General features: G+C 72.3%; 84 protein-coding genes and 4 pseudogenes (2 of these 88 cut by a window edge). 49 read left to right on the top strand and 39 right to left on the bottom strand.

Annotated features, from left to right (window positions below; all coding sequences use genetic code 11):
• The 4 genes in view from iolD to iolC are tightly spaced (at most 9 nt apart) and all read right to left on the bottom strand, a layout consistent with a single transcriptional unit that may run on beyond the window.
• A protein-coding gene (iolD, locus tag DJ476_RS23385; RefSeq protein WP_112491476.1) for a 3D-(3,5/4)-trihydroxycyclohexane-1,2-dione acylhydrolase (decyclizing) crosses the window boundary here: on the bottom strand, nucleotides 1-1,040 show its 5' end (the start). Its footprint begins 1,063 nt before the window's first position; the window shows 1,040 of its 2,103 coding nt (coding positions 1-1,040); its start codon is at nucleotides 1,038-1,040; the stop codon falls past the left edge of the window.
• Nucleotides 1,037-2,074, bottom strand: coding sequence for a 5-deoxy-glucuronate isomerase (iolB, locus tag DJ476_RS23380; RefSeq protein ID WP_318294775.1), 1,038 nt, complete (start codon nucleotides 2,072-2,074; stop codon nucleotides 1,037-1,039). Before iolB ends, iolD begins: the two co-directional genes overlap by 4 nt.
• A gap of 9 nt (nucleotides 2,075-2,083) precedes the next feature.
• Nucleotides 2,084-3,091 carry a Cgl0159 family (beta/alpha)8-fold protein gene (locus DJ476_RS23375; RefSeq protein ID WP_112491475.1) on the bottom strand — a complete coding sequence of 336 codons (1,008 nt, stop codon included), beginning with the start codon at nucleotides 3,089-3,091 and terminating at the stop codon, nucleotides 2,084-2,086.
• Nucleotides 3,088-4,245, bottom strand: a complete 1,158-nt coding sequence (gene iolC, locus DJ476_RS23370) for a 5-dehydro-2-deoxygluconokinase (protein ID WP_112491474.1) — start codon at nucleotides 4,243-4,245, stop codon at nucleotides 3,088-3,090. The genes DJ476_RS23375 and iolC overlap by 4 nt, the downstream gene beginning before the upstream one ends.
• A 166-nt stretch (nucleotides 4,246-4,411) precedes the next feature.
• Between iolC and DJ476_RS23365 the strand changes: the two genes are divergently transcribed.
• Complete coding sequence (locus tag DJ476_RS23365; RefSeq protein WP_103418048.1) at nucleotides 4,412-5,344, top strand: sugar phosphate isomerase/epimerase family protein; 933 nt, start codon at nucleotides 4,412-4,414, stop codon at nucleotides 5,342-5,344.
• A 31-nt stretch (nucleotides 5,345-5,375) separates the two neighbouring features.
• Here DJ476_RS23365 and DJ476_RS23360 read toward each other — a convergent pair whose 3' ends face one another.
• Nucleotides 5,376-5,912, bottom strand: a complete 537-nt coding sequence (locus DJ476_RS23360; RefSeq protein ID WP_181006505.1) for a DinB family protein — start codon at nucleotides 5,910-5,912, stop codon at nucleotides 5,376-5,378.
• Nucleotides 5,913-6,130: 218 nt separating this feature from the next.
• Here DJ476_RS23360 and DJ476_RS23355 point away from each other — a divergent pair, with 218 nt between their 5' ends.
• A complete protein-coding gene (locus DJ476_RS23355; protein WP_010064909.1) occupies nucleotides 6,131-6,322 on the top strand; it encodes a helix-turn-helix transcriptional regulator in 192 nt (63 codons plus the stop codon).
• 19 nt (nucleotides 6,323-6,341) lie between these two features.
• Here the strand turns inward: DJ476_RS23355 and DJ476_RS23350 are convergent, their stop codons facing one another.
• A complete protein-coding gene (locus DJ476_RS23350) occupies nucleotides 6,342-7,103 on the bottom strand; it encodes a class I SAM-dependent methyltransferase (RefSeq protein ID WP_112491472.1) in 762 nt (253 codons plus the stop codon).
• A gap of 248 nt (nucleotides 7,104-7,351) precedes the next feature.
• Complete coding sequence (locus tag DJ476_RS23345) at nucleotides 7,352-9,796, bottom strand: MMPL family transporter (RefSeq protein WP_112491471.1); 2,445 nt, start codon at nucleotides 9,794-9,796, stop codon at nucleotides 7,352-7,354.
• 157 nt (nucleotides 9,797-9,953) lie between these two features.
• Between DJ476_RS23345 and DJ476_RS23340 the strand changes: the two genes are divergently transcribed.
• The 3 genes from DJ476_RS23340 to DJ476_RS23330 all read left to right on the top strand — a co-directional run bounded on the left by DJ476_RS23340 (nucleotide 9,954) and on the right by DJ476_RS23330 (nucleotide 13,729).
• Nucleotides 9,954-10,691, top strand: coding sequence for a TetR family transcriptional regulator (locus tag DJ476_RS23340; RefSeq protein WP_112491469.1), 738 nt, complete (start codon nucleotides 9,954-9,956; stop codon nucleotides 10,689-10,691).
• A gap of 146 nt (nucleotides 10,692-10,837) precedes the next feature.
• Entirely contained in the window at nucleotides 10,838-11,170 is a 333-nt protein-coding gene (locus DJ476_RS23335; protein WP_112491467.1) for a heavy-metal-associated domain-containing protein, read from the top strand.
• 168 nt (nucleotides 11,171-11,338) lie between these two features.
• A complete protein-coding gene (locus tag DJ476_RS23330; RefSeq protein WP_112491465.1) occupies nucleotides 11,339-13,729 on the top strand; it encodes a heavy metal translocating P-type ATPase in 2,391 nt (796 codons plus the stop codon).
• A 678-nt stretch (nucleotides 13,730-14,407) separates the two neighbouring features.
• Here DJ476_RS23330 and DJ476_RS23325 read toward each other — a convergent pair.
• Entirely contained in the window at nucleotides 14,408-15,697 is a 1,290-nt protein-coding gene (locus tag DJ476_RS23325) for a citrate synthase (protein WP_018488933.1), read from the bottom strand.
• Between the two features lie 214 nt (nucleotides 15,698-15,911).
• Nucleotides 15,912-18,137: an SF1B family DNA helicase RecD2 gene (gene recD2 / locus DJ476_RS23320; protein ID WP_112491464.1), complete on the bottom strand. Its 2,226-nt coding sequence runs from the start codon at nucleotides 18,135-18,137 to the stop codon at nucleotides 15,912-15,914.
• Nucleotides 18,138-18,264: 127 nt separating this feature from the next.
• On the opposite strand from recD2, the gene DJ476_RS23315 reads away from it, so the two are divergent.
• The gene (locus DJ476_RS23315; protein WP_103421715.1) at nucleotides 18,265-18,771 is read left to right on the top strand and encodes a DUF6584 family protein; all 507 of its coding nucleotides are present in this window, start codon (nucleotides 18,265-18,267) and stop codon (nucleotides 18,769-18,771) included.
• Here DJ476_RS23315 and DJ476_RS23310 read toward each other — a convergent pair.
• The gene (locus DJ476_RS23310; protein ID WP_103421716.1) at nucleotides 18,744-19,091 is read right to left on the bottom strand and encodes a hypothetical protein; all 348 of its coding nucleotides are present in this window, start codon (nucleotides 19,089-19,091) and stop codon (nucleotides 18,744-18,746) included. The two genes, DJ476_RS23315 and DJ476_RS23310, sit on opposite strands and share 28 nt — an antisense overlap.
• 237 nt (nucleotides 19,092-19,328) lie before the next feature.
• Between DJ476_RS23310 and DJ476_RS23305 the strand changes: the two genes are divergently transcribed.
• From DJ476_RS23305 to DJ476_RS23295, 3 genes are all read left to right on the top strand, one after another.
• The gene (locus DJ476_RS23305; RefSeq protein WP_018488929.1) at nucleotides 19,329-20,165 is read left to right on the top strand and encodes a helix-turn-helix domain-containing protein; all 837 of its coding nucleotides are present in this window, start codon (nucleotides 19,329-19,331) and stop codon (nucleotides 20,163-20,165) included.
• Nucleotides 20,140-20,361: a DUF397 domain-containing protein gene (locus tag DJ476_RS23300; RefSeq protein ID WP_103421717.1), complete on the top strand. Its 222-nt coding sequence runs from the start codon at nucleotides 20,140-20,142 to the stop codon at nucleotides 20,359-20,361. Before DJ476_RS23305 ends, DJ476_RS23300 begins: the two co-directional genes overlap by 26 nt.
• 113 nt (nucleotides 20,362-20,474) lie before the next feature.
• Nucleotides 20,475-21,191 carry a bleomycin resistance protein gene (locus DJ476_RS23295; RefSeq protein WP_103421732.1) on the top strand — a complete coding sequence of 239 codons (717 nt, stop codon included), beginning with the start codon at nucleotides 20,475-20,477 and terminating at the stop codon, nucleotides 21,189-21,191.
• A gap of 654 nt (nucleotides 21,192-21,845) precedes the next feature.
• Here the strand turns inward: DJ476_RS23295 and DJ476_RS34620 are convergent.
• The 3 genes from DJ476_RS34620 to DJ476_RS23285 all read right to left on the bottom strand — a co-directional run bounded on the left by DJ476_RS34620 (nucleotide 21,846) and on the right by DJ476_RS23285 (nucleotide 23,588).
• On the bottom strand, nucleotides 21,846-22,007 hold the full coding sequence (locus DJ476_RS34620) for a hypothetical protein (protein WP_162638558.1): 162 nt from the start codon (nucleotides 22,005-22,007) through the stop codon (nucleotides 21,846-21,848).
• A complete protein-coding gene (locus DJ476_RS34615) occupies nucleotides 22,004-22,153 on the bottom strand; it encodes a hypothetical protein (RefSeq protein WP_162638778.1) in 150 nt (49 codons plus the stop codon). Before DJ476_RS34615 ends, DJ476_RS34620 begins: the two co-directional genes overlap by 4 nt.
• A 253-nt stretch (nucleotides 22,154-22,406) precedes the next feature.
• The gene (locus tag DJ476_RS23285; protein ID WP_112491462.1) at nucleotides 22,407-23,588 is read right to left on the bottom strand and encodes a helix-turn-helix domain-containing protein; all 1,182 of its coding nucleotides are present in this window, start codon (nucleotides 23,586-23,588) and stop codon (nucleotides 22,407-22,409) included.
• A gap of 106 nt (nucleotides 23,589-23,694) precedes the next feature.
• On the opposite strand from DJ476_RS23285, the gene DJ476_RS23280 reads away from it, so the two are divergent.
• Entirely contained in the window at nucleotides 23,695-24,252 is a 558-nt protein-coding gene (locus DJ476_RS23280; protein ID WP_112491461.1) for a flavoprotein, read from the top strand.
• Between the two features lie 62 nt (nucleotides 24,253-24,314).
• On the opposite strand, the gene DJ476_RS23275 is transcribed toward DJ476_RS23280, so the two are convergent.
• Both DJ476_RS23275 and DJ476_RS35745 read right to left on the bottom strand, forming a co-directional pair.
• Nucleotides 24,315-24,950 (bottom strand): hypothetical protein, encoded by a 636-nt coding sequence (locus DJ476_RS23275; protein ID WP_241565800.1) that lies wholly within the window; start codon nucleotides 24,948-24,950, stop codon nucleotides 24,315-24,317.
• A gap of 131 nt (nucleotides 24,951-25,081) precedes the next feature.
• On the bottom strand, nucleotides 25,082-25,435 hold the full coding sequence (locus tag DJ476_RS35745; protein WP_318294774.1) for a hypothetical protein: 354 nt from the start codon (nucleotides 25,433-25,435) through the stop codon (nucleotides 25,082-25,084).
• Nucleotides 25,436-26,171: 736 nt separating this feature from the next.
• Between DJ476_RS35745 and DJ476_RS23265 the strand changes: the two genes are divergently transcribed.
• Complete coding sequence (locus DJ476_RS23265; protein ID WP_112491459.1) at nucleotides 26,172-26,759, top strand: DUF4352 domain-containing protein; 588 nt, start codon at nucleotides 26,172-26,174, stop codon at nucleotides 26,757-26,759.
• A 129-nt stretch (nucleotides 26,760-26,888) separates the two neighbouring features.
• Here DJ476_RS23265 and DJ476_RS23260 read toward each other — a convergent pair whose 3' ends face one another.
• Nucleotides 26,889-29,225, bottom strand: a complete 2,337-nt coding sequence (locus DJ476_RS23260) for an MMPL family transporter (RefSeq protein ID WP_208853524.1) — start codon at nucleotides 29,223-29,225, stop codon at nucleotides 26,889-26,891.
• 182 nt (nucleotides 29,226-29,407) lie between these two features.
• Here DJ476_RS23260 and DJ476_RS23255 point away from each other — a divergent pair, with 182 nt between their 5' ends.
• Entirely contained in the window at nucleotides 29,408-30,304 is an 897-nt protein-coding gene (locus tag DJ476_RS23255) for an AfsR/SARP family transcriptional regulator (protein WP_162638776.1), read from the top strand.
• A 281-nt stretch (nucleotides 30,305-30,585) separates the two neighbouring features.
• Here DJ476_RS23255 and DJ476_RS23250 read toward each other — a convergent pair whose 3' ends face one another.
• Genes DJ476_RS23250 through DJ476_RS23240 form a run of 3 tightly spaced genes read right to left on the bottom strand, consistent with a single transcriptional unit; the run spans nucleotide 30,586 to nucleotide 33,748 of the window.
• Nucleotides 30,586-31,449 (bottom strand): sugar phosphate isomerase/epimerase family protein, encoded by an 864-nt coding sequence (locus tag DJ476_RS23250; RefSeq protein WP_112491456.1) that lies wholly within the window; start codon nucleotides 31,447-31,449, stop codon nucleotides 30,586-30,588.
• Nucleotides 31,446-32,600 carry a dihydrodipicolinate synthase family protein gene (locus tag DJ476_RS23245; protein ID WP_112491455.1) on the bottom strand — a complete coding sequence of 385 codons (1,155 nt, stop codon included), beginning with the start codon at nucleotides 32,598-32,600 and terminating at the stop codon, nucleotides 31,446-31,448. The genes DJ476_RS23250 and DJ476_RS23245 overlap by 4 nt, the downstream gene beginning before the upstream one ends.
• A complete protein-coding gene (locus DJ476_RS23240; protein WP_112491454.1) occupies nucleotides 32,597-33,748 on the bottom strand; it encodes a Gfo/Idh/MocA family protein in 1,152 nt (383 codons plus the stop codon). Before DJ476_RS23240 ends, DJ476_RS23245 begins: the two co-directional genes overlap by 4 nt.
• Before the next feature lie 110 nt (nucleotides 33,749-33,858).
• Between DJ476_RS23240 and DJ476_RS23235 the strand changes: the two genes are divergently transcribed.
• From DJ476_RS23235 to DJ476_RS23215, 5 genes are all read left to right on the top strand, one after another.
• Nucleotides 33,859-34,935: a LacI family DNA-binding transcriptional regulator gene (locus DJ476_RS23235; protein ID WP_070204221.1), complete on the top strand. Its 1,077-nt coding sequence runs from the start codon at nucleotides 33,859-33,861 to the stop codon at nucleotides 34,933-34,935.
• A 252-nt stretch (nucleotides 34,936-35,187) separates the two neighbouring features.
• The gene (locus DJ476_RS23230; RefSeq protein ID WP_112491452.1) at nucleotides 35,188-38,304 is read left to right on the top strand and encodes a type 2 lanthipeptide synthetase LanM family protein; all 3,117 of its coding nucleotides are present in this window, start codon (nucleotides 35,188-35,190) and stop codon (nucleotides 38,302-38,304) included.
• 137 nt (nucleotides 38,305-38,441) lie between these two features.
• On the top strand, nucleotides 38,442-38,636 hold the full coding sequence (locus DJ476_RS23225; RefSeq protein WP_112491451.1) for a hypothetical protein: 195 nt from the start codon (nucleotides 38,442-38,444) through the stop codon (nucleotides 38,634-38,636).
• A gap of 70 nt (nucleotides 38,637-38,706) precedes the next feature.
• Nucleotides 38,707-41,628 (top strand): helix-turn-helix transcriptional regulator, encoded by a 2,922-nt coding sequence (locus tag DJ476_RS23220; protein ID WP_112491449.1) that lies wholly within the window; start codon nucleotides 38,707-38,709, stop codon nucleotides 41,626-41,628.
• Between the two features lie 177 nt (nucleotides 41,629-41,805).
• The gene (locus DJ476_RS23215) at nucleotides 41,806-43,743 is read left to right on the top strand and encodes a BTAD domain-containing putative transcriptional regulator (RefSeq protein WP_112491448.1); all 1,938 of its coding nucleotides are present in this window, start codon (nucleotides 41,806-41,808) and stop codon (nucleotides 43,741-43,743) included.
• Nucleotides 43,744-43,976: 233 nt separating this feature from the next.
• On the opposite strand, the pseudogene lanKC reads toward DJ476_RS23215, so the two are convergent.
• The 3 genes and pseudogenes from lanKC to DJ476_RS34970 all read right to left on the bottom strand — a co-directional run bounded on the left by lanKC (nucleotide 43,977) and on the right by DJ476_RS34970 (nucleotide 48,451).
• Nucleotides 43,977-46,633 (bottom strand): annotated as a pseudogene (gene lanKC, locus DJ476_RS23205) (class III lanthionine synthetase LanKC).
• 11 nt (nucleotides 46,634-46,644) lie between these two features.
• Nucleotides 46,645-47,967, bottom strand: a complete 1,323-nt coding sequence (locus DJ476_RS23200) for an MFS transporter (protein ID WP_112491446.1) — start codon at nucleotides 47,965-47,967, stop codon at nucleotides 46,645-46,647.
• 322 nt (nucleotides 47,968-48,289) lie between these two features.
• Nucleotides 48,290-48,451, bottom strand: coding sequence for a hypothetical protein (locus DJ476_RS34970; RefSeq protein ID WP_164877906.1), 162 nt, complete (start codon nucleotides 48,449-48,451; stop codon nucleotides 48,290-48,292).
• A gap of 306 nt (nucleotides 48,452-48,757) precedes the next feature.
• Between DJ476_RS34970 and DJ476_RS23195 the strand changes: the two genes are divergently transcribed.
• From DJ476_RS23195 to DJ476_RS23150, 11 genes are all read left to right on the top strand, one after another.
• Entirely contained in the window at nucleotides 48,758-49,963 is a 1,206-nt protein-coding gene (locus DJ476_RS23195; protein ID WP_241565567.1) for a radical SAM protein, read from the top strand.
• Between the two features lie 11 nt (nucleotides 49,964-49,974).
• The gene (locus DJ476_RS23190) at nucleotides 49,975-50,688 is read left to right on the top strand and encodes an iron-containing redox enzyme family protein (protein ID WP_112492597.1); all 714 of its coding nucleotides are present in this window, start codon (nucleotides 49,975-49,977) and stop codon (nucleotides 50,686-50,688) included.
• Nucleotides 50,685-50,936, top strand: coding sequence for an aroma-sacti cluster domain-containing protein (locus tag DJ476_RS23185; RefSeq protein WP_241565566.1), 252 nt, complete (start codon nucleotides 50,685-50,687; stop codon nucleotides 50,934-50,936). The genes DJ476_RS23190 and DJ476_RS23185 overlap by 4 nt, the downstream gene beginning before the upstream one ends.
• Nucleotides 50,937-51,121: 185 nt before the next feature.
• Nucleotides 51,122-54,466 carry an adenylate/guanylate cyclase domain-containing protein gene (locus DJ476_RS23180; RefSeq protein ID WP_318294773.1) on the top strand — a complete coding sequence of 1,115 codons (3,345 nt, stop codon included), beginning with the start codon at nucleotides 51,122-51,124 and terminating at the stop codon, nucleotides 54,464-54,466.
• A 4-nt stretch (nucleotides 54,467-54,470) separates the two neighbouring features.
• Entirely contained in the window at nucleotides 54,471-55,394 is a 924-nt protein-coding gene (locus DJ476_RS23175) for a S8 family peptidase (protein ID WP_112491444.1), read from the top strand.
• Entirely contained in the window at nucleotides 55,378-55,995 is a 618-nt protein-coding gene (locus tag DJ476_RS23170) for a GAF domain-containing protein (RefSeq protein ID WP_103418296.1), read from the top strand. The genes DJ476_RS23175 and DJ476_RS23170 overlap by 17 nt, the downstream gene beginning before the upstream one ends.
• 74 nt (nucleotides 55,996-56,069) lie before the next feature.
• Nucleotides 56,070-56,858, top strand: a complete 789-nt coding sequence (locus DJ476_RS23165) for a sugar phosphate isomerase/epimerase family protein (protein WP_103418295.1) — start codon at nucleotides 56,070-56,072, stop codon at nucleotides 56,856-56,858.
• A gap of 120 nt (nucleotides 56,859-56,978) precedes the next feature.
• Entirely contained in the window at nucleotides 56,979-61,346 is a 4,368-nt protein-coding gene (locus DJ476_RS23160; RefSeq protein WP_112491443.1) for a LamG-like jellyroll fold domain-containing protein, read from the top strand.
• Between the two features lie 126 nt (nucleotides 61,347-61,472).
• The gene (locus DJ476_RS35740) at nucleotides 61,473-61,952 is read left to right on the top strand and encodes a hypothetical protein (RefSeq protein WP_318294772.1); all 480 of its coding nucleotides are present in this window, start codon (nucleotides 61,473-61,475) and stop codon (nucleotides 61,950-61,952) included.
• Entirely contained in the window at nucleotides 61,949-68,383 is a 6,435-nt protein-coding gene (locus DJ476_RS23155; RefSeq protein WP_318294771.1) for a polymorphic toxin-type HINT domain-containing protein, read from the top strand. The genes DJ476_RS35740 and DJ476_RS23155 overlap by 4 nt, the downstream gene beginning before the upstream one ends.
• A gap of 13 nt (nucleotides 68,384-68,396) precedes the next feature.
• On the top strand, nucleotides 68,397-68,726 hold the full coding sequence (locus tag DJ476_RS23150) for a hypothetical protein (RefSeq protein ID WP_112491442.1): 330 nt from the start codon (nucleotides 68,397-68,399) through the stop codon (nucleotides 68,724-68,726).
• A gap of 106 nt (nucleotides 68,727-68,832) precedes the next feature.
• Here the strand turns inward: DJ476_RS23150 and DJ476_RS23145 are convergent, their stop codons facing one another.
• The 6 genes and pseudogenes from DJ476_RS23145 to DJ476_RS23115 all read right to left on the bottom strand — a co-directional run bounded on the left by DJ476_RS23145 (nucleotide 68,833) and on the right by DJ476_RS23115 (nucleotide 76,426).
• A complete protein-coding gene (locus DJ476_RS23145; protein ID WP_112491441.1) occupies nucleotides 68,833-70,101 on the bottom strand; it encodes a tyrosine-type recombinase/integrase in 1,269 nt (422 codons plus the stop codon).
• Nucleotides 70,098-70,283: a helix-turn-helix domain-containing protein gene (locus tag DJ476_RS23140; RefSeq protein ID WP_112491439.1), complete on the bottom strand. Its 186-nt coding sequence runs from the start codon at nucleotides 70,281-70,283 to the stop codon at nucleotides 70,098-70,100. Before DJ476_RS23140 ends, DJ476_RS23145 begins: the two co-directional genes overlap by 4 nt.
• Nucleotides 70,276-71,565, bottom strand: a pseudogene (locus tag DJ476_RS35170) (replication initiator). Before DJ476_RS35170 ends, DJ476_RS23140 begins: the two are co-directional and overlap by 8 nt.
• A gap of 704 nt (nucleotides 71,566-72,269) precedes the next feature.
• Entirely contained in the window at nucleotides 72,270-73,343 is a 1,074-nt protein-coding gene (locus DJ476_RS23125; protein ID WP_318294770.1) for an EamA family transporter, read from the bottom strand.
• Between the two features lie 59 nt (nucleotides 73,344-73,402).
• The gene (locus tag DJ476_RS23120) at nucleotides 73,403-74,737 is read right to left on the bottom strand and encodes a 4-hydroxy-3-methylbut-2-enyl diphosphate reductase (protein WP_112491436.1); all 1,335 of its coding nucleotides are present in this window, start codon (nucleotides 74,735-74,737) and stop codon (nucleotides 73,403-73,405) included.
• 216 nt (nucleotides 74,738-74,953) lie between these two features.
• Nucleotides 74,954-76,426 (bottom strand): hypothetical protein, encoded by a 1,473-nt coding sequence (locus tag DJ476_RS23115; protein ID WP_112491435.1) that lies wholly within the window; start codon nucleotides 76,424-76,426, stop codon nucleotides 74,954-74,956.
• A 246-nt stretch (nucleotides 76,427-76,672) separates the two neighbouring features.
• Between DJ476_RS23115 and DJ476_RS23110 the strand changes: the two genes are divergently transcribed.
• The 8 genes from DJ476_RS23110 to DJ476_RS23075 all read left to right on the top strand — a co-directional run bounded on the left by DJ476_RS23110 (nucleotide 76,673) and on the right by DJ476_RS23075 (nucleotide 86,370).
• On the top strand, nucleotides 76,673-77,791 hold the full coding sequence (locus DJ476_RS23110; protein ID WP_112491433.1) for an acyltransferase domain-containing protein: 1,119 nt from the start codon (nucleotides 76,673-76,675) through the stop codon (nucleotides 77,789-77,791).
• A 94-nt stretch (nucleotides 77,792-77,885) separates the two neighbouring features.
• Nucleotides 77,886-79,739 carry an acyl-CoA dehydrogenase family protein gene (locus DJ476_RS23105; protein ID WP_112491432.1) on the top strand — a complete coding sequence of 618 codons (1,854 nt, stop codon included), beginning with the start codon at nucleotides 77,886-77,888 and terminating at the stop codon, nucleotides 79,737-79,739.
• The gene (locus DJ476_RS23100; protein ID WP_112491431.1) at nucleotides 79,736-80,815 is read left to right on the top strand and encodes a 3-oxoacyl-ACP synthase III family protein; all 1,080 of its coding nucleotides are present in this window, start codon (nucleotides 79,736-79,738) and stop codon (nucleotides 80,813-80,815) included. Before DJ476_RS23105 ends, DJ476_RS23100 begins: the two co-directional genes overlap by 4 nt.
• Nucleotides 80,812-81,657 (top strand): SDR family NAD(P)-dependent oxidoreductase, encoded by an 846-nt coding sequence (locus DJ476_RS23095; RefSeq protein WP_070201267.1) that lies wholly within the window; start codon nucleotides 80,812-80,814, stop codon nucleotides 81,655-81,657. The genes DJ476_RS23100 and DJ476_RS23095 overlap by 4 nt, the downstream gene beginning before the upstream one ends.
• 2 nt (nucleotides 81,658-81,659) lie before the next feature.
• Nucleotides 81,660-82,841 carry a beta-ketoacyl-ACP synthase III gene (locus DJ476_RS23090; protein WP_112491429.1) on the top strand — a complete coding sequence of 394 codons (1,182 nt, stop codon included), beginning with the start codon at nucleotides 81,660-81,662 and terminating at the stop codon, nucleotides 82,839-82,841.
• A 10-nt stretch (nucleotides 82,842-82,851) separates the two neighbouring features.
• Nucleotides 82,852-83,145, top strand: coding sequence for a phosphopantetheine-binding protein (locus tag DJ476_RS23085; protein ID WP_103418288.1), 294 nt, complete (start codon nucleotides 82,852-82,854; stop codon nucleotides 83,143-83,145).
• Nucleotides 83,142-84,374, top strand: coding sequence for a beta-ketoacyl-[acyl-carrier-protein] synthase family protein (locus DJ476_RS23080; RefSeq protein WP_112491428.1), 1,233 nt, complete (start codon nucleotides 83,142-83,144; stop codon nucleotides 84,372-84,374). Before DJ476_RS23085 ends, DJ476_RS23080 begins: the two co-directional genes overlap by 4 nt.
• A 133-nt stretch (nucleotides 84,375-84,507) precedes the next feature.
• Nucleotides 84,508-86,370, top strand: coding sequence for a glycoside hydrolase family 3 protein (locus DJ476_RS23075; protein ID WP_112491426.1), 1,863 nt, complete (start codon nucleotides 84,508-84,510; stop codon nucleotides 86,368-86,370).
• Between the two features lie 97 nt (nucleotides 86,371-86,467).
• On the opposite strand, the gene DJ476_RS23070 is transcribed toward DJ476_RS23075, so the two are convergent.
• The 3 genes from DJ476_RS23070 to DJ476_RS23060 all read right to left on the bottom strand — a co-directional run bounded on the left by DJ476_RS23070 (nucleotide 86,468) and on the right by DJ476_RS23060 (nucleotide 92,438).
• Entirely contained in the window at nucleotides 86,468-87,955 is a 1,488-nt protein-coding gene (locus DJ476_RS23070) for a S28 family serine protease (protein WP_112491425.1), read from the bottom strand.
• A gap of 124 nt (nucleotides 87,956-88,079) precedes the next feature.
• The gene (locus DJ476_RS23065) at nucleotides 88,080-88,448 is read right to left on the bottom strand and encodes a hypothetical protein (protein WP_070201273.1); all 369 of its coding nucleotides are present in this window, start codon (nucleotides 88,446-88,448) and stop codon (nucleotides 88,080-88,082) included.
• A 258-nt stretch (nucleotides 88,449-88,706) separates the two neighbouring features.
• Nucleotides 88,707-92,438 carry an ABC transporter ATP-binding protein gene (locus DJ476_RS23060; protein WP_112491424.1) on the bottom strand — a complete coding sequence of 1,244 codons (3,732 nt, stop codon included), beginning with the start codon at nucleotides 92,436-92,438 and terminating at the stop codon, nucleotides 88,707-88,709.
• Nucleotides 92,439-92,680: 242 nt separating this feature from the next.
• Between DJ476_RS23060 and DJ476_RS23055 the strand changes: the two are divergent.
• Nucleotides 92,681-92,998: pseudogene (locus DJ476_RS23055) on the top strand (type II toxin-antitoxin system RelE/ParE family toxin); the annotation flags it as partial.
• A 30-nt stretch (nucleotides 92,999-93,028) separates the two neighbouring features.
• Nucleotides 93,029-93,487 carry a helix-turn-helix domain-containing protein gene (locus tag DJ476_RS23050; RefSeq protein WP_112492596.1) on the top strand — a complete coding sequence of 153 codons (459 nt, stop codon included), beginning with the start codon at nucleotides 93,029-93,031 and terminating at the stop codon, nucleotides 93,485-93,487.
• A gap of 45 nt (nucleotides 93,488-93,532) precedes the next feature.
• On the opposite strand, the gene DJ476_RS23045 is transcribed toward DJ476_RS23050, so the two are convergent.
• Both DJ476_RS23045 and speB read right to left on the bottom strand, forming a co-directional pair.
• Nucleotides 93,533-95,215 carry a thiamine pyrophosphate-binding protein gene (locus DJ476_RS23045; protein WP_112491423.1) on the bottom strand — a complete coding sequence of 561 codons (1,683 nt, stop codon included), beginning with the start codon at nucleotides 95,213-95,215 and terminating at the stop codon, nucleotides 93,533-93,535.
• Nucleotides 95,212-96,201, bottom strand: coding sequence for an agmatinase (gene speB, locus DJ476_RS23040; protein WP_103418282.1), 990 nt, complete (start codon nucleotides 96,199-96,201; stop codon nucleotides 95,212-95,214). The genes DJ476_RS23045 and speB overlap by 4 nt, the downstream gene beginning before the upstream one ends.
• A gap of 133 nt (nucleotides 96,202-96,334) precedes the next feature.
• Here speB and DJ476_RS35735 point away from each other — a divergent pair, with 133 nt between their 5' ends.
• On the top strand, nucleotides 96,335-97,996 hold the full coding sequence (locus DJ476_RS35735) for a PucR family transcriptional regulator (protein ID WP_318294769.1): 1,662 nt from the start codon (nucleotides 96,335-96,337) through the stop codon (nucleotides 97,994-97,996).
• 103 nt (nucleotides 97,997-98,099) lie between these two features.
• On the opposite strand, the gene DJ476_RS23025 is transcribed toward DJ476_RS35735, so the two are convergent.
• From DJ476_RS23025 to DJ476_RS23015, 3 genes are all read right to left on the bottom strand, one after another.
• Nucleotides 98,100-99,995 carry a PhoX family protein gene (locus tag DJ476_RS23025; RefSeq protein ID WP_112491422.1) on the bottom strand — a complete coding sequence of 632 codons (1,896 nt, stop codon included), beginning with the start codon at nucleotides 99,993-99,995 and terminating at the stop codon, nucleotides 98,100-98,102.
• Nucleotides 99,995-102,088 (bottom strand): peptidoglycan recognition protein family protein, encoded by a 2,094-nt coding sequence (locus DJ476_RS23020; protein ID WP_208853523.1) that lies wholly within the window; start codon nucleotides 102,086-102,088, stop codon nucleotides 99,995-99,997. The genes DJ476_RS23025 and DJ476_RS23020 overlap by 1 nt, the downstream gene beginning before the upstream one ends.
• A 143-nt stretch (nucleotides 102,089-102,231) precedes the next feature.
• Complete coding sequence (locus DJ476_RS23015) at nucleotides 102,232-102,624, bottom strand: hypothetical protein (RefSeq protein WP_103418280.1); 393 nt, start codon at nucleotides 102,622-102,624, stop codon at nucleotides 102,232-102,234.
• Between DJ476_RS23015 and DJ476_RS35730 the strand changes: the two are divergent.
• Both DJ476_RS35730 and DJ476_RS36095 read left to right on the top strand, forming a co-directional pair.
• Nucleotides 102,584-103,351 (top strand): annotated as a pseudogene (locus DJ476_RS35730) (peptidoglycan-binding domain-containing protein); the annotation flags it as partial. The gene DJ476_RS23015 and the pseudogene DJ476_RS35730 sit on opposite strands and share 41 nt — an antisense overlap.
• Nucleotides 103,337-103,993: a peptidoglycan-binding domain-containing protein gene (locus DJ476_RS36095; RefSeq protein ID WP_382233003.1), complete on the top strand. Its 657-nt coding sequence runs from the start codon at nucleotides 103,337-103,339 to the stop codon at nucleotides 103,991-103,993. The pseudogene DJ476_RS35730 and the gene DJ476_RS36095, both read left to right, overlap by 15 nt.
• A gap of 114 nt (nucleotides 103,994-104,107) precedes the next feature.
• Here the strand turns inward: DJ476_RS36095 and DJ476_RS23005 are convergent, their stop codons facing one another.
• Entirely contained in the window at nucleotides 104,108-105,223 is a 1,116-nt protein-coding gene (locus DJ476_RS23005; protein ID WP_112491420.1) for a helix-turn-helix domain-containing protein, read from the bottom strand.
• 306 nt (nucleotides 105,224-105,529) lie between these two features.
• On the opposite strand from DJ476_RS23005, the gene DJ476_RS23000 reads away from it, so the two are divergent.
• Together DJ476_RS23000 and DJ476_RS22995 are read left to right on the top strand one after the other, a co-directional pair.
• Nucleotides 105,530-105,853: a hypothetical protein gene (locus DJ476_RS23000; protein ID WP_112491419.1), complete on the top strand. Its 324-nt coding sequence runs from the start codon at nucleotides 105,530-105,532 to the stop codon at nucleotides 105,851-105,853.
• Nucleotides 105,850-106,347: a hypothetical protein gene (locus tag DJ476_RS22995; RefSeq protein ID WP_112491418.1), complete on the top strand. Its 498-nt coding sequence runs from the start codon at nucleotides 105,850-105,852 to the stop codon at nucleotides 106,345-106,347. Before DJ476_RS23000 ends, DJ476_RS22995 begins: the two co-directional genes overlap by 4 nt.
• A 120-nt stretch (nucleotides 106,348-106,467) precedes the next feature.
• Here the strand turns inward: DJ476_RS22995 and DJ476_RS22990 are convergent, their stop codons facing one another.
• Nucleotides 106,468-106,821 (bottom strand): PRC-barrel domain-containing protein, encoded by a 354-nt coding sequence (locus DJ476_RS22990; RefSeq protein WP_019764054.1) that lies wholly within the window; start codon nucleotides 106,819-106,821, stop codon nucleotides 106,468-106,470.
• A 295-nt stretch (nucleotides 106,822-107,116) separates the two neighbouring features.
• On the opposite strand from DJ476_RS22990, the gene DJ476_RS22985 reads away from it, so the two are divergent.
• The 4 genes from DJ476_RS22985 to DJ476_RS22970 all read left to right on the top strand — a co-directional run bounded on the left by DJ476_RS22985 (nucleotide 107,117) and on the right by DJ476_RS22970 (nucleotide 110,945).
• A complete protein-coding gene (locus DJ476_RS22985) occupies nucleotides 107,117-107,641 on the top strand; it encodes a MarR family winged helix-turn-helix transcriptional regulator (protein WP_167480399.1) in 525 nt (174 codons plus the stop codon).
• 192 nt (nucleotides 107,642-107,833) lie between these two features.
• A complete protein-coding gene (locus tag DJ476_RS22980) occupies nucleotides 107,834-108,991 on the top strand; it encodes an acyl-CoA dehydrogenase family protein (RefSeq protein ID WP_103418274.1) in 1,158 nt (385 codons plus the stop codon).
• A 40-nt stretch (nucleotides 108,992-109,031) separates the two neighbouring features.
• Nucleotides 109,032-109,907: an acyl-CoA thioesterase gene (locus DJ476_RS22975; RefSeq protein ID WP_103418273.1), complete on the top strand. Its 876-nt coding sequence runs from the start codon at nucleotides 109,032-109,034 to the stop codon at nucleotides 109,905-109,907.
• Between the two features lie 63 nt (nucleotides 109,908-109,970).
• A complete protein-coding gene (locus DJ476_RS22970; protein ID WP_181006524.1) occupies nucleotides 109,971-110,945 on the top strand; it encodes a cation diffusion facilitator family transporter in 975 nt (324 codons plus the stop codon).
• Between the two features lie 17 nt (nucleotides 110,946-110,962).
• Here DJ476_RS22970 and DJ476_RS22965 read toward each other — a convergent pair whose 3' ends face one another.
• A complete protein-coding gene (locus tag DJ476_RS22965; RefSeq protein ID WP_103418271.1) occupies nucleotides 110,963-111,784 on the bottom strand; it encodes a phosphatase in 822 nt (273 codons plus the stop codon).
• A gap of 340 nt (nucleotides 111,785-112,124) precedes the next feature.
• Here DJ476_RS22965 and DJ476_RS22960 point away from each other — a divergent pair, with 340 nt between their 5' ends.
• On the top strand, nucleotides 112,125-113,870 hold the full coding sequence (locus DJ476_RS22960; protein WP_112491416.1) for a glycosyltransferase family 2 protein: 1,746 nt from the start codon (nucleotides 112,125-112,127) through the stop codon (nucleotides 113,868-113,870).
• A 39-nt stretch (nucleotides 113,871-113,909) separates the two neighbouring features.
• Nucleotides 113,910-115,343: the 5' portion of an acyltransferase family protein gene (locus DJ476_RS22955; RefSeq protein ID WP_112491415.1), read on the top strand. It continues 1,560 nt past the right edge of the window; 1,434 of the gene's 2,994 nt are visible here — the first part of the coding sequence; the start codon lies at nucleotides 113,910-113,912; the stop codon falls past the right edge of the window.

The following is a 115,343-nucleotide window of genomic DNA, read 5'->3' as shown; positions in this document are numbered from 1 at the left end:
TCCGCCGGGTGGTCGTGGCGCAGGGACCCCTTGCCCGCCTGGGTGGAGGCGACCGGGATGCGGGTGGCGGCGGTGAACGCGGCGAGGGTCTCCTCGGCCCCGCTGTGGCGGACCCCGCCGCCCGCGACGATCAGGGGGCGGCGGGCGGAGCGCACCGCCCGTACCGCCGCTTCCAGTTCGGTCGCGTCGGGCGCCGGCCTGCGGACCGGCCAGACCCGCTCCGCGAAGAACTCCTCCGGCCAGTCGTACGCCTCCGCCTGCACGTCCTGCGGCAGCGCCAGCGTCACCGCGCCGGTCTCGGCGGGGTCGGCCAGGACCCGCATCGCCTGGAGGGCCGCCGGAATCAGCGCCTCCGGGCGGGTGACCCGGTCGAAGTAGCGCGAGACGGGGCGCAGGCAGTCGTTGACCGACACATCACCCGCGTACGGCACTTCGAGCTGTTGCAGTACGGGGTCGGCGGGCCGGGTCGCGAAGGTGTCGCCGGGGAGGAGCAGGACGGGGAGGTGGTTGATCGTGGCGAGGGCGGCGCCGGTGACGAGGTTGGTGGCGCCCGGGCCGATGGAGGTGGTCACCGCGTGGGCGGAGAGCCGGCCGGACTGCCGGGCGTAACCCACGGCCGCGTGCACCATGGCCTGTTCGTTACGGCCCTGGAGGTACGGCATCCGGGGCGCGGTCCGGCCGCCGGTGCCGTTCCTGTTCCCGTCGCTGTTGCCGTTGGCGTTCCAGTCGCTGTGGCTGTGGGCGTTCCCGTCGCTGTGGGCGTTGGTGTTGCCGTAGGCGTTGGCGTCCCCGTTGCCGTGGCCGTTGCCCGCCTCCACGAGCGCCTGGCCGATGCCCCCGACGTTGCCGTGGCCGAAGATGCCCCACGTGGCGCTGATCAGGCGGTGGCGGCGGCCGTCACGCTCGGTGTACTGCCGGGCGAGGAAGGCGACCAGGGCCTGAGCGGTGGTCAGGCGGCGGGTGGAGCGCGTGCGCGTGGTGCTCGCGGGACTCGTCGGGGTCTCGGCACTCGTCGGGGTCTCGGGGCTTGTCGGGGTCAACCTGTTACCTCCGGGCCGGGCGACGGATGCGCCGTGTCCGGGCGGGCCGTCTGCGGATGCGCCGTGTACAGCGGCAGTCTGGCGTCGACCGGTTCGTGTCGCCAGGTGTCGCGGATCCATCCGTGGTCCGGATGGTCGCGGATCAGCCAGGCCCGCTCCTCCCCCGGCCCCGCCATGACGTTCAGGTAGTACAGCGTGCGGCCGGGCGGGGCGATGGACGGGCCGTGCCAGCCGTCGGGGATGAGGACCGCGTCGCCGTCGGCCACCTCGGCGAGGACATCCGTACCGCCCTCGTGCGACGGGGAGACCCGGTGGTAGCCGAGGCCGCCGCCCTCCACCTCGAAGTAGTAGATCTCCTCCAGCTCGCACTCCTCGCCCGGGACGTGCTCGTCGTGCTTGTGGGGCGGGTAGGAGGACCAGTTGCCGCCGGGCGTGAGGACTTCCACGGCGATCAGGCGGTCGCACACGAAGGTGTCGGCGGCCGCGAAGTTGTTGACCTGGCGCGAGCAGGTGCCGCTGCCGCGCAGTTCGACGGGTACCTCCGGCGCGGGGCCGTAGCGAGCGGGGAGTCGTCGCTCGCACTTCGCTCCTGCCAGGGCGAAGCGGCCTCCTGCGCCGGAGGAGATCTGCGCTCGGTCGTCGCGCGGCACGTAGGCGAAATCACTCACCCCGCTGAACACGCTTTCCCGGCCCAGCAGTTCAAAGGTGCCACCTGCCGTATGCACCGTACAGCCACCGGTCAACGGCAGGACGATCCACTCGCAATCCCCGGTGACGAGCGTATGAACTCCGCCCGGCTCAAGCTCCAGAATGCGGAGACTGGACCGATCCCATCCGGCCATTTTCGGGTCGATGTCCAGGACATAGGGCCCGCGCGCGGCACTGCCGGAGGGCAGATGATGCCGCCCGGCACGGCGCTCCGGGTACGGGTCCTGGTCGTGGTTCTCGTGCTCCTGCTGGTCCTGGTGCTCGTGTTGTTCCTGCTGCTCGTGCTGGTCCTGGTGCTGGTGGTCCTCGTGGTGATGCGTGCCCATGCCCACTCCCTACCCGTCCCGGCCCGGCTGCAGCAGCGACACGGCGGTGTCGACGGCCCCGGCCACGTCCCCGTCGACCGGGTAGAGCAGCGAGCGCCCCACGACCAGCCCCCGCACGGTCGGCAGCCTCAGCGCCTCGCGCCACTTCTTGTACGCCCCGTCCAGGTCGTCGCCCACCTCACCGCCGAGCAGCACGGCGGGGAGCGTGGAGGTCTCCATGACCCGGGCCATGTCGTCCGGTTCCTCCGTGACAGGGACCTTGAGCCAGGTGTACGCGGAGGTTCCGCCCAGGCCCGACGCGATGGCGATGGAGGTGGCGACGGCGGCGGCGTCCAGCTCGTTGCGGAGGCGGCCGTCGACGCGTCGGCAGAGGAACGGCTCGACGAAGACGGGCAGCCGCAGCGCGGCCATCGCGTCGATGGTGCGGGCGGCGGCGTGCAGGGTGTCGAGCGAGCCGGGGTCCTCGTGGTCGATCCGGAGCAGCAGCTTCCCCGCGTCGAACCCGTGGCGGACCAGGTCCTCGGGGCGGTGCCCGGTGAACCGGTCGTCCAGCTCGAAGGCTGCGCCCGCGAGCCCGCCCCGGTTCATGGAGCCCATGACGACCTTGTCCTCCAGCGCGCCGAGGAGGAGCAGGTCCTCCAGGACGTCGGCGGAGGCGAGGACCCCGTCGACCCCGGGGCGGGAGAGGGCGAGGCAGAGCCGCTGGAGCAGCTCGAACCGGTTGGCCATGGCGAGCGCCCGGTCCCCGACGGCGAGGGCGCCGCGCGCGGGGTGGTCGGCAGCGATGATCATCAGCCGGCCGGGGTGGTCGGTTGCGCTGCCGGTGGTTCTGCGGCCGGGAGCGGTCCCGCTGCCGGTGCCGGTGCCGGTGTTGTGGTCGGGGGCAGAGGCGTCGGCCGTACGGAGCAGAGATCGCCGCTTCCGTCGCGCGGCGGCTTCGGCCACCGCCTCGGGGTGCTCGGCGCGGAGCCGGACGAGATCGTGGACGGAGGGCACGACGGGCGTGGCGGGGCTCATGAGGCCGCCCCGGAGGGCCTGGAGACCGAGCCGTCCGCGCCCGCCCCGAAGGGCCCAGTCTCGGAGGACCCGGTCTCGGAGGACCCGGTCGTGGACGGCCCAATCGCGGATGGCCCTGTCGCGGACGACCCGGCCGGGCGGTCCGCCGGTACGGCCCCCTCCTCGAGCGCCCGTTCCACCTCGTCCGGGAAGGGCATCGCGGAGGAGCAGGCGAGGCGGGAGGCGACGATGGCCCCGGCGGCGTTGGCGTACCGCATGATCCGGTCGAGGTCCCACCCGGCCAGCAGCCCGTGGCAGAGCGCGCCGCCGAACGCGTCCCCGGCGCCGAGCCCGTTGACGACCTCCACCGGCAGCGGCGGGACCTCGGCGGTGGAGCCGTCGCGGTGGGCGGCGAGGACGCCCTTCGGCCCCTGCTTGACGACGGCCAGCTCCACCCCGGCCGCGAGCAGGGCGCGTGCGGCGGCGTGCGGTTCGCGCTCGCCGGTCGCGATCTCGCACTCGTCGATGTTGCCGACGGCGACGGTGGCGTGGGCGATGGCTTCCCGGTAGCGGGCGCGCGCCACCGAGCCGTGGTCCCCGCCGTCCCAGAACATGGGCCGCCAGTCCAGGTCGAACACGGTGGCGGAGACGCTGGTGTCAGCGACCGTGTCCGTACGGGGCTCCCCGGCCCGGTCCTCGCTGCGGGCCCGGAGCGCTGCCAGCGTCGCGGCCCTGCTGGGCTCGGCGCTCAGTCCCGTACCGGTCATCCAGAAGATCCGGGCCGCGCGCACCGCGTCCAGGTCGAGTTCCGACGGGTGGATCTCCAGGTCGGGCGCCTTGGGCTGCCGGTAGAAGTAGAGGGGGAAGTCGTCCGGCGGGAAGACCTCGCAGAAGGTGACCGGCGTCGGGTACTCCTCGACCGGCGTCACCCACCGGTCGTCCACCCCGAAGCCCCGCAGCTCCTGGTGGAGGTAGTCCCCGAAGGCGTCCCGGCCCGTCCGGGTGATCACCGCCGTCCGCCGCCCCAGCCGGGCCGCCGCCACCGCGACGTTCGTCGGGGAGCCGCCGAGGAACTTGCCGAACGTCTCGACCCGGGCGAGCGGCACCCCGATGTCCAGGGGGTAGAGGTCGACCCCGATCCGCCCCATGGTGACCACGTCGTACGGCTCAGGCATCGTGCATCCCTTCGGCCTCCGTTCCGCCCCTCGGTCCGCCTCCGTGCGCCCCCGCCGGCCGGCTGGTCCCAGGTCTAGTCCCCGCCCGGGAACCCTGTCAACATTTTGTCCGGACATTCGGACGAACTCTTGACACTCATCCGTACGGCCCGCGACGCTGGCCGATATGACCCCCTCCGCACCCTCTTCGGCCCGCATCCGTATCGGCTCGGCACCCGACTCGTGGGGTGTGTGGTTTCCCGACGACCCGCGGCAGGTGCCCTGGCAGCGCTTCCTCGACGAGGTGGCGGAGGCCGGGTACGAGTGGATCGAGCTGGGGCCGTACGGCTATCTGCCCACCGACCCGGCCCGGCTGGCGGACGAGACCCGCAGCCGCGGGCTGACCGTCTCCGCAGGGACCGTCTTCACCGGATTGCACCACGGGCCCGACGTCTGGGACCGGACCTGGGCGCATGTCGCGGACATCGCCGAACTGACCCGGGCCATGGGCGCCGAACACCTCGTCGTCATCCCCTCCTTCTGGCGCGACGACAAGACGGGCGAGGTCCTGGAGGACCGCACGCTCACCCCCGCGCAGTGGCGGGATCTGACGGTCCAGACGGAGCGGCTCGGCCGGGAGGTCAGGGAGCGCTACGGGCTCCGCATCGTCGTCCACCCGCACGCGGACACCCACATCGACAGCGAGGAGAACGTGACCCGCTTCCTCGACGCCACCGATCCCTCCCTCGTCTCGCTCTGCCTGGACACCGGGCACTACGCCTACTGCGGCGGCGACAGCGTCAAGCTCATCGAGACGTACGGGGAGCGCCTCGGCTACCTCCACCTCAAGCAGGTCGACCCCGAGATCCTGGCGGCGGTGGTGGCGGACGAGGTCCCGTTCGGCCCGGCCGTGGCGCGGGGCGTGATGTGCGAACCGCCCGGTGGCGTGCCCGCTCTGGAGCCGGTCCTGGCGGCGGCGCGCGCCCTGGACGTCGACCTGTTCGCGATCGTGGAGCAGGACATGTACCCGTGCGACCCGGACAAGCCGCTCCCGATCGCACGCCGCACCCGCGCGTTCCTCCGCTCCTGCGGAACCCCCGGCCCCGGCACGGCCGTCTGACGCCACCGCCCCGCCGGGCCCTCGTACGTCCTCAGACCCCTGTGCGCCCATCGATACGCTCCCGGATCAGATCGGCGTGTCCGCAGTGGCGCGCGTACTCACCGATCATGTGCGTGTAGATCCACCGCAGCGTCACCTCCCCGCCCATGAACGGGCTCGTCTCGTCGAGCCCCCGGCCCGCGCAGTTCTCCCGCCCTCGCCGGATCTCGTCCTCCCACACCGCCACCGCACCGTCGTACGTGGCGTCCTCGGCCAGCTCGAACCCCCCGTCGTGCCCTTCGCCTCCGCCTCCTCCCCCGCTCCCGCCCCCGTCGGCAGGGGCGAACAGCCGCGGAACGTCCTCCTGCGCGAGGACCCGCCGGAACCAGTTCCGCTCCACAGCCGCGGCGTGCTGAACTAGCCCCAGCAACGTCATCCCCGAGGGCGCCGCGGACGCCTCCCGGAGCCGCTCCTCGGGCAGCCCCGCGCACTTCTGGGCCAGGGTGGCGCGGTAGAAGTCGAGCCAGCTCTCCAGCGTGGTGCGCTCGTCGGCCATCAGCGGCGGCATCGCGCGTTCGGACGTACTCATGGTCACCATCGTGGCACCCGGGTCTGACAACGCCCGTGAACCAGTCGGCCATTCGCCCCTTCTGTCACAACAGTCACTGTTTCGCGACACATATCTCCGTTACGCGGGTTTTCCGTCACAGGCGTACAACAGCCCCACCCCGCCTCCCGTCGGAGTTCGTTCAACCGAGCACAGGCTTGAGTGATCACCGAACAGAGCAGCGCAGAGAGGTGTCACGGATGACGGACAGAACACTCTGGTCCTACAAGGACATTGCCGCCCACATCCAGGTCCAGCCGGACACCGTCCGCTCCTATCGCAAACACGGCCTCCTCCCCCCGCCCGACCAGGTGAAGAACGGAAAGCCCTACTGGTACGGAGACACCGTCCGGGCCTGGGTCGCCTCCCGCCCCCGCAACCGCGGCCGTTGACCGTTACCCCTTTCTCTCCTCACCTCCCTTTGCTCACCTCTTTGCGGAACAGCGCCGTCCAGAGGAAGGGCTCACCGAAGAGCGGCGACTCGGGTGTCTCGTCGCGCATCCGGCGCAGCTCGATCTCCGTCAGGCCCGGGGGCGAGAAGATGCGGCGCAACTCCTCGGGGGTGTAGGCGAGTCCGCCGCCCAGGCCCCCCTGTCGGTAGAACTCCACGTCCGGCAGCTCGGAGCCCATTCCGCCCTTCCCCGCGGCGAAGCAGGTGAGCGCGAAGTGGCCGCCGGGGGCGAGGCAGCGGTCCAGGAGGGCGAGGTAGCTGATACGCCGGTGGGGCGGCAGGTGATGGAAACACCCGGAGTCGTAGATCAGGTCGTACGGGCCCGCCGCCTCCGCCCCCTCCGCCGTCAGGTCGAAGGCGTCACCGAGGTGGAACCGGGCCTCGACCTCCGACGCCCCGACGCGCTCCTCGGCCCAGGCGATCGCCGCCGGGGAGAGGTCGATGCCGTCGACGTCGAAGCCGAGCGCGGCCAGCCGGTGGGCGTTGCGCCCGGGGCCGCAGCCCAGGTCGAGCACGCGACCCGGCCCGATCAGCCCCCGGTCGACGTACGAGACGAGGTTCTCGTCCGGCTTGTCGACGAAGAAGGGCACCGGCTTCGAGCGGTCCTCGTAGAAGCCGTCCCACCAGGAGGCGGCCTCGGCGGTCCAGCGGTGCGCCTCGGGTGCGAACAGGTCGTCCAGAAGCGTCATCACATCGTCCGGCGTGCGGATGTCGCGGCCCATCAGGTCCCCTTTCTCCATGCACCGATTTTAGCAATCGGAGGGAAGAAAGCCCAGGTCACAGCAGGTGCGACGAGGGCTCAGGGGGTGGCTGGGAGGCACGTGGCCGGGTAACCGGCCCCGCCCCCTGCCCCCGGGCCGCCACCCGCTCCACGCGGCCCCCACGGCCCGCCAGAAGGCCTTCCACGGACGACCCGAGCCCCCCTTTCCGAACGGGTTCGCGGGCCGGCCCTGGAGCGGTCGTCGGGCGCCTACGCCCCTGTGGTGACCTTCTCCCCCTCCCGGGCCGCCCCGGGTATCTCCCCTGTCCCGCCATCGGCCGTGGGCTTCTCCGGGTCGCCGGAACCGCCCTTCGCGCCGGAGGCGGCCGGTGCCGACTCCCCTTCGCTGAGGCCGAACCTCTGGTGGAAGGCGCGCAGGGGCCTGGGCGCCCACCAGGTGGCGTGGCCTGTCAGCTTCATGACTGCCGGGACCAGCAGGCTGCGGACCACCATGGCGTCCATCAGGACGGCCAGGGCGATCCCGAGCCCCAGCATCTTGGTGTTGGTGACCCGCGAGGTGCCGATGGCGACCATCACGACCGCCAGGATCACGGCGGCCGCGGTGATCAGGCCGCCGGTGCGGGACAGCCCGAAGGTGACCGAGCGCTCGTGGTCGCCGGTGCGGTCGTACTCCTCCTTGATGCGGGAGAGCAGGAAGACCCCGTAGTCCATGGAGAGGCCGAAGGCCACGCAGAACATCAGGACGGGCAGGGTCGTCTCGATGTCCCCCGTACTGGTGAAGGCGAGGACCCCGGAGAGGTTCCCGTCCTGGAAGACCCAGACCACCGCGCCGAACATCGCCGTCAGGCTGAGGGCGTTGAGCACGACCGCCTGGATCGGGATGAGCACGCTGCCGGTGAGCAGGAAGACCAGGAGCAGCGTCACCACGACGATGATGCCGATCGCCCAGGGCAGCCGGTCCGCGATGGCGTCCTTGGAGTCGACGAGGACGGCCGCCGTGCCGGTCACCGAGGTGTCGAGGGAGCCGGAGCCGGTGGGGAGTGCGCGCAGGTCCCGTACGAGCTGCTGGGTCTCCTGTCCGACCGCCTCACCCTTCGGCAGCACGCTGAAGTAGGCGACCGCATCCCCCGTGACCGGGCCGTCGACGCGCTGCACGCCCGGGACCTTCTCGACCCGCTCCTTGAGGGCCGCGTACGCGGCGGGCGTCCCCTCGCCCTCGACCAGCAGTTCCAGGCCGCCGCCCGGGCTGCCGGGGAAGCCGTCCCTGATGTGCTCCTGGACCACCCGGGACTCGGCCCCGGCGGGGAGCTGGCGGTCGTCCGCCGTACCGAACTTCACGCCGAGGAAGGGCAGTCCGAGGAGGACGAGCCCCACCGTCGTGACGATGGCGAAGACGGGGGCCCTGCGCATCACCAGCCGGGCGAAGCGCGCCCACCCCTTGCCGGACTCCTCGGCGGCGACCGCCGCGCCGGACCCGCTCCTCCGCCCCCGGCGCAGCAGGCGGCGCAGGTCGAGTGCGTTGACCCGGTGGCCCAGCAGCATGAACGCGGCGGGCAGCAGGATGAGTGCGGCGGCGGCCGCCAGCAGGACCACGGCGATCCCGGCGTAGGCGAAGGACCGCAGGAAGTACTGCGGGAAGACGAGCATCGCGGAAAGGGACACGGCCACGGTCAGCGCCGAGAAGAGCACCGTGCGGCCGGCCGTGCGCAGTGTGGTGCCGACCGCCGTCCGGGTGTCGGCCCCGGCGTCCAGCTCCTCGCGGAAGCGGCGGACGATGAACAGGGCGTAGTCGATGGCCAGTCCGAGGCCGAGGGCCGTGGTGAGGTTCATGGCGAAGACCGAGACGTCGGTGAACTCGGTCAGACCGCGCAGCACGGCGTTGGTGCCGAGGATGGCGACGATGCCGACAAGGAGCGGCAGCAGGGCGGCTACCGCGCTGCCGAAGACCATGACCAGCAGGACGAGCGTGACCGGCAGGGCGATCAGCTCGGCCCGCAGCAGGTCCTCCTGGATGATCGTCTGCATCTCGTGCTGGACGGCGACGGGCCCGCCGACCGAGACCGTCACCGGCCCGCTCTCCCCGGCGAAGTCGGGCGCGATCCGTTCGAGCGTCTCGCCCGCCTCCGTCTCGTCGCCGCCTATCCGGGCCGCGATGAGCGCTTCGCGGCCGTCCTCGGCGCGCAGGGCGGGGGCCTTGGTCTGCCAGTACGAGGTGACCCCCGATATGCCCGGCTCCCCGGCGAGCCGCTCGGTGATCCTGCCGGCCTCCGCGGCCACCGCCGGATCGTCGACGGAGGCGGTGCCGCTGTCCACCAGCAGGAGCAGATTGGGCTGCGAGGCGGGGAACTCCCGCTCCAGCGCCTCGGTCGCGTACGACGACTCGGCGTCGGGGGCCTGCCAGCCACCGCTGCCCATCCGGTCGGCCACCCCGCTCCCGGCGAACACGGCCAGGGCGGTGATCACCAGGGCGGCCAGCAGGGAGAGCCGGGGCCTGGCGGTGACGAACCGGGTCCAGCCCCCGACGGGCCGCGCACCGGCCGGGCCGGACGGACCGGGGCGGCCGGACGAGCTGGATGTGCCGGACGAGCTGGAGGCGCCCGGCGAGCTGGAGGCGCTGGATGAACCGGAGGGGCCGGACGGGCCAGGCGGGCCGGACGGCCGGGCCGACCCGGGTGGACCGTTGACTTCGGACATGGTGCGGTGTCCCCTTCACCGAGACCCGGCGGCGCAGGGCAGCATGGGTCAGTCGTTGCCACTTACACTGGCAAACACGAGTGATCGCTCGCGTTTCACAAGAATGCGAGCGAGTACTCGCGTTTGTCAAACGCATCACGAAAGCTGGGGATTTGCCGTGCCGGAGGCCAGAGCCAAGAAGGGCGCCGCAGGGGACGGCGCAGCCAGGAAACCCGCGGCCGACGAGGCGGGCGGCACCGCGGGGACCGCCCGCCCGCGCCGCCGCCAGGCCCGCGGCGAAGCCCGTATCGCCCAGCTCCTCCAGGCGGCGGCCAGCGTCTTCTGCACCAGCGGTTACACCGCGTCCAGCACCAACGCCATCGCCCGCGAGGCCGGCGTCTCGCCGGGCACGCTGTACCAGTTCTTCCCCAACAAGGAGGCCATCGCCGTCGAGCTGGGCGACCAGTTGCTCGCCCGCTGGCGCGACACCTACGGAGCGGCCTTCACCCCGAGCCACATCGAGCTGCCGCTCGACCGGATGCTCGACGCCGTGCTCGACCCGCTGATCGCGTTCAACTGCGAGAACCCGGCGTTCTTCGTGCTGATGCACGGCTCGGAGATCCCCGGCCGGATCACCGAGGAGCACGACACCCTGCACGTCACGATGCTGGGCCAGGTCGAAGGAATCCTCGCGGGCTATCTCCCGACCGTCCCGGCGGCCCAGGTCCACCGGGTCGCCGACATGACGTTCATGGTGTTCAAGGCCGGGCTCGACCTGATCCTGGCGCACGAGGGCGAGGAGCGGGACGCGTACATCCAGGAGCTGAAGACGGCCATGTACCGCTACCTGGACCCCCTGATCGGCGACGACTCACCCCACATGACCCCGCACGCCCGAGAGGGCCGCACCCCCTAGAGCGCCGGGCGACACCACTCGGAGCCCCGGCCGGCGCGCCCATCTCTGCTCAATACCCCCTAGGGGTATAGTATGGAGTGAGCGAGGCGCCCCGGGCACCCCTGTGGCCCCCCGCGCCACACTCGTACGCCGAAGAGGAGAACGCCATGACCGCCGAGACCGAGCCCACCACCCAGTCCACCGGCTCCTGCTGCTCGCCCACCGGCGCCTGCCACGGCGGGGGCGCCGCCGACGCGCAGGACGTACAGATCGAGCCGACGGAGTCGGTCACCGCGGTCTACGAGGTCAAGGGCATGACCTGCGGCCACTGCGAAGGGGCCGTGTCGGAGGAGATCTCCTCGCTCGGCGGGGTGACGTCCGTCGAGGCCGTCGCCGCCACCGGCCGCGTCACCGTCTCCTCCAAGGCCCCGCTGGCCGAGGACGCCGTACGGGCCGCCGTCGACGAGGCCGGTTACGAACTCGTCGGCCGGGCCGCCTGAGCGCCGCCCGCACCACCTCCCGCCTCGGGCCGGCCCCACCAGCAGATACTGGTGAGGTACGGCCCGATGTGCGTCACCGGGTCACCGGTCACCGGTCACGACCCGCGGGCCGCAACCGGTGACCGGCCCGCGTACCACCGCACCACCGCACCACCCAGGAGTTCGGACATGGCCAGCACAGCAGCAGCCGAGACCCCGGCCGCGAACGCCTCCGAGGCCGAACTGATGATCGGCGGGATGACGTGCGCCTCGTGCGCGGCCCGCGTCGAGAAGAAGCTCAACCGGATGGACGGCGTCACCGCCACGGTGAACTACGCGACCGAGAAGGCCCGCGTCACCTTCGCCGAGGGGCTGGAGCTGTCGGACCTCGTCGCGACGGTCGAGAAGACCGGCTACACGGCCCGCCCGATCGCACCCCCGAAGCGCCCCGTCGCGCCTCCGAAGCGGGAGAAACCAGAGCCGGAGCAGGAGCAGGCGGAGGAGCCCGCATCGGCCGACGTACGAGCGAAGGCAGAGGAGGCAGAGGAGGCTGAACCGACCGCCGCGACAGAAGCTGCCGATTCCGCGGAGGCGGAACAGGCCGCCTCCCTCGCCACGCTCCGGCAGCGGTTCGTCGTCTCCGCCGTCCTCAGCGCCCCCGTCGTCCTGCTCGCGATGGTCCCGGCCCTCCAGTTCGACAACTGGCAGTGGCTCTCCCTGACCCTCGCCGCGCCCGCCGTCGTCTGGGGCGGCCTGCCCTTCCACCGCGCCACCTGGACCAACCTGCGGCACGGCGCGGCCACCATGGACACGCTCGTCTCGATGGGCACCCTCGCCGCCTTCGGCTGGTCGCTGTGGGCGCTGTTCCTGGGGGACGCGGGGATGCCGGGCATGCGCCACGGCTTCGACCTCACCGTCTCGCGCGCCGACGCGAGTGCCACGATCTATCTGGAGGTCGCGGCCGGGGTCATCACCTTCATCCTGCTGGGCCGCTATCTGGAGGCGCGGGCGAAGCGGAAGGCGGGTGCCGCGCTGCGGGCGCTGCTGCACCTGGGCGCCAAGGACGTCGCCGTACTCAGGAACGACGGTACGGAAGTACGCGTTCCGGCCGACCGGCTCGCCGTCGGGGACCGGTTCGTGGTCCGGCCCGGGGAGAAGATCGCCACCGACGGCACGGTCATCGAGGGCACTTCTGCTGTGGACGCCTCGATGCTGACGGGTGAGTCCGTGCCGGTGGAGGTCGCCGCCGGAGACACCGTGACCGGCGCGACGATCAACGCCGGCGGCCGCCTCGTCGTCGAAGCCACCCGCATCGGCTCCGACACCCAACTCGCCCGCATGGCCCGCCTGGTGGAGGATGCACAGAACGGCAAAGCCGCAGCCCAACGCCTCGCCGACCGCATCTCCGCCGTCTTCGTCCCCATCGTCATCGCGCTGGCGCTGGGCACCCTCGGCTTCTGGCTCGGCAGCGGCGCCGGACTCACCGCCGCCTTCACCGCAGCCGTCGCCGTCCTCATCATCGCCTGCCCCTGCGCCCTGGGGCTGGCCACCCCGACCGCCCTCATGGTCGGCACCGGACGCGGCGCCCAGCTCGGCATCCTCATCAAGGGCCCCGAAGTCCTCGAAACCACCCGCCGCGTCGACACCATCGTCCTCGACAAAACCGGCACCGTCACCACCGGCAAGATGACCCTGCTCGACATCCACACCGCCGAGGGGACCGACGAGAACGACGTCCTGCGACTGGCCGGAGCCATCGAGCACTCCTCCGAACACCCCATCGCCCAGGCCGTCGCAGCAGGAGCCGTCGAGAGGCTGGGCGGGGCCGCCCTCCCCACCCCGGAAAGCTTCACCAACGTCCCCGGACTCGGCGTCCAAGGCGTCGTCGACGGGCATGCCGTCCTCGTCGGACGCCCCCGCCTCCTCACCGGCGCGGGCATCTCCCTCCCCCCGGAGCTGGCCGCCGCCCTCACTGAGGCCGAGGAGCACGGACGTACGGCGGTGGCCGTCGGCTGGGACGGGGCGGCGCGGGGCGTGCTCGCGGTGGCCGACGCCGTCAAGGACGGCAGTGCGGCCGCCGTGGCCGAGCTACGGGCCCTGGGGCTGCGGCCCGTCCTCCTGACCGGCGACAACCGGGCGGTGGCCGATGCCGTGGCCCGTGAGGTGGGCATCGAGGAGGTCCACGCCGAGGTGCTTCCCGAGGAGAAGGTGGCCGTGGTCAAGCGCCTCCAGGCGGAGGGCCGGAGCGTCGCCATGGCCGGCGACGGGGTCAACGACGCGGCGGCTCTGGCCACGGCAGACCTGGGGCTGGCGATGGGTACCGGGACGGATGCGGCGATCGAGGCGAGCGACCTCACGCTGATTCGTGGAGATCTCAAGGTGACTGCTGACGCAATCCGCCTTTCCAGGCGTACTCTTTCCACCATCAGGGGCAACCTCTTCTGGGCCTTCGGGTACAACGTCGCGGCTCTGCCCCTGGCTGCAAGTGGCCTGCTCAACCCTATGATCGCGGGAGCCGCCATGGCGTTTTCGTCCGTGTTCGTCGTCACGAACAGCCTCCGGTTGCGTGCCTTCACGTAACTTCCACAAAGAGATTTAGATCACACCGGCTTCAGGGTAACCATCCGGTGGGTTCATGAGTCTTAGAGTGCGATGCCAAGGATGTCTTGGGGGACGTCCGAGTGGGAGTGTCTTGGGGGACGCTCCCGTGGCAAGCGTTGAGCCGGGGCACGTGCACCGGGGAGCTTTGAGCGGCCCTCCCGTGCGTACGTACCCCGGCAGACCGCAGCACAACAACGGGAGCTTCGGCTCCCCGCAGAGACGCCCGGCCGGATCCCGTGGGGGGAATCCGCTCCGGGATATGGGAAGCGCCCTGACCGTCGACCCGTGGGGGGATCGGCGGCGGGGCGTTTCTCGCGTTCAGGCCCGCCTGAGCCGCCCACGGCCGCCGGGCAGGCCCCAGTTGGTCCCGCGGGCGCTACAGACGCCCATGGCCCCCTGGTGGCCCTACAGGCGCCCCGTAAGCCGTATCTGTAGCCGTAAGCCCCGCCCTGCCGACACCCCCAAGAAGAGCCCCAGAACGCCGAATCGCCCCGGACACCGCGCTCTGTGCGAAGCGCGGTACGCGGGGCGAAGGCAGTCGGCCGAAGAGGCCGGGCACGACAGGGTGGTGCGGAAACCCGGCAGTGCGGTGATGCGGTGGTGCAGGTCGTACGCGTACGGGTCGTACGCGTACGCGTAACGGGTACGGGACCCGGCTCAGCGGCCCTCGACCGGGACGAAGTCGCGGAGGACCTCACCCGTGTAGATCTGGCGCGGGCGGCCGATGCGCGAACCCGGCTCCTTGATCATCTCGTGCCACTGGGCGATCCAGCCCGGGAGGCGGCCGAGCGCGAAGAGCACGGTGAACATCTCGGTCGGGAAGCCCATGGCCCGGTAGATCAGACCGGTGTAGAAGTCCACGTTGGGGTAGAGGTTGCGCGAGACGAAGTACTCGTCGGAGAGCGCGTGCTCCTCCAGCTTGAGCGCGATGTCGAGCAGCTCGTCGGACTTGCCGAGCGCGGACAGCACGTCGTGGGCGGCGGCCTTGATGATCTTGGCGCGCGGGTCGAAGGACTTGTACACCCGGTGGCCGAAGCCCATCAGGCGGACGCCGTCCTCCTTGTTCTTCACCTTGCGGATGAAGGAGTCGACATCGCCGCCGTTGGCCTGGATGCCTTCCAGCATCTCCAGCACCGACTGGTTGGCGCCACCGTGCAGCGGGCCCCAGAGGGCCGAGATGCCGGCGGAGATCGAGGCGAACATGTTCGCCTGCGAGGAGCCGACCAGGCGCACGGTGGAGGTCGAACAGTTCTGCTCGTGGTCCGCGTGCAGGATGAGCAGCTTGTCCAGCGCCGAGACGACGACCGGGTCCAGCTCGTACTCCTGGGCGGGGACCGAGAAGGTCATGCGCAGGAAGTTCTCGACGTACCCGAGGTCGTTGCGCGGGTAGACGAAGGGGTGGCCGATCGACTTCTTGTACGCGTACGCCGCGATCGTCGGCAGCTTCGCCAGCAGCCGGATCGTGGAGAGGTGGCGCTGCTTCTCGTCGAACGGGTTGTGGCTGTCCTGGTAGAACGTGGACAGCGCGCTGACGACCGAGGACAGCATGGCCATCGGGTGGGCGTCGCGCGGGAAGCCGTCGAAGAACCGCTTGACGTCCTCGTGCAGCAGCGTGTGCTGGGTGATCTCGTTCTTGAAGTCCGCCAGCTCGTCGACCTTGGGGAGGTCGCCGTTGATCAGCGTGTACGCGACCTCGAGGAACGACGAGCGCTCGGCGAGCTGCTCGATCGGGTATCCGCGGTAGCGCAGAATGCCCTGCTCACCGTCGAGGTACGTGATGGCGGATTTATAGGCGGCGGTGTTGCCGTATCCGCTGTCCAGCGTGACCAGGCCCGTATTGGCCCGGAGCTTCCCGATGTCGAAGCCCTTGTCGCCGACGGTGCTGTCGATCACCGGGTAGGTGTACTCGTCATCGCCGTACCGCAGTACTACAGAGTTGTCGCTCACGTCATCCCTCACCGACGTAGTGCCTCTTCTTCGAGGTGCCCTGACTGTCTCCACCCTCCCCCATTCGGCTCAGGAGAGTGCACTCGGGGTCGTCCATTGGACCTACTGACGGCACTGAGTGCCGCCAACTTACTCATCCTGCCCCCTTGACTGCGGTTCCGGAAGACCTCCGTGATGTTTGCCACCGATTTGATCGATCATTTTTGTGCAGAGGTCACGCGAAGTCTTCTCCCGAGCCGCCACGGAGCCGGAAATCCAGTGCCGTACAGCGTCTGCCTGCGGAAACCGTGCGGACGGCCTGACCGATCGCCTTACGGGACCCGACCAGCACCACGAGCTTCTTCGCGCGGGTCACGGCGGTGTAGAGGAGGTTGCGCTGGAGCATCATCCAGGCACTGTTGGTGACGGGGATGACGACCGCCGGGTACTCGCTGCCCTGGGAGCGGTGGATGGTCATGGCGTAGGCGTGGGCCAGCTCGTCCAGCTCGTCGAAGTCGTAGGGGATCTCCTCGTCCTCGTCGGTGCGGACGGTGAGCCGCTGTTCGTCCAGGTCGAGGCCGGTGACGACGCCGACCGTGCCGTTGAAGACGCCGTTCTCGCCCTTGTCGTAGTTGTTACGGATCTGGGTGACCTTGTCGCCGACCCGGAAGACTCGGCCGCCGAACCGCTTCTCGGGGAGGTCGGGGCGGCCGGGGGTGATGGACTGCTGGAGCAGCCCGTTCAGCTCGCCCGCGCCCGCCGGCCCCCGGTGCATCGGGGCGAGGACCTGCACGTCACGGCGCGGGTCGAGGCCGAACTTGGCCGGAATACGGCGGGCCGCCACGTCCACCGCCAGCTTGCCCGCGTCCGCCGTCTCGTCCTCCACGAAGAGGAAGAAGTCGTTCAGCCCCTGGGTGAGGGGCGGCTGTCCGGCGTTGATGCGGTGGGCGTTGGTCACGACGCCCGACTGCTGGGCCTGCCGGAAGATCCGGGTCAGCCGGACGGCGGGCACCGGGCTGCCCTCCGCGAGCAGATCGCTCAGCACCTCCCCGGCCCCGACCGAGGGCAGCTGGTCGACATCGCCCACGAGGAGGAGGTGGGCACCGGGTGCCACCGCCTTCACGAGCTTGTTGGCGAGGAGCAGATCGAGCATGGAGGCCTCGTCGACGACGACCAGATCGGCGTCGAGCGGCCGGTCCCGGTCGTACGCCGCGTCCCCGCCCGGCTTCAGCTCCAGCAGCCGGTGCACGGTGGACGCCTCGGCTCCGGTCAGCTCGGAGAGGCGTTTGGCTGCGCGCCCGGTGGGAGCGGCGAGCACCACCTTGGCCTTCTTCGCCCGGGCCAGCTCGACGATGGACCGGACGGTGAAGGACTTCCCGCAGCCGGGCCCGCCGGTCAGGACGGCCACCTTCCGGCTGAGCGCGAGCCGTACGGCCTCCTCCTGTTCGGGCGCGAGATCGGCTCCCGTACGGGTGGCGAGCCAGGCCAGCGCCTTCTCCCAGTCCACGTCCTGGAAGGCGGGCATCCGGTCCTCATCGGTCCGCAGCAGCCGCCGCACCTGCCCGGCGAGGGACAGCTCGGCCCGGTGGAAGGGCACGAGGTAGACAGCGGTGATCGGCTCACCCCCCTCCGGCGACGGCACCTTCTCCCGTACGACACCCTCCGGATCGGCGGCCAGCTCGGCCAGGCACTCGATGACCAGCCCGGTGTCGACCTGGAGGAGCTTGACCCCGTCCGCGATGAGCCGCTCCTCCGGGAGGAAGCAGTGCCCCTGGTCGGAGGACTGGGAGAGGGCGTACTGCAGACCGGCCTTGACCCGCTCGGGGCTGTCGTGCGGGATGCCGACCGCCTGGGCGATCTTGTCGGCGGTGAGGAAGCCGATGCCCCAGACGTCGGCGGCCAGCCGGTAGGGCTGGTTCCTCACGACGGAGATCGAGGCGTCCTCGTACTTCTTGTAGATGCGCACGGCGATGGAGGTGGAGACGCCGACGCCCTGGAGGAAGACCATGACCTCCTTGATGGCCTTCTGCTCCTCCCAGGCCGCCGCGATCATCTTCGTGCGCTTGGGGCCGAGGCCGGGGACCTCGACGAGCCGCTTCGGTGCGTTCTCGATGATGTCGAGGGTGTCAACGCCGAAATGGGTGGTGATCCGGTCGGCCATGACCGGCCCGATGCCCTTGATCAGCCCGGAGCCGAGATAGCGGCGGATGCCCTGGATCGTGGCGGGCAGGACGGTGGTGTAGTTCTCGACGGTGAACTGCTTGCCGTACTGGGAGTGCGAGCCCCAACGGCCCTCCATCCGCAGCGACTCACCGACCTGCGCCCCGAGCAGCGCACCGACCACCGTGAGCAGATCCCCGGCCCCGCGCCCGGTGTCGACGCGGGCGACCGTGTACCCGTTCTCCTCGTTGGCGTACGTGATCCTCTCCAGGACCCCTTCGACGACGGCCATGTTGGACATGACCCGACGCTACCGCCCGCCACTGACAACGCGGTTCGCGGCCCGGCCCCGGGGGTGGGACGGGGAACGGCCGACCTGGTCGACAACTCACTCGTACACGCCCCTCCCCCGCCCCCATGATGAGCGCATGGCACTGAACGACACCCTGGCCCGCGTGGACGCGGACCTCGCCTCCGGACGCATACCGGTGGCGAGGCAGCGCCTGCGCGGACTGGTCTCCTCCTACCCGCACGAACCGGCACCCCGGCGCCGCCTGGCCGAGGTCTACCGCCTGTACGGGGACCCGGCGGAGGCGGGCCGGTGGATGTACCTGGAGGAGGACCGCTCCCCGGAGGAGACGGCGGCCTTCGAGGAGCGGTACGCGAACGCCGTACGCCGGATGCGCGCGGTCGCCTGGCGCGGCCCGGAGTCGGCGGCTCCGACACCGTTCGCCGCTCGTCAACTGGCCGCCGTACGGGAGGCCGCCTCGGACACCCTCGGGCGCCCGGTGACGTGGGAAAGCCTGGCGAAGGTGAAGGGGGACATCGGGGAGAGCAGCCGGCTGTCGGACGTCCTGACGGCCGGCGGGTGCCTGCTCTTCGCGATCGTGTTCCTGGGCATCTGGATCTACGGGCTGGTGTCGCTGTTCAGGTGAGGCCGCGCTTCCGCAAGCGCGGCCTCCAACCGGGACCCCCGACTCTCCGCGATCCGCTGGACCTGCTCCAGGGACTCGCTCAGCCGGCTGGCGAGGAAGTGGAGTTGCGGCGCGGTGGCATCGGTCCCGGCCAGGAGCCCTTCGGCGTGCCCGAGCAGCTCGTACGCCATGTCGAGCTGGATCTCCTCCACCTCGTCGGCCCTCCGCGCCACGTACCCGGTGCCGCTCCCGACGAGATAGCAGGGCCTCCCACCCGTACCCGTCCACGGCAACAACCGCGCGGGGGCGCTGGCGCTGCTCTGCCCACCCATGACCCTCATGCGCGGACCTCGCTTCCGGGTGTGGAGCACGGACTCGGGGAGGGCGGCAACGGGGTGGAGGGCGAGGCGACGGGGTGGTTCATGGGGGCCTTCTCTCTTGCTTCGAGCGTGCTTCGAGGGCGAATGGGCGCCGCTTCTTTCCGTAGCGAACCCATCACAGAGTGGGGTCGGGAGTGGCTACGCTTCCAGGGGGTCGGGCATGACAGAACGCCGGTCAGATCGAGGAGTTGGGCGCGCATGAAGGCGGACGGAAGGCCGCGTACGGCACGGGAGAAGTACGGCGAGGAGCTGAAGCTGCGCCGCATGGCGGCCGGATTGACGCAGGAGGCACTGGCGAGGGAGGTGGTCTGTTCACCGACGCTCATCAGCCACTACGAGGCGGGGCGGCGGCTGCCAAGCCCGGATGACGCGCGGCGGATCGACCAGGCGCTGGGGACGGACGGGTTCTTCGAGCGGTGGCTGGAGGACTTGGACCCGGCGTTCGCCCACTACTTCGGTGTGGTGGCGGAGCTGGAGCAGGAAGTCACGGAGATCCGTCACTACGGCGGTTCGCTCATCCCGGGCCTTCTGCAGACCAAGGCGTACTCACGAGCCGTGTTCGAGGCATACCGCCCGAATTACTGCGCGGAGGAGCTTGACGAGCTCGTTGTCAGCCGCGCCAAACGGGCCATGCTGCTCGAAAAGCCTTCAGCGCCCGTAACTTGGATCCTCCTCGACGAGGCGGCACTCAGGCGTCGAGTCGGGGGGCCACAGGTGATGGCCGAGCAGCTGCACAAGGTAGCGGACATGGCCGATGCCGGTCGCGTACGACTGCATGTGCTGCCCCTCGCATCCGGAGCACATGCACTCCTGGAGGGCATGCTCTATCTGTTGACCTTCGCCGACGCCGCCCCGCTGGCATACATCGAAGGGCTTCACAACGGGCGCTTGGTGGACGATCCAGCGCTGGTTGACGCCTGCCACACCTCCTACACTCTCGCCCTGAGTGACGCGGCCTCGCGGCAAAAGTCGGTGGCGCTCGTCAGAAGCATCGCGGAGGAGCACGAACATGCACATCACCGAGCCCACCACTGACGTCGCGGCCCTGACCGGATGGCGCAAGTCCAGCTACAGCGGTGGGGCCAACGGCGATTGCCTGGAGGTCGCGGACGGCCACGCCTCCGTCCCCGTACGCGACAGCAAGACGCCCACCGGCCCCACGCTGACCTTCTCGCCCCAGGGGTGGTCCGGGTTCGTCATGGCCGTCAAGCGCGGCGAACTCTCCGCCTGACCTTCCGCCTTACCTACGACGACTGCCCAGCGGCCCCGTCACGGTCATCGACCTGACGGGGCCCTTGTCATACCCCATTGCCCACGTAATCAAATTTGACTACCTTCAAGGCCATGACCGAGAAGACCATCCCTCTGCTGCCCTGCCGCACGGAACTGCTCCAGTCCGTGGTCGACTTCTACGCGGCCCTGGGCTTCGAGACAACGCACTTGCAGAAGAGCCCGTACGCGTACGCGGTGGTCGAGCGCGGGGCCGTCGAGATCCAGCTGTACGGCCTCAAGGACTACGACCCCAGCACCTCGCACGCCAGCTGCTACGTGCTCACGGAGGACGTGGACGGCCTGTACGCCGCGTTCCGGTCGGGCCTGAAGACGACGTATGGGCGCGTTCCCACGCGCGGGCTGCCGCGTATCGGCCCGCTGAAGGACATGTCATACGGGGCACGGCAGTTCCTGGCGACCGACCCGACGGGCAACACGATCCGGGTCGGCCAGACGATCGACGACGACAGCCCGGAGGGCCCGGCCGACGCGGCACCGAAGGACGTCTTCGCCCGCGCCTTGCACATGGCGGACCTCTTCGCTGACTCGAAGCAGGACTTCCCGGGGGCCGCCAGGATCATCGACCGGGTACTGGACCTGAAGGAGGAACAGCCGACTCAGGTGCAGCGGTTGCAACTGCTGGTGCTGCGTGGAGACCTCGCGCAACGGCTGGGAGACGCGGAGGGGGCTCGGGGGTGGCTGGAGACGGCGGAAGCGGTTCAACTCACCGCCGAGGAGAAGGCCTTGGCCCGCGATGCGCTGGCTCGGCTGGAGGAGCTGCGGGGGTGATGGAGCAACCGGTCGGCCGATGGGGGCTACCCCTCCAGGCTCGGCGGGGACGCCCCCTCACGACTCTCCGCCGAATCACCCGCCACGTGGACGGCTCTCGAACCAACTGCGCCCGGCCGTCCCCCTCTGTGATCATGTAGAGGTGAGTACGCAACCTAAGGGTCAAGGACTGGCAAAGTCCCTATAAACCAGCAGGTCAGGAAGTGGGGCCCTGCGCGAGCGGGGGTGTTCCGGCCTCACCCCTGCGTTTCCATTGGAACGGCTGTGGCCCCGCGCGAGCAGGGGTGTTCCGAACATCGCCGGCAGCTACGACGGTCATCGGGGCCACCCCGGAGGTGCCCCGGTGCGGGGGTGGGCACGCATGATGCTGCCTCCGTTCTCACGGATGGGCGGTGCCCCGCCCGGCCGCGGTCCTTGCACGGGTTGCGCGGCCGGGCGGGAGTCTGCAAGAGGCGGCCCCGGGCCCGCCGTGCCACGGGGCCGGGGGTCAGGAGACCGCGTACGGACGGGGCGGGCCGCCCCGTCGGCGCTCCCTGTCCGTGCATGCCGCGCAGAGGAACTCCCAGACCGCCCCCGTGAACCGGGCCGCGACGGCTGGGGGCCGACGGCAGAACTGGCAGGCAGGATCAGAGTCCGGCACGTCCAGCATGATGATCACTGGCGTTCCTGCGGGTACGACACCGGAAGCGCACGGGCGATCTCGCAGCCGCCGCGGTGGACGACGGCCGTGCCACCGCCGCCGGATGCCCCGTCGATCAGGAAGCGCTCGGCCTGCTCGGGCGTGATGGGCTGGTCGCAGCGGTCGCACCTCATCATCGGCGGGCCTCCCGCCAGGCCCGCCCCAGCCGGACAGCCGTCGGGCAGGCGGCTCCCGCCCGGCAGGCCGCGCAGGTGGTGGTGTGCCCTATCCACGCCCGGTACGCCACGTCGTCGGTCTGCTCCGCCCTGGTCGTCGTCTTCACGGGCGGCGTCCCTTCCAGCAGGTGTTGCAGCAGCGGGGGAACCAGCGGACGGCGGACCCGAACGCAACGAGCGAACGGGGTCCGAGGTCCCGGGCGGCGACGATGCTGAGCGGGGCCGCGCACCACACGCAGTTCGCCCCACGCTGCTGCTCCGCAGAAAGCTCAGCAGAGTTGGGTAAGACTCTCTGAACCAGGGGCATGCACCCAGGGTGAGGCGATCCGCTGCCCGCAACGCTCACAGATTTGTGAGTGCTTACTGCCCGACCCAGGCAGCCATGTACGCCAGTCCTTCAGGGGGTCGGCGCATCGTGTGGACGAGGCCGGAGATCGCGTCACGAGTCCCGGGCAGATACCGGGTCTGTTCCGGCGCTACGCGCCGAGCCTCGCCGAGATGCTGGAGGGATGCGGCTGTATGCCCGGTCTCCATCTCCACTACCGCTCGGTCCACCAGATACCGAGCGCGGCGGGAGGTCAGAGTGTCCGACCGGAGCCGAATCGCCCGAGCCTGTACCAGGGCGTCGTCCCACTGCCGCATCCGGATACGGGCACCGAGGGCGTGGATGGCAATGTTCGTGCGCCCGAAGGACAGCCAGTGGACGTCCCCGGCCTCGCCGCCCACTTGGTCGGCCAGTCCCTGGGCCGCGGCGAGGTGTCCGGCCACCGCCTCGCGATCGCCAGCGCGTGCCGCTACCGCCACGGCCCCGAGGTGGAGCTGCCCCGTGACAACGAGGGCCTCGCGGGTCCTCTCGTCAGCCAGGAGGAAGTGCCCTGCCTCGATCAGCCGAGTACCTAGCTCGTGTGTCTCCTGGCGGACCAGGGCCCGCTTGTAGTGCCGGACGGCGGCCAGGCACGGATCCGAAGCCCGCTCGGCAGCCCACCCCATGCGGTCCAGCGCTACGCCCGCCAGATCGCTGTACCTCACCTTCAGGGCGACGTCGTGCGCAGTGCGGTAGACGGAGGCGAGCGCCCGCCAGGCGTCGGTGCTGGGCCGGGTCTGTACCTCGTGAGTGAGGCCGGTGATCAGGTCCGGCAGTATCCCTGCCGCAGCGCGTAGCCGGGTCGCACGCACCTGCCTGCATGCGGTGTCAGCACCCGCGATCAGCCGGGCCAGCGGCGGCCGGTCCTGCACAGGGGCGGGAGACAAGTCGTAGAGGTCCAGGGCGTGGCGGATCGGCTGCACCATGGCAGCCAAACGCTGGCGCTGGGCAGTGGTCACAGTCTCGGGCTCGGTCAGCAGACTGATGTCGATATGGAGAGCTGCCGCCACTGCGGCGACGAAGCCCGCCGAGGCCTCCCGTGCCCCGCACTCCACCTGGTTGAGGAGGCTGTACGAGTAGGGGAGCCGCTGGGCAAGCTGCCGTTGCGTGAGATGAGCCAGCCGACGCTGCTCCCGAATCCGGGCGCCAACGCCATTGGATTTGTTTGGTGTTGGCATACTGGACTCCGTTCCTGACTCGCTATCCGGAACGCTACCCACGTGGTGACCGCGCCGCCTCGTTCCCTCCGGGATCGGTGCGGCGCACGTGTGGTGCCATAGGGCGATGACGACACGAACTCTGTACCTGTTCTGCGCCGCGGCCCCTCCGATCCAGTACGTGGCAAAGGCCATCGGGCAAGCTCAGGAACGTGGCTGGTCCGTGTGCCTCGGGTTCACACCGACCGCAGCCCAGTGGATGCAGGAGCAGCTCACCGGCCTGGAAGAGCTGACCGGGTACCCGGTGAGGTCTGCGTACCGGGTACCGGGCGAGGCGAACCCGTGGCCGAGGGCTGATGTGATGGCCTTCGCGCCGATCACCGCCAACTCACTGAATGCATGGGCGCTGGGACTTACCCCCTCATGGCCGGTCGGGGCCGTCGTCGAGGCGATGGGCGCGGCCGTCCCTGTAGTGGCCATGCCGTGTGTGAACCAGTCTCTGGCAGCGCATCCGCAGATCGACCGATCGGTCGCGGTACTGCGCGAGGCAGGCGTCGCGGTGCTCTACGGCGAGGGCGGGTGGATGCCGAACGCGCCGGGCCAGGGCCGCCCTGACGCGTACCCCTGGGGGCTCGTTCTCGATCGAGTAGATCGAGCCGAAGCCGAGCGCCGGAGCGGTAGCTGACACCCATAGGCGGTCCCCGTGCGAGCGGGGGCTTCCTGAATCAACAGCGGTACGGGTAAACGTCAGCAGCTCTCTTCGAACTTGACCGCAGTGAACTCGACCGGCTGCCCATTCAGAGCGACCCCGGGGGAAGGCGACTGGGTGCACACCCGCCAGTTGCTCTCCATGAGTACCTTCCGGTCCTGGGCCGCGTCCTTGACGGTGATCGACGTACTGGAGTCGAGTGCCTTGCGGGCGACCTTCACGGACTTCCCGACGAAGTTCGGCATCTTTCCACCGACCACCTCAGGGTCTTTCGCATCACCGGCCGGGCACTCCTCCTCCAGCTTCACGGTGCCGAAGTCCAGCACCGTGTCCGTGGAGATGACCTTGCCCGCCGCCATGTTCTGCGAGCAGACCTTCCAGTTCCGGTCGAAGGCCTGCATACGGCCACGACCGGCACTGTCGTGGGACCTCAGCGCGTAGAACCCCTCCTTCTGCGCAGCGTCCTGTGCGGACTGGAGTCCCATGCCGACGAAGTCGGGAACCGCCTTCGTCTCGACCGGCTCCTTCTCCTTGGCCGGCGCGGACGTGGGAGATTCACCGGAGGGGGTGGCGGCGGATGACTCGGGCTTCGCGTCGGTGCCCGCAGGGTCGCAACCGACAAGAGCTATGGCGGCGATACAGGCGAGCGCGGCGGTGAGTGTGCGGCTGTTCAACTCGTCCCCCTTGGGCGGTTCGTGAAAGCCGACCGTAGCCACCCGAGCACACCTCAGGAAGCCGGAATGTTCCGGCGGTGACGGAGTTGTGACCCATGACGGCGGGCTGAGGATGCCTTCCCGAGACGCCGTCAATGAGCAGGCCACGACAAGTCGAGCACTGCCCACACCCGGCGACCGTCCTCAGCCGTATCCATCCCACACGAGGCGGCGCCCAACCCGGCAAGTTCCAGGAGCGCCCCGCCATCCACGACCGGGCGCATCGGCCGGTGGGACAAGGCAACGATGAGCGCCTGTTGCCCTTGGTCCGCGAGCTGCACGGAAACCTGGCGTCCGCCGTCCGCGGCAGCCATGCGCACGAGCAGTTCCGTCAGATCCGTCGCGCGCCGATCCCTTTCACGGTGGCCCCACTCATGCAGTTGGAGGACCACGTGGTCCGAGGCCAATTTGGGCGCCCAGGAGGAGGATTCCAGAAGCCAGTTCACCGATCGCCTGTGGTGAACCAGCATCCGGGGGCCCGCCGTACCGACCCGTCCTGTCTCCGGGCGCGGCGGGGAAATCGGGCGCTTCGGCGGAGGCGGGGTCTTCGGCGGATGGTCCGGGGCGTGATCCGACACATTGGCTCCAGGGGCGGCGGGGCGCCCATCGTATGGCCGCTCATCACGGCCCCTGCCCCCGATGAGCCGCCCCTTCACCCGTACAGATGGGGATCCCCGTCCAACTTGACGCGATTTTGCGCCAGGTTCCAGCAGGCGGGAGAGGGGGTGCGGGAGAGGTGGGCGCTTGCCTGCACAGCACCTTGCGGTACGCCGACGCGAGCCACTGTTCCGTGCGGCAAGACGTTTGCCGTTGCTGATGGTTGGGGCTCTGCCACCATGTCAGGGTGAGGGCCGCAACCATGAGTCGAGAATCGGCAAGCCCCTATAAACCAGCAGGTCAGGAAGGGTGGTCCCCGCACGAGCGGGGGTGTTCCGACCGACCCGATGATGGAGCCGAGGTTGCCGAGGTGGTCCCCGCACGAGCGGGGCTGTTCCGTCGAGAGCGATCAGTGGGGCCTGCTTGCGGGCATGGTCCCCCGCGCAAGCAGAACATTCCGCTCAGCGCGCATACCGATCCCACCACCGACTAGCAACATCATCAACACGATCCCCGCAAACCCCACACGTAACAGACACCTGCACGACATGATGATCTCTCACGAACCGCACCCAGGGGGTCACCATGCGCCGTACGATCATCGCCGCCACAGCCGCGGCCGGGCTGCTGCTCACTGCGACGGCCTGTACCGATGACGAGATCACCACCGCACCCAGCAAAACCGGCGCTGCCGAGGAGTCCAAGAAGGCCGAACCCACCGAGCCCGCTGCCGAGGAAGAGGCCGAGAAGCCGTCCAAGGACGCGAAGGTCGGTGACACCATCGCCCTCAAGGGGAACGAGGGGGAGAAGGTCGACGCCGTTCTGAAGAAGTGGGTCGACGACGCCAAGTCCGCCGATGAGTTCTTCAAGCCGGCCGACGGGAAGCGCTGGGTCGCCGCCCAGTTCGAGCTCACCAACACCGGCGAGAAGCCGTACGTCGACAGCCCCTCGAACGGGGCGCAGGTTGCCGACGCGGAAGGCCAGCGGTTCGGGGCGACGTTCGCGGACATCGCCGACGGGCCCTCGATGACGTCGGACGCCAACGTTCCCCAGGGCGAGAAGGTCCTCGGGTGGATCGTGTTCGAGGTCCCGAAGGCGTCGAAGGTCGTCACGGTGCAGTTCGGGCTCAGCAGCGGGTTCGCCAGCCAGACCGGGCAGTGGAAGGTCTCCTGACCGTCCCTTTCGCGGGCCCCGGCCACCGCCTCCGCCGGGGCCCGCACCGCGCGGTCGGGCCCCGGTGCATCGGGTACGCCGCTGGGCGAGATCGCCTCCACTGCGTCACGGGCCCGCCCGCACCCGCCGTCACGGCGTCGGCGTCGGTGACTTCGAGGTGGGGAGGGGCGAGCTGCCCGGCGGGCTCGACCCGGTCGGCTGCAGGGACTCCCTCAGGCCCCAGCGGTCGTGGAGGGCTGCCAAGGGGCGCGGAGCCCACCAGTTGGCCCGGCCCGTCAGGCGCATCAGGACCGGGACCAGGACCGCGCGGATCAGGGTGGCGTCGATGAGGATCACGGCCACCATGCCCAGGCCCAGCATCTTGAGGAAGACCACGCCCGAGGAGGCGTACGTCGCGAAGGACGCGGCCATGATCACTGCCGCCGAGGTGATGAGCGGGCCGCTGCGCTCCAGGCCCGTGGCCACCGAGGCCGTGGGGTCGCCCGTGCGGTCGTACTCCTCCTTGATCCGGGAGAGCATCAGGACCTCGTAGTCCATCGAGAGGCCGAACGCCACGCAGAACATCAGGATCGGGATGCTCGGCTCGATCGTTCCGGTCGCCGTGAAGCCCAGCGCGCCGGACAGGTTGCCGTCCTGGAAGACCCAGACCAGGGCGCCGAACATCACCCCCAGGCTCAGCACATTGAGCACCGTCGCCTTCACCGGGAGCAGCACGCTGCCGGTCATCAGGAAGAGCACGACCAGGGTGACCAGCAGGACCAGCCCCAGCACCAGCGGCAGGCGGTCGACCAACGTGGTGCGGAAGTCGGCCAGTTCGGCCGGGTAGCCGCCGATCCTGATGTGGTCGGCCGCCCCGGCGTCCGATCCTCCGGCCGCCGTTGTTCTGACCGCGGAGAGCAGGCCCTCCACGTCGTCGGCCAGGCCCTCGTGGGTCGCCACCACCGAGTACCACGTGTCCTTCTCGTGGGCGAAGCGGTCCGCTAGGTGGTCCGTGGAGTCGGTGTCGGCGGGCGTCGTCCTCTCGCCCTGCGCGTATCTGCCCGTCAGCGCCTCCACCTGGTAGACCCCGGGGAGGCGGGACAGTGCCGTGGCCGTGGCCTCGATCTCCGTGCTGTTCGCGGCCGTTCCCGGGCGGCCCCGGTGCAGCACCTGGATCGCGTCCATCTCCTCCGCCGCGAAGTTGTCCCGGATCTCCTGCTGGACCACGCGGCTGGAGACGCCCTCGGGCAGCACCCGTTCGTCGGGCGTACCGAACGTCAGGCCCAGCGCCGGGGCCGCCAGCGCCAGCAGGACCACCAGGGCCGGGATGCCGTAGCGGAGCGGGTGGCGCATCATCCTCAGGGCTGTGGTGTGCCACCAGCCGTTTGTCGTAAGGGAGTTGGCGGCGCGCTTGGGCGCTACCCGTGCGCCCAGTGTCGCCAGCGCCGCCGGCAGGATCACCAGCGCCGCGAAGACCGCCGTGAGTACGGTGCCGATCCCCGCGTACGCGAAGGACCTCAGGAACGGGAACGGGAAGAGGAGGAGGCACGAGAGCGACACCAGGACCGTCAGGCCGCTGAACGCCACCGTACGGCCCGCGCTCTCCACCGTGAACGCCACCGCTTCCGGGACCGGGCGGCCCCGGCTCAGCTCCTCCCGGAAGCGGTTGATCACGAACAGGCTGTAGTCCACGCCGAGGCCGATGCCCATCACCAGCGCCAGGTTGGCCGCGAACGTCGACACCTCGGTGACGTACGTGACCAGGTGCATCAGCGCCAGCGTGGTGATCACCGAGAAGAGGCCCATGCCGAGTGTCAGCGCCGCCGCCGAGAAGCGGCGGTAGATCACGAAGAGCAGCAGCAAAACCAGCGGGAACACGATCAGTTCGGCCCGCAGGAAGTCCTGCCGGGACTGTTCGGCCACCTGGCGGAAGATCTCGTCGCCGCCGCCCACGCGGACCGTGAACAGTTGCTCGTCCCGGGTGAACTCCGGGGAGATCCGGGCCAGTTCCGTACGGGCCTCGGTTACCGTTCCGGCCATGCGGGCGATGATCAGGGCCTGCTTGCCGTCCGTGCTGCGCAGGGTCGGTGACCGGTCGCGCGACCAGTACGAGGCCACCTCGGCCACCCCGTCCTCGCGCCCCAGCTCCGCCGCCAGCCGGTGGCCCGCGGCGGCGACCGGTTCGTCGTCCACCGTTCCCTGCCGGGCCGTGACCATGAGCAGCACGCTCGGGGTGCCCGTGACGAACTCCTTCTCCAGGACGGCCCTGGTGGTCACCGATTCCGAGCCCGGGGTCTCGAAGCGGCTCAGGACGAGCCGGTCCATCGCCCCGGCCGCGAGGACGAGCCCCACGAGGGTCAGGAGGACGCCTACCCCGATCACCAGCCGGGAGCGGGCGGCGGTCAGGCGGCCCCAGCGGTGCAGGAAAGGGGGGTCGGGCGCGGATGTGCGGGGGGACGGTTGCGAGGTGCGGTGGGCAGAGGGCACGTTCCACTCTCCGGGGCAGCGGCACTCGTTCGTCGGACAGGACACGGTGGGCCGCGTCCCCGCCACCCTCACGTACGCCGCTGGAGGGAACGCTGGACGAAGCGCTGGACTCCATGGCCGCACGAAAGGCCCTAGCCTGGAACGAGCGTTCGCGGGCGTGGCCTCGGGGCCCAGGGGGAGACATGTCAGGTGTGCTGCTGCGGGGCCGGGACGAGCCGGACGAGAGGCGGGCGGAGGACGTCACGGAGGACGGTGGCCCCTCGCGCCTCACCATCCGTCTCTTCGGGCCCCTCCACGTCAGCCGGGGCGCCACGGTCCTGGAGTTGGGGCCGCCCAAGCAGCGGGCCCTCCTCGCGGTGCTGCTCCTGCGGCCCGGCATGGAGACCGGTGTCGATCAGCTGACCGAGGCGCTCTGGGGCGAGGAGTACCCGGCGTACGCGAAGAACCTGATCCAGAAGTCCGTCTCGGGGCTCCGGGCCCTGCTCCAGCCGGGCGGGGACGGGGAGCGGGGGGCGGTGATCCACTGGTCCGGGGGCGGCTACCGGCTCGACGCCGATGACGCGGACGTCGACTTCTACACGTACGAACGCCTCGCCGTCACCGGTCTCGCCGCCGCCCGCGGCGGCCGGCTCCAGGAGGCGTCCGAGCTGCTGGAGCGGGCCCGCACCATGTCCACCGGACCGCTGGTGGAAGGGCTCGACGGGCCGATGATGGAGCGGGAGCGGCTCTTCCGCCAGGAGCGGTTCCTGACCGACATGGAGGTGCTGGCGGAGGTGGAGCTGCAGCTCGGACGGCATCGCCACGCCGTTCCCCTGCTGCACTACGCCGTGCACAAGTATCCGCTGCGGGAGCGGTTCGCCTGGCTGCTGATGCTCGCGCTCCACCGCTCGGACCGGGGCAGCGAAGCCCTCGTCGTGTACGCGCAGCACCGGGCCCGTCTGGTGGCGGAGCTGGGCTCCGAACCGGGGCCCGCCCTGCGCGCCCTCCACGCCCGGCTCCTCGCCCAGGACCCGGAGCTGATGGAGCTGCCCACCGTGCGGGAGGACTCCCCCGGCGATCGGTATCGGGTGCCATCCTGACCCTTGGCCCTTGGCCCTGGCCGGGTGCCGTTCTGAGCCCTGGCCCTCGGCCGGGGCCGTGCTGCGCCGATCCCCACCCCGGGGGCGCGCGCCTTGCAACGGGCCCGGAAAGCCGAATGGGGCCCGGCCTCGCAGCCGGACCCCCCTCGCTTTCCCCCTGTCGGGCCTTCCCGTTCCCCCGGACCCCTCCCCGGAAGTCCCGACGCCATGTGTGACCCGGGAGGGCACGCAAAGGTTGCAGCCCTTTACGATCTCTTTACCTCCAGGTCCGATCAGGGCTCTCAGCAGGCATGTTGCCCGTAGCGAGCCGCGACCTCGGCCAGCACCTCCGCCCCGTCCCTGGCCCACAGCGCCTCGTTGAAGATCTCCACCTCGATCGGGCCGTCGTAGCCCGCCGCCTCCACCGCCGTACGGAACGCGCGGAAGTCCACGCTGCCGTCGCCCAGTTGGCCCCGGCCCAGCAGGACGCCCGCCGGGAGCGGGGTGATCCAGTCGGCCAGCTGGAAGGCGTGGATACGGCCGCCCGCCCCGGCCCGGGCGATCTCGGCGGGGGCCCGGTCGTCCCACCAGAGGTGGTACGTGTCGACGACCACGCCGACCCGCTCGGCCGGGAAGCGTTCCGCGAGGTCCAGGGCCTGGGCCAGGGTCGAGACCACGCAGCGGTCGGACGCGAACATGGGATGCAGCGGTTCGATCGCCAGGCGTACGCCGCGCTCCGCTGCGTACGGGGCGAGTTCGGCCAGCGCCTCGGCCACCCGCTCCCGGGCGCCGTACAGGTCTCGGCTGCCGGGCGGGAGTCCACCGGAGACCAGGACCAGGGTGTCCGTGGCGACGGCTGCCGCCTCGTCCACCGCGCGGCGGTTGTCGTCCAGGGCGCGGGTCCGCTCGGCCGGGTCCAGGGCGGTGAGGAAGCCTCCCCGGCAGAGGCTGGTGACCGTGAGGCCGGCGTCGGAGAGGAGCCTCGCCGTGCGCTCGACGCCGTACGCCTGGATCGGCGCCCGCCACAGGCCGACCTGGCCGATCCCCGCCTTGACGCACCCCTCCGCCAGCTCGGGCAGCGACCACTGCTTGATCGTCTCCTGGTTGATCGAGAGACGCGCGAGGGAGGCGGTGGGGTTGGGGGTGGGTGTCTGTGCTGTCGTCATCTTGTTCCTCCCTGTACCTGTAGCAGGGCCCGCATCCGGTGCGCCGCCAGCTCCGGGTCCGGGAACAGGCCCAGTCCGTCCGCCAGTTGATACGCCCTCGCCAGATGCGGCAGCGAGCGTGCCGACTGGAGGCCGCCCACCATCGTGAAGTGGTCCTGGTGGCCCGCCAGCCAGGCCAGGAGGACAACGCCCGTCTTGTAGAAGCGGGTCGGCGGCTGGAAGAGGTGGCGGGAGAGTTCGACCGTGGGGTCGAGGAGGGTCCGGAAGCCGTTCACTTCACCCGTGTCGAGTACGCGTACCGCGTGTGCCGCCAGAGGGCCGAGTGGGTCGAAGATGCCCAACAGCGCGTGGCTGAAGCCCTGTTCGTCGCCCGCGATCAGCTCCGGGTAGTGGAAGTCGTCGCCCGTGTAGCAGCGCACCCCGGACGGCAGGCGGCGGCGTACGTCGATCTCGCGGGCCGCGTCCAGCAGGGAGATCTTGATGCCGTCCACCTTGTCCGGGTGTTCGGCGATCACCTTCAGGAACGTGTCCGTCGCCTCGTCCAGGTCCGCGCTCCCCCAGTAGCCCTCCAGCGCCGGGTCGAACATCGGGCCCAGCCAGTGCAGGATCACCGGCTCCCCGGACTGGCGCAGGAGGTGGGCGTAGACGGCCAGATAGTCCTCGGGGCCCCTTGCCGCGCGGGCCAGGGCGCGCGACGCCATCAGGATCGGCTGTACGCCGTTCGCCTCGGCCAGGGTCAGCTGTTCCTCGTACGCCGACGTCACCTCCGCCAGGGTGGGCGTGGAGGAAGAGGGCAACTGGTCCGTACCCACTCCGCAGGCGATCCTGCCGCCCACCGCCCGCGCCTCCGCCGCCGAGCGGCGGATCAGCTCCGCCGCGCCCGGCCAGTCCAGGCCCATCCCCCGCTGAGCCGTGTCCATCGCCTCCGCCACGCCCAGGCCGTGCGACCAGAGGTGGCGGCGGAAGGCGAGCGTGGACTCCCAGTCGACGGCCGCCGGGCCGTCCGGGCCGGTGTCGGCGTACGGGTCCGCGACCACATGGGCCGCCGAGTAGACCGTACGGGAGGTGAGCGGCACACCCCGGGCGGGCAGCTCCAGCGGGGTGGCGCGGGGGGTGTACGGGCCCTGCGGCAGCGGTACCGGGGCCGTCACAGCGTCAGCTCCGGGACGTCGAGGCGGCGGCCCTCCGCCGACGACTTCAGTCCCAGTTCCGCGAGTTGGACGCCTCGTGCCCCGGCCAGCAGGTCCCAGGTGTACGGCTCGTCGAGCACCACATGGCGCAGGAACAGCTCCCACTGCGCTTTGAAGCCGTTGTCGAACTCCTGGTTGTCCGGGATCTCCTGCCACTGGTCGCGGAACGGCTCGGTGACCGGCAGGTCCGGGTTCCAGACCGGCTTGGGGGTCGAAGAGCGATGCTGTACGCGGCAGTTGCGCAGCCCGGCGACGGCGGAGCCGTGGGTGCCGTCCACCTGGAACTCCACCAGCTCGTCCCGGTTGACCCGGACCGCCCAGGAGGAGTTGATCTGCGCGACCGCCCCGCCCGCCAGTTGGAAGATGCCGTACGCGGCGTCGTCGGCGGTCGCCTCGTACGGCTCGCCGTGCTCGTCCCAGCGGCGCGGAACGTGTGTCCGCACCTGGGCCGTCACGGAGGTGACCCGGCCGAACAGCTCGTGGAGCACGTACTCCCAGTGCGGGAACATGTCGACGACGATGCCGCCGCCGTCCTCCGCCCGGTAGTTCCACGAGGGGCGCTGGGCCTCCTGCCAGTCGCCCTCGAAGACCCAGTAGCCGAACTCCCCGCGGATGGAGAGGATTTCGCCGAAGAAGCCGCCGTCGATCAGGCGCTTCAGCTTCAGCAGGCCCGGCAGGAAGATCTTGTCCTGGACCACGCCGTGCTTGATGCCCGCCTCGCGCGCCAGCCGGGCCAGGTCGAGGGCGCCCTCGACGTCCGTCGCCGTGGGCTTCTCCGTATAGATGTGCTTGCCGGCCGCCACGGCCTTCTTGACCGACTCCACCCGGGCCGAGGTGACCTGGGCGTCGAAGTAGATCTCCACCGTGTCGTCCGCAAGCACCGCGTCCAGGTCCGTGGACCACTCGGTCAGGCCGTGCCGTGCCGCCAGCTCCTCCAGGGCGTGGGCGCGGCGGCCGACGAGGACGGGCTCCGGCCAGAGGACCTCTCCGCCGCCGAGGTCCAGGCCGCCCTGCTCGCGGATCGCGAGGATCGAACGCACCAGATGCTGCCGGTATCCCATGCGACCCGTGACGCCGTTCATGGCGATGCGCACTGTCCTGCGTGTCACGAAGTTCCCTCCATACAGCCGTAGCAAGCGCTTTCTATACGAGATGACGCTAGCCTGCGGACAGCGGCCGGACAAGAGGGGCGCCGCACGTGACCTCACGGAGGAAAGCGATGACAGTCACCCTGGCGGACGTGGCGGCCCGCGCCCGGGTGTCCCCGGCCACCGTCTCCCGTGTGCTGAACGGCAACTACCCGGTCGCCGCCTCGACCCGGGAGCGGGTCCTGCGCGCGGTCGACGACCTCGACTACGTGCTCAACGGGCCCGCCAGCTCGCTGGCCGCCGCCACCTCCGACCTCGTCGGCATCCTGGTCAACGACATCGCGGACCCCTTCTTCGGGATCATGGCCGGGGCCGCGCAGACCCAGATCGGCGGGCCCGGGGACGGCTCCGGGCGGGCGGGCGGCGAGAAGCTGGCCGTCATCTGCAACACCGGCGGCTCCCCCGAGCGCGAGCTGACCTATCTCACCCTCCTCCAGCGCCAGCGGGCCGCCGCCGTCGTCCTCACCGGCGGCGCGATCGAGGACCCCGACCACCAGGCCGCCATGGCCGCGAAGCTGGCCAAGCTGGCGGACGCGGGCACCCGGATCGTCTTCTGCGGGCGTCCCCCGCTCCCCGAGGGGGACGCGCTCGTCGCCGCCCTCGCCTTCGACAACCGGGGCGGCGGGCGGCGGCTGACCGAGCACCTGATCTCGCTGGGCCACCGCAGGATCGGTTACGTCGCCGGGCCCCCCGAACGCACCACCACCCGGCACCGGTTGGAGGGCCACCGCGAGGCGCTGCGGGACGCTGGGCTGGACGGGGAGGGCGGGGACGGCGAGCGGCTCACCGTGCACGGCCCCTACGACCGGCGCTCCGGCTACGAGGCCACCCTCGACATACTGCGCCGGGAGCCCGGCATCACCGCCGTCGTCGCCGCCAACGACACCGTCGCGCTGGGCGCCTGCGCCGCCGTACGGGACCAGGGGCTGCGCATCCCGCAGGACATCTCGGTGGCCGGCTTCGACGACCTGCCGTTCTCGGTGGACGCCGTGCCCGCGCTGACCACCGTACGGCTGCCGCTCTTCGAGGCGGGCGCGCGGGCCGGGCGGCTCGCGATGGGCAAGGAGAACCCGCCGCCCGGTGGAATCGCCACCATCGCCGCCGAGTTGATGATCCGGGGGTCGACGGCCCCGCCCCGCGTGGGGTGAGGCCGCACCGGCCCGGGTGAGACCGGCCCGGCCCCGGGGCGCGTCCGGCGGATCCCGGCCGGGCCCGCGGACGCCCGGCACGGGCTGTCCTGCCCTGATCCGCCGGACATGCCCTGGTGGGGCCGTACGGAACCCCCGGGGTGCGCGCCGACGGGCGAAAGATGGGGGCAACTCCCCCATGCGCCACGGGAGTCCCCACCGCCAGGATGGTCGCAGGCGGTCCGGTGGGCCGCTCCCGACCTGGGAGGTGCGGTGGAGAAGGAACTGATCGGCAGCGGCGGTACGGGGGCTGCTGCCCGGCTCGCTCCCCCGGCCGTCACCGTGAACGGGTCCACCGCGGTGGTGCACATGAACGGGACCGGCGGTGCGCCCCCCGTCGGTGGGTTCGCCCGTGCCGCCGGTACCGTCCGCCCCGGCGCGTCGCCCAGGGCCGCCGCCGACAACTCCCCCCGCAGCGGCCCCTGGTGGCTGCCCGGGGTCGTCGGGGAGCCGCCCGTGGGCGAGCCCGACTGGGTGGTCTTCGTCCAGGGGGTCATCGCCGACGCCTCTCCCGTGGTGTCCGTGCCCGAGCGGGAGTACCCCGGGCTCACCGGCTTCGCGCTCGTCGTGGCCCCGTTCGCCGAGCGGGCCGCCGCACGGCTGCTGACCTCCCCGTCGAACAACGCCGTACGGGCCGGGACCGCCGTCGGGCTCGCCCCCGTACTGGAGGACTTCCGGTCCCAGCTGACCGCGCGGCTGGCCCGGCTCGCGGCGCGGACGCTGGTGCTGGAGCTGCACAAGGCGCGGCGGGCCGGGCGGCTGGCCGGGGAGGGGCCCGAGGAGCGGTTCCGGGACTTCCTGCGGCTGACGGCCGGGCGGGACGGGCTCGCGGCCTTCCTCACCGCCTACCCCGTGCTGGCCCACATCCTGGCCCGGACGAGTCTGAGCGCGGCCGACGCCCTGACGGAGATGCTCGGCCGGCTGGCCGACGACCGGGAGCTGCTGGCCGCCTCCGGGGTGCTGGGCGACCGGGGTCCGGCGGCCGGATCGCTGGGCGCCGGGCCGGGGCCCGGAGCGCTGACCGGGGTCGACACGGGGGCCGGTGACAGCCACCGCGGGGGCCGCTCGGTGATGCTGCTGCGCTTCAACGACGGCACCCGGCTGGTCTACAAGCCGCGCCCGCTCTCGGCGCACCGGCACTTCAACTCCCTGGTGGAGTGGTTCGGTTCGCTGCCGGGCACGCCGTCCCTGCGGGCGCTGCGGGTGCTGGACCGGGGCGAGTACGGGTGGGTGGAGTTCGTGGCGGAGCGGCCCTGCTCCTCCACGGCGGAGACCCATCTCTTCTACCGGCGCCAGGGCGCGCTGCTGGCCCTGCTCCATCTGCTGGACGGGACCGATCTGCACCAGGAGAACCTGATCGCCTGCGGGCCGCATCCGGTCCTGGTGGACGTGGAGACCCTGTTCCACCCGCCGCTCGCCCAGGCGCACTCCGCCGACCCCGCCGCCCGCGCCCTGCACGCCTCCGCCTACCGGGTCGGGCTGCTGCCGCAGCTGCTGGTCGGGGACTCGGCCGCGCTCGACGTCTCCGCGATCGGCGGCGGCCGGGCCGCCCCCTCCCCCATCGAGACCGCCGACTGGGCCGACGCGGGCCTGGACACCATGCGGCTGGTACGGCGCTCCGCGCGGTTCACCGAGTCCGCCAACCGGCCCCGGCTGGAAGGGGTTCCGGCCGATCCGTCCACGTACACCGACGCCCTGTGCGAGGGTTTCCGCGTCGGCTACACCGCCATCAGCGAGTACCGCGACGAACTGCTGGGCAAGCGCGGCCTGTTGACGGACTTCGCCCGGGACGAGGTCCGGGTGGTCTCCCGGCCGACCTGGACCTACACCACCCTGCTCGACGAGTCGACCCACCCCGACCTGATGCGGGACGCGGCCGAACGCCACCAGGTCCTCTCCCTGCTCCGCACCCCCACCCTGGGCACCCCCGCGCTGCCCGGTCTGGAGGAGGAGGAGATCGAGGAGCTGTGGACCGGTGACGTGCCGGTCTTCCTCACCCGGCCCGGCTCCACGGAGCTGTGGAGCGGCACCGGCCGCGGGGTGCCCGGCACGCCGGGCCCCACCGGTCTCGAGCGGGTCGAGGCGAAGGTCCGGGCCATGGACTCCGTCGACCGCCAGGACCAGGAGCGGATCATCTGGGCCGCGATGGTCTCCACCTCCGCCGAGCCGCCGCACCGGTCGGAGGGCGGGGCGCGGGCCCGGACGGCCGCGACGGCCCCCGAGCCGGAGCACCTCCTCTCCGCCGCACGGTCGGTGGGCGACCAGCTCGTCTCGCTCGCCTACCGGCACGAGCACCGCACCAACTGGATCGGCCTGGAGCTGCTGGGCGAGCGGTACTGGCGGCTCGCCCCGATGGCCGCCGACCTCGCGAGCGGCTACACCGGTCCCGCCCTCTACCTCGCCCAACTGGCCGCCCTCACCGGGGCCGAGCGGTACGCCGAGGCGGCCCGTGAGGCGCTGGCCCCGGTGCCCGGGCTGCTGGACGCGCTGCACGGCCGGGTCGACGACCTGGCGGTGCTGGGCTCCGGGGCCTTCGCGGGGCTCGGCGGCATCGCGTACGCCCTGGCCGAGGTGGGCGCCCTGCTCGACGACCGTACGGTGACGGAGCTGGCGGGCCCCGCCACCCGGCTGGCCTGCGCCGCGGGCGCCGCCGAGGAGGGGTACGGGGTACGCGGCGGGGCGGCCGGCGGGCTGGTCTCCCTGCTCACGGTCCACCGCACGACCGGCCGGGCCGAGGCCTGGCGGGGCGCGGAGCGGTGTGCCGAGCGGATCGCCGTGGCCCCGCTCCCGGAGGCGGGCGGCTTCGCCGAGGGAGCCGCGGGCATCGGCTGGGCGCTGCTGCGCTTCGCCGCGGCGGGGGGCGGTGAGCAGTACCGTACGGCGGGGCTGCGGGCCCTGCGCCGGGCGACCGTCGAGGTGACGGAGGGCGGGGCCTGGTGCGAGGGGGCCGCCGGGGTGGCCCTCGCGGTCGCGGACAGCCCGGGCGCCCTGGCCGACCCGGACCTGTCGGGCTGGCTGGCGGAGCGGGCCGGTGAGCTGGCCGACCGCGCCCCGCTCGCCGACGACAGCCTCTGCCACGGTGAGCTGGGCCTGCTCGAACTGCTCGGCCACCCGGCCCTGACCGGCGACCGCACTCCGTGGGTGCGCCGGGCCGGGATGCTGCTGGCCGCCGTCGACCGGGAGGGGCCGCGCTGCGGGACCCCCGGCCATGTACCGCACCCGGGGCTGCTCACCGGCCTCTCGGGGATCGGGCACGGACTGCTGCGGGCGGGGTTCCCCGACCGCATCGGCTCCGCGCTGCTGCTCAACCCGTCCATGGGGGCCGCGTGACGGCCCCCGGGCCCGGACCGCACCCCCGTACCGCCCGCAACACTTGTCGACCGACCGACGACCGATTTACCTGGACGACCGGCCGATTACTTGACCTAACGTCAGAAACCTTCCGTTTCAAGGAGAATGAGGCAGAGATGACGCACATCAGCGAATCGGCGATGCAGGGATCCGGCAAGCACTCCCAGGAGGGCGGCTACGACCACCCGGCCGGGCAGATATCCTTCGGTATCGGCGGTGGGCTGGGCATGCGCAGCAGGCTTCTCAGCGCCTCGGAGGGCGAGACGGGCAACACCATCGACCTGCCGTGGACCACCATGATTCCGCTTTAACCACGCCTCGGCCGGATTGTGGCGCATTGGGGCACTGCCGGATGAGTTACGACTCCAGTAGCCTGCGCCCATGCGAGCCACTTCGCCGGTCATCGTCGGGCGGGACGAGGAAATCGGCCTGCTGAGCAGCGCCCTGGACGCCGTGCGACGGCGTTCGGGGCGCGCCCTGTTCTTCGTCGGCGAGGCCGGGATCGGGAAATCCCGGCTGGTGGGTGAGTGTGCCTACCGGGCCTATGGGCTCGGCATGCCCGTGCTGCGCGGCCGGGCCACCTCGACCGGCCTCGTCGTCCCTTTCCGGCCACTCGTGGAGGCGCTCTCCTCCCGCTTCCGGGCCGCCGGCACTCCGACCGATCCCGAACTGGCCCCGTACCACCCCGCGTTGGCCCGGCTGGTCCCCGAGTGGCGCCAGGAGGCCTCGCCCGGCTATCCGGAGACCGTGGTCGAGCTGGCGGAGGCGCTGCTGCGGCTGCTCTCCGTGCTGGGCCGGGAGTCCGGCTGCACGATCCTGCTGGAGGATCTGCACGACAGCGACACGGAGACGATCGCGGTCGTCGAGTACGTCATCGACAACCTCGCCGACCTGCCGATCCTGCTGCTGGGGACGCTGCGCCCGGAGGCGGGGGCCGCACTCGAACTCGTACGCTCCGCCGAGCGCCGACAGGCCGCGGGCGTACGGGAGTTGAAACCGCTCGGGGACGACCAGATGCGAGTGCTGACCGGTGCGTGCCTGGAGGCGGCGCCCGAGGAGATACCCCAGGTGGTGCACCAGCGGCTGGCCGAACGGGCGGGCGGCAATCCGTACTTGGTGGAAGTGCTGCTGGCGGATCTGCTCGACACCGGCCAGTTGCGGCAGGCGGAGGGCGGCTGGGAGGCGGCCGACGATCCGGGCGGGCCGGTCCCCTCGGGGATCGTCCGGAGCTGGGCCCGCCGGCTGGACCGGCTGGACGAGCCGGTGCGGGAACTCTTACTGGCGGCGGCCACCCTGGGCGGCCAGTTCTCGGTCACCGTGCTCCAGACCGTCACCGGTTTCGAGGACCGGGCCCTCTTCACCCATCTGCGCTCCGCCGTGGAGGCCGGGGTGATCGCCCCGGACGGGGCCGCCCCCGACCGTTACGCCTTCCGCCACTCGCTCACCGCCGAGGCCCTGATCTCCTCGCTCGCCCCCGCCGAGCGCGCCTCGCTCGCCCGCCGCGCCGCCGGGGCCGTCGAACGGTCCGGGCAGCCGCTGGACGAGGACGGGCAGCAGCTCGTCGCCTCCCTCCACCTGGCCGCGGGCAACCGGGCCGGGGCCGCGCTGCGGTTCGCGGAGGCCGGGAGACGGATGCTCGCTTCGGGAGCGCACGGTTCGGCCGTGGTGCTGCTGGAGCGGGCCTGCCCGCTGGCCGCCGACGCCGACCGGGCCGCCATCTCCGAGTCGCTGGCGGTCGCGAAGGCCGAGGGCGGTGACCTGGACGCGGCCCTGGAGCTGGCCGACGCGCTGCCGCCGGTGCCCGCGCGGACCGAGGCCGCCGACCGGCGCGGCGAGATCCACATCAAGATCGCCTGGGTGGCCGTGATGGCCGAGCGGGCGGCCGACGCGGCCCGCCAGATCGAGGCCGCCCGCGCCCTGCTCGGCGAGGAGCCCGCCCCCGGCCGCCGGGCCGCGCTCGGCGTCGCCGACGCCCATCTCGCCCTGCTCCCCGGCCAGGAGCACCGGTGCCCGTCGGAGACCGAGCGGGCCGCCCGGGAGGCGGCGGAGATCGCGGAGGCCGAAGGGCTGCCCGTGGTCGCCTGCCAGGCCTGGCAGTTGCTGGCGCTGCTGCTGCGCGAGAGCGGGTTCGACGCGGCGGACGCCTGTCTGGAGCGGATGCTCGCGCTCTCCACCGACCACGATCTGCCCGTCTGGCGGGTGGAGGCGCTGGTGCGGCTCGGCGCCAACGCCTTCATGCGGACCGGGGACGCCTCCCGGCTCCGCTCGGCGCGGGCGGCGGCGATCGAGCTGGGAGCGCTGCTGCTGACCCAGACGGTGGACGGGCTGCTCGCCATGAACGCGGTGCTCTGCGCCCGCTGGGACGAGGCGCAGGAGATCATCGACCGCTCGCTGGAGGCCAGCGCCCGGGTCGGCAACCACTCGGCCCACCGCTATCTGCTGCTCTCCGCCGCCACCATGGCCGCGCACCGGGGGCGGCGGCGGGACATGGACCGCTCGCTGGCCGCGTTCAAGCGGGCGGGCGGTGAACAATCCCTGCTCGTTCCTCACCAGTTGGGGCTGTGCAAGGCGATCGGCGCACTCCTGGAGGAGGACCGGGAGCGGGCCCTCGAGAAGCTGGACGCGGTGCTCGCCTGGGAGCGGGACCACCCCAGCTACTTCTACCTGAGCGGGAGTTACGGGCTGCGCCCCCTGCTGCGGGTCCTGACGGGGGCGGCGGACGGGGCCGAGTTCGCGGCCGTACGGGCCTCGCCCGGGGCCCAACTCGCCTGGAACGGGCAGTTCCTGGAGCTGGCGGAGGCGGTGCTGCTGGGCCGGGAGGGCGACCGGTCCGGGGCCGCCCGGCTGGTGGCCTCCTTCGACGCCCGGGCCACCCCGTTCCCGGTCGCCCGCCATCTCGGGCTGCGCCTGGTCGCGGACGCGGCCCGCACCGACGGGTGGGGCGAGCCGGTCGCCTGGCTGCGCCGGGCCGAGGAGTTCTTCTACGGGGTCGGGGTGCAGCCGGTCGCCTCCGCCTGCCGGGCCGGGCTGCGGCAGGCCGGGGCCAGCGTCACCCAGCACCGGGGCGGCTGGGACCGCATCCCGCTCTCGCTGCGGACCAGCGGGGTGACCCCGCGCGAGTACGAGGTGTTCGTACTGCTCCCGGAGCGGCCGGGCAACCAGCAGATCGCCCGGCGGCTCTCCATCTCGCCGCGCACGGTGGAGAAGCACATGGCCAGCCTGCTCAGCAAGACGGGCCGGGCGGACCGCTCGGCGCTCTGCGAGTTCGCGGCGGAGTGCGCGGTGGAGGTCGAGCCCGCATGAACGGCTGATTCCCCCCGTCCCGCACCCCCACAACATGGGGGTGCGGGACGGTTTCGGTCGGGTGTGGGGGCGGAACATGCGGGTACCGCCCCGATGTGCCGGCCACCGTGCGGTAGGGAGCATCGAGGGGTACGTACGGCAGTCTGCCCTTCGTCCCCGCTTTCCGGAGGCCCGCTGATGATCCGACCTCCCGCCCGCCCGGTCACGGCCGGCGCCGTGTACTTCTCGCTGCTCGGCCCGCTCACCGCCGTACGGGACGGCAGGCCGCTCCCGCTCGGTCCCCGCAAACAGCGCATCGTCCTGGCCACCCTGCTCTCCCGGCCCAACACCCCGGTCTCCGTCGACGTGTTGACGGACGCGGTCTGGCCAGACGACCCACCGAGAACCGCGCGCAAGAACCTCCAGGTCTATGTGAGCGCCGCCCGCACCCTGCTGGGCAGCACCGGCGTGGGCGACCGCGAGCGGGTGGTCCACGGCTGCGGCGGCTACCGGCTCACCATCGACGAGGGCGAGTTGGACACCCTGCGCTTCCGGTCCCTGGCCCGCGCCGGGCGGGCCGCCGGTGAGCGCGGCGATCTGCGGGCGGCGGCCCGGCTGCTGCGGGAGGCGCTGGACCTGTGGGAGGGGCCGCCGCTGAACGACCTGCGGGACTCCACCGGGGTGGCGGAGGAGGCCGAGCGGCTGGAGGCCCGCTGTCTGACCGTCTACGAGGACTGGGCCGAGATCGAGACCGAGCTGGGCCGGGGCGCGGCGGCGGTGGACGGGCTGCGCGATCTGGTGGAGCGCCACCCGCTGCGGGAGCGGCTGCGGGTGGCCTGGATGAACTCGCTGCACCAGTCCGGGCGGCAGGCCGAGGCGCTGGCGGTGTACGACGACTACCGGCAGTTGCTGGCCCGGGAGTTGGGCCTGGAGCCGAGCCCGGCGATGGCCGCCCTGTACAAGGCGATGCTGGGGCGCGGCCGCACCCACCGGCCCCCGGCGGCCGGGCGGGAGAGCGCGCGCGGTACGACCCTGCCCGCCGCGCCGCGCCATTTCACCGGCCGCCGTGAAGAACTGCGCGAGTTATTGGGGCTGTTGGGAGCCACGGACGAGCGGGTGGTGGTCATATCGGGTCCTGCGGGGTCCGGCAAGTCGGCCCTGGCGCTGCGGGCCGCCCATCTGCTCGGCGACGGCTTCCCCGACGGGCGCTTCCACGTCGGGGTCCGCCGGGAGGACGGCTCGGCCCGTACGCCCGCCGAAGTCCTGGGCGAACTGGCCCGGTTGTGCGGGGTGCGGGGGCCGGGGAGCGTCCCGGGGGTGACGGGCGGCCCCGGAGGCGTGCCGGGGGTGGCGGCCGGCGGCGGACCGGGCGGTGTGCCGGGCGGTGTTGCGGGCGGCGTTCCGGCGGTGGGGGTCGCGGTGGCGGTGTCGCAGGGGGCGGAGGACGCCTGGCAGGAGTGGCTGTCGCTGCACCGGGCGTTGATCGTCCTCGACGACGTACCGGACGAGGCGTCCGTACGGGGGCTGCTGCCCCGGTCCTCCGGCCCGTCCTCGGTGGTGCTCACCGCGCGCGGCCAGTTGCCGGGCCTCGCCCCCGTCCACCGGATCGCCCTCGCCGCCCTCGCGGACGCCGAGGCGCTGGAGCTGCTCGGCAAGCTGATCGGGCCCGGCCGCCTGCGGACCGATCCGGCGGCGGCCCTGCGGATCGTCCGTGCCTGCGGGGCGCTGCCGCTGGCGGTCTGGGTGAGCGGGATGCGGCTGGCGGTGCTGCGCCATCTGCCGCTGGCGGAGTTCGCGGACCGGCTGGACGACCCGGCGGCGGCCTTGGACGAACTGGTCGCCGGGGACGTCTCCGTACGGCGGCGCATGGCGTCCGGCTGGCAGGACCTGGCGGCCGACGACCGCCGGGCGCTGGGGCGGCTGGCCGGGCCCGCGCAGGAGGGCGGCATCACCCTGGACGGGGCGATGGAGGCGCTGGGGTGCGGGGAGCGGGCGGCGATCCGTACGGTCGAGTCGCTGATCGACGCGGGGGCGGTGACCTCACCGACGGGCGAGGTCACCGCGCACGCCGCGCTCTACGAGGTGCCGCGGCTGCTCTGTCTGTACGCCCGCGAGCGGGTGGGGGCGGCGCAGTAGGGCGGGACGGGGGCGGCGGCGCGGTAGGGCGGGGCGGGGACCGGCACGTGGGAGGGGCCGGGGCCGCGCGGGCCGGGCCCCGCCGGTCCCGGCCCCGGTCTTCGTCCGGCCCGGCCTGGTCTGGGCCCGCCCGGCCTGGTCTGGGCCCGCCCGGCCCGTTCGGCCCGGTCTCGGTCCAGCCACCCCGGCCCCGGTCTCGGCCGACAGGAGCGCGCGGCCCGGTGGCCGGTGCGTCACCCCAGGGTGAGCAGCTCCAGCAGGCCGGGGGTCCCGACCGCCTCCGTTCCGGCCGTCCCCGCCGCGCCCGTTCCCGCCGTTCCCGCCGCCTCCGTCCCCGTACCGCCTCCGGAGAGGAAGTGCAGGGCCAGCAGCAGCCCCGCCGCGCCCGTCGCCAGGTCGGCGGAGCAGCGGCGCAGCCGGGCTCCCGGGACCAGCAGCCGGTCCTCCTCGGCGAGCAGGTGCCAGGACAGGTTCCGTACGGAGGCGAGGACGTCGGGCGCCCGGCGGCCCTCGGGCGACAGTTGCCCCGCCGTGGCCATGAGCCCTGCCCGGCCGGTGAACAGCCCCGGCTCGCGGATGAATTCGAGGGTGCAGCCCCGCCGGACCCCGGGCAGCAGGGCCGCCAGCGACGGGGCGGCGCGGCGGGCCAGATACGCCTGGGCCACCAGCGCGACCCCGCCACTGCCCTGGTCCAGGTAGAGCAGATGGCGGCGGCCGTCCTTCACCTGGACCGTGCCGCCCGGCATCGTCACACAGTGCCCCGCCTCCCGCTCCAGGGCCCGGCCGGCGGCCCGCAGATGGCGGTCGTCACCGGTGAGGGCGTGGAGTTCGAGGTGGAGCAGGGCGGCGCCGCTGAGCCCGCGCAGCAGCCCGGCCGAGGCAGGTGCTGCCAGCCCCGTTGCGGATTCGCCGCGGACCAGGCGGTCCAGGTCGTGGGCGGTGCGCACAGCCAGCTCGACGAGATCGTGGTCGACCTTGGCGTCGGGGCCGGTGGTCGCCCGGCCCGCCGACCGGGCCAGGCGCAGGGCGGCGAGGGCGATGCCCGCGCGGCCGTTCAGCAGGTCGGCCGAGGCGGACGGCGGTGCGGCGGCGGCACGTTCGAAGAGTTCCCGCCCCTCGTCGGCGCGGCCCAGCAGGGAGAGGACGACCGCCGTGCCCGGCAGCCCGCCGTAGAGGCCGCCGGGCGCGGCCGGGTCGCGGCGGCGGGCGGCATCGGAGAGCCAGTCGGTCCAGGCGGGGTCCACGGGGGCGCCGACCCGGTGCAGGGCGTACAGCACCCCGGCGGCCCCGTGCGCGAGGTCGCCGCCGCCGGTCGCGAAGGCCTGCGGGTCGCCGGGGAAGAGGCGGTCGGTGCGCTCGGGGGTCGCCCCGGCGTGGATGCCCGCGATCAGCCGGGTCCGCAGCTCCGCCCAGTCGGGGACGGGCCCGTCGAGCAGCGCGGCGATATCGCGCTCGCCGCCGAGGCGGTCCTCCGCGGCCCGCAGCGCGGCGGGCCGGATGGGCCCGGCGTCGGCCCGCAGGCGGTACCGCCTGCGGGCCCACCGCTCCAGGGTCACCGCCTTGGCCCGGTCGTGCCCGGCCATCTCCATGATCGGCATCAGCATGTAGAGCCAGGTCGCCCAGAGCGCGTACGCGTCGGACTCGGCGCCGGGCGTCCCGGTGGGTGCCTGGAGGCCCGGCGCACCGGCCACCGGGGTGTCCTGGTCGTCGAGGTCGGTGGCGTACTCGAAGTCGACGAGGACCAGTCGGCCGTCGGGGCGGATGATGACGTTGGTGGGGTGGAGGTCGCCGAAGCGGAACCCGCGCGCGTGGATCGCCGCCAGCGCCTGGGCGAGCCGCTCGGTCACGGAGTCCACCCAGGCGGTGTACGTGGCGAGTTCGGCGTCCGTGCCCGAACCGTGGAGGAGGGCGAAGCGGGCGACGATCTCCTCCAGGAGGGTGGACCCCTCGATGTGCTCCTCGATCAGGAAGTGGTGCTCCCACACGCTCCGTACGCCGTGGACCTCGGGTACGCAGTCCAGCCCGGCCAGCGCGGTCAGGGCCCGGTGCTCGCGGTGCAGCCGGGTCACCGCGTCATGGCCCACCGCGTCCAGCCCGCTGTGCGGCCGGGCCTCGCGGAGCACCACCTGCCGGCCGGTCTCGCGGTGCCGGGCCCGGTAGATCCCGCCCGCGTTGGAGAACTGGAGGGACTCCGTGACCGTGTACGGGAACGTGGTGTCCCCGGCGGCGGCGCGGGCCGCGAGGTGGGGGCGCAGCGGTTCGGGGACGGTGACCCACGGCGGCACCCGGAAGACCACGCCCCGTTCGTCGGGGACGAGTTCACCGGACGGGTGGCGCAGGGCCGGGACCCGCTCCCCGTCGGCGTCCGTGCACCAGCGGGCGACGAAGGCTCCATACCGTACGTAGACCGGGGCGTCCCCGATCCGCAGATCGCTGAGGATGTACGGGCCACGGCGTCCGGCGAGGGCCGGGACCAGTTCGTCCAGCACCCGCAGGAAGACGGTCTCGTCCGGCGGGTAGAGCGTGAGGAACTTCCCGGCGCCGGAGCGGGCCATGTACTTGTCGGACATCAGCAGGAGCGCCTGTTCGCTGCGGAGGAACTTGAACGGTACGCCGTGGGCGAGGCAGATCCGGGCGGTGTCGCGCAGGGTCGCCTCCGCCTCCTCCGGGACGGTGGAGATGTGGATCTTCCAGCCCTGCTCGGCGAGTTCGCGGCCCTCGGGGAGCAGCGAGGTCCACAGCCCGCTCCGGACCCGGCGGCGGCCCTCGGGGGCGGGGCGGAGTCCAGCGGATAGCGGGTCTCCTCGTCCCGGAGCCGGGCCGGGGTCTCGTAGTAGGTGGGGTCGGCGAGGCAGTAGAGCTGGGTCTGCTGGATACCGGAGACGGACACGGTGGATCTCCTCAGTGCGCGCCGGGACCGGCGGAGTCGGGGGCGGGGCGGGACGTTCCGGCAGGCTCCGGTTCGGGTTCCTGCGCCGACTTCGGCTCCGGCTTCGGTTCCGGCTCCCCGGTCGGCGGGGCCGTCGCCGCACCCGCCCGTACCGAGGGGGCGAGCGTGACCACGGCCGCCGAGACGGCCAGCACACAGCCGATAGCGCTAAAAGCAATACGGCTGCCGAGCAGCGTCAGCAGGGCCCCGCCCGCGAGCGGCCCGAACGGCTGGACCATCGAGGAGAGGAAGCCCGCCGCGCTCTGCACCCGGCCGATCCGGTCCTCCGGGGTGACGATCAGCAGCGTGGAGAGGAAGCCGATGCTGGCGACCGTCGAGAGGCACATGCAGATCGCGCAGAGCAGCCCGGCCAGCAGCGCGCTGCTCAGCCAGGCCAGCGCGGCGGCCGTCAGGACGCACGCCCAGCAGGTGGCGACGATCAGGGCGCGGGCGTGGCGGTCCGGGGCGATGCGGGCCGCGATCAGCGCCCCGGCGAGCGAGCCGGCCGAGACGCAGGTGAGGACGAAGCCGCCGCCGAGTCCGGAGGCGCCGTTCTCGGAGAAGACGGCGAGCGCCGTGAAGGTGAGGGCGCCGAAGGCGAAGTTCATGCCGAGGCCGAAGACGAGCAACACGGTCCGCAGGTAAGGCAGTTGCCAGAGGAAGGCGAGCCCGGCGGTGAGTTCGCGGCGGCTGAAGACCGAACCGGCCCGGCTCCTGGCCTCGGAGCGGGTGCGCACCAGCGCCACGCAGACGGTCGAGAGGAGCAGCCCTAGGAACTGGGCCGCGAAGGGCAGGGCCTCATGGATGCCGAACAGCCCGCCGCCGACGAGCGGGCCGACCATCTTGACCGTGGAGGTACGGGCCTGGAGCCGTGCGGTGGCCGTGCCCATCTGGTCCGGCGGGACGACCGCCCGCATCAGCCCGAAGGCGGCGGGGCCGTAGACGCTGCTCAGGACGGCGCCCGAGGTCGCGACCAGCAGCACGAGCACCATGGGGGCGTGTCCGTACCAGACCGCGATGGTCAGGGCCGTGACGGCGGCGAGGCTTCCGGCGTCGCAGAGCCGCATCAGCCGACGGCGCTCGACCCGGTCGGCCATGACCCCGCCCGGCAGCATCGTCACCAGCAGGGCGCAGACGGAGACCGTCCCCACCGCACCGGCCTGCACGGCGGAGCCGGTCATCTTGAGGACCAGCAGAGGCAGGGCGAGGGCGCTCATCTGGCTGCCCAGAACGGCGAAGAGGCCGCTCAACCAGAGCAGCCGGAAATCCCGGTTGGAGCGGAGCGGCGTGGCCATCGGGGGCTCCCGTTGTTCGTCGGGTCGTCGGCTGTGCGCGGGGGGGCGGGCGGGTTTCGGTCCCGTACGCGGAGGGGGCTGGGACCCGTACGCGGGGCGGGCGGTCCCGTACGGCGGCTCGGTTCCGCATGCGGGGCCCTGACCCGTACGCGGGGGCTCGGACCGCACGCGGAGGCTCGGACCGCACGCGGGGCGGGCGGCATTCGGGCCCGTACGCGGGGCGGGGCGGCCTCCGTGGTGTACGGAGGCCGCCCCGACTCCGGCGGTCGGCGCCACGACGGGTTCAAGGCCGACGTGGCGCACGCCCCAGTGGACCGGCGGGTCAGCCCAGGACGAGGCTCACGGTGCTGACGCAGTTGCCGGGGACGATCTCGCGGTCGACGACGCCCGGGGTCTCCTGGAGGTCCAGCACGGAGTGCGCCTCCACCTCGGGGGTCTCGGCCTCGTTGTTCTCGTCGGCGGCGGGCTTGGTGTTCTCGGACATGGTGGTCTCCGTCCACTCGGGGTGGGCCGGCCCGGTCTCCGTGGCGTCTGCCGCGGCCCGGTGCCTGCCGGTGCCGAGAACGTTAGGAACGGCCGCCTGACGGACGCTTCGGCGCCGGTATGGGGCCGGTATAGGGCCAGCGCAAAGTGGCCGAAAGGCGACCCCGCCGACCGGCCCGCCCTCCCCCGGACCGCGCTGACCTGGGCCCATACCGAACCTGAAGCGGCGGCCGACCGTCGGCGAACCGGTCCGCCCCAGCCTGGGCGTGCGCCCGCCGCGCCCCCGGCCCCGAAGGAGGCGGCCCGTATGGAACTCGCCGAACTCGTCGGACTGCGGCCCTTCCCGGCCGCCGGTCTGCTGCTCGGCCTCACCCGCCGCTGCCCCCTGCGCTGCCGGCACTGCTCCACCGGGTCGGACCTGACCGTGCGGGAGGAGCCGAACGCCGCCCAACTGCTGCGGTTCGTCAGCTCGTTCACCGCCGAGAACCGGCCGGACGTCGTCATGCTGACGGGCGGCGAGCCGCTGCTCCTGCCCACGCTCGCGGGCGAGCTGAGCTTCCTGGCCCGCAGCGCCGGATCGCGTACGGCGGTGTTGAGCGGGATGTTCTTCGCCCGCTCTCAGCGGATCCCGCCCGCGATCCTGCGCGCCATCGCCCAGGTCGACCACTTCTCCGCGAGCCTGGACGTCTACCACGAGCGGGAGGTGGCGCGCGCGGATGTGTTCCGGGCCCTGCACCACATCCGCGAGTCGGGGGTGAGCGTGAGCTTCCACCTCACGGGGACCGGCGCGGACGACCCGTATCTGGCCGACATCACCCGGGCCATCGACAAGGAGTTCGGCGGCCGGGTGCCGTCGCTGGTCAACGAGGTGCGGCCGTTCGGCCGGGCCGCCTCCTGGGCCCGCCCCGCGCGCACCGGCCCGGACCCGTCGGCGGCGGCGCCCTGCTCGATGGCCGCCTGGCCGGTGGTCGCCTTCGACGGTACGGTGCTGGCCTGCTGCAACCAGGACACGGTGGACCGGCGCCCTGCCCCGGCCCATCTGGACCTCGGCCACATCGGCTCCGACGACTGGGCGACCGTACGCCGACGGGCCCTGGAATCCCCGGTGTTGCGGATGATCCGTACGGTCGGCCCGACCCATCTGGCCGCCCGTTCCGGCGCCGCGCCCCACCCCGGCTCCTACTGCGACGGGTGCCGCGCGCTGGGCGGGAACGAGGCGGTGGCGGCCGGGGCCCGCGCGGTGGCCTCCGGCCCGGCGGGCGCGCTGCTCGACCTGGCGGCGGCCCGGCGCGGTGCGCTGGGCGGGCCCGAGGGGGTCGTCCGGCGGCACGGCTGCTCGGCGTACGCGCGACTGGTGGGCGCGGGGGCCGAGGCGGCGGGCACCGGGGGCGAGGTCGGGGCTCGAGCCGGGGCCCGTACCGGAACCGGGGCCGGAGACCGGGCCCGCACCGGGGCCGCGCCCCGTACCGGAACCGGGACAGCGACCCGTACCGGAGCCGGGAGCGTACGGTGACCACCGCGGCCATGGACATCTCGGCGCGGCTGCGCACCAAACTCCTCCTGCTCGAACCGGAGTTCCGGGGCGCGACCACCCACATGTGGCGCCCCGAGGGGCTGTTGGAGCGCTACCGGACCTACCTGTGCACCATGCACGCCGTGATCCGGGCGTCGGTCCCGCTGATGGAGCTGGCCCTGCGGCGCATGGCGGACCGGCCCGGCGATCCGCTCTCCGGGCCGCTGACCGCGTATCTGGCGGAGCACATCCAGGAGGAGGCGGAGCACGACGCCTGGCTGCTGGAGGATCTGCGCGCGGCGGGCGCGGCCCCCGAGGACGCGCTCGGCCCGCTGCCGCCGCCGGATGTGGCCGCCCTGGTCGGCCCCCAGTACTACTGGATCGAGCACCACCACCCCGTGGCCCTGCTCGGCTATATCGCGGTGCTGGAGGGGTACGCGCCCGCGCCCGGGCTGACCGACCGGATCGGCAGGCTGACCGGGCTGCCCGCCGCCGCCCTGCGGACCGTACGGGAGCACGCGGCGCTCGACACCGGCCACCTGGACGAGCTGTACGCGCTGCTGGACCGGCTGCCGCTGACCCGGGACCAGGAAGCGGCCGTCGCGGTCAGCGCACTGCACTCCTTCGACGCGCTCACCCGGCTGTTCGTCCGGCTCGGGCGCTCCGCACCGGCGCCGTCGCTGCGGGGAGCCGGACCCACCCCACCGACGGGAGTCACCCGATGACCGGACAACCACCACCCACCGCCCCCGAGCCCTCCCCGGACACGTCCACCTCGGACACGTCCTCCTTGGAGGCGACTCTGCACGCGGCGGGCTTCCCCGTGGATCTCCTCACCGACGAACAGCGCCTGGTCCTTGGCGAGTTGACGCCCGAGGAGCTGACCCTGCTGCTCGACGTCAAGAGCCGGCTGGACGCGGTGGGCCCGGAGGTCCAGGCCCACGGCGAGATCGCGGGCGGCGCCCTGTTCTGAGCGCGCCGCCACGGACCCCCGGGTGTCCGCGCCAGGACGGGGGTCCGGCGCGGCGGGGCCGGTGCGGCCGGGCACGACAGCCGGCCGCACCACCTCCGGCCCCGACCCTGGCCCCAGGCCCCGGCCCCGGCCCCGGCCAGCCGAGTTGACCCACGACGTGGACCACGACCCCTTGAGGACCCGCCATGATCTGCCCCTCGTGCCGACAGGACCTTCCCGCCACGGCCCGGTTCTGCTCGTCCTGCGGGACACCGTGCGCCGGTCCGGCCGCGGCGGCTCCGGCCGCCCCCGTCGCGCCTCCCCCGGAGGACGAACGCAAGCCGGTGACCGTGCTGTTCTGCGATCTCGTGGGGTCGACCGCGCTGTCGGGGGTGCTGGACCCGGAGACCCTGCGCACGGTGACCCTGCGGTACTTCGAGGCGATGAGCGCCCAGATAGTGGCGCGCGGCGGCACCCCGGAGAAGTTCATCGGGGACGCGGTCATGGCGGTGTTCGGGGTGCCGGTGGTGCGTGAGGACGACGCCCGGCGGGCGCTGGCGGCGGCGCTCGGGATGCGGCGGGCGCTGGACGCCCTCAACGAGGAGCTGGATGCCTCGCTCGGCATCCGGCTGACCACCCGGGTCGGCGTCAACACCGGTCAGGTGGTGGCGGGTTCGGACGCCACGGCCCGGCAGGCGCTGGTCTCCGGCGAGGTCGTCAACATCGCCGCGCGCCTGGAACAGAACGCGGGCCCCGGCGAGATCCTGATCGGCCCGCAGACCCTGCTCGCCGCCGGCCCCACGGTGAAGGCCGTACCCACCGGCCCGCTCCAGCTCAAGGGGAAGCGGGAGAGCGTCGAGGCGTACCGGCTGCTCGCCCTGGGCGCCGACGACCCCGAACTGCTGCGCCGCTTCGACGCCCCCTTCGTGGGCCGCGCCGCCGAACTCACCGCGCTGGAACGGGCGTTGGAGGAGACCGTACGGGACGACCGCCCCGGTCTGCTGCGGGTGACCGGCGAGGCGGGCATCGGCAAGACCCGGCTCGTACGGGAGTGGCTGACGCATCACGGCGGGGAGGGCACGTTCCGTTACGGGGCGGGCCGCTGCCGCACCTACGGGGACCACGGCACGCTGGCCCCCCTGGCCGACGCCGTACGCTCCCTGCTCCCCCAGACCGACGACCCGGCCTGCCCGCCCACAGACACGGACGCCGACGCACGTACGGGCGCCCCCACGGACACTGATACCCCCGCGGACGATGCGACGGCCGACGCGATGGCCCTGCTCTCCGGGGGCCTCCTGCGCGACGGCACGCCCAACGCCCCCTTCGAGGACATGTGCGCGGCGCTGACCGTGGTCCTGAAGCGGGCGGCCCGCACCCGTCCCGCGGTCCTGGTCTTCGACGACTGGCATGCGGCGGCGCCCCTGCTGGTACGGACGGTGGAACGGCTGACCGGGGACGCCGGGCCCGCCCGCACCCTGGTGATCTGCGCGGGCCGCCCGGACGGCATGCCCGAGGGCCGGGCACACCTCCACCTCTCCGGCCTCCCCCGTGCTGATGCGGCCCGACTGGCGGCCGGGCTGGCCCGGTTGGACGGCCGGCCCGCCCCGGCCGACGAGCGTCTCCTCGCCCGCGCCGAGGGCAATCCGCTCTACCTGGAACAGCTCCTGGTCGGCGAACAGCTCCCGGACGGCGGCGCAGGCGCGGCCACCACCCCATCGGGCCCCGACGGCGAGCTACCACCCACGCTCCAGGCCCTGTTGGGCGCCCGGATCGGCGCGCTCGCCCGGCCCGAGCGCGGGGTGGTGGACCTGGCGGCGGTGATCGGCCGGGAGTTCGCGGCGGCGGAGCTGGTCCGCCTGGAGCGGTCGGTACGGCTGGAGCAGTCGGTGCGGACAGCGGACCGGGCCCGTGCAACTGCCGCCCCGCCCGGCGCGGAAGACTCTCCCGGCGCTCCACCCGACGACCGCCACCGCGTCGACGAGGCCCTCGCGGAGCTGGCCCGACGGCGGCTGGTGGAGCCCGCGCAGCCCTCCGGGGCCGGGGACCCGTCGGCGTACCGGTTCAGCAGTGGGCTGGTGCACGAGGTCGCCTACTCCTCGCTCTCCAAGCGGGCCAAGGCGGAGCGCCACGCATGGGCGGCCGAGCTGCCGAGCGTGGCGCGGACCGGGGACGGTGCGGTCGGGGGCCATCTGGAGCGCGCCTACCGCTACCGCGCCGAGCTGGGGCTGCTGGACGACCGGGCCCGGGAGCTGCGGGACCACGCCGCCGCCGCGCTGGCCCGGGCCGGTGCGCAGGCCGCCGCCCGGTCCGACCTGCACTGGGCGCACGGGCTGCTGGAGCGGGCGGTGGAGCTGCGGCCGGACGCGGCGCGGGCGGTGCTGGGGCTCGGCGAGGTACGGGTGGCGCTCGGCCGGACCGAGGAGGGCGCCGAACTGCTGCGTACGGTAAGGGACTTGCCCGCCGCCCCCGTGGAGTCCGCGCACGCCCGGCTGGCGCTGGCGGTGCTGGACCCGACGGCGCCCCCCGGTCCCGCCGCCACGGCCCGTGCGGTGCTGCCGGTCTTCGAGGCGGCCGGGGACGCGGTCGGCCGGGCCCGGGCCCACCTCCGCCTCGCCCAGCAGCTCCAGCAGTCGGGCCGCCACGAGGAGGCGGAGCGCGACCACGCGCGGGCCCTGGAGCACGCGGTGGCCGCCGGGGCGGAGCCGGAGCGGGCCGGGGCGCTTGGCGCGATCGGGATCTCCCTCTGGCGCGGGCCCGTCCCGGTGCCGGAGGCGGTGGAGCGCTGCCGCACCCTGCTGACGGCCCACGGTGCGGGCCGGCCGACGGTGCGGGTGACGCTCAACTGCCCGCTGGCCGTCCTGTACGGGCTCCAGGAACGGTCCGACGAGGCGTACGCGTGCCTGGCCGAGGCGGAACGGCTGGCCGGGAAGCTGGGGTTCGCGGAGGCGGAGGTGTTCCTTCCGGTGTTCCGGGCGACGGTGGAGGCGCTGCTCGGCCGGGGCGCGGAGGCCCTGGAGCTGCTGGCCCGGGCGGACGCGGCGGCCCGGCGCATGGGGGCGGCGGGCATGCGGACGGCCGTCGCGCTGGACGCGGCCCGGCTGGAGCTGGACGCGGGCGCGGAGGACCGGGCGGTGGAGTGGCTGGCGACCGTGGGCGAGTTGTCGGGGCCGAGCGGGGCGGACGCCGTCGACCTGGAGGGGCTGCGGGCCCGGCTGGCGGCCCGGGAGCGGCCGGACGAGGCGCTCCACCACGCCGAGAGGGCCGTACGCGCCTCCCTCCTCACCGACTCGCCGCTGGTGCAGGCCACCGCCGAACTGGACCGGGCCCGCACGCTCGCCACGCTGGGCCTCACGGCGGCGGCGGGGGCGGCGGCCCGGAGCGCGGCGGACCACTTCGCGGGCAAGGGCCATCTGCCGGGGGCGCGCCGGGCGACCGCGTTCCGCACGGCGCTGCACCTCCCGAGGACGAGGACCACGACGGACACGGGCACGGCGGCCACGGCCACGGCGGACCTGGCCGCGACGATCACGGCGAGGGAGGGGAGCTGACCCGATGGGCACCACGGGAGAGACGACGACAGTGACCACTCATACGGCCCCGGGGCTGGGCCTGACCTGGAGCCTGCGCGGACGCGGCCCCGAGGACGTCCCCGTACTGGGCGATCCGGGGCCGCCGGGCGGACAGCCCGCGGCCCCCGCCACCGGACGCGGCGTACGCGTCTGCGTGGTGGACTCGGGCGTGGAACGCGACCATCCGCTGGTCGGTGAACCGGCCTCGTCCTGGGTGGTCGTCAAGGACGAGGAGAGCGGGGAGATCACGGTCGAGCCGACGACGACCGGCGACACCTGCGGCCATGGCACCGCGTGCGCGGGCATCATCCGCCGGACCGCGCCGGAGTGCGAGATCCACAGCGTACGGGTGCTGGGGGAACGGTTCTCCGGTACGGGCGACATCCTGATGGCCGGGCTGCGGTGGGCGGTCGAGCAGCGCTTCGACGTGGTGAACCTGAGCCTGTCGACCACCCGGACCCGGTTCGCGCAGGAGCTGCACTCGCTGGCGGACAGCGCCTACTTCGCCCGTACGGTGATCGTCGCCTCGGCCCACAACACCCCGGTGGAGAGCTTCCCGTGGCGGTTCGCGTCGGTGATCTCCGTGGGCAGCCACCAGGAGGACGACCCCGACCTCCACCTCTACAACCCGGCCCCGCCGGTGGAGTTCTTCGGCCCTGGCCAGAACGTGACCGTGCCGTGGCTGGGCGGCCGGACGATCCGCACCACCGGGAACAGCTTCGCGACGCCGTACGTGGCCGGGCTCTGCGCGCGCCTGCTGTCGGCGCACCCGCGGATGACGGCCTTCCAGCTCAAGAACGCGCTCTATCTGTCGGCGGCCAACGTCCGCCACGACCCGAGCACAGCAGACCACGCCCCGCGTCCTTCAACAGCGGCAGGAGACACCCACGATGACGCCGAAATCTGATTCCGCCCTTTCGCTGTCCGCCCCCGTGCCTGCCGCGTCCGCTTCCGCTTCCGACGCGCACCGCGACGAACTGCTCCAGTCGGTCGTGGATGTCGCCCGGGCCATCTTCGGCGCGGCGGCGGGCTCGGTGCTGCTGCTCGACGAGGAGGCGGACGAGCTGGTCTTCCGGGCGGTCTCCGGGGAGGGCCAGGAGTTCCTGGTGGGCCGCCGGTTCCCGGCCGGGCGGGGCATCGCCGGCTGGGTGGCGACCTCGGGCGAGCCGATGGTGGTGGACGACCTGGCCGACGACCCGTCGTTCGACCGCTCACTGGCGGAGTCCACGGAGTACGTCCCCAACTCCCTGATGGCGGCCCCTCTGATCAGCGACTCCCGGGTCCTCGGCGTCCTGGAGGTGCTGGACGCGTCACCGCAGGCCAGGAGCAGCGTGCGGGAGCTGGACCTGCTGGCGATGTTCGCCCGGCAGGCGGCGGCGGCCCTGCGGGTGATCACCCCGGAACCGGTGACCTCGGCCCCGGCGGCGCGTCCGCTGGAGGCCACCGAACGGGAGGACGCGCTGCGGCTGCTCGGTAGCCTGGAGCAGGTGCTGCGGGGCACCGCATAGCGTCCCGGGCGGCGGGCAGGAGCCGGGGGAAGGGCGCCGGGCTCCCCGCGCGGCGACGACGGAAGGACGCACACGTGAAGCTCGCTTTCTCCACGCTCGGGGTACCGGGCCTGCCGCTGCCCGAGGTCGTCCGGCTCGCCGCCGACCACGGGTACCAGGGCGTGGAGCTGCGCGCCCACCCCGAGGAGCCCGTACACCTGGGGCTCTCCTCCCTCGAACGGGCCGATGTGGTGGAGGCGTTCAAGGCGGCCGGGGTGGAGATCCTGACCGTGGCGGGGTACGTCCAGGTGGCGGCCGAGGGCGACGACGAGGCCGTCTCCGCCGAACTGGCCGAGCTGCTGAAGCTGGCCCGGGACCTGGGCGCCCGGTACGTCCGGGTCTTCCCCGGCGGCGGCGACCAGGACCCGGCGGACGCCGACGCCACGGCCGCCCGCCGCCTGGGCTCGGCCGCCCCGGCCGCCGCCGACATGGGCGTCACCATCCTGCTGGAGACCCACGACTCCCACCGCGCGGGCGCCGACGTGGCCCGGATCGCCGGCACGGTCGGCCACCCCAGGGTCGGCGCCATCTGGGACGTCCTGCACACCTGGCTCGCCGACGAGGACCCCACCGCCACGCACGCGATCCTGGCCCCGCACCTCGGCTACGTACAGGTGAAGGACGTCGCCTCCCCGACCGACCTCACCCCCCTCCCCCTGGGCACGGGCGCCCTCCCCCTGGCCGCCTGCCTGGAACTGCTGGACCCCGACACCTGGGTCTGCTGGGAGTACGAGAAGCGCTGGCACCCGGACGCGGCCGACCTCCCCGGCCTCCTCAGCGCGGGCCGGGAGCACCTGCTGCGGCTGGGGGCGCCGAAGGGGTAGGCGGCGGTTCCCCCACGCCCGCCGACAGTGACACTTGTCACAGACCGGATGCCCGGTTTTGGCGGCTTAGTGTCTCCATAACTCCCTGGCGATTCACACAGGATCTTCATAGAGTCCCGCATGACTCCTCATTCGCGATGGGGAGCAGCACGCGTGGACGGGGTGGGGACTGTGTCGGGGAGACGGCGTTACCGAAGAACAACAGGGCTGGTGGCAGGGGGTATCGGCCTTGTCCTGCTGGCGGGCCTGGCGCCCCAGGCGGTCGCCGCACCGAGCGGTCGGCAGGCCTCTCCGCCGAGTGAAGCCGGGGAAGCCGGAGAGCCCGGCGCGGGCGTGGACGCCGCGTCGGCGGAGGCAAAGCGTACCGGGCGGTCCGTTGAGGTGACGTCGTTGCGTGGGGAGAGCAGCGAGGTTTTCGCGACGCCTGAGGGCAGCTTGGAGGCGCGGGAGTATCTGCGTCCGGTGCGGGCCCGGGTGAAGGGCGTGTGGCAGCCGGTCGATACCGGGCTGGTCCGTGCGGCGGACGGCAGTGTGGTGCCGAAGGTGGCCACGGTGGATCTGGCGTTCTCCGGGGGCGGTGACACACCGCTCGTTCGGATGCGGAAGGCGGGCCGTGAGCTGGCGCTGTCCTGGCCGGAGAAGTTGCCTGTGCCCGAGACGGAGGGGCCCCGGGCCACGTACCGGAATGTGCTTCCGGATGTGGATCTGCGGATGGAGGCGCAGGAGGACGGTTTCACGCAGCTGCTCGTGGTCAGGTCCGCGGAGGCGGCGGCGAACGAGAAGCTGTCCGAGCTGCGTCTGAAGCTGGCCGCGGACGGTATGGAGGTGCGGGAGACGTCCGGCGGTGGTCTGGAGGCGGTCGACGAGGGCGCCAAGGGTGCGGTGTTCGAGGCCCCGCGCCCGATGATGTGGGACTCCAGCACTCCGGCGGAGTCCACGCCGAGCGGGGCCGGGAGCGCGTCGGCCCGTTCGGCTCGCGGAGCGGCGCTCTCCGATGCCGATACCGCCCAGCCTGCCTCTGCCGAGGGCAAGGAGGAGGCGGCTCCCACGGAGTCGGGGAAGCTGGCTCCGGTGGGGGTGGCGCTTCCGGCCGGTGGCGGGGAGTTGGTGCTGACTCCGGACACGGAGGTGCTGCGGGGCGAGGACACGACGTATCCCGTTTTCATCGATCCGCAGTGGTACTCGCCGAAGGCTTCGGCGTGGACGATGGCGTCGAAGTACTGGGCGTCCTCCCCGCAGTGGAAGTTCAACGGCCAGCCGGACGCCGGTATGGGGTTGTGCAACTGGAACTACTGCCAGCCCAATGACACCAAGCGCCTGCTGTACCAGATCCCGACCTCCCGGTTCGCCGGTCAGACGGTTCTGTCGGCGGAGTTCGTGGTGCGGAACACCTGGTCGGCCTCGTGCACGGCCAAGGGGGTGCAGTTGTGGCGGACCAAGGGCATCTCGTCGTCGACGACGTGGAACTCGCAGAACGCTTCCGGGTTCTGGATCAAGCAGCTCGCCTCGAGGTCGTTCGCCCACGGCTATACGGGCTGTGCGGCGAAGGACGCCGAGTTCGATGTGAAGTCGGCGGTGCAGGAGGCCGCGAACGGCAAGTGGTCCACGATGACGTTCGGTCTGCGGGCGGCGAGCGAGTCGGACGGGCTGGGCTGGAAGCGGTTCTCCGACAAGGCGTTCCTGCGGGTGCAGTACAACCGGCCGCCCGGCCAGGTGAAGATGTCGCAGCTGTCGATGGAGTACGGGGGCGTGTGCAAGCCCCCCGCGAGTGCTCCGCGGGTACGCACCCTGGGCAAGATCAATATCGCCGGTGTGACCGACCCGGACGGTGACAACGTCGCGGTCCAGGTGCAGGCATCCTGGGACGCGGGGGACGGCAAGGGCCTGATCACTCGGTGGAACCCCGCCCTGACCTCGTACAAGAAGTCGGGTTCCACATTCACCCTGAGCCTGCCGACGACGATCCCGCAGAACACGCTGGTGGACTGGCGCGTCCGGTCCTACGACGGTGCCCAGTACTCCCCGTGGTCGTGGGCGGGCGATGCGACGTCGTGCTACTTCGTCTACGACAAGACCGTTCCGGCGGCCCCGACGATCGCGTCGCCGGAGTACCCGGCATCCCAGCCGGAGGATCCGAATGATCCGTGGCTGGACGGGGTGGGCCAGTACGGCACGTTCACCTTCAAGTCGTCGTCCAGCGACGTGACGCGCTACTGGTACGGCATCAACAGCGACCCCACCTCGGACCGCCAGTTGACCACCACGGGCGGCGCGGCCAAGAGCGTGCCGTTCCTGCCCTCGAAGCCGGGTCTGAACTTCATCACCGCCCAGGCGTTCGACGCGGCCGGTAACGGGTCGGAGATCCGTACGTACCAGTTCCGGGTCAAGGCCGGCCAGCCCGAACGAGCCACCTGGCAGCTCGACGAGGAAGCAGGCGCCACCGAAGCACGAGGCACGACCCCGCCGAGGACGCTGGCACTCCACGGGGGCGCGACCACCGGGGCACCCGGCACGAAGGGCACCGCTCTCGAACTCGACGGCACCGACGGCTACGCCTCCTCCGACCTCTCGGTGGTCGACACGACCCGGGGCTTCACGGTCTCCACATGGGTCAAGCTGTCCAGGATCCCGCAGGGCACGGCGATCATCGCCTCCCAGCCGGGCAGCCACACGACGAGCTTCGAGCTGTACTACTCGGCCGCCTACGACCGGTGGGTGTTCAACCAGTACGAGACGGACACACCGAACGCGAACATCGTCCGGGCGATGGCCGCCCAGCCCGGTGGGGTCAGCGCGGACACCTGGACGCATCTGACCGGTTCGTACGACGAGGCCGCCAAGAAGCTGCGGCTGTACGTCGACGGCCGGCTCGTCGGCGAGGCACCGCTGCCGAACGCGTGGAACGCCCGGCGCGGTCTGACGATCGGGGCCGGCTCCTACGGCGGAGCGAAGCAGTCGTTCTTCCCCGGCGCCGTGGACGAACTCCAGATCTTCGACCGGACCCTGGCCCAGGGAGACATCGACAAGCTGTACGCCAAGCAGCCCGTCGGCGACCCCGGCAGCCCCGCCCTGGCCCTCTTCCCGCTGGACGAGGAAGCGGGTGCCACGGAGATCCGGGGCCATGGCGGTGTCCTGCCCGCGAAGTACAGCGGCGGGGTCACCACCGGCGTTCCGGGCATCGCCGGAAAGGCCGCCGACTTCGACGGCACCACCGGATACGCCCGGGTCGGCCAGGCAGGCAGCCCGCACGTGAACACCTCACGCAGCTTCACCGTCAGCGCCTGGGCCAAGTTGGACACCACCAAGCCCGGCAAGGCTGCGATCATCGCGGCCCAGACCGGCACCCACAAACCCGGGTTCGAGCTGTACTACTCGGCCGGCTTCGACCGCTGGGTCTTCAACCAGTACGCCACCGACACCGCACAGGCCCAGCCCATCCGCGCGATGCAGCCGGACGGAACGACGGCACGGGCCGACGAATGGGTCCACCTGACCGGCGTCCACGACACCGTCGCCAAGACCCTGACCCTCTACGTCAACGGCCAGAAAGCCGGCTCCGCCCCGATCAGCAACCCCTTCCACGCCGACCGGTCCATGACCATCGGAGCCGGCATCTACAGCGGAACCACCGACTGCCACTTCCCCGGCCTGATCGACGACGTCCGCCTCTTCCAACGCCCCGTCTCGGCCGAGGAAGTACAGCAGATGTTCCGGCAACGCCCCATCGTCAAGAGCAGGTGGAACTTCGAGGAGACGACTCCTGGAACGCCGTCCGGCACACCGGATTCTTCCGTGGAGAAGAACGACCTGACGCTCCACGGAGCTGCCGAGCTGGGCATGGGCTGGGTCGACAGCGGCGGCCTCCATCTGAACGGAACGAGCGGCTTCGCGGAGACGTCGAAGATGCCCGTCGACACCAGCACCAGCTTCACGATGACGGCCTGGGCCCAGGCGGCGGCTCTGCCCGAACACGACATGACCGTGCTCAGCGCGGGCGGCGCGAAGCGCAGCGCGCTCGAGGTCCGCTACCGCCCTGAGCCGGCCGACCCGAACGGGCCCGGCAGCTGGCAGCTCACTCTGCCCGACAGGGACGACGCGGCTGCCACGGTCAAGCAGCTGAGCAGCTCCGAGTTCTATGACGTCCGTCTCTGGAACCACATCACCGTGGTCTATGACGGCTTCGCCAAAGAAGCTCGCCTCTACGTCAACGGCGCGCTCCAGGAGGTCGCCTGCAATGACGCGGACGGGGACGGGGAGCCGGACCAAGCCGGCTGCCAGGACCTCATCGCCTGGGCCGAGGACGTCCTGACCTTCAAGGCCACCGGTTCGCTCCGGATCGGACGGACCCAGAGCACGGGCACCGGCCAGTACTTCGCCGGGTCGATCGACGATGTTTGGTTCTTCCAGGGGGCGTTGAACGACAGCCAGATCCGCTACCTCTTCGAAGGGCTTGTCGATATTCCGACCGAGGTCCCCGACGGCAGCTGACACCGCCACATCCGGAGGGCGGGCCGCCTCGCCGGGGCGGCCCACCCTGCGCCTTCCCGATCCTCAACTCTCCGTGCTCTGCCCTCTTTCGGGCACGGCACCCGGCAGCGATGGATACATCACCCCATGAAATCCAGACGTATACCTCCGACGCGGCTCCGGTTGGCCCGCCGCATCTCGTTGGCCGTGTCCACCGTGATGGTGGCGACCCTGCTGCAGGCCACGGCCACCCCGGCCCCGGCCGTCGCAGCCGCCGGCGACCTCCCCGGCCTGCCCGCATCCGAGAAGGCCATCGAAGGCAGGCGGATCAGCGAGGTCGAACCCCGCGCGGTGGACAAGAGACCCGCCTCCCCCGCCGCTGCCCCGCAGACGACGGTGCCCGCCCCGGGCCGGGCGACGATCGCGGTGCCGTCCGCGACCGCCGACGGCAGGACGCGCTTCGCCCGGCCCAAGGACCAGCCCATCGGCATCGGCCGCACCGCTGCGAGCCCGGGCTCCGACAAGGAGGGGAACGGAGCCCGACGCTCAGCTCGTGCGCTTCCCGCCGCCCCACCGACGTCACCTCACAGATCATCGACAGCAAGCAGGCCAAGCGGGCCGGGGTGAACGGGCTGCTCTTCTCGCTCACACCGCACAGCCCGGACGCCCCGGACGTCACGAGCCGTACGGCCGGGAGCGGCGGCGAGGCGCCCGTCGCCCTGTCGGTCGACTACTCGGCATTCGCCCAGTCCTACGGGGGTGCGTACGCCTCCCGCATGCGGCTGTTCCGACTGCCCTCCTGCGCGCTCACCACCCCCGACCGTGAGGAGTGCCGCGAGGGCACCCCCGTCGATGCGACGAACGACACGGCCGCACAGACACTCACCGCGGACGCCGTCACGCTGCGGTCCGGTACGGCCACGGTCCTGGCCGCGACGGCCGCCACGTCGGGCGACAGGGGGGACTACAAGGCGACCTCGCTGTCCCCCTCCTCCAGCTGGAGCACGAGCCTCAACACCGGTGACTTCACCTGGTCGTACGGCATCGAGGTCCCGGAGGTGCCCGGCAGCCTGAAGCCCCGCCTCGGGCTCTCGTACTCCTCCGGGTCCATAGACGGCCGCACCGGAGGCACGAACAACCAGAGCTCCTGGGTCGGCGACGGCTTCGACCTGTGGCCCGGGTTCATCGAGCGCCGCTACAAGCCCTGCGCGGACGACGGCGTGAAGAACGCCGACGGGAGCAAGCCCGGTGACATGTGCTGGGCGTACGACAACGCGTTCATCTCCTTCAACGGCGCCAGCGGCGAGCTCATCCCCGTCAGCAAGGACGAGTTCAAGCTCAAGCGCGACGACGGCACACGGATCACCCGCCTGAAGTCGGCCGACCGGGCCAACGGCGACAACGACAACGAGTACTGGCGCCTCACCTCCCCCGACGGCACCCAGTACTACTTCGGCTACAACCGGCTGCCCGGCTGGACCAGCGGCAAGCCCACCACGGACTCCACCTGGACCCTCCCGGTCTTCGGCAACAACTCCGGGGAGGACTGCAACGGCTCGACCTTCGCCAACTCCTGGTGCCAGCAGGCCTGGCGGTGGAACGTCGACTACGTGGTCGATCCCCACGGCAACGCCATGAGCTACCACTACGCCAAGGAGACCAACTCCTACGGCCGCAACCTCAAGGCCGCGGACAACACCCCGTACACCCGTGGCGGCACCCTCCAGCGCATCGACTACGGACAGCGGTCCAACGACCTCTACAGCACCAAGCCCCTTTCCCAGGTGGTCTTCGGCAGTGCCGAGCGCTGCCTCCCGCAGTCCGGTGTCACCTGCGCCGCGGACACCATCGACTCCAACGCCTTCCACTGGTACGACACCCCCTGGGACCTCAACTGCAAGACCGGGGCCACCTGTGACAACGGGCGGTTCTCCCCGTCCTTCTGGACGCGCAAGCGGCTGACGGACATCACCACCCAGGTACTCAAGTCCGACGGCACCTACGCCAAGGTCGACGCCTGGAAGCTGGCCCACCGGTGGGGCATGGCGGACACCGACTACCAGCTGCTCCTGACGAGCATCCAGCGCACGGGTGAGTCCACCACCCCGCAGGCCACCGGCGAGCCCGCCGTCCCGGCCGTGGCCCTCCCGAAGACGACGTTCGCGTACACCCAGCTCGCCAACCGGCTGGACAGGACCGGCGACGGATTCGCCCCGTTCATCAAGGAACGACTCTCCGCGGTCGACGACGAATACGGTGGGCAGATCAGCGCCAACTACTCGGCGGCGACCTGCGACTGGAACGCGCTGCCCACTCCGGAGACGAACACCACCCGCTGCTTCCCCCAGTTCATCGGCGGCAGCGACACGGACCCCGCGACCGTGCACTGGTTCAACAAGTACGTGACGACGTCCGTCACCCTGACGGACCGCACCGGCGGCTCACCGGACCAGGTGACCAGCTACCAGTACCTGGGTGACGCCGCCTGGCACTACGCCGACGACGACGGCCTGACGAAGGAGAAGGAGAAGACCTGGTCCCAGTGGCGCGGCTACGGGCAGGTCAGGGTCAAGACCGGTGGGCAGGGCGGCGACGCCGCCCTGAAGACGCAGGAGGACTCCTACTTCCTGCGCGGGATGCACGGCGACCGTAAAACCGCGTCGGGCGGGACCAAGTCCGTCTCCATCTCCCTCGCCGCGGGCGAGGGGGCCGCGATCACGGACCACGAGGCGGCGGCGGGCTTCGCGTACAAGACCGTCACCTTCGACAAGCCCGGCGGGAAGGTCCTCAGCAAGTCGGTCAAGCGGCCCTGGTACCACGAGACGGCGAAGAAGGTCCGCGACTGGGGCACCGTCACGGCCAACTTCACCGGCATCAGCAGTGGGAAGAACTGGATCTCCCTCGACGAGGGCGCGGGCAGCTCATGGCGCACCACGTCGACGTCCCTCACGTACGACACCGTCGCCGGACGTCTGACCGAGGCCGATGACTTCGGCGACGACTCCACGGCGGCCGACGACCAGTGCACCCGTACGACCTACCCGTCCAGCACCAGCGGCATCATCACCCTTCCCGTCCGCGTGGAGACCGTCGCCAAGGCGTGCTCCGCTTCCGTGAACCGCGCCAAGGACGTACTGAGCGACACCCGGTCCGTCTACGACGGCGGGGCCTACGGCGCGGCACCGGTGAAGGGTGACGTCACGGCCACGGCCACTCTGAAGAGCCACGACGGTTCCAAGGCCACGTATCTGGAGTCGGGGGCGACCTACGACACGTACGGGCGGCAGCTGACCACCACCGACCTCACGGCCGATGTGACGGTCACCGGCAGCGCGGCTCCCGTACGCACCGCGCGGGACGACGGCCGTACCGGCACCGTGGCCTACCTCCCCGCGACGGGTTTCGCCACCCAGATCAAGACCACCACTCCGCCGGCGAAGAAGGGCGACGCCAGCACGGCCCAGACCTCGACCACGGACGTCCTGCCGGGCCGCGACCTGGCGACGAAGCTGACCGACACCAACGGCAAGGTCACCGACGTCAGATACGACGCGCTCGGCCGCACGAAGAAGGTGTGGCTGGCCGACCGTCGGACCAGCCAGACGCCGACCCAGGAGTTCGGCTACACCATCGCCGAGAACAAGCCGGTGTCCGTGACCACCTGGACGCTGAACAACTCGGGCGGCCAGACGGCGACCTCGTACACCCTGTACGACGGCTTCCTCCGCGAGCGCCAGACGCAGGTCCCCGGCCCTGGGGGCGGCTCCCTCATCAGTGACAGCTTCTACGACGAACGGAGTCTGCCCGCGCAGGCGTTCGCGCCCTACTACGTGAACGGCAAGCCGTCCGCCACTCTCTTCAAGCCCGACAACGCCCTGTCCATCGAAACACAGACCCGTACCACCTACGACGGCCTCAACCGCCCCGTCGAGACCCGCCGGATCGCCGGCAACGGAGACGGCGGCACGGTCCTCGACATCACGAAGGCCATCTACGGCGGCGACCGGACCACGACCGTCCCACCCGTGGGCGGCACCACGACCACCGCGCTCACCGACGCCCGGGGCAACACCACCGAGCTGCGCCAGCACCACGCCCGGACAGCGGACTCGGCGTTCGACAGGACCCGCTACGAGCACACTCCTCGTGGCGAACTGAGCAAGGTCACCGACTCGGCGGGCAACAACTGGCTCTACGAGTACGACCAGCTCGGCCGCCAGACGAAGGCCACCGACCCCGACAAGGGCACCACCACCAGCACGTACGACGACCGCGGCCAGCTGACCTTCAGCAAGGACGCCCGCACGGGCGTTCCCGGCCTCGCCTCCGTCTACGACGGGCTCGGTCGCCGGACCGAAGTCCGTGAGGGATCGGACAGCGGGCCGCTCCGCACCAAGCAGGTGTACGACACCTTCCCCGGAGCCAAGGGCCAGCTTGCCGAATCCATCCGGTACGTGGGCGGCCACGCGTACACGACCAGAGTCGACGCCTACGACCAGCTGTACCGCCCGTTCAGAGCGTCCGTGGTCATACCGGCGGTCGAAGGCAAGCTCCAGGGCACCTACCAGACGAACAGCTCCTACCTTCCCTCCGGGCTGCAGGGCGGAGTCAACTACTCCAAGGCTGGATCACTGCCAGGCGGCTCGTTCAGCTACACCTACGAGAACGAGACCCTCAGGCCGATCGCCGTCTACGGGCAGGGCATGACGTCCAGCACGGCATACAGCTACACCGGAAAGCCTCTGCAGCACAGCATGGGCCTGACCGACAGCGCCAAAAAGACCCAGGTCACCAACACCTACGAGTGGGGCACCCAGAGGCTCTCCACTTCTCGGGTCGACCGGCAGGACCAGCCCGGGGTCGACCGCTCCGCGACCTACCGGTACAACGAGGCGGGCAACATCCTGTCCATCGCGGACGTCTCCCGTACCGGCAACGACACCCAGTGCTTCGCCTACGACCACCTCGGCCGGATCACCGAGGCCTGGGCCCAGCCCGTGACCACCTGCGCGTCGGCTCCGGCGGGCGACAAGCTCGGCGGCCCGGCTCCCTACTGGCAGTCCTTCACCTACGAGAACGGCAACCGGAAGTCCGAGGTCCGGCACGACCCCACAGGGGATGCCGCCAAGGACGTCACCAGGCAGTACGGCTACCCCGCACCCGGCTCGGCGCGTCCCCATGCCCTCACCTCGCTCACCACAACCGACGCGGCGGGCAGCAGGACCGAGTCCTACGGTTACGACGCGACCGGCAACACCACCACGCGCCCGGGCCAGGACCTGACCTGGGACGCCGAGGGTCACCTGGCCACGGTCACCGAGGACGGCAAGACCACCTCCTACCTCTACGACACGGCCGGCAACCGGCTCATCGCCCGCACCCCCACGGAGACGACCCTCTACCTCGGCCACACCGAGATCACCCTCGCCGCAGGTTCCGACGAGCCCAAGGCGACCCGCTACATCCCCCTCGGCGGCGGCCACACGGCCATCCGCAACGACGACGGCACCTTCGCCTTCACCATCGCCGACCACCACGGCACCGGCGAACTGGCCGTCCAGGCCACCAACCTCGCCCTCACCCAGCGCCGCACACTCCCGTTCGGCGCCCTCCGAGGCACGACCCCGAGCACCTGGCCCGGCACCAAGGGCTTCGTCGGCGGCACCGACGACAGCGAGTCCACCGGCCTCACCCATCTCGGCGCCCGCGAATACGACCCCGACCTCGGCCGCTTCATCTCCGTCGACCCGATCCTGGATCTCGCCGACCCACAGCAGATGAACGGCTACAACTACGGCAACGACAACCCTGCCACCCTCTCGGACCCCGACGGCCTGAAGCCGATGGCCACGGGCGGCAGCGCGCGCGACGAAGACGCCTACGACCGCAAGCACAAGACGGTTACGGTCAAACTGCCCGGCAGGAAGTTCATGCCGATCGCGGACACGTACCGGCGGGCGAAGCCTGCGGCAGTGGGGCCGACCGTCAATGACCAGCCCTACCTCCGATCGGGCGGGGGAAAGGAGCTCCCCTTCCCGAAGAGCAGAACGAAGGAATTCCTTGCGGCGTTCTCCAAAAATCTGAGGGATTTCGGCTACACGCCGGGAACCCGCGATGAAGAATCCTCCATCAAGGAGTCCATCTTCTTCCAGACCTGCCATCAGGGAGGATTCTCCTGCGAAGACGACCTGATGGAAGAGCACATTCTGGGTGCACTTCTGGAGGTCGGACTGGATGGTAACGGCGGGTCCCGGAAGGGAGGACGAAGCAGAGGGGGGTCACGCGGAAAGTGCACAACGGACAACAGCTTCACCTCTGGCACCCAGGTCCTCATGGCCGATGGCACGACCAAGCCCATCGAGCAGGTCGAGATCGGGGACCGGGTACTGGCCACCGATCCCGAAACCGGGGAATCACGCCCCGAGACCGTAACGGCCGAGATAGCCGGAAAGGGCAGCAAAGGTCTCGTCCGCATCACTCTGGCACCGCAGCCGGGCTCCACGGGCGAATCCAAGGTCATCACAGCCACTGACGGCCACCCCTTCTGGGTACCGGAGGCCGGCGAGTGGATCGACGCCACGGACCTGAACTCCGGCCAGTGGCTGCAGACCAGTACCGGCGGGCGCCTCAAGGTTACCGACGTCGAGCGGTGGACCCAAGAGGCAACGGTCTATAACCTCACTGTCAGCAACCTGCACACGTACTATGTGCTGGCGGGCGAGACCCCGGTCCTGGTACATAACTCCAGCGGATGCATTCCGATGTCGTCTGCTATCGGTCAGGATTCGCTACTGACGAAAGCGGCGCAGCAAGCAGGGAAGAATCAGGATGTGCAAAGGGACTTGGACCACCTGTTTGAACAACTTTCCCGCGGAAACATGAATCCGGGTAGAGGAAGTAAAGCACTGACTGGCACGGATGTGACCTACGCGCGAGGGAAAAACGGTGGGCGACTCTTCTTCCGGAATGTTGACGGCGGCATACAAGTTGTCGGCAAGGCGGACAAGGGGAACGAGTCCAAGGTGATCGCGAGGCTGAAGCAGATTCATGGACAGTAATCACGTCGAACCTATGGAAGACGACATCTACCACGTCGTCAGGGAACCTGAGTTCACTGCGCTTTTCCTGCTCGGTGCTGATGACTCGGCGGAAACAGTAGAGGACGTTGATGCCGAGTTGCGACTCCCTGACGGCACCCGGTGGAGTGCAAGTTTCATGACTCTCGGTGCGATCCAAACAGTGATGAATCGATGGAGGGAAACCGGCGAGTATGGCGGTGGAGTTTTCTTCCAGTGTTCTGATCTCGTGATCGTGCCCAAGGGTGGAGTGGCAGCCATGGTCGAGGCTTTCCGCGCGATCGTGGCGGAGGGTCCGCAGGGGACTCTCGGCAATCTGGAGTAGAACGATTCTGGCCCTCTTGCCGGGCCATTCCATCAATTCTGGAAGCTCCACCGACGCATTGTTCGGTGGAGCTTCCGGTCGTTTGACGGCAACGCTGACGGCAACGTCAGCGGACGACGGGTGCGCAGGGCGGGTCGTCGGGGTCGTTGTCCGTCGGGCTGAGGGCGTTGCCGAGGGCGTCGATGGCTTGGCGTTGGAGGCGGAGTCGGACGTGGGCGTAGACGCCAGCGGTGACGCCGATGTGGGCGTGGCCGAGGAGTTCCTTGATCACGACAAGGTCGACCCCCTGTTCCAGGAGCAGGGTGGCGGTCGAGTGCCGGAGGTCGTGGAAGCGGACGCGTCGGAGGCCGGCCCGGTCGAGGAAGCTGCGGAAGCGGCGGGTGATGTTGGCCGGGTCGAGAGGCCGGCCGGTAGGGGTGGTGAAGACGAGGCCGCTGTCCTGCCAGGCTGACCCTACGGTCCCGCGCTCAGTGTCCTGCTGCTGTTTGTGCTCCTTGAGGGAGTGGAGGCATTCGGTCGGGAGCGCGATACGGCGCTCAGACGCCCGGGTCTTGGTGGGCAGATGCGTGAGGCCGCCGGTGCGGGTGCGCTGGAGCGAGCGGCAGATGCTGGCCGTTCCGGTTGTGAGGTCGAGGTCTTCCCAGAGGAGGCCCAGGAGTTCGCCCTTGCGGAGTCCGGTGCGCAGCGCGAGTTCGTACAGCGCGTGGAGCCGGTCCGTGCGCGCGGCGTCGAGGAACTGACGAGCCTCCGTCGCAGTCAGAGGCCGGAAGCGCCTGGGCCGGGGCGTGACGGCTTTGACGTTCCGGGCGACGTTGCGCGGCAGCTCGTCCTCGCGGACGGCGTGTTCCAGAGCCGACTTGAGCACCGAGTGCACGTAGGTCACGGTCAAGGGGGACAGTCGTTTCTGGCAGCACTCGCCGATCGTGCTGCACTTCTTTCGTTCGGTGTCCAGGCCCTGGGTGCAGCACTGGCAGGTGGCGCGGAGCCGGTCGAGGAAGGTACGCACGTCCTTGGCCGTGAGGCGGGCGACCTTCTTGGCGCCGAGGCCCGGTATGAGGTGGAGGCGGACGCAGGCGGCGTAGCGGGTGTGGGTGTTCTCCCGAAGCCGGTGGACGGCGACGCTGCCGAGCCAGTAGGTGAGGTAGTCGCCGACGGTGCTGTCGGCGGTGGCGACAGGGAGGCCGCGGTTGCTGTCGGCGATCTTCTCGGCGAGTTTGTCGGCGGCTTCCCTCCGCGTGCTGCCGTAGACGCGGACGCGTTTACGGGTGCCGTTGGCGGCGAGGACGTAGCCGGCAGCTTCCCAGCGGCCGTCCCTGCGCTGGTAGATGGTGCCTTCGCCGTTGGCGCGGGCCTTCTTACGCTTGGGGGCGGTCATCGGGCGGCCTCTTCCAGGTGGCGCTGGACGTAGTCAGCGAGGGCGTGGGCGGGGATGCGGTGGGCGCGGCCGATGGTCAGCGAGGCGAGGCGGCGGGTGCGCATCAGGTCGTAGAGGGCGGAGCGGCCGATCTTGAGGCGGGCCATCGCCTCGGGGACGGTAAGGAGTTCGTCGTCACGCACGAGTCGCCACCTCCTGTTCGCCCGTCGGGCCACCTCCGATGAGTGCGGCGAGGCGTTCGAGGTCCGGGGTGAGGCCAGTGCCGTCGTAGGCCCAGTGGGAGAGGACCAGGGTGGCCCCGGATGGCGGAGGGGTGTGGCGGCGGTGCCAGGCGGAGCGGGCGGCGCGGAGGGCGCCGAGGGTGGTGGAGTAGGCGCGGGTCTTGGTGGAGAAGTGGCCGCGGAAGCCGAGCATGTGGGCCCACTTGCGCAGGTTCAGGTGCTTGAGGTCGGCGCGGTTGCCGAGGGCCCAGGCGGTGCGAATCATGCGGGCGGCGTGCACAGGTATGGACTCAAACCAGAAGTCGGTGATCCTCTTCAGCCGGTGGTCAAGGGTGCCGGTCGCGGCTTCGGTGCCCTTGGTGGCGTACTTGGCAACGTATCCGGCGACCTTGCCCTCGGTGATCATGGTCCCGGCCTGGAAGGCGGAGGACCGGATGACCCTGGTGTCGATCTGCTTGCCGAAGGCGAAGGCGCGGGTCCGGCCGTTGATCTCGGGCCCGTCGATGTGGGCGCGGGTGGCCGCGAGCCGGATGGCGTCGGCGAGGAGTTCGGGGGTGGCCCAGGCGGGTGTTGGGGTGTAGGGGCCTGCGGGGCCGTCGAGCCGGATGACGGCGTGGAAGTGGATCAGTCCGCGCTGCTGGTACTCGGCAACCTTGGCGTACGAGACCCGGACGACCTTGGAGAGCAGGCGCTGCGGGACACAGGCTGCGGCGGCGATGGTGCGGCGCAGGTGGAGCATGAAGCGGGCACACAGGGCCGGAGCGTGTGCGTTCCACAGCACCGCGCCGGTGTAGTCGTACCGCTCGGGGTCGAGCGGCGTGCCGAGGCGCGGGTCGCCCTTCGTGTGGGTGCGTCCGCAGCGGCAGCGGGCAGAGCCGTTGATTCGTCGCCCGTGGACGGGGCCGTATGAGGGTGCGGTGAGGGTGGCGAAGACGCGGGGGTGTGTGGCGACCTGGTCGGGGATGTTCTTGACGCCGCGCAGGTCGGCGGCGATGAGGTGGTAGGTGTCCTGGCGTTAGAGCTCGGCGCAGGAGGGGCAGCGGGTGGTGCGGCAGTTGCCGCAGCGGACCAGGAAGTGCCCGGCGGGCAGTTCCTTGGACTTCGGTTCGCGCAGTATCTCGCCGGTGAAGGCGTCGATCTCGGTGCGCTGGCCTTCGAGCCGGATCGGCTGGGCGCAGCCACCAAGGGAGGACAGCTGCCGGACCAGGCCGAGCAGGTTCCGATAGCCGGTGAACGTGGGCAGCGTGGCCGTGGCGGGTTCGGGGTGGGGGATTGTTGTGGTGGGGATGTGCGGTGGCACGCTGGCGGGACCTCTCTGCGCTGCGGCACACGTGTGTGCCGTGGGTGGATTGGGGAGGGAGGCCCCTGCAGGGGCGAGGGTTTAGCGACTGCACGCCCTTGCCGGGGATCGCTGCGAAGCGGGACCAGGAGGCGGCGGTCAAGCAGCCTTGTCCAGGTCGATGTGGTCGGGCAGGTCGCGGACCGCGACAATGGAAATAAGCGCACTGCTCATGCTGTTGTATCCCAGCTAATGGATCGCAACGGCATCACCAGCGGGCCAACCTCGGATGAGCTGTGGAGTGTTATATCCAGAGTCGCCACTCCCAAAAAGGCAGGCCACAGCATGGATGTTGGGGAGATTGCCTCGATGTTGCGATGGTATTGAGGGGAGTAGCGATGGTGGATATTGAGCTACTAATGGATCAGCTGGGGAGGGCTGGCGTCAGCGTCCTCCTCAAGGTTGACCATGAGCACATGCAGACAGGACACAAGCCCTGGACGATGGTGATGTCAGGTCCAGGACTGGGTGGGCGCGAGTTGATCCGCACGGACGCACCCACTCTTCAGAATTGCCTGAAGTACTGCCTACAAGAGCTGAGCACGTGTCCCGGTGATTGGGGATGGCTGGAGTTGCATTCGTAGGTGCATTGAGAGGCCCCGCCGGAATCAATTTCCGGCGGGGCCTCTGTCGTGTTTGACGGCAACGGTGACGGCAACGTCAGTGGACGATGGTTGCGGCGGGGGGGAGTCGGAGCCGTCGCCGGTGGGGCTGAGGGCGTTGCCGAGGAGCACTTGATGACGACGAGTCCGCTGCTCGGCTCCAGGGGCAGGCTGGCGGTCGAGTAGAGGAACGGAAAGTGGAGTCGGGGGGTTCGTGTCGCCCCGGCGTCGTCCCGGTAGCGAGGTCAGGGCCACTCCGCCCACCAGCAGGGCCGCCGCGCACCAGCGCAGGGGGCTTATCGGTTCGCCCAGGAAGAGGGCGGCCGAGGACATGCCGAAGACCGGGACCAGGAGGGTGAACGGGGCCACGGAGGGGGCGGGGTGGTGGCGGAGCAGGTGGCCCCAGGCTCCGAAGCCGAAGACCGTGCTGACCCAGGCGATGAACAGGATGATCGCCACCCCGGTCCAGTCCAGTGCGGCCAGGGCGGCCATGTCGCGGTCCCAGCCCTCGAAGAGGAGGGAGAGGGCGAGCAGCGGCAGGACGGGCACGGTGGAGACCCAGACCATGAAGCCGAGCGCGTCCGGTGGGGCGGCCCGGCGGGTCAGGACGTTGGAGACGCCCCAGCACGCGGCCGCCGCGACGACCAGGGCGAAGGCGAGGATCGGGCCGTCCGCGCCCTCGTCCACGGCCGCCACCCCGATGCCCGCCAGCGCGATCGCCATGCCCACCACCCGTACGCTGCCGGGCCGTTCGGAGAGGGCGAGGGCGGCGAACAGGGCGGTGAAGACGGCCTGGGCCTGGAGGACCAGGGAGGAGAGTCCGGCGGGCATCCCCTGGTCCATGCCGATGAACAGCAGCCCGAACTTCCCGACGCCGAGCGCGAGTCCCACCCCGATGATCCACTTCCAGGCGACGGCCGGCCGCCTCACCAGGAACACGGCGGGCAGGGCGGCGGCCAGGAAGCGCAGGGCGGAGAAGAGCAGCGGCGGGAAGTGCCCGAGCCCGACCTCGATCACGACGAAGTTCACGCCCCAGACCGCGGCGATCAGCACGGCCAGGGCGATATGGAGAGGACGCATGCAGAGAGCATCGACCAGGGGCACTGTGTAGCACCAGCACTTATTTCTTCAGGGTGCATTTAAGCGTTGCTGATGAGTGGTGGGCACTTCAAGTCGGAGGGCAGAGGCGTCGAGCGGACCGTGCGGCAGATGTGGCCCGTGGGGCCCAGGCCGTCCAGGACCCTGGACACGTCCCGGCCGGTGCCCTCCTCCCGGTGGTCGGGGCCGCGGTCGGGGGCGCCCCCGGTGTGGTCCGGGGCCGGGGTGTGCAGGACGGTGATCGTCGCCGCGTCGACGTCCTGGGGGCGGAGCCGGTCCAGGCTCGTGACCTGGCGGACCCGGAGCCCGGAGCGGGCGGCCTGGGCCAGGGCGGTGCGTACCAGGGGGCTGTCGCCGTTGCCCGTGACCAGGAGGGCGTCGGACTGGCCGAGGACGGAGCCGACCGCCGTGTCCAGGTCGTCCGTCGTGTAGCACCACTCCCAGGGGTGCTGGCCGCGCAGGCGCGGGAAGCGGCGGCGGAGCACGCGGAGGATCGCGGTCGCCCCGGAGACCACGGCCCCGGGGGCGACCACGAAGGAGAGGCGCTCCGGGTCCAGGACCGTGAGCTTCTCGGCCTCCGCCTCGCTCACCACCCGCTTCACCGTCCCGGCCGGTCTCCTCCGCAGCCACCCGCCGCCCGTCCCGGCCGCCGGCGCACCCACGATCACGACCTCGTCGCCCCGGGCCAGCGACCGGTGCAGCGAGCGTTCCGCCGCTGCGGCGGACGGGCAGGCGGAGGCGGCCGGGCAGCCGCAGGGCAGCCAGGCCGCCCCACGTGCTCTCGTCCCCTGGGGCGGTACGGAGGAGGGGTGGGGGCGGGACGGTGACGGTGTGGGGTGGTGGGGAGCCGCAGGGGTGTGGGGGTGGGGGGCGGGTGTGTGCAGGCCCCCCGAGGTCCACGTCGTGGGGGCCCACGGGCCCTGGGCATGGGGCGTCGACGTGTGGCCCGGGCGCGGCGAGCCCTCGGGCGCGGCTTCCGGCAGGGGCGTCTCCTCGCTCACGTACAGCACCCGCCGTGTCCGTAACACCGCCTGCCAGGACTCGATCTGCCGGTGGGCGAACGCGACCGCCGCGCTGTCCTCGCTGCGGGCCGCCAGCGCGATGCCCCGGTGCCCGCCCTCCGGGCGCTCGTACGAGACCGCGACGACGGTCGTGCCCACCGGGCCCCGGTCGTCGCCGTTCACCGCCGCCTCCTCCCACGGGCGGGCGTCGACGGTGAAGCCGGCCTGCCGGGCGTGGGCGGTGAGGAGGGGATGGGCGGGGCAGTCCATCGGGCCTCGCAAGGGGTGCCACCAGCGGGTGGCGACCGCGACCGTGCCGGGTGGGACGAGGAGGGAGGTGGAGGGGAACACGTCGGAGCGCTTGCTGCGGTTCATTCGTTCCTGCCGGTGGGTCCGAAGAAGGGAGTGGAGACGGGGACCGAAGATCCTCGTGGGCAGGGCCTACAACCCGGTGGCCTGCGCCGTTCTTCCACTCCCCGCCGCCCCTCACCCTTACGGCCCAACACCCGGCAGAGTTGGCGCGCCTGACGCTACGGCGGGTCCGGGGGGGCCTGACCCTACGGCGGGCCCGTGCTCCGACGCCCCGGCGGATCAGGCTCCGGGACCCCGCGGCATCGGCGGCCGCCTCCGGTGCGTCTCGCGTACGCGGCCGAGCAGCGCGGCCACCGCCGGATTCCCGCTGTACGGGCGGGTCCTGGCGATCAGCAGGCGCACCCGGTCGTCGGCGCGGGCGCTGTCGACGACCGGGTGCACGTCGAGGAACTCGTGCCAGGTGCGGCAGGCCTGTTCCAGGTGGCCCATGGCCAGCTGGATCTCCGCGAGTTCCGCCAGGGACAGGGCCCGGGAGCGGCGCTCGTCGGCGGGGCGGTGGCGCAGGGAGAGGTCCAGGGCTCGGGCGGCGGCGGGCCGGTCGCCCAGGCTCACCGCGACGGCCGCGCGCTGGAGGGCGAGCGAACCGGGGTGGAAGGCGCCGACCGGGGTGTTCCCGCCCGACGACGACCGCTCCAGGCAGCGGTCCGCCAGCGAGAGGTGCCGGGCGTGCCCGGCATCGCCCCGGCCCGCCAGCGTCACCGCCAATTGGCCATGGAAGAAAGCCTGTTGGTGGGGCGGCACATGGCGCAGCGCCGTGCTCGCCGCCTGTTCCGCCAGGCGGTGCGCCTCGGTGAAGTGCCCCAGCGCGTGGGCCTGCACGCTCAGGCCGCGCAGGGCCAGGCCGCGGCCGACCCGGTCCCCCGCCTCTCCCGCCAGCTCGGCGCTGGTGAGGTAGAGGCGCTGGGCGGCGGCGTGCCGGTTCATGTCGAAGTGGGTGAAGGCGCAGAGGTAGGTGAGGCGGGAGGCGACCGTGAGCAGTTCGCGCCGGACGGCCGGCTTCATGTCGTGCTTCAGCCAGGGGAGGACCGTGGCGGCCAGATACTGCCGCAGGGGCTCGTACACCGGCCCGGCCCCCAGGACCGCGTCCCCGCGCGAGAAGAGCGCCAGCAGCTCCTGCGCCGACGCCACATGGGCCATGTCCACCCGCCCGGCCGGGAGGGAGGGAGGCGTGGTGTACGTCGTGAGGTCGGGCGGGGGGTTCCGTACGAGCGGTGGACCGTACGCCTCTGCCGGTGGCCCGGACGCACCCGCCTGCGGCCCGTACGGCCTCGCCAGCGGTCCGTACGGGATCGTCAGCGCGGCCAGCGAATAGGCGCCGGCCAGGGCGACCCGGCGTCGGCCGGTCGTCCGCAGCGCCTCGTCCAGGCTCTCCACCGCGTCCCGTGCGCCCTGCGCCGCCCCGCTCCCGGGGCCGAGCCCGGCGTCCTCCTCCCGCACCGGGCGGCCCAGGCGGCGCGAGAAGGCCTCCGCGACCAGGGCGGGTGCGGGGCGGCGGGGGCGACTGCCGGCCAGCCAGTGCGCCACCGCCGTGCGGTCGTAGTACAGGGGCGTCCCCTGCGCCGCGCCCAGGGCGTTGACCTCGCGGGCCAGTTGCGCACCGCTCCACCCCGCCTCCGCCAGGAGGAGCCGCAGGGCCTGGTTCGGTGTGCGGCGGGCCCGGCCGCCTCCCGTACGGCCCGCTCTCCTGCCCATCACCCTCTCTCCCCCGTTTCTCCCGCGCCCCCTTGGTCCATTTCGTTCCCCCTTCTCCCTCTGGTTCGCGCCGCCGTTCAACATGCTTGCGTGTTCAACATGTCTGGAACCCGCCCATGGCGGTACCGGCCCGCATCCCGCACAGACTCAGGGTGAAGGCCCTCCCCCGGGCTCCCACAGTGCGCATTGCGTAGCGCGTCACCCGCATGACCTGCGCCCCCGCGCTCCCCCCAGCTGAGGAACATCATGTGCCCCGGTTCTGTCCCGCCTCCCGGCCCCGAAAGTCCCGCAGCCCTCGGAGACCCCGTAGCCCCGGTAGTTCCCGCAGTTCCAGGAAGCCCCGTAGTCCTCGAAGGTTCTGCCGTCCTCGACAGCTCCGAGCGTCCGCCGTTTCTCCGGCGGCGGCCCGTCCATCTCTTCCCCGGCCAGGGCGACTTCTCCGTCAGCACCCTGGTCGCCTCGGCCCGCACCACCCCCGGCCTGCGCAAGGCCGCCCATGAGGTCTTCGAGCAGGTCGACACCGTGACCGCCGAACGCGGGCTGCCCCGGCTCGGGCCCTGGCTGCTGGGGCCCGAGCCGCCCAGCGGGCGTGCCCTCGCGAGTGCCAGCACCGGGACCTCCCAACTGGCCCTGTTCGGGGCGTCGATGGCCGTGCACCGGGCGCTGAGCGAGGCGTACGGGGTGCCCTCGGCGGCCGTCGGGGTGAGCTTCGGCGAACTCGCCGCGCTCACGGCCGCCGGAGTGTTCACCGTGGCGGACGGCGCACGCGCCGCGCACGATCTCGCCCTGGCGCTCACCTTCTGCCCCGGCGCGCTGACCGCGCTCGCCTGCCCGGAGCGGTCGGCGCGCGAGCTGCTGGAGGAGGCGGGGGTGGCGGGGACGGGGACGGGAGCGGCGGATGTCGTCGTGGCCGTGGTCAACGACGAGCGGTCCGTGGTGGTCTCCGGGCCGGTGGCGGCGCTGGCCCTGGTCGAGAAGGCGGCCGCGGACCGGCGGGTGGGAGCGGTGCGGCTGCGGCTGCCGTTCTCCTCGCACCACCCGGCCCTGGGCCACGCGGCCCGGGAGTTCGCCACCGCCGTACGCGCCTATCCGCGCTCCGCCGCCCGGTTCCCGGTCCACTCGGCCGTGGCGGGCCGCCGCTACGGGCCCACCGACGATCTGGCCGCCCGGCTGGCCGACTGCCTGGTGCGGCCGGCCTCGGTGCCGCCCGTGCTGCGGCAGGTGCTGGCGTACCGGCCGGGGGTGCTCTTCGAGGCCGGTACGGGAAGTGCCCTGGCCTCCAGCGCCCGCACCGTGCTCGCCGCCGACCTCGACCCGGCACCTGCCGTCCACGCCCCGCTCGCGGAGCCCGCGTTCCCGTGGTGAACCGGCACCTGTCGGCGCCCTCCTCCGCGAGTCCCCTGCCCACTTCCCCTTCCGCCAGTCACCGGTCAACTCCCCTCCACCGAAAGGAGAACGCATGACGACCCTCGCCCCCTCCCTCTCCGAGAGCGGCCGTGCCGAGATACTCCGGCTCCTCCACGGCCCCTGCGATCCCGCCGCCCTCTCCGCCCTCACCGCGCTCCGCAAGGCCCTCGCGGACGGTGACCCCGGACCGGTCCACGGCCCCGGCCGAGGGGCTGCCCTGCTGGGCCGACTGCGGTCACTGGCCGACGCGTTGCCGCCCGGGGACGGGATCCTCGACGACCCGGCGCGGCTCGCCGCCGTCCACGCCCATGCCGCCGTCGCCGACCCCTCCCTCTGCCTGGCGGGGCTGGTCCACCATCTGCTCTGCCTGGGTTCCCTCACCGAACTCTCGGACGATCAGGCCGGGTTGGAGCCCCGGCTGTCGGCCCTGCGGGAAGGCCGGGCCAAGGGCGTCTACCTGATCACCGAGGTCGGGCAGGCCAACAGCCACCTCGACACCGGAACCCGCGCGGACTTCGACCCGGCCGACGGCTCGTTCGTCCTGCACACCCCCGGGCCGGGCGCCGCCAAGTTCGGGAGCGCCGGTACGGGGGGCGTCGAGCAGACGGGCGTGGTCCTGGCCCGGCTCTTCGTGGGCGGGACCGACCGCGGGGTCTTCGCCTTCATGGTCGGCCTGACCGACGCGCAAGGGCCGCTCCCCGGCGTCGAGTTGTCGGACCCGATCGCGCTGGACGCCCTGCCGCTCGACTACGTACAGGTGCGGTTCGACCGCGTCCGGGTGGCGGCCGCCCACTGGCTCTCCGACGGGGCCCGGATCGCCCCCGGCGGTGAAGGCAGTGGTACGGCGGCGATGTTCCACGACCCCGCCGGGTCCCCGGAGCAGCGCCTCCAGCGCACCCTGCGCGTGGGCCAGGGGCTGTGGGCGGCCATGCCCGCCGTCGCCGCCGCCACCTCCCGGCGTACCGCCGTCCAGGCCGTCCACTACGCCCGGACGCGGCGTACGCAGAGCCGGCTCGCCCCCGGAGTGCCGCTGCTCGCCTATCGGAGCCAGCAGACCGTGGTCCTGGGCGCGCTGGCCGACGCCTTCGCCCTGACGTGCGCCGCCGACGGCGCCCTGGCCGTACGGACCGGGGCCCGGGCCGCCGTACCGCCCGGGCCGGAGCGCGAGGAGGCCATGGGATTCACGCCCTGGGCGGCCGTCAGCCGGCCGCTCGCCGCCTACAAGGCCGTGACCGTCCGGACCGCCGCCCGGCTCACCGCCGCGTGCCAGCACCGGTGCGGCTTCTCCGGCCAGTTGACCGCCAACCGTCTTGCCGGATACCGCGACTTCCACCACGCCTTCGACACGGCGGGCGGCGACAGCCAGCTGGTCTTCTACGACATAGGCCGCTCGCTCGTGGAGGAGGGACTCGGCCGGGAGCCGGAACTGCGGGAGCCCCTGGAGCCCACCTCCCCGTACTGGTGGCCCGCCCTCCTCCGGCGCCATCGGGCCGCTCTCGTCAGGGAGTTGCTCTGGCTCGGCGCGGCCGACGCGTCCCGGGACCCGTTCGAGCGGTGGAACCCGCTGCTGGAGCGGGCCGGGCTGCTGGGCGAGGCGCACGCCACGCTGCTCATGGCCGATGACGTCGTCCGGGTCCTGGAAGGGCTCCGCGACCCCGGTCTCGTACGGGCTCTGACTCCGCTGGCCGCCCTGCACGGCGCGCTCTCCGCCCGCCGCTGGGCCGGTTCACTGCTCGCCCTCGGGCCCCTGGAGGCAGCGGAGTCCGGGACGCTGTCCGCTGCCGTCGACCGGCTCTGCGATGCGGTGATGGAGCAACTGCCGGTGCTGCTGGAGGTGTTCGAGGAGCCGGAGGACCACCGTGTCCTGGACGCCACGCTCACCTGGGCGCGCGGGGCAACCTCATGACCGCCGTCCGCCGCATCGGAGTCCTCGGCCTCGGCACCCACCTCCCGGCCGGCGTCCGGGACAACGAGGAAGTGGCCCGGGACGCCGGGGTGACCGCCCAGTGGATCGGGGAGCGTACCGGCGTCCTGACCCGCCATGTCGCCGGACCCGACGAGGCGGCCTCCGACCTCGCCGCCCACGCCGTCCGCTCGGCGGTCGAGGCGGCGGGTGTCGGGATCGCGGACGTCGGGCTGCTGGTCTGCGCCACCTCCACCCCCGACGAGCTGGGACCCTCCACCGCCTGCCGGGTCCAGGCCCTCGTCGGCGCCCACCGGGCCGTCGCCCTGGACGTCGGCGCGGCCTGCTCGGGCTGGCTCTTCGCCGCCAAGGTGGCGTACGACTGGCTGCGCGGGTCCGAGCGGGACGGCTACGCGGTGGTCGTCGGCGTGGAGGCGTACTCGAAGTTCCTCGACCCCACCGACCGGGGCACCTCCGTCCTCTTCGCCGACGGGGCGGCGGCCACCGTCCTGGGGCCGGTGGCCGAGGGGCACGGGTTCGCGGACTTCCGGCTCGGCTCCGACGGGACGCAGGCCGGGCTCGTCCTGATCCCCGGCGGCGGCAGCCGGCTGCCCGCCGCCCCGGCCACGCTCGCCGCCGGGAGCCATCGCATCCACATGGACGGGCGGAGCGTCAGCCGGTTCATCGTCGACGTGCTGCCCCGGCTGATCACCGAGGCCCTGGACCGGGCCGGGCTCGGCGTGGCGGACATCGCGTGCTTCGTCTGCCACCAGCCCAACCCCGTACTGCTGCGGCGGCTCGGCGGCGAACTCGGCATCCCGCCGGAGCGGTTGGTCGTCGTCGGTGACGAGGTCGGCAACATCGGGGCGGCCAGCGCCGCCTACGCGCTCGCCGCCGCCGCTGCCCGGCACGGACTGCGCCCCGGGGACCGGGTGCTGCTCACCGTCTTCGGCGCCGGGATGACCTGGGGCAGCGCCCTCCTCACCTGGAGCGGGGCCGACGCCCTGATGCCCGTACCGACCGCCGCCGCCGACCGCTCCGTACCCCGACCCCGTACGCCGGAAAGGAACCTGTCATGAACGCTCTCGACCTCTTCCGCCTGGACGGCGCCCGCGCCCTGGTCACCGGCGGCTCCCGGGGCATCGGCCGGGCCGTCGCCGAGGCCCTCGCCGACGCCGGGTGCGACCTCGCCGTGACCGCCCGGACCCTGCCCGCGCTGGACGCCACCGTACGGGCGGTGGCGGAGCGGGGCCGCAAGGCCGTGGCGCTCGACGGGGACCTGGCGGAGCCGGGGGTGGCGGCGGCGCTCGTCGACCGGGCCGCCGCCGCGCTCGGCGGGCTCGACGTCGTCGTGCACAACGCGGGGACCCTGCCCGCCGCCGAGGACGGCAGCCCGCTGCTGGTGCCGCTCCAGCACGCCGAGCAGCGGGACTGGGAGACCGTCGTCTCGGTCAACCTCAACGCCACGGCCGCCGTCTGCCGGGCCGCCCACCCGTATCTGGTGGAGTCGGAGCGGGCCAGCCTGGTGCTGATGTCGTCGATCGCCGGGATCGTCGGCACCCCGATGATGGAGGCGTACGCGGCCACGAAGGCGGCCCAGTTGTCGCTGGCGCGGAGTCTGGCGGTCGGCTGGGCCCGGAGCGGGGTGCGGGTCAACGCGCTCTGCCCGGGGTGGACGCGTACGGACATGACCGCCTTCGCCAGCGAGGCCGGTGCCCTGTCGGAGTGGCTCACCAGCCATGTGCCGCTGGGGCGTTGGGCCACGGTGGACGAGGTGGTCGGGGCGACGCTCTTCCTCGCCTCCCCCGCCTCCTCGTTCGTCACCGGGCACGCGCTGGTCGTCGACGGTGGTCTTGCCGTACCCGACGGTGGGCTGGCCGGGCACCCGAAGCCGCCCTCCCCCTTCGCGGCCACGGGCTGACGATGCGGACCCACGAGAACCCCGCCGTTCCTCCCGCCGTCACCCCCACCGCCGTCATCTCCGGCATCGGCTCCTGCCTCCCGCCGCGCGTGGTCGACAACGACGCCGTCATCGCGCGCGGCGCCCTGCTCACCGACCCCGGCTGGATCCGGGCCCGTACCGGCATCGAGCGCCGCCGCCACGTCTCCCCCGGCACCAGCACCGGCGACCTGGCGGTCGGCGCGGGCCGGGCGGCGCTCGCCTCCGCCGGGGGCGTCCGCCCGGACCTCGTCCTGCTCGCCACCTCCACGCCCGACCACCCGTGCCCGGCCACCGCCCCGGAGGTGGCCCACCGGCTCGGGCTCGGGACGGTGGGCGCGTTCGACGTGTCGGCGGTCTGCTCGGGGTTCCTGTACGCCCTGTCCGTCGCGGCGGGGCTCGTACGCGGTGGGGTCTGCGCCGCGCCCCTGGTCATCGCGGCCGAGACCTACACCGCGATCGTCGACCCCGCCGACCGGACCACCGCCCCGATCTTCGGTGACGGGGCCGGGGCCGTGCTCCTGCGGCCCGGCGGGCGGGACGAGCCCGGGGCCGTCCACGCCACCGACCTCGGCTCGGACGGCGCGGGCCGGGCCGCGATCACGATCCCGGGCGGCGGTGCCCGACACCCACGCCGGCTGCCGCCGCCCGGCCCGGACGCGCACTTCTTCCACATGGAGGGCCGTGCCGTCTACGCCCACGCCGTACGCCGGATGACCCGGTCCTCCGAGGCCGTGCTGCGGCGGGCGGGCTGGGGAGCCCCTTCCGTACGGGCGTTCATCGGCCACCAGGCCAACCAGCGGATCCTGGACTCGGTCGGTGACCGGCTGGGCATCGCGCCCGCCCACCGGTACGGCAACATCCGCGAGCTGGGCAACACCGCCGCCGCCTCCGTCCCCCTGGTGCTGGCCGACCCGGCCGTGCACCGGGCGGTGGTGCCCGGCGAGCGCACCCTGCTCACTGCGTTCGGCGGTGGCTTCACCTGGGCGTCCACCGCCCTGACCTGGCCCGACGTCACGCCACTGGCCGAGGAACCGGATGCCGGACAACCGACGGAGCACTCGGCCACCGGACCGCCGACCGCGGAGCCGGACGCCGCCCCTGCCTCCACCTCGACCTCCCCCGCTGCCGCTTCCCCCGTCTTCGTACCGTCATCACCCCTGTGAGGAGCCCCCGATGGAACACGTCTACACCCACCTCGTGACCCTGCTCACCGACAAGTTCGAGGTCGCCGCCGATCTCATACGCCCCGACGCCACCCTCGGTGACCTGGAGCTGGACTCCCTGGCCGTCGTGGAGCTGTACGTCACCCTCCAGGAGGAGTGGGGCGTTCCGCTCGACGACTCCGAGGCCACCGCCGAGCTGACCGTGGACGAGGTGGCCCGCTCGGTGACGGCTCTGCTCGATTCGGCCACAGCCGCGAGCACGGCCGCGAGCACAACGGCGAGCACGGCGAACGGCACACCGTGAGCGACGACATCGCCGTCACCGGCATCGGGCTGGTGACACCCGGCGGCACCGGCACCGAGGCCACCTGGGAGACGGTGTGCGCCGGGCGGGCGACCGCGCGCGTCGACCCCGTACTGACGGAAGCGGGTGCGCCGGTGCGGCTCGCCTGCCGGGTGGCGCCTCCGGCGGAGGAAGGGGTGCGGGGGCGGCTCTGGCGGTTCGACCCCGCCACCCGGTTCCTGCTCACCGCCGCCCGCGAGGCCCTCGCCTCCGCAGGGCTGGAGCCGGGGCGGTGGGACCCCGGGCGGGTCGCGGTGGTCGTGGGCACGGCGGCGGGCGGGGTCGCCACGCTGGAGGCGCAGCACCGCAAGCTGCTCGCCTCCGGCCCCCGCGCGCTCTCCCCGATGACGCTCCCGGCCTTCCTGCCGAACATGGCCGCCGGTCAGCTCGCCCTCGAACTCGGCGCCACCGGGCCCGCGTTGCAGACCTCCAGCGCCTGCGCCTCGGGGGCGACGGCGATCATCACGGCGGCTCTGCTGTTACGGGCCGGGGTGTGCGATGTCGCCGTGGCGGGCGGTACGGATGCCATGGTCACGCCCCTGTGCGCCTCGGCCTTCGCCAAGCTGGGCGCGCTGTCGCGGCGGGAGGACGGTCCGGGCGGGGCCTCACGCCCGTTCGACCGGGACCGGGACGGGTTCGTGCTGGGCGAGGGGTGCGGGGTGCTCGTCCTGGAACGCACCGCCCACGCCACCGCCCGTACGGCCCGGCCCCTGGCGTTCCTGGCCGGGTTCGGGGCCACCGGCGACGCCCACCACGCCACCGCCCCGCACCCCGAAGGCGCCGGGCTGCGGGCGGCGACGGCCCTGGCGCTGGCCGGGGCGGGCCACAGGCCGGGCGAGGTCGATCACATCAACGCGCACGGCACCTCCACCGCGCTCAACGACGCGGTGGAGGCCACGGCGATCCGCGAGCTGTACGGGACAGGTCTCCAAGTCCCCTCGGTCACCTCGGCCAAAGGGGTCCTCGGGCACACCATGGGCGCGGCCGGGGCGATCGAGGCGGCGCTCACCGTGCTGACCGTCGTCCGCGGGACCGTACCGCCCACCGCCGGGTTCACGGCCCCCGACGCCGCCACGGCGGGTATCGACCTCGTCCACGGGGCCGCCCGTCCGCAGCGCGTGCGCCTCGCGCTCAGCCACTCGCTCGGCTTCGGCGGGCACAACACGGTGCTGGCGTTCACGACCGTCTGAGACGGGACGCAGGGCGGCCACTCCTTCGCGCGCGTGTCGCTCCCGGTCCGCCCCCGCCCCCTTGACCGAAAGTTACTTCCCCTATATCCGTATCATCTTGGAAGTTTCTTTCAGGCAAGGAAGGAGCTAACACGTGCCCCACCGCACCTCACGACGCACCCTCCTCACCGTCACCGCCGCCGCCACGGTGGCCGCGGCCACCGGCGCCCTCGCCACCGCAGGTCCCGCCTCCGCACACGCCGCTTCCGGGCACCACCCCGCGTCCGGCCACCACGACGCCTCCACCGACCGCCGGCTGCGGTGGATCATCGCCGGGATGAGCCTGGAGGAGAAGGTCGGCCAGCTCTTCGTCATGCGGGTGTACGGGCACTCCGCCACCGACCCCGACCAGGCCGACATCGACGCCAACCTCCGCGAGATCGGGGTCCGCACGGCCGCCGAGCTGGTCTCCGCCTACCACGTCGGCGGAATCATCTACTTCACCTGGGCCCACAACACCCGCGACCCGCACCAGATCGCCGCCCTCTCCAACGGCATCCAGCGGGCCGCCCTGGCCGAGCGCCACCGCATCCCGCTCCTCATCTCCACCGACCAGGAACACGGCATCGTCTGCCGGGTCGGGGAGCCCGCGACGCTGCTGCCGGGCGCGATGGCACTCGGCGCGGGCGGCTCGCGCTCCGACACCCGGCGGGCGGCCCGGATCGCGGGCACCGAGCTGGCCGCGCTCGGCATCAAGCAGAACTACGCCCCCGACGCCGACGTCAACGTCAACCCGGCCAACCCCGTCATCGGCGTACGCTCCTTCGGCTCCGACCCCGCGTCGGTGGCCGACCTGGTCGCGGCGCAGGTGAAGGGGTACCAGGGTGCCGGGGTCGCGGCCACCGCCAAGCACTTCCCGGGCCACGGTGACACCAACACCGACAGCCACACGGGGCTGCCCGTCATCGAGCACACCCGGCAGGAGTGGGAGGAGCTGGACGCGCCGCCGTTCCGGGCCGCGGTCCGGGCGCGTATCGACTCGGTCATGACCGCCCACATCGTGGTCCCGGCGCTCGACCCGTCCGAGGATCCGGCCACCCTCTCCCGGCCGATCCTCACCGGCATCCTCCGCGAGGAGCTGGGGTACGACGGGGTGGTCGTCACGGACTCGCTCGGCATGGAGGGCGTACGGACGAAGTACGGCGACGACCGCGTCCCGGTCCTCGCCCTGCTGGCGGGCGTGGACCAGCTGCTCAACCCGCCGAACCTCTCCGTCGCGTGGAACGCGGTCCTGGAGGCGGTCAAGGACGGCGAGATCAGCGAGGCCCGGATCGATGAATCGATCCTGCGCATCCTGCGGCTGAAGACGAGACTGGGCCTGTTCCGCGATCCGTTCGTCAGCGCCCGGGGCGTCGACCGCACCGTCGGCATCCGGCCGCACCGCACCGAGGCCGACGGGATCGCGGAGCGGACGACGACCCTGCTCGCCGACCCCGGCGCCCTGCTCCCGCTCTCCCGCCGCAGCCACCGGCGGCTGCTGGTGGTGGGCGCCGACCCGGCGTCCCCGTCCGGCACGACGGGCCCGCCGACCACCACCCTGACGGAGGTCTTCTCCGAACTGGGCTTCTCCGCAACGGCGTTGTCCACCGGTACGGCCCCGAACCCGGCGAGGACCGCCGAAGCCGTCGCCGCCGCGCGGGGCAAGGACGCGGTGATCGTGGCCACGTACAACCTCACCGCGAGCAGCACCCAACTCGCCCTGGTCGACGCCCTCGTGGCGACCGGCGTCCCGGTGGTCGCCGTCGCGATCCGCAACCCGTACGACGCCGCGCACCTCACCGGGCGCGGGGTCGCCGCCGTCCTGGCGTCCTACTCCTGGACGGACGTCGAACTCCGCGCCGCCGCCCGGGTGATCGCGGGCCGCGCCCGGCCGCGGGGCAGACTCCCGGTCCCGGTCCAGCGGGCGGACGACCCGGCGCGGGTGCTGTACCCGGTGGGGCACGGACTGACGTACTGACCGCGCACCGCACCGCACTGCACGGCACCACACCGCTACGCGCCTGTGCCCGCCGCCTCCGAGGAGCCGGCGGGCACAGGTGCGTCAGCCGCGGAGGCTACGGGCGCAGGACCTCCTCGCCGCGCTCGACCTCACCGTTCAGCTGGTCCAGCCGCGTGTCGAACTTCGCCAGCGGCTTCGCCTTCGCCGGGTCCGCCTGGACGGCCGCCGGGGCGACGCCCGCCCAGCGCTGGATGGCCGCGGTGGCCTCCGCCCGCTCGGCGTCGGGGAGTCCGGAGATCCGGGCCCCGTGGTTGGCGCCCGGCACGGTGTAGACGTGACTGTCCTTGGCGCCGCGCCCGAGGCGGAACGGCTCCGCGCGCCAGGGGTCGTTCTCCCCGTACACGTACAGCATCTGCCGGGCGTTGTTCCGGACCCAGCGGTCCACGTCCCGCATCGCGCCCCGGTCGAACTTCATGGGGATGGAGCGGGGCACGAAGTTGCGCGGGGGCTGGTAGCCGTAACGGCTCAGATTGCCGAGCCAGGGCTGCCTGATGTCCGGCGAGCCGAGCTGGGTGCCCGCCTGGTAGTAGTACGGGGTGTACGCCTCCAGCTCCTGGTCGGAGTAGAAGCCGAAGCCGGAGATCGCGTCGATGGCGTCCCAGATCTCCCCGTCGGTGGCCTTCTTGGCGTCGGGCAGGATCTCGGTGCAGTCGGCGAGGGTGCTGTACTGCCAGAACGCCCAGATGTAGTCCATGACGGCGGCCTCGTAGGCGCGGTCGAAGGAGCCGAGGGTGGCGTAGGTGAGCTCGTTGGCGGCGGCGTGCTCCTTGAACTTCTTCAGGAGCGGACCCCGGCGGATCAGCCCCTCGCGCTGCACCGCCTGGAGCTTGTCGCGGCATTCCTTGGTGCCGACGTTCCGGAAGAACCGGTCGTACGCGGAGTCCTCGCGGTCGTCCACGTCGTTGGGCGCCACGTACGCCACGACGGCGTCCATGTCCTTCGGGTAGAACCGCTCGAAGTACGTGGCGGTCATGCCGCCCTTGGAGCCGCCGGTGGCCAGCCACTTCTGCGGGTAGATCTTCTTGAGCGCCGTGAACACCCGGTGCTGGTCGGTGGCCGCCTGCCAGATGTCGAGCTTGGACCAGTCGGCGGGCGCCGGGCGGGACGGGGTGAAGAAGCGGTACTCCAGGGAGACCTGGTTGCCGTCGACGATCTGCGTCGGCTCGCTGCGGCTGGGGTTGGTGGAGACGTGGTAGCCGCTGGTGGAGAAGACCGTCGGGCGGGCGGTGTCCTTGTGCAGCACGGTGATCCGCTGCTGGAACGTTCCCTTGGACGGGCGCCGGTGGTCGACCGGCTGGGTGTAGTTGAGGACGATGTAGCGGTAGCCGAAGTACGGCTTCTCCTCGATCAGGCTCATGCCCGGGATCGCCAGGATGCGGTCCTTGATGTCCTCGTTGCTCGCCTCGCCACCGTGTGCGGCGGCGGTGCTCCTGCTCTTCGCGTCCGGTTCCGCGGCGGTGGCCGCACCGGCCGAGGCTCCCGCCGCCGTGACGGTGCCGATGAGCACCGCGAGCGAGAGAACCCCTGTGAGCGCCTTGCGCATACACCCTCCCCTTGATTCACAACAGTGGCGGTGAACCTAGCGAGGTCAACGTGCCGGGCGCCAGACCCGGTTGGGTGTGTCCTGCGCGCTCACACGATTCCCGTACGGGTGAAACGGCGCCGGGTCAGCAGAGGATCCAGCCGGTGGAGGCCGACTTCCCGGCGACGGCTCCGGTGGCCCGTACGCAACGGTTGAGGGCGTTCACCGTCACCGGACCGGCCATCGTGGTGAACGAACCGCTGTCCTTGACCACGCGTCCGCCGCGCGGCTGGAGCGTGACGCTCATGGCCCGTTTCTTGCCCGGCGCCTTGGCCACGGCGACCGCGCACGCGTGGGTGCGGCTCTTGTAGACGCGCAGCTCCCCCGTCGCGAACGCGACGGTCTTCGCGGGGCGGCCGGAGCAGCCGGGGGCGGCCTGGGCGGCGGTGGCCGGGGTGCCGAGGAGGAGCACGAGTCCGGCCAGCAACGGCAGGACGAGCAGGCGTGCCGCCACCCCTCCGGGCCGGGGCCGGGGCTGCCGCCGCCGTTGCCGCTGACCGGATCTGACCGCCCTGTCGAACACTTCCGCCCCCACCTGACATCTGTACGCACCGGTGCGTCTCTGCCTACGACGCGGCAGAGGCCTGGAGGGTTGCACGGGGCGGGTGAGGGGCCGGTCCGGGTGTCGGCCGTTGCCGGGACCGGCCGTTGCCCGGTTCAGACGTCGGCCTGTTCAGAGGTCCGCCGGTTCAGACGTCGGCCGTTGACCCGTTCAGACGTCGGCCGTCTCGTCCTCGCCTATGTCCTGTCCTATGAACGTGCGCCACAGCCGGGCGTACCGCCCGTCCCGGGCCAGCAGCTCGTCGTGCGTGCCGTCCTCCGCGACGCGCCCCTGGTCCATCACCACGACCCGGTCGGCGCGGGCGGCGGTGGTCAGGCGGTGGGCCACCACCAGGGTGGTGCGGCGGCCGGCGAGCCGGTCGGTGGCCTGGTTGACCAGGGCCTCCGTGGCGAGGTCCAGGGCGGCGGTGGCCTCGTCGAGGAGCAGGATGTCGGGGTCGACCAGCTCGGCGCGGGCGAGCGCGATGAGCTGGCGCTGCCCGGCGGAGAGGTTACGGCCGCGCTCGGCGACCTCGTGGAGGTAGCCGCCCTCCAGGGTGGCGATCATCTCGTGGGCGCCGACCGCGCGGGCGGCGGCCTCCACCCGGGCGTCGGTGGCGTCGGGGAGTCCGTAGGCGATGGCGTCGCGGACCGTGCCGGCGAAGAGGTACGCCTCCTGCGGGACGACGCCGAGGCGGTGGCGGTAGGCGGTCATGTCGAGCCGGCGCAGATCGGTGCCGTCGGCGGTGACGCGCCCGCCGGTCGGGTCGTAGAACCGGGCGACCAGCTTGACCAGGGTGGACTTGCCCGCGCCGGTCTCACCGACGAAGGCGACGGTCTGCCCGGCCGGGATGCGGAGGTCGATGCCGGTGAGGGCCTCCTCCTCGTCCCCGTACGCGAAGGAGACGTTCTCGAAGGCGATCTCGCCGCGCAGGGAGAGCACGTCGAGGGGTTCGTCCGGGTCGGCGGTGGAGGTGGGTTCGCGCAGCAGCTCCTGGATGCGGCCGAGGGAGACGGTGGCCTGCTGGTAGCCGTCGAAGACCTGGGAGAGCTGCTGGACGGGGGCGAAGAACAGCTCGATGTAGAGGAGGTAGGCGACCAGGGCGCCGGTGGTGAGGGTGCCGGCCTCGATCCGGCCCGCGCCGACGATGATGACGGCCGCGGCGGCGATCGAGGCGAGGAGCTGGACGAAGGGGAAGTAGACCGAGATCAGCCACTGGCCGCGGACCCTCGCCCGGCGGTAGCCGTCGCTGCGCTCGGCGTACCGTGCGGCGCCGTCGTGCTCCCGGCCGAAGGCCTGGACGATACGGAGGCCGGAGACGGACTCCTGGAGGTCGGCGTTGACCCCGCTGATGCGTTCACGGGCCAGTTCGTACGCCTTGACGCTGCTGCGGCGGAAGAAGAAGGTCCCGACGACCAGCACGGGCAGGGTGGCGAAGACGACCAGGGCGAGCTGGATGTCCAGGACCAGCAGCGCGACCATGATGCCGAAGAAGGTGACGACGGAGACGAACGCGGTGACCAGGCCGGTCTGGAGGAACGTGGAGAGCGCGTCCACGTCCGTGGTCATCCGGGTCATGATCCGGCCGGTCAGCTCGCGCTCGTAGTAGTCGAGGCCGAGCCGCTGGAGCTGGGCGAAGATCTTGAGGCGGAGCGAGTAGAGGACCCGCTCGCCGGTCCGGCCGGTCACCCGGATCGCGCCCGTCTGGGCCACCCACTGGACGAGCACGGTGGCCAGGGCGACCGCGGAGGCGGCCCAGACCGCGCCCATCGCCACCCGGTTGACGCCCTCGTCGATGCCGTACCGGATGAGGACCGGCAGCAGCAGGCCCATCCCGGCGTCGACGGCGACCAGCCCGAGGGCCAGGAGCAGGGCCCCGCCGAAGCCGCGCAGCAGCCGGCGCAGCCCGTAGGAGTCCTCGGGGCGCACGGCCCGGGCCTCGTCGACCTGCGGGGTGTCCGTGGCGGGCGGCAGCGCCTCGACCTGGGCGAGCAGCTCGGGGGTGGCGGGCATCCCGGCGACCGAGGCGTCCCGCTCCTCCTCCTTGCGGATCCAGAGCTGGGGCGTGACCCCGCGCTCGGCGTCGAACTCGGCGTCCAGCTCCTGCTTCAGGGCCCGGTCGCCGTCGGGGTCGGCCTCGGCGCGCGGGGGCCGGTGGCCCGGGGACGTACCGCCCAGCTCGTCGGGGTCGGTGAGGAGGCGGCGGTAGAGGGCGGAGGTGCGCTCCAGCTCCTCGTGGGTGCCGAGGGCGGCGAGCTTCCCGCCGTCCAGGACGGCAATGCGGTCGGCCAGCTGCAGGGTGGAGCGGCGGTGGGCGATGAGGAGGGTGGTGCGGCCCTCCATCACCTGTTTGAGCGCCTCGTGGATCTCGTGCTCGACGCGGGCGTCGACGGCGGAGGTGGCGTCGTCCAGGAGGAGGAGCCGGGGGTCGGTGAGGATGGCGCGGGCGAGGGCGACGCGCTGGCGCTGGCCGCCGGAGAGGGTGAGGCCGTGTTCACCGACGGTGGTGTCGTAGCCGTCGGGCAGTTCGGTGATGAACCCGTGGGCCTGGGCGGCGCGGGCGGCCTGCTCGATCTGCTCCTGGGTCGCGCCGGGGAGGCCGTAGGCGATGTTGGCGCGGACGGTGTCGGAGAAGAGGAAGCTGTCCTCGGGGACGAGCCCGATGGCGGCGCGCAGGGAGGCCTGGGTCAGCTCGCGGACGTCGTGGCCGCCGATGAGGACGGCGCCGTGGGAGACGTCGTAGAAGCGGGGCAGCAGGAGCGAGACGGTGGACTTGCCGCTGCCGGAGGCGCCGACGACGGCGACGGTCTCGCCGGGTTCGACGGTGAGCGAGAACCCGTCCAGTACGGGCCGGTCGTCGTCGTAGCCGAACCGTACGTCGTCGAACTCGATCCCGGCCGGGGCGTCGGCCGGCAGCTCCTTCGTCCCGTCCTGCATCGACGGCTCGGTGTCGATCAGCTCCAACACGCGCTCCACACCGGCCCGGGCCTGCTGGCCGACGGTGAGGACCATGGCGAGCATCCGGACCGGGCCGACGAGCTGGGCGAGGTAGGTGGAGAAGGCGACGAAGGTGCCGAGGGTGATCTCGCCCCGGGTGGCCAGCCAGCCGCCGACGGCGAGCATGGCGACCTGGCCGAGCGCGGGGACGGCCTGGAGGGCGGGGGTGTAGCGGGCGTTGAGCCGGATGGTGCGCAGCCGCCCGGCGAAGAGCCGCCTGCTGACCTCGCGGAGCTTCCCGGTCTCCTGGTCCTCCTGCCCGAACCCCTTGACGACCCGGACCCCGGAGACGGCCCCGTCGACGACTCCGGCGACGGCGGCGGCCTGGCCCTGGGCGTACCAGGTGGCGGGGAAGAGGCGGGCCTTGGAGCGGCGGGCGATGAACCAGAGGGCGGGGGCGACGGCGAGGGCGACGAGGGTGAGCGGCAGGGAGAGCCACGCCATGATCACCAGGGAGATCAGGAAGAGCAGGACGTTCCCGATGGTCATCGGGAGCATGAACAGCAGCCCCTGGATCAGCTGGAGGTCGCTGGTGGCCCGGCCGACGACCTGCCCGGTGGACAGCTCGTCCTGCCGTCTGCCGTCGAGCCGGGTGATGGTCGCGTACATGTCCGTACGCAGGTCGTGCTGGACGTCGAGGGCGAGCCGGCCGCCGTAGTAGCGGCGGATGTAGGTGGCGATGTAGACGAGGACGGCGGCGCCGACGAGGAGGCCGGTCCAGAGAAGGAGCGAGCGGGTCCGGTCGGTGACGACGTCGTCGATGATCACCTTGGTGATCAGCGGGACGAGGGCCATGACGGCCATCCCGGCGAGCGAGGAGCCGAGCGCGAGCACGACGTTGCGCCGGTACCGCCACGCGTACCCGGTCAGCCGCCGGCCCCACCCCTGTCCGTCTGCGCCCGCCACGCGTTGCCTCCAGTTCCGCTGATCCAGCTGTTCCGCCTGATCTTCCGGAAGGCACCAACGCGGTGGGGGGCGGATTTCATCCCTCCGCAACAAAAGGGGTGGCCGGGTCAACGCCCGACGGCGTCACACTCGTCCGATGGATTTCCGGCTCGCTCCATACTGCTATACACTGCTGGATATATACGGTTCACTATATGAAAGCACCCTTCATCATCGAGATCGAGCCGGAGGTCCGACTGTGACTGACGAACCTGCCGGCGAGTGACTACGAGCGGGCGGCCCACGCGGCGGGCAGGCTGGCGCGGAGCGCGACCACGCTGGGCGAGCCGCACTCCCGGTTCATCGGGGACGGGGTGCGGGAGCTCAGATTCGAGATGGGACGCAATCACGAGGCCGTACGAATGTCGTACTGGCTGGCGCCTGGCCGCCGGGTCGTCCTGCTGACCGTCTTCCGCACGACACGGCAGCGCGAGAATGCGGAGATCGCCCGGGCCAGGCGCGCCAAGGCGGTCTGCGAGACGGAGCACGGGCCCGCCCACGACACATTCATCCGCGATGTCCAGACGCGACGTCTGGAAAGGAAGAGCCACATGGTGAGTCACGCACAGTGGAAGCTTGCCCGGGACCGGAAGGTCGCCGAGAGCATTTCGGAGGGCGAGGACAGTGCGGAGAGCGCGGAGCGGGTGAGGCGCCGCCAGGAGCTGGATCTGGCCTGGGACCTCGGGCAGGCCGTCTACGACCGCCGTACGGCGCTGGGGCTGGCCCAGACCGAGCTGGCCCGGCGGGCGCGGATGAGCCAGCCGCAGGTCTCCAAGCTGGAACTGGGGGGCTCCATGCCGACGGTGCCCCTGCTGGCCCGGCTCGCCCGTGCCCTGGACGCCGACTTCAGTCTGACGCCGCTGGGCGAGGGCGTCCGCGTCTCCTTCATCCCCCATGGCCCCGCCCACACGGGGACCGGCACGGAGCCGCCCGCCACGGAACCCGCGTCCACCGCCGGGGAAGAGACGGCGGCGGGAGCGGGCCCGGAGAGGGCGGCGGCCACGGGCTGAGGGGGCGCGCCCCGCAGACGCACCCCCCGCAGCCACGGCGGCGTCCTACAGATGCGTCGGCTCGAACATCCGCAGCAGGGCCGGAAGCACGACGACGGAGGGCCCCGGGGCCGCGAGGGCCTTGGCGAGGTCGGTGGCGAGGGAGTCCGGGGTGGTGCGGACGGCCGGGACGCCGAAGGACTCGGCGAGGGCGACGAAGTCCGGGCGGGCCAGCTCGGTGCCCGTGGCCTCGCCATAGGCGTCCGTCATGTACTCGCGCAGGATGCCGTAGCCCCCGTCGTCCACGATCAGCCAGGTCAGCGGCGCGTCGTACTGACGGGCGGTGGCCAGCTCCGCGAGGGAGTACATCGCCCCGCCGTCCCCGGAGACCGCGAGCACCGGGGTCGTCGGGTCGGCGGCGGCAGCCCCGATGGCCGCCGGGAAGGCGTAGCCGAGGCCGCCCGCGCCCTGGGCGGAGTGCATGGTGTTGGGGCGCCGGGCGTCGAAGGCGGACCAGGCCCAGTAGGACAGGATCGTCATGTCCCAGAAGCTGGGCGACCCGTCCGGCAGCGCCTGGCGGACGGCGGCGAGGACCTGCTGCTCCAGGGTCAGTTCCTGGGCGTCGATCCGGACCCGTACCTTCTCCAGCACCGTACGGACACGCTCCGCCGCCCCCGGGTCCTCGCGCCGCTCGACCGCCTCCAGCAGGTCGGACAGCGCCTCGCGGGCGTCGGAGTGGATGCCGAGCGCGGGGTGGTTGGACTCCAGCTTCCCGGCGTCCGCCTCGATCTGGATCACCCGGCCGCGCGGGCGGAAGGTGTGGTAGTTCGAGGAGAGTTCCCCGAGCCCCGAGCCGACGACGAGCAGGACGTCCGCGTCCTCCAGGAAGTCGGTGGTGTGCCGGTCCTCCAGCCAGGAGCGCAGCGAGAGCGGGTGCTCCCAGGGGAAGGCGCCCTTGCCGCCGAAGGTGGTGACGACGGGGGCGTCGATCCGCTCCGCCAGCGCGCGCAGCTTGCCGGAGGCGTCGGAGCGGACGACTCCGCCGCCCGCGATGATCACCGGGCGCTCGGCGCTGGACAGCAGGTGCGCGGCGGCGATCGTCAGCTCCGGGCGCGGGTACAGCTCGCGCGGGGTGGCGTCCATGGCGCTGACGACCGGCAGCGTCGTCTCCGCCAGCAGCACGTCCTGCGGAATCTCCACCCAGACCGGCCCGTGCGGGGCGGTCAGCGCGGACTCCCAGGCGGCGGCGATCGCGGACGGGATCTGCGAGGCGGCCCGCACGGTGTGCACGGACTTCACGATGTCGCGGACGGAGGCCTGCTGGTCGCGCAGCTCGTGGAGGTAGCCGTGGCGCCCGCCGCCGAGCCCCGCCGTGGGGACCTGGCTGGCGATCGCGAGGACGGGCGCGGAGGCGGCGGCGGCCTCCTGGAGCGCGGCGAGCGAGGTGAGCGCGCCGGGCCCGGTGGAGAGGAGGAGCGGGGCGACCTCGCCGGTGATCCGGCCGTACGCGTCGGCGGCGAACCCGGCGTTGTTCTCGACGCGGAGTCCGACGTACCGGAGCGACGAGCGGCGCAGCGCGTCGAACATGCCGAGCGCGTGCTGGCCGGGCAGCCCGAAGACGGTGGTCGCGCCGAGCCCCTGGAGGGACTCGACGACGAGGTCACCGCCGGTGCGGCCGGGCGGCGGGGTGAGTACGGCGGCGGCCTGGGCGGCGGTGAGCTGCGGCCGGTCGTCGTGGTCGTGGCTCACCGGGCGTCCTCGGCGCTCTTCGGGCCCCTGGAGGCCGCGATCTGGCGGGACATGATCGTCGTCAGCTCGTACGCGGTGTGGGAGGCGGCCACGGAGGTGATCTCGGCGTGGTCGTACGCGGGCGCCACCTCGACCAGGTCGGCGGAGACCAGGTGGCAGGAGGAGAGCCCGCGGAGGATCTCCAGCAGCTCGCGGGAGGTGAGGCCGCCGGCCTCGGGGGTGCCGGTGCCGGGGGCGTGCGCCGGGTCCAGGACGTCGATGTCGATGGAGATGTAGAGCGGCCGGTCCCCGATGCGCTGGCGCAGCTGGTCGGCGATCTCGTCGACGCCGCGCCGCATGACGTCGGCGGAGGTGACGATGCCGAAGCCCATCTTCTCGTCGTCGGTCAGGTCCTGCTTGCCGTAGAGCGGGCCGCGGGTGCCGACGTGGGAGAGGGCGGAGGTGTCGAGGATGCCCTCCTCGACGGCCCGGCGGAACGGGGTGCCGTGGGTGTACTCGGCGCCGAAGTAGGTGTCCCAGGTGTCCAGGTGCGCGTCGAAGTGGAGCAGGGCGACGGGCCCGTGCTTCTTGGCGACGGAGCGCAGGAGCGGCAGGGCGATGGTGTGGTCGCCGCCGAGCGTCATGAGGCGGGCGCCGGTGCCCAGCAGGTCGTCGGCGGCGGCCTCGACGGTCTCCACGGCCTCGTTGATGTTGAACGGGTTGGCCGCGATGTCCCCGGCGTCCGCGACCTGCGCGAGGGCGAACGGGGAGGCGTCCTGGGCCGGGTTGTACGGGCGCAGCAGCCGGGAGGCCTCACGGATGGCGTTGCCGCCGAAGCGGGCGCCGGGCCGGTAGGAGACCCCGCTGTCGAAGGGCACGCCGACGACGGCGACGTCGGTGCGGCCGACCTCGTCGAGCCGGGGCAGCCGGGCGAACGTCGCGGGCCCGGCGTACCGCGGGATGCGGGAGGAGTCGACGGGGCCGCGCGGCGCTTCGTTGCTGCTCATGGGGGTGTGCCTTTCCTTCGGGTTCGTACGGTGTCCAGTGTGCGGGGTGCGGGCAGACACGGGTGCGAGGAAGACGGTAGGTGGCCCGGGGGCGGGGCAGAAGTGTACGTTTCCTCCATCAGCACCGCCCCGAATGGACGAATCATCCATGCCGCCGCCCTCCGTGACCGCCCCGGGCCCGCCCACTCCTCCCGTCCCGCTCGCCGCCCTGCTCGCCCGCGAGGAGCTGGGCCTGCGCCGGATCGCGGGCCCGGCCGACGCCGACCTGCTCTGGGTGCACACCTCGGAGATGGCCGACCCCTACCCGTACCTCCTCGGCGGTGAGCTGCTGCTGAGCGCCGGGGTGCTGCTCACGGACCCGGACCGCTATGTGGCGCGGCTGGTGGAAGCGGGGGCGGCGGCGCTGGGGTTCGGGGTGCGGCCGGTGCACGAGAGCGTCCCGGAGGCGCTGGTCGAGGCGTGCGACCGGTACGGTCTGCCGCTGCTGGAGGTGCCGCCGGAGACCCCGTTCACGACGATCGCGCGGGCGGTGTGGCGGCTGATGGCCGAGGCCCGCCACCGGGAGCTGCGCCGGGTGACCCGCGCCCAGCAGGCCCTGGCGACGGCGGCGGCCCGCCCCGACCCCGTACCGGCGGTCCTCCACCAGCTCGCCACCCACCTGGACGGCCGGGCGCTTCTGCTGACGGCGACCGGCGAGGAACTCCACACGGCGGGCCGCCACCCGTCCCCGGAGGCGGCCGCGGCCCTGGCGCGCCTGGCCGGCCTGGTCACCCGCGACCGCCCGGGCGCCCCCGCCTCGGCCACGGACACGGCGGGCGGGACGCAGCTGTCGGCGTACGCGCTGGGCGGCGAGGTCTCCTCCGCCTCCTCCCGGGACCGGAGCGACCTCCGTACCCCGACGCGAGCCGACCGCCCCACCCGGGGCCAGGCCCGGGACGAACGCCGCACGCACTCCCGGGACGAACGCGTCACCGCACCCCCGCCCCAGCCCCAGCCCCAGCCCCAGCCCCAGCCCCAGCCCCAAGGCGAGCGCCTGGCCCTCGCCCTGGCAACGCGCCGACGGGAACCGGGCGACCACACGGTGGCAGGGATCGCGGTGGTCCTGCTCTCCCTCCTGACCGCCCCGCACCGGGGCACGGCCGCGGCGGACCGCTCGGCAGCGCTCGTACGGCTCCTGCTCGGCGCCTCCCCCGCCGAGGTGGCCCCGCTGCTGGGCCCGGAAGGCCCCTGGACGGTGGTCCACGCCCGCCGCACGGACGGCACGCGCGCGGACGCCCTGACGGCGGGGGCACTAGGTGCGTCACTGGGCTCGACCCTGGTGGACGCGGGGTACGGGGAGGGCGACGCAGTACGGGTCCTGCTCCAGGAGCCCCACGCCCCGGCCCCGCAACCCGGCTGGACCCTGGGCGCCGCCACCCCCACCCCGCTCCCCGCCCTCCCCGCCGCCGACCTCCGGGCGGCCCGCGCCCTGGCCCACGCGGAGGCGACTCGCACCCCCCTGGCGACGGAGACCCCCGCCACCGGTCTGGCTTCCCTGATCCCACCCGACCGGGCGGCCGCCCACGCCCGCTCCCTCCTCGCCCCGCTCACCCCGCCCCTGGCCGGGACCCTGCGCTGCTGGCTCTCCCTCCACGGCAGCTGGGACCGTACGGCGGTGGCCCTGGCCGTACACCGCAACACCGTCCGACAACGCATCGGACGGTGTGCGGAGTTGCTGGGGTTGGACCTCAACGACATGGACGTACGGACGGAGTTGTGGTTCGCGCTGCGGCAGGAACCGCCGTCCGCCCCGTGACCGCGGAGTGTGTCAGTGATTCGGAAACGAGGAGATCCGGTTGACGAGGAGATCTGGTTGACGAGGAGATCTGGTTCAGGAGGTGCGGTCCGATGGACCTGGTTCAGGCCCCCTCCCCCCGCCCCTCCTCCCTGCGGACCGCCACCGTGGCCGAGCGGGGGCGGCCGGAGCGGTGGTGGTCGGGCCAGTTGCTCACCTTGTGGGGGGTGCTGGCGTCCGGGGTGCCCCAGCGGGTCGTGCGCTCGCCGGGGTGCTGGATGTTGACGAAGAGCGTCCGGGCGTCGGGGGTGGTGGTCACGCCGGTGACCTCGGCGCCCCGGGGGGCGGTGAGGAAGCGGCGTACCTCGCCGGTCGTGGGGTCGGCGGCCAGCAGTGCGTTGTTCCCGGCCGCCCGGTGGAGGGGCGCGGGGCCTCCCAGGTCGCGGCCGGAGACCCCGGTGGAGATCCAGAGCGTGCCGTCGGCGGAGAACCAGAGGCCCTTGGGGGCGGCGAAGACCCCGTCGGCCGGGCGGTCCGGGTCGTCGGCGGCCAGGAACTCCTCCCAGTGGAAGGCGGGTTGCCGGGTGCGGCGGCCGGCCGGTTGCTCGCGCCAGCGGATGATGCGGCCGTACGGGTCGGTGGTGCGGCACACCCCCCGGTCGGCGGCGGCCGGCTCCTTGCCGCTCGTGCAGGCCGGGCCGCCGGGGCTGTTGGCCAGTGCCAGGTAGGCCCGGCCGTCCCTCGGGTTCACCGCGACCCGTTCGGGCCGGGCCAGCGGGGTGGCGCCCAGGGCGTCGGCGGCCAGCCGGGTCCGGAGGAGGACGTCGGCCTGGTCGCGCCAGCCCTTGTCGCGGGTGAGCGGGCCGTGGCCGTGGCTCAGCGGGAGCCAGTCGCCCCCGCCGTCGGCGCCGAACCGGGCCACGTACAGCGTGCCGTGGTCCAGCGGGCTCCGGCCCTTGGCCCGCAGTTCCCGCCAGTCGCCCGCGCTGACGTACTTGTACAGGTACTCGCCGTCCTCCGCGTCCGTGCTGTAGACGACGAGGCGTCCGGCCGCCTCGGTCACGGTGGCGCCGCCGTGGGCGAACCGGCCGAGCGCGGTCCGCTTGACCGGGGGCGCCGAGGGGTCCCGGGGGTCCAGCTCCACGATCCAGCCGAACTGCTCGGGGCTCGCCTTGGCGGAGGCCAGGTCGAAGCGCTCGTCCGCCCGGTGCCAGGGGTGGCCGTGGCCGTCGGCGGACAGCCCGTACCGTACGTGCGTCTCACCGCGCCGCCACTCCGGATCGTCGGTCCCGAAGACGGCGTCGGCGTTCTCCTCGGCCACCAGGCAGGTGCCCCAGGGGGTGAGGCCCTGGCCGCTCGGGGCCAGCACCCCGCGCGCCCGGCCCGCCGCGGGTCCCGGCGCCGGGACCGGGCCGGAGAACCGTACGGGCGAGTCGGCGGTGATCCTGCGGTTGTACGCGGAGTCCACCACCTCCCAGATGCCCTCCACCTCCCGCATCTCCAGCACGGTCAGGCCCTGCGCGGCCATGGCCTTGCGGGCGTCGCCGCCCAGCAGGGCGGGGTCCGTGCTCTCGTGGCTGATCACCAGGAGGCCGCGCGGTTCGCCCTCCGGCCCGTCGTCGAGCGGGAGGAACTGGACACCGTGGTGGTGGCTGCCGACCTGGCCCGCCTGGTCGGCGGCCGTCGCGCTCGCGTCCGCCCGCCAGTCGGGGCCGGTCGTGTGGACGGGGCCGCCCCAGGGGGCGAGGACGTCGGCCCGGAAGCCGGCCGGTACGGCGACGGCGTCCGCCTCGCTCGCCGCGACGGCCGTGAACTGCGCGAGGCTCCGGCGGGCCGCCGCCCCGGCCGGTGCGGGCGAGGGGCCGGCGGGCGGGGCCGGAGCGGTGGGCGCGAGCGCGGCCGCCGCCGGAGTGCCCAGGACGAGCAGCCCTGCCGCCGCCAGTGCGCCACCGGCGACCACGCCCCGTCTGGAGGGTCCGGCCGTCGGGTGGGTGGTGGCGGTCTGCGTGTCGTCGCGCATCAGAACCTCCCCTGGTTCAGCGCGGTCTGGAGCGCCCTGGTGGTGGTCGTGCCCCAGGCGCCGTCGATCGTGAGCTTGGTGCCGGTCATCAGCATCAGGTGGCGTTGCAGGGCCTTCACCGTGTTCGGGCCGGTGTCGCCGTCCACGGTCAGTCCGGCATTGGACCAGGTGTTGAGGTGGCGTTGGAGCGCGCGCTTGGACTCGGCGCCCCAGACGCCGTCGGCGGTGACGCCGATGGCCCGCTGGGTGAAGGCGATGGTCCGGGGGCCGAAGTCGCCGTCCACGGTCAGGTTCGGGCCGTCGGAGAAGCGGGTGAACGCGGTCTCGGTGTCCGGGCCCCAGAGGCCGTCGGCCGTGACGCCCACCCGGGTCTGGAGCCATTTCACCCCGGTCTCGGTCTGCGGGCCGAAGAGGCCGTCCTCCGTCAACTTGGGCGTGTGTCCCAGGCTGTTGACGGCTTTCTGCTGGCGCAGGACGGACCGGACCGTCGTCAGGCCGCCGTCGGACCAGGTGGCGCCGCCCTTGGCGAGGTCGCGGTAGGCGGCCTCCGTCGCGGGGCCCCACAGTCCGTCCGCGGGGACCCCGGCCCTGGTCTGGAGCCACTTCACACCGGCTTCGGTCCGCGGGCCGAACACGCCGTCGACGTCCAGCTTCGGCGTGTGGCCCAGGTCGTTGACCGCCTTCTGCTGCGAGGCGATGGACCGGACCGAGCTCATGCCCTTCCCGGGGCCGCCGGTGCTGGTGTACGCGCGGTAGGCGGCCTCCGTGTCCGGGCCCCAGATCCCGTCCGCGGTGACGCCGACCTTGGCCTGGAGCCACTTGACACCGGCGACGGTCTTCGGGCCCGTGATCCCGTCGACGTCCAACGGCGGTGTGTAGCCGAGGCTGTTGACCGCCTTCTGCTGGGAGGCCACCGACCGTACGCCGCCGGTGCCCCCGCCGCCGCCTCCGCCGTCACCGTCGCCGATGTCCGACCAGCCGTCCACCGGCATCCCCGAACTCACCCAGGCGCGGAGGTCGTTGCCGGGGCAGGAGGTGGAGCCCAGGGCGCTGTGGTACGTCTTGGAGAGCGTCCGGCCGAAGACGGTGTTCGCCTTCTCGTAGAGGCTGCGGATCGAGACCTTGGCCGCCTTGGTGGCGTCCCCGTCCCGGCCGATGAAGCAGACGGCGATGTGCGACCGGTTGTAACCGGAGGTGTGGGCGCCCTCGTTGTTCCAGCCCCGGCCCTCGTAGATGCGGCCCGCGGTGTCCACCAGGAAGTTGTAGCCGATGTCCGACCAGCCGTTGGAGTCCATGTGGTAGTTCTGGATCTGCCGCACGGTCTGCGAGGACGGTCCGGCCGAGTAGTGGACCACGAAGCCCCTGCGCTCCGACGCGGGCACCTTGACGACCGACTTCGGGGCCCGCGCTCCCCAGGAGCCCCGGGAGATGATGTTCAGGGCGGCGGCCTCCGCGCCCTGCTTGGCGGGCGGTTCGGGGTCGATGGACGAGCCGGCCTTCGCGTACGGGAGCAGGTTCGCCCCCGGGCACTCGGTGTCCCAGCCGCCTGCCCGGTGCGGGAGGAGTTCCCCTCCGGCCCGCCGCTCGCGCGGGAGTTCGTAGCGCAGGTGGTGGATGAGCTTCTTCATCGACGCGAGCATCGCGGACGTCGGCTTGTCGGGGACGCCGAGCATGCCCTGAATCGAGTAGAAGGCGGTGTTGCGGCCGAGTTCACGCCCGCCGCTCAGGGCGATGGTGGCGCCGCCGTTAGCCTCGCCCCGCTGGTGGCCCCGGCCTTCGTAGACCGTGCCGTGCGGGCAGACGAGGTAGTTGTACTTGATGTCGCCGGAGTCCGGGTAGTGGTCGGCGAACATGCTCGCGACCTTCTTGCGGCAGTCCGTCTCCGAGGCCGGGGAGAAGGAGGTCCGGCTCCCTGTGTAGTGGACGAAGACCCCGCCCCGCCACGGCTCCCAGGTCCGGCCGGAGGGCTGCGGCGGCTTGCCGTAGGTGCGGATGTACCAGTCGTTGTCGCGGCCCTCCCACAGGCGCGTGGCCAACGGCATGTCGATGTGCACGGCCCATACGGACCTCTTCTGGATGGTGACGGACGCCATGGTCCTCTGATCACCGCTCTCTCGGCTCTCACGGATCTGCTGGACGTGCGGGGAGAGGGGAGGGAACGGGAGGTACGGGCGGGCGCGCCCGCGCACCGGCCGGGCCCGCTCCCCCGTGGCGGGCCCGGCGGCTCTCCCGTGGGTCAGGAGGAGACGTTCCAGTCGAGCTTGCCGCTCCAGGTACGGGAGCCCTCACCGATGTCGGCCGCGGCGCCCAGGCAGAAGGAGGTGCCGGCCGCGAAGTTGGTGCCGAGCCGCTTGCGGCCGGTGTCGTGGGCCGCGAAGTGGACGGACTGGCCGCGCACGCTGCGGTCGCTGCACTTGTACCAGAAGACCTTCATGTCGACGGAGCGCGCGTTGATCTTCAGGTAGATGTTCGAACCGCCGACCGAGATCGTGCGGGCCGTCGAGTAGTACGTGGTCGTCGACTTCACCGTGCCCGAGACGGAGGCGGTGGCCGCCTGGGCGGGGCCGGCGAATCCGATCACGGCGGCCATGGCCGCAGCGGCGGGGACGAGGATCCTGCTCTTCTTCATGTCTCTTCCTGGGGCTGGTGGTCCGGAACGCCGTGATCAGCGGGTACGGGAGGACGGGCGGTGCCAGGAGCGTCGCCGTCCCTGGCGCGGGAGAGCCAGGAATCCCGTCGCATGCGGGAGAAGTCGGGACGGCCGCCGCCGTGAGCTGCGGTTTCCCTCCGGTACGTGGGACGGGCTGGGACGTCCCTGTCCGTACGGGGACACCTCCGCGGCGTCCCGCCCGTACGGGGACGCCCTCGCGGCGTCTCCCGGCCGCCGGGCCCCGTCCCGTACCCGTCCCTCGCACGTCCCCGCCCCGGCCCCGCCCCGGCCGGGTCCGTGCAGGTCAGAGACGTCCCGGAGCACGGCCCGTCCCCGGCTGTCCCCGGTTCTCCCAGGAGCCGGCGGATCGGCCGCCGGGCCGGTCAAGACTGTTGTGCGTCAAGGAAGTCCGCCCGAAGGAAACGAAGGACACATCCGCATGAGACGTCTCCCCGCCCTGCTCGCCACGGTCCTGGCAGCGGTGCTCGCGACCCTCCTGAGCGCCCCCGCCGCCCAGGCCGCGAGCTGGCCCGTGGTGGGCAGCGGCAGCACCGGCGCCAATGTCACCACCATCCAGCACCTCCTCACCGCCCGGAACCACGCCACCGCGGCCGACGGGATCTTCGGCAGCGGCACCGCCGACAAGGTGAAGAGCTTCCAGCGCTCCCAGAGCCTCACCGCCGACGGCGTCGTGGGCCCCGACACCTGGTCCAAGCTGATCGTCACGGTCTCCTCCGGCTCGAACGGCAGCGCGGTGAAGGCGGCGCAGGTGCAGCTCAACCGGTACGGTCACGGCCTGGCCGTGGACGGAGCCTTCGGGTCCGGTACGGCCTCCGCCGCCAAGAAGTTCCAGCAGAGCAAGGGGCTGAGCGCGGACGGGATCGTCGGCCCCGACACCTGGCGGGCGCTGGTCTCCGGCTCGGGCTCCGGCGGGGGCGGAGGCGGCGGTTCCACCAAGCTGACGCACGCCCAGGTCTCCTCGATGTTCAGCGGCGCGGGCATCACCTGGACCTCGACCGGCAACTGCTCGAACCGCAACGTCAGCACCTGCACCTCCTTCGAGCAGATGCGCCGGACCACCGCCGAGGGCACCGTCGCCCTCAAGCGCGCCAGCGGCTGCGCGATCCTGGTCACCGGGGGTACGGAGACGGGCCACGCCGGCGGCACGTACAGCCACTGGAACGGCTACAAGGTCGACTTCAGCCCGCAGTCCTGCATCAGCAACTACATCACCCGCACCTTCACCCGCATCGGCGACCGGGGTGACGGCGCCACCCAGTACAAGTCCGCCTCGGGCAACATCTACGCGCGCGAGAGCAGCCACTGGGACGTCACGTTCCACAACTGAGCCCGCCACTGGGCTCACTGAGGTTCCGTCAGCTGAGTCCGCCGAGGAGACATCGGCGGCACCCGGTGGCCGCTGCGGGCAGCGGCCACCGGGTCCCTCACCGTCGCAGGCGGATCAGCCCCGCTCGCTCTCGTCGGTGACGGATTCGCGCAGGGGCTTCCCGCCGCCCACGCCCGTGCAGAAGTTCTCCCCGTCGCGGAGATCCGCGCACGCCTTCACCGCGGCCGGGTAGGGCGCCTCGACCATCATGGAGTACGTGTCCCCGTCGTAGCTGATCGACCGCTCCTGGATCACGCCCTGCTCGGTCATGACCCGCGCGGTGTCCCCCACCCCCGCCTCGGTGAGCCGCGCCCAGGCCGACCGGCAGCCGGGGCTGTAGCGCAACTCCAGGTAGGCGTCCCCGCGTTGGGCGACGGCCGCCGTCCAGACGCCGATGTGGCAGTTCAGCCGCTGCGGGTCCTTCGCCCGGCACTCGGTCCCGATGCAGCCGGGGCCGCCCGCCGTCCGCTCCTCGCTCACGAGGGCGCCCGCCGTGGCTCCGGCCCGCTCCTTCTCCCCCCGGTCCGTACCGAGCGGGATCCCCACCGCCAGGCCGACGGCCGCCCCCACGCTCGCGATCCCCGCGAGGACCAGGCCCTTGCGCCACGGCCCGGCGACCGCCTTCCGGGGGCTCGGCGGTCCCCCGCCGTCGGAGCTTCCCCCGGCCGCGGGTTCCGGCGCCGGGGCCGACGCGAGGTCCGACGCGGCGGCGGGCTCGGTGGCCGGGAGGGAGGCCGGCGCGGGGACGGGCACGGAGACCGAGGCCGCGAGGGACGTTCCGGCGGCGTGGCCGTCGACCTCCGCCTCGCCCGACCCCTCTGCCTCCGGGGCGACTTCACCGCCCGCCGCGCGGTCCGGCCCGGCGGTCACCCGCCCCCCGGACCCGGCCGCCGCCGGGCCTCTGACCGGTGCGTCCCCCGTCTGCTCGCGCTCGGCCCGTTCCGCCCGCTCGGCCCGGTTCCTGAGCATCAGCAGCTCGTCGGGGCGTACGCCCACGGTCTGTGCGAAGGCCACCACGGCGGACTCGGGCGGGATCACCTTGCCGTTGAGATACCGCTCCCAGGACGACTTGCTGTAGTTGGTGCGCTTCGCCAGCGCGGCGAGAGTCAGCCTGTTGAGTTCACGCAGTCTGCGGAGTTCCGCCGACAGTTCCGGGGCCGCCGCTTCGACTCTTCGACGCTCCGAGGTCATGCTGTGCCTTCCTGCCACGCACTCACGGTCCAAGTAAAGGCACCTTAAATCGTGAAGGTGTCCGAGACCCTTGGCACAGTCGAATCCATGTCCGAGACTGGACGGCCGAAAACCTCAGCGGCCGCCGGAGAAAAGGCTGTTGGCGGTCGGCCGCAGGTGGTGTCGCCGTAACTGCCGTGACTGAGTACGCACACTCATGTCCGCAGCCCGCCCCGCTCCTACCGTGGCTCCATGAACACCGGTACGCCGTATGTGAGCGCTCTCGCCTGAACGCCGACGCAGTGGCCGCTGCTCTGTCTGCGCACCGTGGCCGTCCTGGCCGGATTCGGGCTGCTCGTGAACCTGGGCGTGCTGTACGCGTCCGTCTTCGCCACCGACGACTGCGGTTCGGCCACGCCCACCCCTTTCCGCTGCACCACGACGGGCACGCTGACGATGTACGCGCTGCCGTGGATGGGCCCGATCGTGGCGGCGGTGGCCGCGGCCGGGCTGGGGCTCGACGCCTTCGGGCGCGGGGAGTCGCCCTGGCGGTTCCTGCTGGCGGGGGCCGGTGCGCATCTGGCGTCGATCGCCGCCGTCGGCGCCATCGTCTTCCGGGGGCGCGGGGGCCGGAAGGCGGCCGCGTCATGAGCATCGGCACCGACGCGTACCGGCACTGGCAGGGCAAGGCGGTCCGCAGGCCCGGCGATGTGACGGCCACGACCCCGCTGGACTGGCAGGTGGAGAAGTACCGCGAGGCCGAGCGGCGCCTCACCCTCCGGCACCTGCCGTCCGCGGCCACCGGCCCCACGGGCCGCGCCACCGCCGACGCCCTCACGCAACTGGCGTTGAGCGAGTCCGTACGCCGTACCGTCCTGCGGCGCCGCGGCGGAACCGTCCACGCCGCCCTGGAGTTGGGGGCCACCTGGAGCGAGGTGGCCGCCGCGCTGGACTGCTCCCCGGACGAGGCGCGGGCCGCGCTCAGGTCGTACGCGGAGGAGCAGCGGCAGCGCCACGAGGACGACCTGAGGGCCGGCCAGAACCCCACGGGCCTCTCCCCCGGGCAGGACCGCTCCGCCCTCGCCCTCGTCGACCTGGCCGATCACGAACGTACGCCGGGCACGGAGCAGGGGCCGGGCGCCTGAACCGGGGGCGGGCGCCCGAACCGGAAGCGGGGCGGGGCGGAACGCGTACCTCCGCGTTCCGCCCCGCCCCGCTCTGTTCCGCCCCGCCCCGCCCGGCGCCGTCTCCGTCGCCGGATCGGGTCAGACGCGGCGGTGGCGACCGTAGTACTCCCCCGTCGTGCGGTGGAAGTCCGCGTCGCCGATGTGCTTGTCCTTGTCGAACTCCGGGGCGTCCTTGATCTGGTCCTTCGTGAGGTCGATGTAGACCTTGCGGTCGTCGGCGTCGATCCGGCTCACCGTGCCCGCCGGGAGCAGGACGTGCTTGCCGAAGATCCATACGCCGGTGTCGACCACCAGATACGAGGACGTGACGTCGTCGGAGTGCTTGTCGACCTTGCCGATGCTGCCGTCGGTCGCCTCGACCTTGTAACCGATCAGGTCGGTGCCGACGGTGTGGCCGACGGCCGGCTGGTAGCCCCACAGGTTCTCGCTCATGAAAAACTCCTTCGATCGCAGATCGCACATGCCGTGTCGTCGCGCCCTGTCCTGAGCGGCGGCTGCCAGCCTCGTGCCCCGCGCCTTCCGCACCATGTCCGCGAACTCGTGCGTTTTTCCCTCCATTTCGCGGGAATTCGACGCACCCGCGCAACGCGCCCCGGTCCCGCCCCCGGCGGCATCCGGAGCGGTGCGGAAAAGTCATGGGTTTCGGATCGGCTGGGGCGTCAACGCTAGGGAAAGACCCTGCCCACGGGCGCACGACGGGGCTCAGCTCGACCGAGGGTGTTCCAGCATGGGCGTAGAGCGTTCCGGGCCTGATCACGGGCTCCGCGACGTGGCGAGGGCGATGCGCGGGGTCATCGAGCTGCTGGAGGTCTACTGGGCGAGGGTTCCGGCGGGTGCCTTGCCCGTCACCGTCTCCGCGCCGCAGCTCCGGGTCATGTACGTGCTCGAACGCCGGGAGGGCATCAATCTGCGGCAGCTCGGGGCGGAGCTGGACGCCGCCCCCTCCTCGGTGAGCCGGCTCTGCGACCGGCTGGAGGCCCTCGGTTTCGTACGCCGGTCCTCCAGCCCGGCCAGCCGGCGCGAGGTCGAGCTGCGGCTGACCGCCCAGGGGCGGGCCCACCTCGACCGGCTGCGGGCCCGGCGCGAGGAGCGGCTGGCGGCCGTGCTGGCGCGGGTGACACCGGCGTCCCGGGCCCGGCTGATGGAGGCGGTGGAGGTCGTCCGGGCCGCGCTCGTCGACGTACATGCGGACACACCGGCGCCCGGGGCCGGGCACCCTCCGGACGAGGGGACGGCGCGGCGGACGGGCTGACCGCCCCGGCCGCCGGGGGCCCGGCCCCGCTCCCCTCGCGGAGACGCGGCGGGAGCCGGAACGCGTGCTCAGCATCACCCTGGACAGCTCCGTGACCGACCGGTAACTTCGATGGAGAATGAGCAAGCGCTTAGCCATGCCCGGTGAGCGTGCGCGAGCGACCGACACACCAGCCGACCAGGGAGGCACCCCGTGCGCCGTACGGTATTCAACGAGGACCACGAGGCGTTCCGGGAGACCATCCGCGCCTTCATCGCCGCCGAGGTCGTGCCGGTCTACGACGAGTGGTTCGCCGCCGGCCAGGCGCCGCGCGACTTCTACCTCAAGCTGGGCGAGCTGGGCATCTTCGGCATCGAGGTCGACGAGGAGTACGGCGGCGCGGGCATCGACTCGCACAAGTACGAGGCCGTGATCTACGAGGAGACCGCCCGCGCGGGCGTCACCTTCGGCGGCTCCGGCGTGCACACGCTGCTCGGTCTCCCGTACATCAAGATGCTCGCCACCGACGAGCAGAAGAAGCGCTGGCTGCCGAAGTTCGCGACCGGTGAGGAGATGTGGGCCCTCGCGATGACCGAGCCGGGCACCGGCTCCGACGTCGCGGGCATGAAGACCACCGCCAAGCTCTCCGAGGACGGCACGCACTACGTCCTCAACGGCGCGAAGACCTTCATCACCGGTGGTGTCCACGCCGACCGCGTCATCGTCTGCGCCCGCACCGCCGCCCCGCGCGAGGACGACCGCCGCTTCGGCATCTCCCTCTTCGCCGTCGACACGAAGTCCGAGGGGTACTCGGTCGGCCGCAAGCTCGACAAGCTGGGCCTGCGCACCTCCGACACCGCCGAGCTGGCGTTCGTCGACGTCAAGGTCCCGGTCGAGGACCTGATGGGCGAGGAGAACAAGGGCTTCGGCTACCTCGGCACCAACCTGGCCTCCGAGCGCTGGGGCATCGCCTTCGGCGCGTACGCCCAGGCCGCGGCCGCCGTCCGGTTCGCCAAGGAGTACGTGCAGGACCGCACGGTCTTCGGCAAGACCGTCGCCTCCTTCCAGAACACCAAGTTCGAGCTGGCCGCCTGCCAGGCCGAGGTGGACGCGGCCCAGGCCGTCGCGGACCGCGCGCTGGAGGCGCTGGACGCCGGTGAGCTGACGGCGGCCGAGGCCGCCTCCGCCAAGCTGTTCTGCACCGAGGTCGCCCACCGCGTGATCGACCGCTGCCTCCAGCTGCACGGCGGCTACGGCTTCATGAACGAGTACCCGATCGCCCGCCTGTACGCGGACAACCGCGTCAACCGCATCTACGGCGGCACCAGCGAGGTCATGAAGTCGATCATCGCCAAGTCGATGGGGCTGTGAACGCTCCGGAAACCGGTTCGGCAAGGACGGCGTTCTCTCCATGAGCGCAGCACTCGATTCCCTGCTCGATCTGCTCGACCTGGAGCGGATCGAGCGGGACATCTTCCGGGGCACGAGCCGCAGTGCGGTCGTGCCCCGGGTGTTCGGCGGGCAGGTCGCGGCCCAGGCGCTGGTCGCCGCGGGCCGGACGGTCCCGGCAGACCGGGGTGCCCATTCCCTGCACGCGTACTTCCTGCGCGCGGGCGATCCGGGCGCGCCCATCGTCTACACCGTGGACCGCATCCGCGACGGGAAGTCCTTCACCACCCGCCGGGTCGTCGCCGTCCAGCACGGGCAGCCGATCTTCCACCTCTCGGCCTCCTTCCAGAGTCACGAGGAGGGGCTGGAGCACCAGGCGGACATGCCCGCCTCGCCCGATCCGGAGACCCTGCCCACGGCCGCCGAGATGCTGCCCCGGTACGCGCACCTCTTCGCGGACCCGGGGATGGCGGACCGGCTGAGCGAGGCGCGGGCCGCCGTCGATCTGCGGTACGTGGACGAGCCGCCGTTCGGGACCGTGGGCGAGGCGCGCGAGCCGCGTTCGCAGGTCTGGTTCCGGACCAACGGCAAGCTGGCGGACGACCCGCTGCTGCACGTCTGCATGGCCACGTACGTCTCCGACATGACCCTGCTGGACTCGGTGCTCCTGGCCCACGGGCGGGGCGGCTGGGCGGTCGGGGACGTGGTCGGGGCGAGTCTGGACCACGCGATGTGGTTCCACCGGCCGTTCCGGGCGGACGAATGGCTGCTGTACGACCAGGAGTCGCCGTCGGCCTCCGGCGGGCGGGGGCTGGGCCAGGCCCGGATCTACACCGCCGACGGGCGCCTCGCGATCACCGTCATCCAGGAGGGTGTCGTCCGCGTGCCCCGGGGATGAGCGCCGCCTGACGCTCCCGTGATGAGCACCGCCCGAGGTCGCCTTTCGGACATACTCCGCACCATGAGCGATGCGCAGGCGACCGGGGCGGACGGGAAGGCAGACGGCGAGGAGTCCACCTTCACCGTGGTCGTGGCGGCCCTCGCCAATCTCGGAATCGCCGTGGCGAAGGCCGTCGCCGGGCTGATCAGCGGATCGAGCGCGATGCTCTCCGAGGCGGCCCACTCGGTCGCGGACACCGTCACCGAGGTCATGCTCCTCACCGCGCTCAAGCGGAGCGGGAAGCCGGCCGACGAGGACCATCCGCTCGGTTACGGCCCCGAGCGGTACATCTGGGCCATGCTCGCCTCGATCGCCACCTTCGTCGGCGGCGCGGTCTTCGCCGTCTACGACGGGGTGCACACGCTGGTCGCGGGCGAGGAGCTGGGCAACCCGCTCGTCTCGTACGTCGTCCTCGGCATCGCCTTCCTGCTGGAGGGGTTCTCCCTGCGCACCGGCGTCAGACAGGTGCGGCGCGAGGCGGCCCGGCTGCGGGTGCCGGACACGTACTACCTGCGCCACACCCCCGACACCGCGGTGAAGGCCGTCGTCATGGAGGACTCGGCGGCCCTGATCGGGCTGCTGCTGGCGGCGGGCGGGCTGCTCGGCGGGCAGCTGACGGGGTCCGGGGTCTGGGACGGGATCGCGTCCTGTCTGATCGGCCTGCTCCTGGTGTACGTGGCCTGGGTGCTCGGCCGGTCCAACGCGCAGCTGCTCATCGGGCGCCCGCTGCCCGCGGCGATGCGGGCGGGGGTGCGCGAGGAGCTGCGGTCGGTCCCCCACATCGTCGACGTACTGGAGCTGACCACGCTCATCCAGGGACCGGCCGAGATCATGATCGCCGCGAAGGTCGACTTCCGGGACATGGCCACGGCGGCGGAGGTCGAGTGGGCCTGCGAGGAGGCGGAGGCGCAGCTGCGGGAGCGGTTCCCCTCGGTGCGGCGGGTGTATCTGGACCCGACGCCGGGGCGCGGACAGCGGCGGCCTCCCGCGCCCTGAAGGCGGCCTCCCGGTCCTTACGCGGCCGGTTCGGGCTCCTGGACCGGCGCGTCGTCGTCCTCCAGCAGCCCCGCCGCGTGCAGCAGGTACTCCGTCATCGGGTCGTAGGAGCGCGGGTCGGTGACGTGGTCGTCCAGCGGGACGGTGACCTGGAGGGTGCCCTCCGACTCGCCGAGGAAGAGGGCCGGGTCGTTGCAGTCCGCGTACCCGATCGCGTCCACCCCGCGCTGGCCCGCGCATCCCGCCCAGCCGTGGTCCGCGACGACGAGGTCGGGCAGCGGGCGGTCCAGGTGGGCCATGGCGTCCAGGATGGCCGCCATCGGGGCCGGGGAGTGGGTGTGCCAGAGGGTGGCCCCGCGCTCCAGCATCGCGACGTCCGCGAACTGGACGACGAGCCCCTCGTCCGCGATCAGCCCCGACGGGATGCGGACGATCTCGCAGCCCGCGCGGCGCAGCGCGTCCGCCGTCCGCCGGTGCACGTCCAGCAGGCCGCCGGGGTGGCCGGTGGCGAAGAGGACCCGCTCCCGGCCGTCGGCGGCCTTGCGCAGGCGGGCCGCCATCCGCTCCAGGGCGTCGACCGTCAGCTCGGGGTCGATGGTGTCCTGGCCCGCCCGGTGCGCGGGGTCGTCGTTCACCCCGCACCGCTCGGCCATCACCGCGAGCACGTCCTGCTCGTCGGTCCAGCGGTCGCCCAGCTCCAGGCCCAGCCAGTAGTGACGGTCACCGTTGGCGAGCTTGCGGTAGTGGGAGAGGTTGTTGTCGCGAGGCGTGGCCACGTCCCCCGCGATACGCGTACGGACGAGGTGGTCGACGAGGGCGGCGCGGCTGGGTATCGGCATGCGCCCATTGTGCCGTCCGGGGTGCGGGGTGTGCCCGGTGTCCCGTACGTCGGACACCTCCGCCGGGGTCCGGCCGTACCCCGCCCACCGGGGCCCGTAACTCCTCCGGGGGCTCTCCCGGAAACTCTTCCGGGACTGTTCACCCGCGCGTGACCTGGCCCTTCCCCCGCCGGACGGCGGGGCGGTTCGAATGGGAACACCCAGAGGTCTGGACCAATTGAGATACGCCAATCCGCTGTCTCATTCCCGTCCGTCGCCTCGGTCTCGCGCAAGTGGTCTATACCTTTGGCAGTAGGGTGGGCCACCTGAAACGGGTACATACGCAGCCGTGGGGGGCTATATGACCGTGCATCACCTTCCGCAACCTCCGTCCGACGACGAGCTGTACTGGTACTTCGGGCCACAGCGCCGCTGGGTGCTGGTGAGCAGCTCGCTGGCCTTCGTCTTCACGGCGGCCACCATGTTCGCCTTCGCGTTACGGACCCCGGCTCTCTGGGCGTTCCTCGCGGTTCTCGCCCTCAACGTCGTGGCGCTGGCGCTCTCCTCGGTCAACGGCCTGCGTCAGCGGCGGCTCACCCGGGCCTCGCACGAGGTGCTCGTCCACGCCTGGGCGCCCGCCGAACTCCCCACCGTGGACCTGTACCTGCCGACCTGCGGCGAACCGCTTCCCGTCCTCGCCAACGCCTACCGCGCGGTCGCCGCCGTGGACTGGCCCGGCGCGCTGACCGTCTGGGTGCTGGACGACGGCGACCGGCCGGAGGTCGCGGAGCTGGCCGCCCGATACGGCTACACCTACGTCGTCCGCCCCGACCGGGGCCACCTGAAGAAGGCGGGCAACCTCAACCACGCGCTGACGCTGAGCAGTTCGGAGTACATCGCGATCCTGGACGCGGACTTCGCGCCCCGCCCGGACTTCCTGCGCCACCTCGTCCCGTATCTCGCGGACCCCGCCGTCGGCATCGTGCAGAGCCCCCAGTGCTTCGACACCGACGGCACGATGGGGTGGATCCAGCGCGCCGCCGGCTCGGCCCAGGAGTGGTTCTTCCGGTGGATCCAGCCGTCCCGGGACGCCAGTGACGCCGCCATCTGCTGCGGCTCCAACGCCGTCTACCGGCGCACCGCGATCGACCTGGCGGGCGGCTTCGCCCGGCTCGACCACAGCGAGGACCTGTACACCGGGCTCGCCCTGCACGAGCAGGGGTTCCGCACCCTGTACGTCCCCGTCCTGGTCGCCAAGGGCACCTCGCCCGACGAGCTGACCTCCTACGTCAACCAGCAGTACCGGTGGGCGATGGGCAACCTCCACCTCCTCGGGACGCCGGTCCTGAAGCGGATGCGGGCGCCCTGGCGGATGCGGCTCTGCTTCTACGAAGGTGTGGTCGGCTACCTCACCACCGCCGTGAACACCTTCGCCGCGCCGCTGCCGCCGCTGGTGATGATGTTCTGGTACCCGGACCACATCCGACCCTGGCACGTGCTGCCGCTGCTCGCCCCGCTCTGGCTCTGGCATGTGCTGCTGCCCCGGATCAGCCGGACCCGCTGGCGCGTCGAGGTGATCCGGGCCAACGTCCTGACCAGCGTGGCCGCCGCCACCGCGTTCTGGCACACCCTGCGGGGCCGCAGCGCCGCGTGGGTGCCCACGGGGGTGCGCTCCAGGGGGAGTTCGGGGTCGATGGCCCGCCGGGTGGTGGGCGTCTCGCTGGTCTGGCTCGCCCTCTCCAACGGGGCCGCGACGGCCGGGCTGGCGCTGGCCGTGGCCCGTAACGGCTGGGAGCCCAACTGGGGTCTGCTGCTCTACCTGTTGGTGCAGCTCCAGATCAATGTGCCGCTGATCCGGGACCTGTGGGCCGAGCTGCGACCGGGAGCGGGCGCGGAGGCGAAGGCAGGGGTCTCGGCGGGAGCGGTGGTGAGCACGACGGCGGGAACCGGACCGGGGGCGAGCGGCCTGCTCGACCGGCTCCGCGCCTCCCCCTCCGGCGTGCTGCCCCGCCGCTGGCCCGAAACCCTCGCCGCCTCCGCCCTCCTCCTGCTCACCGGTCTGCTCGCCTCGGGGTGGGTCAACCCGATGCTCCCCTGGTCGAGCTGAGCCGCGCCGCACCGAGCCGCCTCGAAAGGCCTCACCACCATGCCCTTCCTCCTCGCTCCCGGCCCCCGCCGGAAGCGCCCCGCCGCCCCGCCGCCGCCCGCACCGCCCGCCGCCCGCACGGGCGGTGAGTCCGGGCCGAGCCCGCACCGCTCGGCGTTCCGGCCCGACATCGAGGGGCTGCGCGCGGTCGCCGTCCTCGCGGTCCTCGCCTTCCACGCCGAAATCCCGGGCCTGGCGGGCGGGTTCATCGGGGTGGACGTCTTCTTCGTCATCTCCGGCTATCTGATCACCGGGCTGCTGGTCCGGGAGGCCATCAGCACCGGCCGCATCCGGCTCGGTGACTTCTTCTCCCGCCGGGCCCGGCGACTGCTGCCCTCGGCCGCCGTGGTGCTCGCGGCGGTCGCGGTGGCGGGAGCCTGGCTGACCGTACCGCTGCGCCGCACGGACCTGGAGTACGACGTCCTCGCGGCGGCGCTCTCCGTCGCCAACTGGCGGTTCGTCTCCCAGCAGACCGACTATCTGGCGGCCGGGCACGACCAGAGCCCGCTGCTGCACTTCTGGTCGCTCGCCGTGGAGGAGCAGTTCTATCTGTTCTGGGCCCCGCTGCTCGCGGTGGCCGCCCTCTCCGCCACCCGTGCCGTACGGCGGGGGCGGGCCGTGCGGGCGGTCGTGGCGGTGGTCACCGGGGCGCTGGTCCTCGGATCGTTCGTCCTCTCGCTGCACTGGACGGCGGACTCGGCCTCGCTGGCGTACCTCGGAACGCCCTCGCGCGTCTGGCAGTTCGGGGTGGGGGCGCTGCTCGCGCTGCTGCCCTGGCATCTGCTGCGCGGGCCGCGTCCGCTGCGGCTGCTGTGCGGCTGGGGCGGGGCGGTGGCGATCGGCTGGTGCGTGATGGCGTACGACGCGTCGACGCCGTACCCCGGCTGGGCGGCGCTCGTCCCGACCCTGGCCACCGCCGCCGTGATCCTCGCCGCGATACCGGGGCGGGGCGAGCGGGACGCCCAAGGTGCTTACGGGGTGGGCCGGTTGCTCGCCGGACGGGCGCCCCGGGCCATCGGACGGCTCTCCTACACCCTCTACCTCTGGCACTGGCCGGTGCTCGTCCTGGCGGAGGCCCGGCTCGGCACGCTCGGCTGGCCCGCGAGGACGGCGTGGACGCTGGTGGCCGTCCTGCCCGCGCTCGCCACCATGCGGTGGGTCGAGCAGCCGCTGCGCCGCAGCCGTACGGTCTCCGAACTCCCCCGGCGCGGACTGGCGGTGGGCGTCTCCGCCATCGTGCTGCCGGTCGCGCTCGCCCTGGTCGTGGGCACGGCGACGCTGCACCTGATGGGCCCCGCCACCCCGGTCGACGTCAAGGGGCTGCCGCCGGGGGCCGCTTCGGGCGCGTCGCTGCTCGGGGGTGCCGCGGCGGACGGTCCGGTGGTGCCGAACCCGGTGCAGGCCCGCAAGGACTTCCCTCCTGACCGGGACTGC

It is taken from the genome of Streptomyces bacillaris (assembly GCF_003268675.1).
Taxonomy (GTDB): Bacteria; Actinomycetota; Actinomycetes; order Streptomycetales; family Streptomycetaceae; genus Streptomyces; species Streptomyces bacillaris.
Note: the sequence above shows the minus strand (reverse complement) of the source record. Positions and strands in the feature narration are given on the sequence as shown.

Excerpts from the sequence above, each read along its gene's own strand:
- iolB (WP_318294775.1), bottom strand. The coding sequence starts at position 2,074 with ATGGGCACGCATCACCACGAGGACCACCAGCACCAGGACCAGCACGAG.
- DJ476_RS23375 (WP_112491475.1), bottom strand. The coding sequence starts at position 3,091 with ATGAGCCCCGCCACGCCCGTCGTGCCCTCCGTCCACGATCTCGTCCGG.
- iolC (WP_112491474.1), bottom strand. The coding sequence starts at position 4,245 with ATGCCTGAGCCGTACGACGTGGTCACCATGGGGCGGATCGGGGTCGAC.
- DJ476_RS23365 (WP_103418048.1), top strand. The coding sequence starts at position 4,412 with ATGACCCCCTCCGCACCCTCTTCGGCCCGCATCCGTATCGGCTCGGCA.
- DJ476_RS23360 (WP_181006505.1), bottom strand. The coding sequence starts at position 5,912 with ATGAGTACGTCCGAACGCGCGATGCCGCCGCTGATGGCCGACGAGCGC.
- DJ476_RS23355 (WP_010064909.1), top strand. The coding sequence starts at position 6,131 with ATGACGGACAGAACACTCTGGTCCTACAAGGACATTGCCGCCCACATC.
- DJ476_RS23350 (WP_112491472.1), bottom strand. The coding sequence starts at position 7,103 with ATGGGCCGCGACATCCGCACGCCGGACGATGTGATGACGCTTCTGGAC.
- DJ476_RS23345 (WP_112491471.1), bottom strand. The coding sequence starts at position 9,796 with ATGTCCGAAGTCAACGGTCCACCCGGGTCGGCCCGGCCGTCCGGCCCG.
- DJ476_RS23335 (WP_112491467.1), top strand. The coding sequence starts at position 10,838 with ATGACCGCCGAGACCGAGCCCACCACCCAGTCCACCGGCTCCTGCTGC.
- DJ476_RS23330 (WP_112491465.1), top strand. The coding sequence starts at position 11,339 with ATGGCCAGCACAGCAGCAGCCGAGACCCCGGCCGCGAACGCCTCCGAG.
- recD2 (WP_112491464.1), bottom strand. The coding sequence starts at position 18,137 with ATGTCCAACATGGCCGTCGTCGAAGGGGTCCTGGAGAGGATCACGTAC.
- DJ476_RS23315 (WP_103421715.1), top strand. The coding sequence starts at position 18,265 with ATGGCACTGAACGACACCCTGGCCCGCGTGGACGCGGACCTCGCCTCC.
- DJ476_RS23310 (WP_103421716.1), bottom strand. The coding sequence starts at position 19,091 with ATGAGGGTCATGGGTGGGCAGAGCAGCGCCAGCGCCCCCGCGCGGTTG.
- DJ476_RS23305 (WP_018488929.1), top strand. The coding sequence starts at position 19,329 with ATGAAGGCGGACGGAAGGCCGCGTACGGCACGGGAGAAGTACGGCGAG.
- DJ476_RS23300 (WP_103421717.1), top strand. The coding sequence starts at position 20,140 with ATGCACATCACCGAGCCCACCACTGACGTCGCGGCCCTGACCGGATGG.
- DJ476_RS23295 (WP_103421732.1), top strand. The coding sequence starts at position 20,475 with ATGACCGAGAAGACCATCCCTCTGCTGCCCTGCCGCACGGAACTGCTC.
- DJ476_RS34620 (WP_162638558.1), bottom strand. The coding sequence starts at position 22,007 with ATGATGAGGTGCGACCGCTGCGACCAGCCCATCACGCCCGAGCAGGCC.
- DJ476_RS23285 (WP_112491462.1), bottom strand. The coding sequence starts at position 23,588 with ATGCCAACACCAAACAAATCCAATGGCGTTGGCGCCCGGATTCGGGAG.
- DJ476_RS23280 (WP_112491461.1), top strand. The coding sequence starts at position 23,695 with ATGACGACACGAACTCTGTACCTGTTCTGCGCCGCGGCCCCTCCGATC.
- DJ476_RS23265 (WP_112491459.1), top strand. The coding sequence starts at position 26,172 with ATGCGCCGTACGATCATCGCCGCCACAGCCGCGGCCGGGCTGCTGCTC.
- DJ476_RS23255 (WP_162638776.1), top strand. The coding sequence starts at position 29,408 with ATGTCAGGTGTGCTGCTGCGGGGCCGGGACGAGCCGGACGAGAGGCGG.
- DJ476_RS23250 (WP_112491456.1), bottom strand. The coding sequence starts at position 31,449 with ATGACGACAGCACAGACACCCACCCCCAACCCCACCGCCTCCCTCGCG.
- DJ476_RS23235 (WP_070204221.1), top strand. The coding sequence starts at position 33,859 with ATGACAGTCACCCTGGCGGACGTGGCGGCCCGCGCCCGGGTGTCCCCG.
- DJ476_RS23225 (WP_112491451.1), top strand. The coding sequence starts at position 38,442 with ATGACGCACATCAGCGAATCGGCGATGCAGGGATCCGGCAAGCACTCC.
- DJ476_RS23220 (WP_112491449.1), top strand. The coding sequence starts at position 38,707 with ATGCGAGCCACTTCGCCGGTCATCGTCGGGCGGGACGAGGAAATCGGC.
- DJ476_RS23215 (WP_112491448.1), top strand. The coding sequence starts at position 41,806 with ATGATCCGACCTCCCGCCCGCCCGGTCACGGCCGGCGCCGTGTACTTC.
- DJ476_RS23200 (WP_112491446.1), bottom strand. The coding sequence starts at position 47,967 with ATGGCCACGCCGCTCCGCTCCAACCGGGATTTCCGGCTGCTCTGGTTG.
- DJ476_RS34970 (WP_164877906.1), bottom strand. The coding sequence starts at position 48,451 with ATGTCCGAGAACACCAAGCCCGCCGCCGACGAGAACAACGAGGCCGAG.
- DJ476_RS23195 (WP_241565567.1), top strand. The coding sequence starts at position 48,758 with ATGGAACTCGCCGAACTCGTCGGACTGCGGCCCTTCCCGGCCGCCGGT.
- DJ476_RS23190 (WP_112492597.1), top strand. The coding sequence starts at position 49,975 with ATGGACATCTCGGCGCGGCTGCGCACCAAACTCCTCCTGCTCGAACCG.
- DJ476_RS23185 (WP_241565566.1), top strand. The coding sequence starts at position 50,685 with ATGACCGGACAACCACCACCCACCGCCCCCGAGCCCTCCCCGGACACG.
- DJ476_RS23180 (WP_318294773.1), top strand. The coding sequence starts at position 51,122 with ATGATCTGCCCCTCGTGCCGACAGGACCTTCCCGCCACGGCCCGGTTC.
- DJ476_RS23175 (WP_112491444.1), top strand. The coding sequence starts at position 54,471 with ATGGGCACCACGGGAGAGACGACGACAGTGACCACTCATACGGCCCCG.
- DJ476_RS23170 (WP_103418296.1), top strand. The coding sequence starts at position 55,378 with ATGACGCCGAAATCTGATTCCGCCCTTTCGCTGTCCGCCCCCGTGCCT.
- DJ476_RS23160 (WP_112491443.1), top strand. The coding sequence starts at position 56,979 with ATGACTCCTCATTCGCGATGGGGAGCAGCACGCGTGGACGGGGTGGGG.
- DJ476_RS35740 (WP_318294772.1), top strand. The coding sequence starts at position 61,473 with ATGAAATCCAGACGTATACCTCCGACGCGGCTCCGGTTGGCCCGCCGC.
- DJ476_RS23150 (WP_112491442.1), top strand. The coding sequence starts at position 68,397 with ATGGAAGACGACATCTACCACGTCGTCAGGGAACCTGAGTTCACTGCG.
- DJ476_RS23145 (WP_112491441.1), bottom strand. The coding sequence starts at position 70,101 with ATGACCGCCCCCAAGCGTAAGAAGGCCCGCGCCAACGGCGAAGGCACC.
- DJ476_RS23125 (WP_318294770.1), bottom strand. The coding sequence starts at position 73,343 with ATGCGTCCTCTCCATATCGCCCTGGCCGTGCTGATCGCCGCGGTCTGG.
- DJ476_RS23120 (WP_112491436.1), bottom strand. The coding sequence starts at position 74,737 with ATGAACCGCAGCAAGCGCTCCGACGTGTTCCCCTCCACCTCCCTCCTC.
- DJ476_RS23115 (WP_112491435.1), bottom strand. The coding sequence starts at position 76,426 with ATGGGCAGGAGAGCGGGCCGTACGGGAGGCGGCCGGGCCCGCCGCACA.
- DJ476_RS23110 (WP_112491433.1), top strand. The coding sequence starts at position 76,673 with ATGTGCCCCGGTTCTGTCCCGCCTCCCGGCCCCGAAAGTCCCGCAGCC.
- DJ476_RS23105 (WP_112491432.1), top strand. The coding sequence starts at position 77,886 with ATGACGACCCTCGCCCCCTCCCTCTCCGAGAGCGGCCGTGCCGAGATA.
- DJ476_RS23100 (WP_112491431.1), top strand. The coding sequence starts at position 79,736 with ATGACCGCCGTCCGCCGCATCGGAGTCCTCGGCCTCGGCACCCACCTC.
- DJ476_RS23095 (WP_070201267.1), top strand. The coding sequence starts at position 80,812 with ATGAACGCTCTCGACCTCTTCCGCCTGGACGGCGCCCGCGCCCTGGTC.
- DJ476_RS23090 (WP_112491429.1), top strand. The coding sequence starts at position 81,660 with ATGCGGACCCACGAGAACCCCGCCGTTCCTCCCGCCGTCACCCCCACC.
- DJ476_RS23085 (WP_103418288.1), top strand. The coding sequence starts at position 82,852 with ATGGAACACGTCTACACCCACCTCGTGACCCTGCTCACCGACAAGTTC.
- DJ476_RS23070 (WP_112491425.1), bottom strand. The coding sequence starts at position 87,955 with ATGCGCAAGGCGCTCACAGGGGTTCTCTCGCTCGCGGTGCTCATCGGC.
- DJ476_RS23050 (WP_112492596.1), top strand. The coding sequence starts at position 93,029 with ATGGTGAGTCACGCACAGTGGAAGCTTGCCCGGGACCGGAAGGTCGCC.
- speB (WP_103418282.1), bottom strand. The coding sequence starts at position 96,201 with ATGAGCAGCAACGAAGCGCCGCGCGGCCCCGTCGACTCCTCCCGCATC.
- DJ476_RS35735 (WP_318294769.1), top strand. The coding sequence starts at position 96,335 with ATGGACGAATCATCCATGCCGCCGCCCTCCGTGACCGCCCCGGGCCCG.
- DJ476_RS23025 (WP_112491422.1), bottom strand. The coding sequence starts at position 99,995 with ATGCGCGACGACACGCAGACCGCCACCACCCACCCGACGGCCGGACCC.
- DJ476_RS23020 (WP_208853523.1), bottom strand. The coding sequence starts at position 102,088 with ATGGCGTCCGTCACCATCCAGAAGAGGTCCGTATGGGCCGTGCACATC.
- DJ476_RS23015 (WP_103418280.1), bottom strand. The coding sequence starts at position 102,624 with ATGAAGAAGAGCAGGATCCTCGTCCCCGCCGCTGCGGCCATGGCCGCC.
- DJ476_RS23005 (WP_112491420.1), bottom strand. The coding sequence starts at position 105,223 with ATGACCTCGGAGCGTCGAAGAGTCGAAGCGGCGGCCCCGGAACTGTCG.
- DJ476_RS22995 (WP_112491418.1), top strand. The coding sequence starts at position 105,850 with ATGAGCATCGGCACCGACGCGTACCGGCACTGGCAGGGCAAGGCGGTC.
- DJ476_RS22990 (WP_019764054.1), bottom strand. The coding sequence starts at position 106,821 with ATGAGCGAGAACCTGTGGGGCTACCAGCCGGCCGTCGGCCACACCGTC.
- DJ476_RS22985 (WP_167480399.1), top strand. The coding sequence starts at position 107,117 with ATGGGCGTAGAGCGTTCCGGGCCTGATCACGGGCTCCGCGACGTGGCG.
- DJ476_RS22975 (WP_103418273.1), top strand. The coding sequence starts at position 109,032 with ATGAGCGCAGCACTCGATTCCCTGCTCGATCTGCTCGACCTGGAGCGG.
- DJ476_RS22970 (WP_181006524.1), top strand. The coding sequence starts at position 109,971 with ATGAGCGATGCGCAGGCGACCGGGGCGGACGGGAAGGCAGACGGCGAG.
- DJ476_RS22965 (WP_103418271.1), bottom strand. The coding sequence starts at position 111,784 with ATGCCGATACCCAGCCGCGCCGCCCTCGTCGACCACCTCGTCCGTACG.
- DJ476_RS22960 (WP_112491416.1), top strand. The coding sequence starts at position 112,125 with ATGACCGTGCATCACCTTCCGCAACCTCCGTCCGACGACGAGCTGTAC.